The organism is Prevotella pallens (assembly GCF_900454935.1).
GTDB lineage: Bacteria > Bacteroidota > Bacteroidia > Bacteroidales > Bacteroidaceae > Prevotella > Prevotella pallens.
Window position 1 is genome coordinate 1 of the sequence record NZ_UGTP01000001.1, and the last position, 115,343, is coordinate 115,343.

85 protein-coding genes, 3 tRNA genes, 3 rRNA genes and 2 pseudogenes (1 of these 93 running past the window's edge) are annotated in these 115,343 nt (G+C 36.4%); 42 read left to right on the forward strand and 51 right to left on the reverse strand.

Going from position 1 to position 115,343, the window contains the following annotated elements; translation table 11 throughout:
• Positions 1–159: 159 nt before the first annotated feature.
• Complete coding sequence (locus DX009_RS00005) at positions 160–420, forward strand: hypothetical protein (RefSeq protein WP_115082588.1); 261 nt, start codon at positions 160–162, stop codon at positions 418–420.
• A 46-nt stretch (positions 421–466) separates the two neighbouring features.
• On the forward strand, positions 467–823 hold the full coding sequence (locus tag DX009_RS00010) for a hypothetical protein (protein WP_115082589.1): 357 nt from the start codon (positions 467–469) through the stop codon (positions 821–823).
• A 925-nt stretch (positions 824–1,748) separates the two neighbouring features.
• Here DX009_RS00010 and rrf read toward each other — a convergent pair.
• The 4 genes and pseudogenes from rrf to DX009_RS00035 form a co-directional block, all read right to left on the reverse strand.
• Positions 1,749–1,861 (reverse strand): 5S ribosomal RNA (gene rrf / locus DX009_RS00015).
• A gap of 144 nt (positions 1,862–2,005) precedes the next feature.
• Positions 2,006–4,906 (reverse strand): 23S ribosomal RNA (locus tag DX009_RS00020).
• A gap of 356 nt (positions 4,907–5,262) precedes the next feature.
• Positions 5,263–6,793: ribosomal RNA gene (locus DX009_RS00025) — 16S ribosomal RNA — on the reverse strand.
• The 16S, 23S and 5S rRNA genes sit together here, the layout of an rRNA operon.
• Before the next feature lie 590 nt (positions 6,794–7,383).
• Positions 7,384–7,662: pseudogene (locus DX009_RS00035) on the reverse strand (aspartate-alanine antiporter-like transporter); the annotation flags it as partial.
• 148 nt (positions 7,663–7,810) lie between these two features.
• Between DX009_RS00035 and DX009_RS00040 the strand changes: the two are divergent.
• The 5 genes from DX009_RS00040 to DX009_RS00060 all read left to right on the forward strand — a co-directional run bounded on the left by DX009_RS00040 (position 7,811) and on the right by DX009_RS00060 (position 14,546).
• Positions 7,811–8,530, forward strand: coding sequence for a Bax inhibitor-1/YccA family protein (locus DX009_RS00040; protein WP_006044096.1), 720 nt, complete (start codon positions 7,811–7,813; stop codon positions 8,528–8,530).
• Between the two features lie 137 nt (positions 8,531–8,667).
• Positions 8,668–9,279 (forward strand): DUF4840 domain-containing protein, encoded by a 612-nt coding sequence (locus tag DX009_RS00045; RefSeq protein WP_006044095.1) that lies wholly within the window; start codon positions 8,668–8,670, stop codon positions 9,277–9,279.
• A gap of 486 nt (positions 9,280–9,765) precedes the next feature.
• On the forward strand, positions 9,766–11,727 hold the full coding sequence (dxs, locus tag DX009_RS00050) for a 1-deoxy-D-xylulose-5-phosphate synthase (RefSeq protein ID WP_115082591.1): 1,962 nt from the start codon (positions 9,766–9,768) through the stop codon (positions 11,725–11,727).
• On the forward strand, positions 11,724–13,064 hold the full coding sequence (gene trkA / locus DX009_RS00055; RefSeq protein WP_115082592.1) for a Trk system potassium transporter TrkA: 1,341 nt from the start codon (positions 11,724–11,726) through the stop codon (positions 13,062–13,064). The genes dxs and trkA overlap by 4 nt, the downstream gene beginning before the upstream one ends.
• 24 nt (positions 13,065–13,088) lie before the next feature.
• Positions 13,089–14,546, forward strand: coding sequence for a TrkH family potassium uptake protein (locus tag DX009_RS00060; RefSeq protein ID WP_115082593.1), 1,458 nt, complete (start codon positions 13,089–13,091; stop codon positions 14,544–14,546).
• 372 nt (positions 14,547–14,918) lie between these two features.
• Here DX009_RS00060 and DX009_RS00065 read toward each other — a convergent pair whose 3' ends face one another.
• Together DX009_RS00065 and DX009_RS00070 are read right to left on the reverse strand one after the other, a co-directional pair.
• Entirely contained in the window at positions 14,919–15,923 is a 1,005-nt protein-coding gene (locus DX009_RS00065) for a DUF4435 domain-containing protein (RefSeq protein WP_115082594.1), read from the reverse strand.
• A gap of 17 nt (positions 15,924–15,940) precedes the next feature.
• Positions 15,941–16,759: an AAA family ATPase gene (locus tag DX009_RS00070; RefSeq protein ID WP_115082595.1), complete on the reverse strand. Its 819-nt coding sequence runs from the start codon at positions 16,757–16,759 to the stop codon at positions 15,941–15,943.
• Positions 16,760–17,304: 545 nt separating this feature from the next.
• Here DX009_RS00070 and rbfA point away from each other — a divergent pair.
• From rbfA to DX009_RS00090, 4 genes are all read left to right on the forward strand, one after another.
• Entirely contained in the window at positions 17,305–17,640 is a 336-nt protein-coding gene (gene rbfA, locus DX009_RS00075) for a 30S ribosome-binding factor RbfA (protein WP_006044088.1), read from the forward strand.
• Positions 17,640–18,869 (forward strand): FtsX-like permease family protein, encoded by a 1,230-nt coding sequence (locus DX009_RS00080; protein WP_006044087.1) that lies wholly within the window; start codon positions 17,640–17,642, stop codon positions 18,867–18,869. The genes rbfA and DX009_RS00080 overlap by 1 nt, the downstream gene beginning before the upstream one ends.
• 159 nt (positions 18,870–19,028) lie before the next feature.
• Positions 19,029–19,101 (forward strand) — tRNA-Pro (locus DX009_RS00085).
• A gap of 574 nt (positions 19,102–19,675) precedes the next feature.
• Positions 19,676–19,960: a hypothetical protein gene (locus DX009_RS00090; protein WP_115082596.1), complete on the forward strand. Its 285-nt coding sequence runs from the start codon at positions 19,676–19,678 to the stop codon at positions 19,958–19,960.
• Between the two features lie 41 nt (positions 19,961–20,001).
• Here DX009_RS00090 and DX009_RS00095 read toward each other — a convergent pair whose 3' ends face one another.
• The 6 genes from DX009_RS00095 to rpmH form a co-directional block, all read right to left on the reverse strand.
• Entirely contained in the window at positions 20,002–20,652 is a 651-nt protein-coding gene (locus DX009_RS00095) for a NigD1/NigD2 family lipoprotein (protein ID WP_115082597.1), read from the reverse strand.
• Positions 20,645–21,799, reverse strand: a complete 1,155-nt coding sequence (locus DX009_RS00100; protein WP_115082598.1) for a 1-acyl-sn-glycerol-3-phosphate acyltransferase — start codon at positions 21,797–21,799, stop codon at positions 20,645–20,647. Before DX009_RS00100 ends, DX009_RS00095 begins: the two co-directional genes overlap by 8 nt.
• A 99-nt stretch (positions 21,800–21,898) precedes the next feature.
• Positions 21,899–22,894, reverse strand: a complete 996-nt coding sequence (locus DX009_RS00105) for a D-alanine--D-alanine ligase (protein WP_006044083.1) — start codon at positions 22,892–22,894, stop codon at positions 21,899–21,901.
• 32 nt (positions 22,895–22,926) lie between these two features.
• The gene (locus tag DX009_RS00110; protein WP_115082599.1) at positions 22,927–24,015 is read right to left on the reverse strand and encodes an RluA family pseudouridine synthase; all 1,089 of its coding nucleotides are present in this window, start codon (positions 24,013–24,015) and stop codon (positions 22,927–22,929) included.
• 10 nt (positions 24,016–24,025) lie between these two features.
• Positions 24,026–24,802, reverse strand: a complete 777-nt coding sequence (locus DX009_RS00115; protein ID WP_006044081.1) for a PASTA domain-containing protein — start codon at positions 24,800–24,802, stop codon at positions 24,026–24,028.
• Positions 24,803–24,916: 114 nt separating this feature from the next.
• Entirely contained in the window at positions 24,917–25,072 is a 156-nt protein-coding gene (rpmH, locus tag DX009_RS00120) for a 50S ribosomal protein L34 (protein ID WP_004354441.1), read from the reverse strand.
• Positions 25,073–25,289: 217 nt separating this feature from the next.
• Between rpmH and efp the strand changes: the two genes are divergently transcribed.
• The 3 genes from efp (at position 25,290) to radC (ending at position 27,709) form a co-directional block, all read left to right on the forward strand.
• A complete protein-coding gene (gene efp, locus DX009_RS00125) occupies positions 25,290–25,856 on the forward strand; it encodes an elongation factor P (RefSeq protein WP_006044079.1) in 567 nt (188 codons plus the stop codon).
• Between the two features lie 96 nt (positions 25,857–25,952).
• Positions 25,953–27,005 carry a glycosyltransferase family 2 protein gene (locus DX009_RS00130; RefSeq protein WP_115083775.1) on the forward strand — a complete coding sequence of 351 codons (1,053 nt, stop codon included), beginning with the start codon at positions 25,953–25,955 and terminating at the stop codon, positions 27,003–27,005.
• An 11-nt stretch (positions 27,006–27,016) separates the two neighbouring features.
• A complete protein-coding gene (gene radC, locus DX009_RS00135) occupies positions 27,017–27,709 on the forward strand; it encodes a RadC family protein (RefSeq protein ID WP_115082600.1) in 693 nt (230 codons plus the stop codon).
• A 236-nt stretch (positions 27,710–27,945) separates the two neighbouring features.
• Here the strand turns inward: radC and DX009_RS00140 are convergent, their stop codons facing one another.
• Positions 27,946–29,832 carry a heavy metal translocating P-type ATPase gene (locus DX009_RS00140; RefSeq protein WP_115082601.1) on the reverse strand — a complete coding sequence of 629 codons (1,887 nt, stop codon included), beginning with the start codon at positions 29,830–29,832 and terminating at the stop codon, positions 27,946–27,948.
• 348 nt (positions 29,833–30,180) lie between these two features.
• Here DX009_RS00140 and pnp point away from each other — a divergent pair, with 348 nt between their 5' ends.
• Positions 30,181–32,397 (forward strand): polyribonucleotide nucleotidyltransferase, encoded by a 2,217-nt coding sequence (gene pnp / locus DX009_RS00145; RefSeq protein WP_006044072.1) that lies wholly within the window; start codon positions 30,181–30,183, stop codon positions 32,395–32,397.
• 230 nt (positions 32,398–32,627) lie between these two features.
• Here the strand turns inward: pnp and DX009_RS00150 are convergent, their stop codons facing one another.
• Complete coding sequence (locus DX009_RS00150; RefSeq protein WP_115082602.1) at positions 32,628–33,284, reverse strand: hypothetical protein; 657 nt, start codon at positions 33,282–33,284, stop codon at positions 32,628–32,630.
• Positions 33,285–33,660: 376 nt separating this feature from the next.
• Here DX009_RS00150 and DX009_RS00155 point away from each other — a divergent pair, with 376 nt between their 5' ends.
• Positions 33,661–34,962, forward strand: coding sequence for a UDP-N-acetylmuramoyl-tripeptide--D-alanyl-D-alanine ligase (locus tag DX009_RS00155; protein WP_006044068.1), 1,302 nt, complete (start codon positions 33,661–33,663; stop codon positions 34,960–34,962).
• A 108-nt stretch (positions 34,963–35,070) separates the two neighbouring features.
• Here DX009_RS00155 and DX009_RS00160 read toward each other — a convergent pair whose 3' ends face one another.
• From DX009_RS00160 to dapB, 7 genes are all read right to left on the reverse strand, one after another.
• Positions 35,071–36,372, reverse strand: coding sequence for a histidine phosphatase family protein (locus DX009_RS00160; RefSeq protein ID WP_040595353.1), 1,302 nt, complete (start codon positions 36,370–36,372; stop codon positions 35,071–35,073).
• Positions 36,373–36,778: 406 nt separating this feature from the next.
• On the reverse strand, positions 36,779–37,225 hold the full coding sequence (locus DX009_RS00165; RefSeq protein ID WP_006044066.1) for an HU family DNA-binding protein: 447 nt from the start codon (positions 37,223–37,225) through the stop codon (positions 36,779–36,781).
• Positions 37,226–37,990: 765 nt separating this feature from the next.
• Positions 37,991–38,923: a YitT family protein gene (locus tag DX009_RS00170; RefSeq protein ID WP_115082603.1), complete on the reverse strand. Its 933-nt coding sequence runs from the start codon at positions 38,921–38,923 to the stop codon at positions 37,991–37,993.
• Between the two features lie 120 nt (positions 38,924–39,043).
• On the reverse strand, positions 39,044–39,649 hold the full coding sequence (locus DX009_RS00175; RefSeq protein ID WP_115082604.1) for a hypothetical protein: 606 nt from the start codon (positions 39,647–39,649) through the stop codon (positions 39,044–39,046).
• Between the two features lie 150 nt (positions 39,650–39,799).
• Positions 39,800–40,429, reverse strand: a complete 630-nt coding sequence (locus tag DX009_RS00180; RefSeq protein ID WP_006044061.1) for a WbqC family protein — start codon at positions 40,427–40,429, stop codon at positions 39,800–39,802.
• 93 nt (positions 40,430–40,522) lie between these two features.
• On the reverse strand, positions 40,523–42,061 hold the full coding sequence (locus DX009_RS00185) for a S26 family signal peptidase (RefSeq protein WP_006044060.1): 1,539 nt from the start codon (positions 42,059–42,061) through the stop codon (positions 40,523–40,525).
• A 49-nt stretch (positions 42,062–42,110) separates the two neighbouring features.
• Positions 42,111–42,866 carry a 4-hydroxy-tetrahydrodipicolinate reductase gene (gene dapB / locus DX009_RS00190; protein ID WP_006044059.1) on the reverse strand — a complete coding sequence of 252 codons (756 nt, stop codon included), beginning with the start codon at positions 42,864–42,866 and terminating at the stop codon, positions 42,111–42,113.
• A gap of 584 nt (positions 42,867–43,450) precedes the next feature.
• Between dapB and DX009_RS00195 the strand changes: the two genes are divergently transcribed.
• Positions 43,451–43,532: transfer RNA gene (locus tag DX009_RS00195), tRNA-Leu, on the forward strand.
• An 834-nt stretch (positions 43,533–44,366) separates the two neighbouring features.
• Here DX009_RS00195 and DX009_RS00200 read toward each other — a convergent pair.
• The 10 genes from DX009_RS00200 to DX009_RS00245 all read right to left on the reverse strand — a co-directional run bounded on the left by DX009_RS00200 (position 44,367) and on the right by DX009_RS00245 (position 58,156).
• Positions 44,367–46,931: a transcriptional regulator gene (locus DX009_RS00200; protein ID WP_115082605.1), complete on the reverse strand. Its 2,565-nt coding sequence runs from the start codon at positions 46,929–46,931 to the stop codon at positions 44,367–44,369.
• Between the two features lie 4 nt (positions 46,932–46,935).
• Positions 46,936–47,895, reverse strand: a complete 960-nt coding sequence (locus DX009_RS00205) for an exonuclease/endonuclease/phosphatase family protein (RefSeq protein WP_115082606.1) — start codon at positions 47,893–47,895, stop codon at positions 46,936–46,938.
• Between the two features lie 101 nt (positions 47,896–47,996).
• A complete protein-coding gene (locus DX009_RS00210) occupies positions 47,997–48,824 on the reverse strand; it encodes a GIY-YIG nuclease family protein (protein WP_115082607.1) in 828 nt (275 codons plus the stop codon).
• Between the two features lie 55 nt (positions 48,825–48,879).
• Positions 48,880–50,826: a KUP/HAK/KT family potassium transporter gene (locus tag DX009_RS00215; RefSeq protein ID WP_115082608.1), complete on the reverse strand. Its 1,947-nt coding sequence runs from the start codon at positions 50,824–50,826 to the stop codon at positions 48,880–48,882.
• 1,043 nt (positions 50,827–51,869) lie between these two features.
• A complete protein-coding gene (locus DX009_RS00220; RefSeq protein WP_115082609.1) occupies positions 51,870–52,895 on the reverse strand; it encodes a hypothetical protein in 1,026 nt (341 codons plus the stop codon).
• Positions 52,896–53,004: 109 nt separating this feature from the next.
• Positions 53,005–53,763, reverse strand: coding sequence for a hypothetical protein (locus tag DX009_RS00225; RefSeq protein WP_147278657.1), 759 nt, complete (start codon positions 53,761–53,763; stop codon positions 53,005–53,007).
• A gap of 94 nt (positions 53,764–53,857) precedes the next feature.
• Positions 53,858–54,637 carry a hypothetical protein gene (locus DX009_RS00230; protein WP_115082611.1) on the reverse strand — a complete coding sequence of 260 codons (780 nt, stop codon included), beginning with the start codon at positions 54,635–54,637 and terminating at the stop codon, positions 53,858–53,860.
• Positions 54,638–54,714: 77 nt separating this feature from the next.
• Positions 54,715–55,449: a hypothetical protein gene (locus DX009_RS00235; RefSeq protein ID WP_245944549.1), complete on the reverse strand. Its 735-nt coding sequence runs from the start codon at positions 55,447–55,449 to the stop codon at positions 54,715–54,717.
• 44 nt (positions 55,450–55,493) lie between these two features.
• Positions 55,494–57,623 (reverse strand): TonB-dependent receptor, encoded by a 2,130-nt coding sequence (locus DX009_RS00240; RefSeq protein ID WP_115083776.1) that lies wholly within the window; start codon positions 57,621–57,623, stop codon positions 55,494–55,496.
• A 209-nt stretch (positions 57,624–57,832) separates the two neighbouring features.
• Positions 57,833–58,156 (reverse strand): hypothetical protein, encoded by a 324-nt coding sequence (locus DX009_RS00245; protein WP_115083778.1) that lies wholly within the window; start codon positions 58,154–58,156, stop codon positions 57,833–57,835.
• Positions 58,157–58,591: 435 nt separating this feature from the next.
• On the opposite strand from DX009_RS00245, the gene DX009_RS00250 reads away from it, so the two are divergent.
• The 3 genes and pseudogenes from DX009_RS00250 to DX009_RS00260 form a co-directional block, all read left to right on the forward strand.
• Positions 58,592–59,215 (forward strand): agmatine deiminase family protein, encoded by a 624-nt coding sequence (locus tag DX009_RS00250; protein WP_115082612.1) that lies wholly within the window; start codon positions 58,592–58,594, stop codon positions 59,213–59,215.
• A gap of 439 nt (positions 59,216–59,654) precedes the next feature.
• Positions 59,655–60,545, forward strand: a complete 891-nt coding sequence (locus DX009_RS00255) for a helix-turn-helix domain-containing protein (protein ID WP_115082613.1) — start codon at positions 59,655–59,657, stop codon at positions 60,543–60,545.
• A gap of 409 nt (positions 60,546–60,954) precedes the next feature.
• Positions 60,955–61,157, forward strand: a pseudogene (locus DX009_RS00260) (IS5/IS1182 family transposase); the annotation flags it as partial.
• 126 nt (positions 61,158–61,283) lie between these two features.
• Here the strand turns inward: DX009_RS00260 and DX009_RS00265 are convergent.
• Both DX009_RS00265 and DX009_RS00270 read right to left on the reverse strand, forming a co-directional pair.
• Positions 61,284–62,090 carry a PoNe immunity protein domain-containing protein gene (locus DX009_RS00265; protein WP_115082614.1) on the reverse strand — a complete coding sequence of 269 codons (807 nt, stop codon included), beginning with the start codon at positions 62,088–62,090 and terminating at the stop codon, positions 61,284–61,286.
• Positions 62,091–62,347: 257 nt separating this feature from the next.
• Positions 62,348–62,421 (reverse strand) — tRNA-Ile (locus DX009_RS00270).
• A gap of 256 nt (positions 62,422–62,677) precedes the next feature.
• Here DX009_RS00270 and DX009_RS00275 point away from each other — a divergent pair.
• The 7 genes from DX009_RS00275 to DX009_RS00305 all read left to right on the forward strand — a co-directional run bounded on the left by DX009_RS00275 (position 62,678) and on the right by DX009_RS00305 (position 71,817).
• Positions 62,678–63,631: a bifunctional riboflavin kinase/FAD synthetase gene (locus tag DX009_RS00275; RefSeq protein WP_115082615.1), complete on the forward strand. Its 954-nt coding sequence runs from the start codon at positions 62,678–62,680 to the stop codon at positions 63,629–63,631.
• 2 nt (positions 63,632–63,633) lie between these two features.
• Positions 63,634–64,485 carry a CPBP family intramembrane glutamic endopeptidase gene (locus DX009_RS00280; RefSeq protein ID WP_115082616.1) on the forward strand — a complete coding sequence of 284 codons (852 nt, stop codon included), beginning with the start codon at positions 63,634–63,636 and terminating at the stop codon, positions 64,483–64,485.
• A gap of 451 nt (positions 64,486–64,936) precedes the next feature.
• Positions 64,937–65,704 carry a M15 family metallopeptidase gene (locus DX009_RS00285; protein ID WP_115082617.1) on the forward strand — a complete coding sequence of 256 codons (768 nt, stop codon included), beginning with the start codon at positions 64,937–64,939 and terminating at the stop codon, positions 65,702–65,704.
• A 26-nt stretch (positions 65,705–65,730) separates the two neighbouring features.
• A complete protein-coding gene (locus DX009_RS00290; protein WP_115082618.1) occupies positions 65,731–66,960 on the forward strand; it encodes a THUMP-like domain-containing protein in 1,230 nt (409 codons plus the stop codon).
• Between the two features lie 70 nt (positions 66,961–67,030).
• The gene (locus DX009_RS00295) at positions 67,031–68,176 is read left to right on the forward strand and encodes an N-acetyltransferase (RefSeq protein ID WP_115082619.1); all 1,146 of its coding nucleotides are present in this window, start codon (positions 67,031–67,033) and stop codon (positions 68,174–68,176) included.
• Positions 68,177–68,209: 33 nt separating this feature from the next.
• The gene (locus DX009_RS00300) at positions 68,210–70,156 is read left to right on the forward strand and encodes a DNA topoisomerase IV subunit B (protein WP_006044014.1); all 1,947 of its coding nucleotides are present in this window, start codon (positions 68,210–68,212) and stop codon (positions 70,154–70,156) included.
• Positions 70,157–70,227: 71 nt separating this feature from the next.
• Positions 70,228–71,817: a S41 family peptidase gene (locus DX009_RS00305; protein WP_115082620.1), complete on the forward strand. Its 1,590-nt coding sequence runs from the start codon at positions 70,228–70,230 to the stop codon at positions 71,815–71,817.
• A gap of 196 nt (positions 71,818–72,013) precedes the next feature.
• On the opposite strand, the gene DX009_RS00310 is transcribed toward DX009_RS00305, so the two are convergent.
• From DX009_RS00310 to DX009_RS00320, 3 genes are all read right to left on the reverse strand, one after another.
• Complete coding sequence (locus DX009_RS00310) at positions 72,014–72,883, reverse strand: hypothetical protein (protein ID WP_115082621.1); 870 nt, start codon at positions 72,881–72,883, stop codon at positions 72,014–72,016.
• Positions 72,884–73,413: 530 nt separating this feature from the next.
• Positions 73,414–75,060 carry a leucine-rich repeat domain-containing protein gene (locus DX009_RS00315; RefSeq protein ID WP_115083779.1) on the reverse strand — a complete coding sequence of 549 codons (1,647 nt, stop codon included), beginning with the start codon at positions 75,058–75,060 and terminating at the stop codon, positions 73,414–73,416.
• A gap of 380 nt (positions 75,061–75,440) precedes the next feature.
• Entirely contained in the window at positions 75,441–76,769 is a 1,329-nt protein-coding gene (locus tag DX009_RS00320) for a helix-turn-helix transcriptional regulator (RefSeq protein ID WP_245944550.1), read from the reverse strand.
• 250 nt (positions 76,770–77,019) lie between these two features.
• On the opposite strand from DX009_RS00320, the gene DX009_RS00325 reads away from it, so the two are divergent.
• The 4 genes from DX009_RS00325 to DX009_RS00340 all read left to right on the forward strand — a co-directional run bounded on the left by DX009_RS00325 (position 77,020) and on the right by DX009_RS00340 (position 80,161).
• Positions 77,020–77,496 (forward strand): T9SS sorting signal type C domain-containing protein, encoded by a 477-nt coding sequence (locus DX009_RS00325; protein ID WP_115082622.1) that lies wholly within the window; start codon positions 77,020–77,022, stop codon positions 77,494–77,496.
• Positions 77,497–77,540: 44 nt separating this feature from the next.
• Entirely contained in the window at positions 77,541–78,254 is a 714-nt protein-coding gene (locus tag DX009_RS00330) for a hypothetical protein (protein WP_115082623.1), read from the forward strand.
• Positions 78,255–78,265: 11 nt separating this feature from the next.
• Positions 78,266–78,979: a fibrobacter succinogenes major paralogous domain-containing protein gene (locus DX009_RS00335; protein WP_115082624.1), complete on the forward strand. Its 714-nt coding sequence runs from the start codon at positions 78,266–78,268 to the stop codon at positions 78,977–78,979.
• Positions 78,980–79,207: 228 nt separating this feature from the next.
• Positions 79,208–80,161 (forward strand): BspA family leucine-rich repeat surface protein, encoded by a 954-nt coding sequence (locus DX009_RS00340; RefSeq protein WP_115082625.1) that lies wholly within the window; start codon positions 79,208–79,210, stop codon positions 80,159–80,161.
• A gap of 172 nt (positions 80,162–80,333) precedes the next feature.
• On the opposite strand, the gene ybeY is transcribed toward DX009_RS00340, so the two are convergent.
• The 12 genes from ybeY to DX009_RS00400 all read right to left on the reverse strand — a co-directional run bounded on the left by ybeY (position 80,334) and on the right by DX009_RS00400 (position 99,799).
• A complete protein-coding gene (gene ybeY, locus DX009_RS00345) occupies positions 80,334–80,744 on the reverse strand; it encodes an rRNA maturation RNase YbeY (protein ID WP_006044003.1) in 411 nt (136 codons plus the stop codon).
• Positions 80,745–80,756: 12 nt separating this feature from the next.
• A complete protein-coding gene (gene coaD, locus DX009_RS00350) occupies positions 80,757–81,227 on the reverse strand; it encodes a pantetheine-phosphate adenylyltransferase (protein WP_006044002.1) in 471 nt (156 codons plus the stop codon).
• Positions 81,228–81,314: 87 nt separating this feature from the next.
• Positions 81,315–82,595: a clostripain-related cysteine peptidase gene (locus DX009_RS00355; protein ID WP_181792293.1), complete on the reverse strand. Its 1,281-nt coding sequence runs from the start codon at positions 82,593–82,595 to the stop codon at positions 81,315–81,317.
• 153 nt (positions 82,596–82,748) lie between these two features.
• The gene (locus tag DX009_RS00360) at positions 82,749–84,932 is read right to left on the reverse strand and encodes a C10 family peptidase (RefSeq protein WP_115082626.1); all 2,184 of its coding nucleotides are present in this window, start codon (positions 84,930–84,932) and stop codon (positions 82,749–82,751) included.
• Positions 84,933–85,026: 94 nt separating this feature from the next.
• Complete coding sequence (locus tag DX009_RS00365; RefSeq protein ID WP_115082627.1) at positions 85,027–86,679, reverse strand: thiol-activated cytolysin family protein; 1,653 nt, start codon at positions 86,677–86,679, stop codon at positions 85,027–85,029.
• 750 nt (positions 86,680–87,429) lie between these two features.
• Positions 87,430–88,185, reverse strand: coding sequence for a succinate dehydrogenase/fumarate reductase iron-sulfur subunit (locus tag DX009_RS00370; RefSeq protein WP_006043997.1), 756 nt, complete (start codon positions 88,183–88,185; stop codon positions 87,430–87,432).
• A gap of 44 nt (positions 88,186–88,229) precedes the next feature.
• On the reverse strand, positions 88,230–90,212 hold the full coding sequence (locus tag DX009_RS00375; RefSeq protein WP_040595348.1) for a fumarate reductase/succinate dehydrogenase flavoprotein subunit: 1,983 nt from the start codon (positions 90,210–90,212) through the stop codon (positions 88,230–88,232).
• A gap of 23 nt (positions 90,213–90,235) precedes the next feature.
• Positions 90,236–90,934: a succinate dehydrogenase/fumarate reductase cytochrome b subunit gene (locus DX009_RS00380; protein WP_115082628.1), complete on the reverse strand. Its 699-nt coding sequence runs from the start codon at positions 90,932–90,934 to the stop codon at positions 90,236–90,238.
• A gap of 693 nt (positions 90,935–91,627) precedes the next feature.
• Positions 91,628–92,092: a hypothetical protein gene (locus DX009_RS00385; protein WP_115082629.1), complete on the reverse strand. Its 465-nt coding sequence runs from the start codon at positions 92,090–92,092 to the stop codon at positions 91,628–91,630.
• A gap of 21 nt (positions 92,093–92,113) precedes the next feature.
• On the reverse strand, positions 92,114–93,157 hold the full coding sequence (locus DX009_RS00390) for a virulence RhuM family protein (RefSeq protein WP_115082630.1): 1,044 nt from the start codon (positions 93,155–93,157) through the stop codon (positions 92,114–92,116).
• Positions 93,158–93,161: 4 nt separating this feature from the next.
• Positions 93,162–96,416 carry an Eco57I restriction-modification methylase domain-containing protein gene (locus tag DX009_RS00395; protein WP_115082631.1) on the reverse strand — a complete coding sequence of 1,085 codons (3,255 nt, stop codon included), beginning with the start codon at positions 96,414–96,416 and terminating at the stop codon, positions 93,162–93,164.
• Between the two features lie 5 nt (positions 96,417–96,421).
• Positions 96,422–99,799, reverse strand: a complete 3,378-nt coding sequence (locus DX009_RS00400) for a helicase-related protein (RefSeq protein ID WP_115082632.1) — start codon at positions 99,797–99,799, stop codon at positions 96,422–96,424.
• A 336-nt stretch (positions 99,800–100,135) separates the two neighbouring features.
• On the opposite strand from DX009_RS00400, the gene mnmG reads away from it, so the two are divergent.
• The 6 genes from mnmG (at position 100,136) to deoC (ending at position 106,536) form a co-directional block, all read left to right on the forward strand.
• Entirely contained in the window at positions 100,136–102,007 is a 1,872-nt protein-coding gene (gene mnmG, locus DX009_RS00405) for a tRNA uridine-5-carboxymethylaminomethyl(34) synthesis enzyme MnmG (protein WP_115083782.1), read from the forward strand.
• A gap of 58 nt (positions 102,008–102,065) precedes the next feature.
• Positions 102,066–102,596 (forward strand): adenine phosphoribosyltransferase, encoded by a 531-nt coding sequence (locus tag DX009_RS00410; protein WP_115082633.1) that lies wholly within the window; start codon positions 102,066–102,068, stop codon positions 102,594–102,596.
• 266 nt (positions 102,597–102,862) lie between these two features.
• Positions 102,863–104,701 carry an excinuclease ABC subunit UvrC gene (gene uvrC, locus DX009_RS00415; RefSeq protein WP_115082634.1) on the forward strand — a complete coding sequence of 613 codons (1,839 nt, stop codon included), beginning with the start codon at positions 102,863–102,865 and terminating at the stop codon, positions 104,699–104,701.
• 27 nt (positions 104,702–104,728) lie between these two features.
• Positions 104,729–105,181: a D-aminoacyl-tRNA deacylase gene (gene dtd / locus DX009_RS00420; protein WP_006043986.1), complete on the forward strand. Its 453-nt coding sequence runs from the start codon at positions 104,729–104,731 to the stop codon at positions 105,179–105,181.
• A 4-nt stretch (positions 105,182–105,185) separates the two neighbouring features.
• Positions 105,186–105,536, forward strand: a complete 351-nt coding sequence (locus DX009_RS00425) for a nucleotide pyrophosphohydrolase (RefSeq protein ID WP_181792294.1) — start codon at positions 105,186–105,188, stop codon at positions 105,534–105,536.
• An 88-nt stretch (positions 105,537–105,624) separates the two neighbouring features.
• Positions 105,625–106,536 (forward strand): deoxyribose-phosphate aldolase, encoded by a 912-nt coding sequence (gene deoC / locus DX009_RS00430; protein ID WP_115082635.1) that lies wholly within the window; start codon positions 105,625–105,627, stop codon positions 106,534–106,536.
• Between the two features lie 333 nt (positions 106,537–106,869).
• On the opposite strand, the gene DX009_RS00435 is transcribed toward deoC, so the two are convergent.
• Both DX009_RS00435 and DX009_RS00440 read right to left on the reverse strand, forming a co-directional pair.
• Positions 106,870–107,349 carry a hypothetical protein gene (locus DX009_RS00435; RefSeq protein ID WP_115082636.1) on the reverse strand — a complete coding sequence of 160 codons (480 nt, stop codon included), beginning with the start codon at positions 107,347–107,349 and terminating at the stop codon, positions 106,870–106,872.
• 480 nt (positions 107,350–107,829) lie between these two features.
• On the reverse strand, positions 107,830–108,807 hold the full coding sequence (locus DX009_RS00440) for a polyprenyl synthetase family protein (protein ID WP_115082637.1): 978 nt from the start codon (positions 108,805–108,807) through the stop codon (positions 107,830–107,832).
• Positions 108,808–108,896: 89 nt separating this feature from the next.
• Between DX009_RS00440 and polA the strand changes: the two genes are divergently transcribed.
• The 5 genes from polA (at position 108,897) to DX009_RS00465 (ending at position 114,853) form a co-directional block, all read left to right on the forward strand.
• On the forward strand, positions 108,897–111,659 hold the full coding sequence (polA, locus tag DX009_RS00445; RefSeq protein ID WP_115082638.1) for a DNA polymerase I: 2,763 nt from the start codon (positions 108,897–108,899) through the stop codon (positions 111,657–111,659).
• 283 nt (positions 111,660–111,942) lie between these two features.
• Positions 111,943–113,190 (forward strand): peptidase U32 family protein, encoded by a 1,248-nt coding sequence (locus DX009_RS00450; RefSeq protein WP_006043979.1) that lies wholly within the window; start codon positions 111,943–111,945, stop codon positions 113,188–113,190.
• A 26-nt stretch (positions 113,191–113,216) separates the two neighbouring features.
• The gene (locus tag DX009_RS00455; RefSeq protein ID WP_115082639.1) at positions 113,217–113,681 is read left to right on the forward strand and encodes a DoxX family membrane protein; all 465 of its coding nucleotides are present in this window, start codon (positions 113,217–113,219) and stop codon (positions 113,679–113,681) included.
• Between the two features lie 20 nt (positions 113,682–113,701).
• Positions 113,702–114,124: a SufE family protein gene (locus tag DX009_RS00460; protein ID WP_115082640.1), complete on the forward strand. Its 423-nt coding sequence runs from the start codon at positions 113,702–113,704 to the stop codon at positions 114,122–114,124.
• A gap of 171 nt (positions 114,125–114,295) precedes the next feature.
• A complete protein-coding gene (locus DX009_RS00465) occupies positions 114,296–114,853 on the forward strand; it encodes a TrmH family RNA methyltransferase (RefSeq protein WP_115082641.1) in 558 nt (185 codons plus the stop codon).
• 36 nt (positions 114,854–114,889) lie between these two features.
• On the opposite strand, the gene pncB is transcribed toward DX009_RS00465, so the two are convergent.
• On the reverse strand, positions 114,890–115,343 hold the end of the coding sequence (pncB, locus tag DX009_RS00470) for a nicotinate phosphoribosyltransferase (protein ID WP_115083784.1). The gene runs 767 nt beyond the window's last position; the window shows 454 of its 1,221 coding nt (coding positions 768–1,221); its start codon lies beyond the right edge, outside the window; it ends in the stop codon at positions 114,890–114,892.

Here is a 115,343-nt window from a genome sequence, read left to right on the forward strand (position 1 = left end):
ATAAGTGTCTAAGTAATGCAGAAGGCGGATGTAAATGCAACGGAAGCATGAGAAATTAAACTCAAACATATCGGTAGAGACTTCGCTACCATTTACGCATTGGTGGCGTGCTATACTCGTTATTGTTTGCATAGTTTCGCATAAAGTAATATCTTTGCAATGGGATATCCCAAAGTAAACGAAAGTAGAGTTTTTCACGACAAAGAAAATTGGATAGAAATACTACACTTATGGAAAGAACTAAAAGCTAAACAGTTAGGAATGAACGAAGAAATAAACAAGTTGATAGATGCATTGCCCCCAAACAAGCAACTGTTGTTTGGTGTTTGTTGCGTTAAAAGAATAGAGAATTGTCTTTATAAGTTTCTGAAAAAACAAAGAAGAAGAACCAGCAGCAATTGTAGTGGAGGGGGCAATTGATAGGCTTTTTAAGAGTTGTGTGTTGGCTTATTTCGCTAATAGCTGTATGATTTTTAGCGAGGAAGTACAAGCATTCGTAGAATATCTAATTCCCGATACCGACGCAGACGGAAGCAATGAAGCTCTATATGCACAGAACGCAGCAATAGCATTGGCATATTGCATCAGATTTACAAAAGAGCAAAATGCCGACTTTATTCACTATTGTGCACTAAAAATATTTGAAACAATAGATGTTATGGCGTTCGACATATCAGATAATGAACGTTCAAACATACTCGTTTTGCAAGAAACAGAAACGCAAAAGAGAATTATAAAACTAATAGATGCTATGCCAAACAACTTCGACTTTAACGAAATAGAAGCGTTAAAAGAAACCATTGCCCAGTTTTCTATTGACTAATAATGCAATCGCCCAGTGGAAAACAATAATTAGCAGTATTGATAGATATGCGCAGTAACTTATAAAAACAAGCAAAACCACTATATGTTGCACATATTAGTCCACAGAATGTTCAGCAAACACACTGCAAGGGCTCATTCATTGTGTAATATCAGCGGAACACACCGCAAGGTTTATTCATTACTTAAAATGTATATCAACGGACATTCTACAGGGTCTATTCATTGCGTAAATGTATTATCAGCGAACACACCGTAGGCGTAGGGGCAGATTCATCTCGCCCGTACATCATTCATAATCCAACAAACAACACCACAAGGTTTATTCAGCGCATAATATCAGCGAACACACCGCAGGCGTAGGGGCAGATTTATCTCGCCCGTACATCATTCATAATCCAACAAACACACCACAAGGTTTATTCAGTGCATAATATCAGCGAACACACCGCAGGCGTAGGGGCAGATTCATCTCGCCCGTACATCATTCATAGTCCAACAAACAACTAAAAGGTTTATTCAGTGCTAATATCAGCAAACACACCGTAGGCGTAGGGACTGATTCATCTCGCCCGACAATCATTCATAATCCAACAAACACACCACAAGGCTCATTCATTGCGTAATATCAGCGACACACCGTAGGCGTAGGGGCAGATTTTATCTCGCCCGACAATCATTCATAATCCAACAAACACACCACAAGGTTTATTCATTGGCGTAATATCAGCGAACACACCGTAGACATAGGGGCAGATTCATCTCGCCCGTCAATCGTCTATTATTACTCTCGAAAAGGTTAGCAAAACTACTATGAACAAGTCGCTACAGTTCGATAAATAATAATTCACCCCTAAATAGGTAGAGTAATATATAAACACAACAAAAAAGCCCCGACTACTCATCGTAATCAGGGCTATTTAGAAAAAAGGCAGCTACCTACTCTCCCACATTGCATTGCAGTACCATCGGCGCAATCGGGCTTAACTTCTCTGTTCGGAATGGGAAGAGGTGGAACCCCGACGCAATAACCACCTAAAATAATGCTAGTGTTAATAATATATCTGATATTATAGAATAAATATAATAGCCAAATATAAAATACACTGTATAAGTGACTATGCCACAAGCAAAAACTAAATAAAGAAAAGTAAAAATACGATTCTTAAAGTATAAACACACTGAATGAAAGTTTTGGGCAATTAGTAGTGCTCGGCTTTGACATCGCTGTCTTTACACCTACACCCTATCAACGTCATAGTCCTATGACGACCCTTATGAGGAGTTCTAATCTTGCGGAAGCTTCGCACTTAGATGCTTTCAGCGCTTATCCATACCAGACTCAGATACCCAGCGGTGCACCTGGCGGCACAACTGGTAAACCGGAGGTCTGTCCACCACGGTCCTCTCGTACTAGTGGCGGCACCACGCAAAACTCCAACGCCCACGATAGATAGAGACCGAACTGTCTCACGACGTTCTGAACCCAGCTCGCGTGCCACTTTAATGGGCGAACAGCCCAACCCTTGGGACCTTCTCCAGCCCCAGGATGTGACGAGCCGACATCGAGGTGCCAAACCACCCCGTCGATATGAGCTCTTGGGGGGATCAGCCTGTTATCCCCGGAGTACCTTTTATCCTTTGAGCGATGCAGTTTCCATACACTTGCACCGGATCACTATGCCCCAGTTTCCTGCCTGCTCGGCATGTCTGCCTCCCAGTCAAGCGCCCTTATGCCATTACACTCTATGAGGTCGGTTACCAATCGACCCGAGGGCACCTTTGGAAGCCTCCGTTACGCTTTTGGAGGCGACCACCCCAGTCAAACTACCCACCAAACAATGTCCACGAAAGTACGTGTTAGACCTCAGACAGCCAAAGGGCCGTATTTCAAGGATGGCTCCACACACACTGGCGTGCATGCTTCAAAGCCTCCGGCCTATCCTACACATCGGATGACCAAGGTCAATGCTAAGCTGTAGTAAAGGTTCACGGGGTCTTTTCGTCCCATCGCGGGTAATCGGCATCTTCACCGATACTACAATTTCACTGAGATCATGATTGAGACAGCGTCCGGATCATTACACCATTCGTGCAGGTCGGAACTTACCCGACAAGGAATTTCGCTACCTTAGGACCGTTATAGTTACGGCCGCCGTTTACTGGGGCTTCAATTCAAACCGTCGACATACATCTAAGCTCTCCTCTTAACCTTCCAGCACCGGGCAGGTGTCAGGCTGTATACATCATCTTTCGAGTTAGCACAGCCCTGTGTTTTTGTTAAACAGTTGCCTGGACCTATTCTCTGCGCCTCATTAAAAATGAGGACCCCTTATTCCGAAGTTACGGGGTCAATTTGCCTAGTTCCTTAACCATGAATCTCTCAACGCCTTAGTATGTTCTACCCGACTACGTGTGTCCGATTACGGTACGGGTTGCTCAAACATTAAGCTTAGCGGATTTTCTTGGAAGTATGATTACCTGTACTATCAAAGCTCTCCGAAGAAAACTCTGTACTATAGAAGATCAGCTCTAAATGCGGATTTGCCTACATCTATCTACACCTAACTTCTTTAACGCCCATATCCGTAAGGGCGCGACAGTGTCACTGCTCCGTCTCCACATCGCTGAATGAGCAAGTCACGGAATATTAACCGTGAACCCATCGCCTTCGCCATTCGGCTGAGACTTAGGACCCGACTAACCCCAGGCTGATTGACATCGCCTGGGAAACCTTAGTCTTACGGCGAGGGGGAATCTTACCCCCTTTATCGTTACTTATACCTACATTTGCGTTTCTATACGCTCCAGGATCAATCAATATCACCATTCAACGCATATAGAATGCTCCCCTACCGATACTTTTTATATACAATGCTATCCCGCGACTTCGGTATCTGACTTATACCCGATTATTATCCATGCCCGGACCCTCGACTAGTGAGCTGTTACGCACTCTTTGAATGAATGGCTGCTTCCAAGCCAACATCCTAGCTGTCACCGGGACCAGACTTCGTTAGACTAACTTAGACAGAATTTCGGGACCTTAGACGACGGTCAGGATTCTTCTCCTCTCGGGGACGGACCTTAGCACCCGCCCCCTTACTGCACGACTACAGTCCGTGAGCATTCGGAGTTCGTCAGGTCGCGATAGGCGGTGAAGCCCTCTTGACCTATCGGTCGCTCTACCTCTCACGGAGAACATCGCACGCGGCACCTAAATGCCTTTCGGGGAGTACGAGCTATCTCCAAGTTTGATTGGCCTTTCACTCCTACACTCAACTCATCGGGAAGCTTTTCAACGCTTATCCGTGCGGTCCTCCATTCTGTGTTACCAGAACTTCAACCTGGTCAAGTGTAGATCACTTGGTTTCGCGTCTACCCCATCCAACTATACGCCCTATTTAGGCTCGCTTTCACTACGGATACGGGGCTGAACCCCTTAACCTCGCTGGACATGGTAACTCGTAGGTTCATTATGCAAAAGGCACGCCGTCACATATATATATGCTCCGACCGCTTGTAGGCGTATGGTTTCAGGAACTATTTCACTCTCCTCATTGGAGTGCTTTTCACCTTTCCCTCACGGTACTAATTCACTATCGGTCTCACGGGAGTATTTAGCCTTACCGGATGGTCCCGGCAGATTCATGCAGAATTACTCGTGCTCCGCACTACTCAGGGATTCACTACGCCTCATCAAGCTTCGGATACAGGATTATCACCTTATATTATTGAACTTTCCAGAACATTCTCCTCACTTTCAAAGTACGATATCGTGACCCTACTACCCCTATCACGCATTACTACGTCATAGGTTTGGGCTATTCCCCGTTCGCTCGCCACTACTAGGGGAATCATTAAATTATTTTCTTTTCCTACAGGTACTAAGATGTTTCAGTTCCCTGCGTTTGCTCCCATAAAAAATATATGGGTGACTATCTTTCAGACAGTCAGGTTGTCCCATTCGGAAATCCTCGGATCAAAGATTATTTGCATCTACCCGAGGCTTATCGCAGCTTATCACGTCCTTCATCGCCTCCGTGAGCCTAGGCATCCGCCATACGCCCTTAATTACTTTCTATTCATTTTATATACTACCAAACTAATAATACTAATGGTAGCATATTCATGCTCATACTTTCAGCTGTATTTTGAAATCTAATTCTAATCCTTCTTGTATAAACAAAAAGAAATTACTTTACTTTACAGTCTTGCTTGTGTCAATATGTCAAAGAACGATATCAATGATGCAACGATAAAACGATGCAAAAATGATGAGTGAAGATAATGGACTTGAACCATAGCTGTAGGCCTTAAACCTTATCTTCTCTATATTGTAGAACAAAGATGCGAGTACAAGAAGAGAAAACTTCCTAACATCTATTATTTATATGGTGATAAACATTTAGATAATACAAAAATAAAAGTCCTATCCAGAAAGGAGGTGTTCCAGCCGCACCTTCCGGTACGGCTACCTTGTTACGACTTAGCCCCAATTACCAGTTTTGCCCTAGGTCGCTCCTTACGGTTACGAACTTCAGGCACCCCCGGCTTTCATGGCTTGACGGGCGGTGTGTACAAGGCCCGGGAACGTATTCACCGCGCCATGGCTGATGCGCGATTACTAGCGAATCCAGCTTCGTGAGGTCGGGTTGCAGACCTCAGTCCGAACTGGGACCGGCTTTTAAGATTTGATGCAATTTGCATTACACCGTCCCTCTGTACCGGCCATTGTAACACGTGTGTAGCCCCGGACGTAAGGGCCGTGCTGATTTGACGTCATCCCCACCTTCCTCACACCTTGCGGTGGCAGTGTTCCCAGAGTGCCCAGCATTACCTGATGGCAACTAAGAAAAGGGGTTGCGCTCGTTATGGCACTTAAGCCGACACCTCACGGCACGAGCTGACGACAACCATGCAGCACCTTCACAGAGACCCCGAAGGGCATATTTATCTCTAAATAATTCCTCTGCAATTCAAGCCCGGGTAAGGTTCCTCGCGTATCATCGAATTAAACCACATGTTCCTCCGCTTGTGCGGGCCCCCGTCAATTCCTTTGAGTTTCACCGTTGCCGGCGTACTCCCCAGGTGGGATGCTTAATGCTTTCGCTTAGCCGCTAACGCCAGGCGCTAACAGCGGGCATCCATCGTTTACTGTGCGGACTACCAGGGTATCTAATCCTGTTCGATACCCGCACCTTCGAGCTTAAGCGTCAGTTACACTCCCGTATGCTGCCTTCGCAATCGGAGTTCTTCATGATATCTAAGCATTTCACCGCTACACCATGAATTCCGCATACGTTGTGTGCACTCAAGTTCGCCAGTTCGCGCTGCAAGTTAAATGTTGAGCATCTAAATTTCACAACACGCTTAACAAACCGCCTACACTCCCTTTAAACCCAATAAATCCGGATAACGCCTGGACCTTCCGTATTACCGCGGCTGCTGGCACGGAATTAGCCGGTCCTTATTCATACGATACATGCAATAACGCACACGTGCATCAAATTATTCTCGTATAAAAGCAGTTTACAACCCATAGGGCCGTCTTCCTGCACGCTACTTGGCTGGTTCAGGCTTGCGCCCATTGACCAATATTCCTCACTGCTGCCTCCCGTAGGAGTTTGGACCGTGTCTCAGTTCCAATGTGGGGGACCTTCCTCTCAGAACCCCTACTGATCGTCGCCTTGGTGAGCCGTTACCTCACCAACAAGCTAATCAGACGCATCCCCATCCTTTACCGATAAATCTTTTATTCATATCTGATGCCATCAATGAATTACATCGGGTATTAGGCCGTCTTTCAACGGGGTATCCCCAAGTAAAGGGCAGGTTGGATACGCGATACTCACCCGTGCGCCGGTCGACGTCCAAAATGTGCAAGCACATAATGCCGTTTCCCCTCGACTTGCATGTGTTAAGCCTATAGCTAGCGTTCATCCTGAGCCAGGATCAAACTCTCCATTGTAAAATGTCTTTTATAAGAATATATAAACACCACTATAAAATAGTGAGATATATATCTAAATTCAATATCTGCTCAGAACTAATTATCCAGTAATATCAAGTTTATACACCCATAATAAATTAACTAGGACGTTTCTTTTACCCATCTGATACTATAATTAATAGCAACAGACGCTTCTTGTACTACTTCTCTGTCTATGTAAATCTTTTCAAAGAACGATGCCTTATTAACAACTAACAGATAAACTGCTTGCCGTAAAAGCGAGTGCAAAGGTATAACAAAAAATAATAACCACCAAACTTTTATAAGAAAAAAATGATTTTTTTGTAAAATAGCCTCTGCAAAAGGGTAAAGCAATGCCGGAATAATTGAATACACCTTATTTATATAATATACAGAAGAACTGTTTTTCTATATATCTGGAACAAAAACTGAGAGATATCTGAAACGAACGTGAGAGATATCTGAAACGAAACTGAGAGATATCTAAGACGAACGTGAGAGATATCTAAAACTAAAGTGCCGCATATCTGATTTCACAACTCCTGTAAACAATGAAATTAGTTGATTATAATCTACCACATCATCACCTAAACAAAGAACATTACAAGCACTTGAGCGATGATGACACGAATAAACATTCCTAAAGGATAAACGGTGGCATAACTTATATTAGAGGTCTCGCCTTTAGTCGTATCGTTTGCATAAACCAATGCCATCGGATTTGCCATAGCACCACAAAGTATGCCACAAATGGTTCCATAATCGTATCTCTTTGTACGCAACGCTATAAGAGCTACTATAAATACGGGCAACACTGTAAGCAGAAAACCTAAACCTACCCACATTAAACCTTCAGGACGAAAAACTAAAAGAAATAAAAAAAAACTATTACTTATTTGCATTTATCAAAGCTTTAAAGTACATTTGCAAAAATATTACTAGTATTCGCCACTTATTAGCTAAGTTGGCACATATCTTGTAAGAAATAGAAAGAATTAATAAAAGAAGATAACTATGGAGTTCGACAATTTTTCTAGAGCGAATAACAATCGCTTCAATAACTTAGAAGTATCACATTCATGGCCTTTACTTATGCGTAAAGTCTACACATGGATGGCAATGGCTCTCACCATAACAGGTGTTGTAGCATACGGTGTAAGCACATCTACAGCTATGTTAATGATGCTTTATAACAGTATGGCACCACTATTAATTTGTAGTTTGGCAGAGCTTGGTATCGTTTTCTATCTCTCTGCACGTATTGAGAAGCTTTCGTTAACATCGGCTACAATGTGGTTTATTATTTTCTCCATATTGAATGGTGTTACTATGGCTTGGATTTTCATAGTTTATACTGCAACTTCTATTGCTCAAACGTTCTTTATTACTGCTGGAACATTCGCTGCAATGGCTATTGTGGGTAGCACAACTAAGAAAGATTTAACCCAAATAGGTGGCATCTTGTTTATGGCGCTCATTGGCTTAATTATTGCCGTAATAGTAAACATTTTCTTACGTAGTCCAATGGTTAATTTAATTATAAGTGGTGTAGGTGTATTAATATTTACCGGTTTGACTGCTTGGGACGCACAGAAAATTAAGAGAATGGTAATGAGTGCTCCCGATGCGAACGAGTCAGCACAGAAGATGGCTCTCTTGGGATCGTTAAATTTGTATTTAGATTTTATTAATCTATTCCTCTATTTATTACGTTTCTTAGGAAAAAAGAACTAAGAGAGGAAAACTACAAGAAGCATAAAAGAAACAGATGCACAGCTTTTAAGAAGGTGGCATCTGTTAGTTTATTTACGCTAACGGGCGTATTGTTTAACTCTGATTAGAGAATAACTAAATAAAATAAAAAGAAGAAAATGAAGAAAACATTGAACAAACTGATGCTAGTAGTATTTAGTAGCATTGCATTACTTGGCATTACATCGTGCAATCTTGACAACAACAACAACAAGGAAGGACTTACTCCTGCAGAAGTGAAAGCTGCCTTCAACAGTGTGAAAGGAAACTATACAGGAAAGGTATTTTTCAATAAACTTAACGATAACATGTCTATTCTTGAAAAAGACAGTCTGCCTGTATCAGTTACCATTAATACCGACTCAACGCTCATTATAAAGAATCTTCCATTAAAGGTGCTCACTGGTCAATTAGAGGATAAAGACTTAAAGAGCGCTATCGAAAGTCTCGGAACTACCGATGTATTATGTTACATAGCATTCATTGATAATGATCCTATAACACTTTTGGTAAACCCTACTCCACTTTCGCTTAATATAAACTATAAGGGCAAGACACAAACATTTAAGACAGGTTTCTTTATTAACAACAGAAATTCACTTGCACAGTTATCAGGAAGAGATAGACTAGCTATACAAATTATTCAATTTGGCAGTATGTATCTTGATGAGAAACTCATAACCAGCAGGGCAAACAACTCTGCAATATTCTTAAAATTAGAACGTAGATAAAATAAGATGTAAACGCAAATCACTATTGATTTCTGTATTAAGTGCATTTTCTAAATATAGGTAGAGAAATATAGTTTTAAAACTTACCTTAACAGAAAGCAAAAAAGTATTTGTTATTTACAGACTCTTTCGATATTAATTTTCAGGAGGAAACAGAACAACAACACCCTGTTTCCTCTTTTTATTAGCCTAAAATAGCAATTAGTCTCTTGCCGTTTTTCGTTTTTCTGCTGAGCATATAGACTATCTTTACTACGAAGGTAGTATAGGTTAGGACTATTTTAACAAGAAAACGAACAATTATAGAAGTGTGATAAAAACTCTTAAGCTTTTACAGAAAGTTCTTAAGCTTTTGTTATATAAGCCAAACTTTTTAAAGAAAGGCTATTGCGTTACAACACATTATAAGTCGCCTAAATTAGCCTATATTTATTTTGTTGTTCAATCTATTTAAAGTAACTTTGCACTCATTATTACATAATAGTAATGTCGAACGAGAATACTTTCAAACTTTTAAGCAAAATTAATTCGCCTGCCGATTTAAGAAAATTGAGCATAGACGAGTTACCTGTTTTGTGCAATGAGCTTCGGAAAGATATTATTCAGGAAGTAGCCGTAAATCCTGGACATCTTGCATCGAGCCTTGGCGCAATTGAGATAACCGTAGCATGTCATTACGTTTTCAACACACCAGAAGATAGAATTGTATGGGATGTGGGGCATCAAGCATACGGGCACAAGATATTAACCAATAGGCGTGAAAGCTTTTGTAAAAACAGAAAGAAAGATGGCTTAATGCCTTTTCCATCTCCTAAAGAGAGCGAATACGACACGTTCACTTGTGGACACGCTTCTAATTCTATTTCAGCTGCCTTAGGAATGGCTGTGGCTGCAAAGATGACAAATCACCCAGAACGCCACGTAGTTGCCATTATTGGCGACGGAGCAATGAGTGGTGGATTAGCGTTTGAAGGGTTAAACAACGCCTCAAGTCAGCCCAACGACCTACTCATTATACTAAACGACAACGATATGTCGATAGACAGGGCAGTTGGAGGAATGCAACAATACCTATTAAACCTTGATACAAACGAAACCTACAATAAGTTTCGTTTTAAGGCGTCGCAATGGTTACATTCTAAAGGATTACTAAACGACAAGCGTCGCAAAGGCATTATTCGTTTGAATAATGCCATTAAGTCGGCACTTGCTCAACAGCAAAACCTCTTTGAGGGAATGAACATACGCTACTTTGGTCCATTCGATGGAAACGATGTAAAAGAAGTTGTAAGACTATTGCGCCAGCTTAAAGATATGAAGGGTCCAAAATTGTTACACTTGCACACTATAAAAGGTAAAGGTTACGAACCTGCAGAGAAGAGCGCAACAGTTTGGCATGCACCAGGTAAGTTCATTCCCGAAACAGGAAAACGTCTAGTACAAGACAATAACAATAAGCCACCAAAGTTTCAAGATGTGTTTGGACATACTCTTTTAGAACTTGCCCGAAAAAATCCACGCATTGTTGGTGTTACCCCAGCAATGCCAACGGGGTGTTCTATGAGCATTATGATGAAAGAAATGGCAGACCGCACATTCGACGTGGGTATTGCAGAAGGACACGCTATGACATTTTCTGCAGGTATGGCAAAAGATGGTTTACAACCATTCTGCAATATATATAGTGCCTTTTCGCAACGTGCTTACGATAATATCATTCACGATACAGCCATTCTTAATCTTCCCGTTGTATTATGTTTAGACCGTGCAGGTCTTGTTGGCGAAGATGGTGCAACACATCACGGTGCTTTTGATATGGCTTTTCTACGCCCTATACCTGGCATCACAATAGCATCTCCTATGAACGAACACGAATTGCGTCAGCTGATGTACACAGCTCAGTTGCCTCAAAAAGGTTTCTTTGTTATAAGATATCCACGTGGCTGTGGTTCGTTAGTTGATTGGCGTTGCCCTTTAGAAGAGATCAAAGTAGGTACAGGACGCAAACTCTACGATAAGACTTTAGGTAACGAACATAAAGATTGTACGAAAAATATAGCTATTCTTACCATTGGTCCTATAGGAAACGACGCTCAAAAAGCCATCGAAGAAATAGAACAAGAAGGCAAATATACAGGTCGTATTGCCCTTTACGATATGCGTTTCTTAAAACCAATAGACGAGAATATACTCGAAGAGGTAGGAAAGAACTTCTCTGAAATTATTACCATAGAGGACGGAGTAATAAATGGTGGCTTAGGAACAACAGTTATAGAATGGCTGAACGAACACAACAAAAACATACACGTACAGCGATTAGGTTTGCCCGATCACTTTATTGAACAAGGAACTGTTGCCGAACTTCGTGAATTGTGTGGATTTGATAAATACAGCATAAAGCAAGAAATAGAAAAAAGATTGTTAGCAACATACACAAACAAAATATGAAAATTATTATAGCAGGAGCATATACCATAGGGACTTATTTAGCACAATTTTTATCGCGCAATAAGTACAATATAATATTAATAGACGAGCAGGAAGAGAGGTTAAACAAAATAGGTCAAGACTACGACCTTCTTACACTGCAAGGAAAGCCTACAAGTATACAGATACTACAAGAGGCAGATGTTAAACACGCTGATCTCTTTATTGCTGTAGACCCAAAAGAAACAACAAACATTACTGCTTGTACTATGGCACACCACCTTGGTGCAAAAAAGACTGTGGCTAAGATTGATAATCCAGAGTATTTGGAATCTAAAAACCAAGAGTTATTTAAGCAGTTAGGCGTTGATAGTCTTATTTATCCTGAACTTCTAGCAGCAAAAGATATCATAAACGGCCTTAAAATGTCGTGGGTTCGTCAGCGCTGGGACGTTCGTGGTGGAGCGTTGGTTATGTTAGGCATAAAACTTCGCGACACTTGTGCAATCTTAGATAAACCATTAAGAGAAATAAGTGGACCTAACGACCCATATCACATTGTTGCCATTAAACGTAGAAACGAAACCATTATTCCTGGTGGAAACGAGACACTACAACGAGAAGACCTCGCCTACTTTATGACTACGAAAGAATATATACCCTACGTTCGCAAATTCACAGGCAAAGAGCACTACGTTGATGTTAAAAATGTTATGATAATGGGTGGTGGACGCACAGCCGTGCGCTCTGTAAAAATTATGCCTGAATATATGGATATTAAGATTATTGAAAACAGCTTCGACCGATGTGAATATCTTAATGAAATATTCGACGAATCTGTACTTGTTATCAATGGTGATGGACGAGATACCGACCTACTTATAGAAGAGGGCATTAGACACACGCAAGCATTTGTTGCACTTACACCGAATGCCGAAACAAACATCTTAGCTTGTATGGCAGCAAAAAACTTAGGCGTAAGAAAGACGATTGCAGCTGTAGAGAATTTCGACTATGTAGATATGGCTGCTAACTTAGATATTGGCACTATTATTAATAAAAGAGCTATTGCTGCTGGCTACATCTATCAAATGTTGCTCGATGCGAATGTTAGTAATGTGCGTTTCCTTATGTCTGTAGATGCCGACGTTGCCGAATTCATACCTGTTCAAGGATCTCGCATTACGCAGAAACCTATTAAAGATGTAAATATCCCAAGTGGAATGACTATTGGAGGATTAGTTCGCCATGATGTTGGTATGTTAGTTTCTGGTAATACGCAAATAGAGGCTGGTGATATTGTAGTTGTTTTCTGCTACAATACAAATATGAAGAAGGTAGAACAGTTGTTCAACTAAAGTTTAAAAGAAGAATTTTTACCAATGCTTAATCTAAAGACGATAGCAAAAATTATTGGTGCGCTCTTAGGCTTAGAGGCGTTGCTAATGTCTGTGTGTTTATGTGTGTCGTTATTATATCAAGACAAAGATATAATAGCATTCATTTGGTCTATACTTATAACAATTGTGGCTGGAGGCGCATTCCGATTAATGGGCAGACATGCCAACAACACTATTAGTCGTAGAGACGCTTACTTTGTGGTGGCGGTAACGTGGATTATATTCTCTCTCTTTGGTACTCTTCCATTTCTTATCAGCGGTTATATCACAAGTTTCACCAATGCTTTCTTTGAAACTATGTCGGGATTCACCACAACAGGTGCCTCCATAGTAGACTTCCCCGAACATTTCCCTAAAGGCTTACTATTCTGGCGATCGCTAACACAATGGATAGGCGGATTAGGTATTGTCTTCTTTACCATTGCAATTTTACCTTCGCTTGTTGGCGGGTCACTAAAAGTGTTTGCAGCAGAAGCCACAGGACCTATAAAGAGCAAACTTCACCCACGTCTCAGTATGGGGGCTAAATGGATATGGATGGTTTATTTTGTGCTTACGGCTGCCTGCGTTGTAAGCTATAAGGTGTGTGGTATGAACTGGTTCGATGCTTTTAATTATGCTATGACCAGTACCGCTACTGGTGGTTTCAGCACCGAAAGTGGCTCTATTGCTACATTCCATTCGCCAGCCGAAGAGTATGTCTGTACTATCTTTTGTTTCCTATCGGGCGTAAACTTCACTTTGCTCTACACATCTGTTGCGGGCTTCAAACTAAAGGAAATGCTCAAGAACAGCGAATTTAAGTTTTATGCAGCAATGATTGCTGGCTTCACCTTATTTATTATGTTAGAGCTCATCTTCCGTTGTAACTACGAAGTGGAACATGCCTTCCGAAGCTCTGCTTTTCAGGTAGTGTCGTTTATTACAACAACTGGACTCTTTAGCGATGATGCAGCCAAATGGCCCCATGTTACATGGGTTGTTCTTGCTGCTTGTATGTTTTTTGGAGGTTCGTCGGGTTCTACAAGTGGTGGAATAAAGAGTATACGTGGCGTAATGTTGGTAAAGGTTATTAAGAATGAGTTTCGTCAAATACTCCACCCTAATGCTGTTCTGCCTATGAAAGTAGATGGATACAATGTGCAAATGTGTAAACGTGTAACTCTCTTGGCATTCATTGGTTTGTATTTATTTCTTGCGGTTATTTGTGCTTTCACTATGATAGCGGCAGGCATCAACTCTACCAACTCAATGACAATTACACTTAGTAGTCTTGGTAACGTTGGTCCTACGTTAGGTTTAGAGATTGGTCCTACAATGTCGTGGAACGAACTGCCCGACTTTGCTAAATGGATTAGTTCGTTCTTAATGCTTGTTGGTCGTCTCGAACTTTTCTCTGTATTGGTGTTATTCACTCCATCGTTCTGGAAAGAGAACTAAAACCAATTTGGCATATAAAGCAGCTCTTCTGCCGTTGTGTTTTAACCCAAATAGGGCATTAGAGTTTAAACATATTTGTTTTATTATTGAGTAGATTGTATGTCTTTGCAACGCAGGCGTAGTGGGCTACGTTAAGTTACAAAGACAGACAAGATGCTGATAAGAAAATAAAATATGTTAGAAAACAATACCAGAGTAATAAGAACTATACATATTGTGATCTAATGGCTGATTTGGGTTAATTGGTTTAGTATGCTGTAATCGTCCATTCATCAATCTACACTATACACGCTGTAGATGGTACACATCATATATTATAGCAGTTCTTCTTCAGACTGAATGCTACCAAATGTATAAATAAGAACTATGAGATTATTCGGTGTTATCGTTGTCTAAGAAATGTCCTAAATCGGTTTGCAACCGTATATAAGGTTCACAATTAGCATAGTTTACATTACGTCGTAGCATAGAAACAATGCTCTCTATACTTTTATTGTAGCTCGAAAGCTCGTTGCGCTGTTGCACTATATGTCGTGCATTGCGATGTATTTCTTGTTCCCTATCGTCCATCAACTTGTTACAAACCTTCTTCAGTGCTGGCACAACCACGTTGTCGAACAAATGGTGCCCTTGAATATACAAATAGGTTGTTGAGGGTGTTACTCCAAGCTGTTCTATATCTTGTTTTACAGCCAAATAGGTTTCTTTTGCATCGGGATATTCTCGTTGAAACTGACGTATTTTTGCTGCTACTTTGTGGCGCAATCGTTCTATGTTCTGATAAACAGTGTGGAAATTAAAATTACCCATTTCTATAACTCTATTAAAATCGGTAATGCAGAACTTTCCATAAATACCATTCCTGTAGAACCATATACTCCAAACAAACAATGGAAATATTGCTTCGCTGTAAAGGCGTAGATATTCTTCAAAATCGAATATAGGCTTATCGTTCAGCGTTACGGCAACACCAACATCGTGCAGACTTTCGGCACAACATTGCAGGTTTTCTATGGCGTATGCATAGGTATGAAATACGTACGGATTGTGGTTTACTGTGCGCGATGTGGGTGTTGTTTCTTGTAACAGATAGTCGTAATCGGCATCTACACAAGCTATCATACTTTCGCCCACATTACCTGAAATTAAATTCATCAGCACCGAGCGTTTTCCTTTGGTAAGCGTGTGGCGCGATGGCAGCATAACTTCAAAGTAGCGGTGTTCGTTTTCAAATCTGCTAAGAGCCGTACGCCAAAAGAAAATGTCGTCGTATGCCTCTACATACGCCACAATTCTTTTTCGTGTCTTACGTCCTTGCAGTCGGTTTGCTGCTTCAAAATAGGCTGACGACAGATTGTCTTTAAGCTGTTTTCCCATTAAGTTTCGTTGTTTTCTTACCCCACAGTAATCTCGTCCACTTCGGTTACCTTGTCTAACCAACCGTCCATAATAACCGCCGGACTGTGCGTAGTGAGTATTATCTGCACATTTGGGTTTAAACTTAATATTAAACTTATCAATCTCTTCTGCCACTCTATGTGCATACTCACCTCTGGTTCGTCCATAAACAAAGCATACGACCTACTATCTTGCACCAAAACTGTTAGCAATATAGCCAGCATTTGTTTTTCGCCACTCGACAATTGGTAAGGATACAACGTACAACCCATTTGCGAGAAACGTATTTCATTCTCCGAACGCACTATTTTTTTACCTGTCTCAGCAAACAGTTCGTCTATTATGTTCTGGAACAATAGTTTCGGAGCCGAATATGTTTGTGCTTTGGTTGCAGCGTCAGGCGCACCACTTTGCAGTGTTTCTATTATACGGTTTCCAACATTCACCTGATAGTCTAGATACTTACGCTGCAGCTGAAACAATTGCCAATCAAGTTCTGTAACAAGATTTAAGTCTGCCTTGCTTATGCTTTCTATGTTCATTAGCGGCCGATCGAACGAACGAATAATGTCGTACCTAATCCATGTTGCATCGTCTGGCGATACTTTTATATGAACGCCTTTCAACATGTGGCTTGAAAACTCGCCACCTTGTGCAAGTCCTTTTACCACCTTATTCAGAATGGTACTCTTCCCCACTCCATTAATTCCGCTTAATATATTTACGTGCCTATTAAGCTCCCAACGTATGTGCTTCTGTCCAGCCCACAGCGAATCTATTTCTATCTCCTTTATATAGTCAGCATATTTTTGCATAGCAGTTCAGTTATTTTCCAGCAAATGTAGCATTTTTCTTTCAGTTATAAGGCTAAAAAGTGGTTTTTATATAAAATTAGGTCCCACTTACTAAACACATTGAGGGCGCATCTGCACAGATGCGCCCCCTCCGTTTGTAGATTATATTTAAGTAGGTTCTTGTTTTCTTCAGACTTATCAGGACAAAAATGGTAACTTTTCAGCCCAATTTAGACCTTCTAAGTTTGTCGAAAAAGTTTTGTTCGTTGAGCTCCGCGTTTCAACCAACGAAGAGCGCCAACATTGTTCATCACATAGTTACATTAACTTAATCTGTAGAAAAAAGCATATATCGTATTTAAAAAGTTCATCACTTTTATAGAAGCTCTCGCTGAACTTCACTTATAAAACGCAGAAAAACACAAAACCCCTACTCACTTTATATATTTAACACTATTTTAGATTTTATCCACTCTGGGAGGGATATTCGCCAATACTAATTTTAAGAGCCTTATTTTGATATATGAGAGAATTACCGTAAATTTGCAATAAAATATAAACAGAAAATGCAAGAAACAAGACAAAATCGCATTGCACGCCTACTACAAAAAGAGCTTGCAAGCATATTCCAAAGTCAAACACGTGCTATGCACGGCGTATTGGTTAGCGTTACACGAGTAAAGGTTAGCCCAGATTTGAGCATCTGTACTGCTTATCTTAGTATATTTCCATCGGACAAAGCAGAAGAACTTCTTACAAACATTAATAAAAACGAGAAAACTATACGATACGATTTAGGACAACGCGTACACAACCAGTTGCGCATTATTCCAGAACTACGCTTCTTCATTGACGACTCGTTAGATTATATTGAACGCATAGACGAACTTCTGAAGAAGTAATGAGTTTTCCTTTTTATATTGCACGCCGCTATCTTTTTTCAAAGAAAAGCACCCACGCCATTAACGTTATCAGCCTGATATCGGTAATTGGGGTGGCTGTTGCTACTATGGCACTGGTTGTGGTACTGAGCGGATTTAATGGTTTCTCCGATCTCGTAGCTTCGTTCTTCACCAACTTCGACCCACAACTAAAGGTTGAAGCTGCAAAAGGAAAAACTATTGCAGCCGACAATCCGCTTTTGCACAAAATAAAAACATTGCCCAGTATAGAAGTTGCTACCGAATGTGTTGCCGACCAAGCATTGGCTACCTATCAAGGCAAACAAATAATGGTAACCGTAAAAGGCGTAGCCGAAAACTTCGACTCGCTTACCAACATCAGCCATATACTAATAGGCGATGGAACTTTCAAACTGCATATTGCCAACTTAGACTATGGCATCTTAGGTATTGGCGTAGCACAACAGCTAAACACGGGCATCGACTGGAAAAACTATCTACACATATATGCACCACAACGAAAAGGACAATACGATGCATCGAACCCTATGAATGCCTTCGTGGCAGACTCGCTACTATCGCCAAAAAGCATATTCCAAGTAAAGCAAAACAAATACGACAACAACTATATTATTACATCGCTACCATTCGCACGACGACTCTTCAACAGACAGGGCGAAATTACATCGCTAGAACTACGCCTCAAAGCGGGCGAAGATATAGATAAGGTGAAAGGGGAAATAGAACACATTGTGGGCAACCAACTTGTGGTAAAAGACCGCTACGAACAACAGGCGGATACATTCAACATTATGCGCATAGAGAAACTCTTTGCATACGCATTTCTCACTTTCATTCTAATGGTTGCATGCTTCAATATCATAGGGTCGCTCTCTATGCTAATGATTGATAAGAAAAACGACGTACAAACATTGCGCAACCTGGGAGCCTCTGATAAACAAATAAATCAGGTGTTTTTGTTCGAAGGACGTATGATTTCGGCTGCAGGTGCCATAATTGGTATTGCCATCGGACTATTTTTATGCTGGTTGCAACAAACTTACGGATTAGTGAAACTCGGCAATCAAGCAGGAAACTTCGTTGTGAACGCCTATCCCATTAGCGTACACCCATGGGACATTGTTGCCATATTTGCCACTGTTATTGTTGTGGGGTGGATAGCCGTTTGGTATCCTGTGCGATACATGAGCAAGCAACTCACAAGGTAGCAATGCCACAAACACATTTGCGCCTGCTTACGAATATAAGACAAATGTTTCTGCAATTCTACTTTTTTTTATACCTTTGCAGTGCATTTAACGACAAATAGTAATAGCAAAAACAAAATATAGCAATATTACTACACAACAATCCATTTGGCGTTAAAGCGGGATGTAGCGCAGTTGGTAGCGCACTACGTTCGGGACGTAGGGGTCGCTGGTTCGAATCCAGTCATCCCGACAACACAAAAGGCAAGCGAAAACAACATCGCTTGCCTTTTATTTTTATCTAAACCAAACTAAAAAACCGCAACAAACAGCCTCTTATTCAAACCAAACACATAGCCTCTAACCCACAACACACTGTTAGAGTAGCAACAAAATGCTCTTCCATTGCGCAACTTAAAAAACTTTGCAACAAAAACATAGCCAACGCAGTTGTGTACACTCAACACATTCGCCCAACCCTCACAGTTTCTTCTCTCCGCTCTCCCACCACGTTCACAATAGTTGCGTGTCGTTCCCACTATGGTTGCGCATTTCTTTTACTATAGTTACACATATCTTTCACTATGGTTGCGCAATATTTTCACACGCATCAAACAGTTTTATTTACACATAAATAAAGTTTTACTTACACGTAAATAAAACTCTACTTACACGTAAATAAAGTTTTACTTACACGTAAGTAAAACCATCTATTGCGTATAACATCGTCGCACACTCATAATAGAAACAGAAAACAAATATGTACGAACAATTGCGCACACACATCGCCATACCACATATAGCAAATAAATCAGCCACTAAACACAGTGCAAACAACCATTATATACGCTACCAACAACAACCGTATATGCAGCAAACACCAGCCGTGTACGCTACGAACACCCACCGTATACGCCGATTTATCGTGCCCGCATATACATTCACAACCACGAAACAACAACAAACACACACGAACACAACGAATAACCAACCACAAAACAACAACAAACATATACGGGCGAGATAAATCTGCCCCTACGCCTAACGGAATGTACACCAACCATTCGTGGAATGTACGCAACACATTTCGCAAAATATTCGATGCAATATAACAGACCGAACAACAAGCAAACAAGAAGAAAAAACTAAAATATTATAAAATAAAGGCTTTTATAACCTCCCCTTTATAGGTATTTATGTGCACTTCTATACTGTCGCCTTTATGCGCAAAGGTGGTTGGAATGCTAACAAAAGTGCGCACTGTGTAATATTGAGGAACATTGTTTTGCTGGTGTAGCAAACGTAGTGTATATTTGTTTGTTCCGCTTACCGACGATACTACATTTTCTAAACTTACGCCTAACGACTGTTCATTTTCTGTGTCCTTACCCGTCTTTAGAGCCAATTCAAGATTAATATACTTTCGTGTTTTGGCTATCCAAGCACTGGTAAAGCCCATTGGATCGGGTGTATTTGTGGTATGCGGTTGTTGCGACACTGGCAGAACATAAACTTTAGAAATAGCTATGGGCACAACTTCTAAGTTGTTTCTACTATAATATAGTTGTGCCCTATAGGTGGTATCTGCCTTTGTTGCCCATTTTGCACTTAAAGCCGAATGCAACAAAAGAGTATCGCCATCGTCGGTAACAGCCGAAACAAAAGCAGCATTGGTATTAGTAGTAGCCTCAACAAAGTCGGACTGCAGATAAGAGTATTCCGAATCGCCCGTTTTAAAACTATCGTTAGTACAAGCTACCAACAGAATGACGATGAGAAACAAAAAGAAGAACGATTTACGCATTAGCTTTTATATAGTTGCGAGTAGGGTTGGCATACATTTCCAATAGACGTTGGCGCAAATATACTTCGTCTTTACCTGGGAGTGTTATTTTTGCGAGTTGTTGTTCTATATAAGCATCGAATTTTGCTTTATCAGCGTCAGTATACTTATTAGCGTAAGTTGTGGTGTCCTCAAGTTCGTCCAGTGCAACATAATTGTTGGTATAAAGGCGATAGTTGCGGTGTATTTCTTTATCTATATGTTCACAAACGGCATCTAACAGAGGACCGTTTGCCATATTTGCATTTTTCAGTGAGTCTAAATATGCGTCAATACAAGGAGCAGCGTGATAATGAATAGAGCCTTTATAGCCCATTATGCCAGTTTGCATACTGAGAACATCATCCATAGATGCTTTTTTCCAATTTGCATTATCGCGTTTTGCTTGCATTTCTGCAGCCTTTAGATAGTCGCAAGGGTCGTATTCGTAAGAAATAGAAAGTGGAACGATATGGAATTGCTGAAGTCTTTCGAGTAATGTACCTTCGGCTCCCAATGCAAACATTTTAAGAACAGACTTTTGTGTAAGGTCGTTAGAATCTTTAGCACGCCCTTCTCGCTGTGCAATCCATAGATTTTCGTGTTTCTCTTTGAGAGCAAACACCATATAGCGTGCCATCTTTATGCTTGCCTGCATAAGTTCGCGAGGAGTAAGATCACGCTTTACAATGAAACTCTTGTTAAGTCGTGCTAAGTCGCGTACCCACGGTAACGATAAAAGATTATCGCCAATAGCAATTTCACAAGTAGTGGCAAAGCCGTTATCTATTAGCAACTTTGAAAGAAAAGCAGAATCGAGTACAATATCACGATGATTACTAACAAATGTATATTGCTTTGTGTTATCAATCTCCGATGAGTCCATATCACACCCCGTACTAGCCTTATCTATGAGTCCTTGCAGAAAATGATAGGCAAAAGCTTTCTGAAATTCAAGGCTGGTTTTACACTGGTGCATCTTCTGCGAAATAGCATCTATAGGCACACCAGGATAAAGATAGTTTAATACTTGTTGAAATTGTTTGTTTGCAAGCAAGCGATTGTAAACTTCGGGTAGTTCTTCAGACTCAAATGGTCGTATATCGTCAAATTCAGAAGGTGTTTTCATAACCTATTATATTTATGTGTTAGCTATTTTTAAACAGTTGCTATAAACAAATAAAGGTGCAGAGCCATATTGGTCTACACCTTATATTATATAACATATTTAGAATTGGTTTTCTACTATATCGCTTAGTACATCTTTTATGTCAAGTCCGGCAGCTTTCACTTGTTGTGGAACAAAACTTGTAACGGTCATTCCTGGAGTAGTATTTACTTCGAGCATATTGATAACATCGTTTCCATTGTTATCTTTTGTAATAATATAATCGATACGAATAATACCATTTGCGTGCAGAATATCGTAGATGTGAGAAGTAACCTCTGTTACCTTTTCAGCCAATTCTTTGCTAATACGAGCAGGAGTAATTTCGTCTACCTCGCCATTGTATTTAGCATTATAATCGAAAAACTCGTTGCTTGTAACCACTTCTGTGATGGGGAATGGAACCGACTTTTCTTTCGTTTTATATATTCCTTGTGTTATTTCAACACCATCAAGGAAACTTTCTACCATAACTTCTGAACTTTCCATAAAAGCCTTACGAAGTGCAGGAGCTAATTGGTCGGCATTCTTTACTTTTGAAACACCAAAGCTACTACCATCGGTTGCTGGTTTTACAAAACATGGCATACCTATTTTCTCTGCTATTTCTTTTTCGTTGTATGCATCGCCAATACGAAGCAAAATACTTTCAGAAACATGAATGCTATATGATTTCAAATAACGATTCAGCACAAACTTATCGAATGTGAGTGCCGATGCCAATACATCGCATGTAGAATAAGGAATATTTACCAGCTCAAAATAGCCTTGCATAATACCATTTTCGCCTGGACGTCCATGTATAGTAATATATGCATAGTCGAAAAAGATGGTCTGACCATTATTATTAAACGAAAAATCGTTTTTATTAATAGGTGCAGTGTGCCCATTATCGAGGTTTACATGCCAATCTGTTCCTTTTACATCGACTATATAAATATTGTAACGTTCCTTATCGAAGAAGGAATACAATCCTTGTGCAGAACGGAGCGAAACATCGTGTTCTGAAGAATCGCCACCACAAACGATGGCTATTGTACGTTTCATATCTTTCATTCTTATTACTTATTTTTAATTATGCAAGAAGCTCACGATAGTTCTTGTTTACCATTTATATAATTTCGCCACTTCTCTATTACGTTTGCTAAATCATTGGGAAGTTCACTTGTAAAGTCCATTTGCTCTCCAGTATTTGGGTGAACAAAGCCAAGTGTTTTTGCGTGCAAGGCTTGTCGGTTACACAACTTAAAACAATTTTGTATATAGGCTTTATATGTACTAGAACGCTGTCCTCGCAATATTTCTGTGCCGCCATAGCGTTCATCTCCAAAAAGTGGGTGTCCAATATGTTTCATGTGTGCCCTAATTTGGTGTGTTCGACCTGTTTCTAATACACATTCTATTAGAGTGGTATAGCCAAATCGTTCCAAAACTTTATAGTGCGTAACAGCAGGTTTCCCTATACCCGAATTAGGAGAAAACACCTTCATACGTAGTCTGTCCTTTGGATTGCGTCCAATATTTCCTTCTACTCGTCCTCCGTTCTCTGTAAAGTTTCCCCAGACTAATGCAACATAGCTACGATGTGTTGTTTTATTAAAGAACTGTTTACCAAGATTTGTTTTTGCATCAGGAGTTTTAGCTATTAAAAGAAGTCCACTTGTATCTTTATCAATACGATGAACCAAGCCAACAGCAGGATCGTTTGGGTCGAAATTCTTTAAATCGCGCAAATGCCAAGCTATAGCATTGATAAGTGTTCCGTGAAAATTTCCAGCTCCAGGGTGCACAACAAGTCCCGCAGGTTTATTTATTACCATAATTTCGTTGTCTTCGTAAACAACATTAAGTGGTATATCTTCGGCAACAATTGTATTATCGTGTTTCGGGCAGCCTAACATTAGAGTGATAACATCGTTAGGCCGAACCTTATAACTACTTTTTACTGGCGTCCCATTAACATAAATGCTACCAGCTTCAGCAGCTTTCTGAATACGATTACGGCTAGAATTAGGCATTCGTTCGAATAAAAACTTATCTATCCGTACAGAACCTTGCCCACTATCTACCACCATTCTAAAGTGTTCGTAAAGTTCACCCGTATCAGTTGTTATCTCATCTTCGTCTAAAAGATTGTCAACTAAATCTTCATTAAAGTATTCTTCGTTGTCTATCATACCTTACTCTTTATTCAGTTGGCTTTGGTGCATTCTGGTCAGGCGGTAAAGCTGGCGATTTTGGTGGAACAGAAGGAACCGTACGTGGAGTAGATTTACTTTCTTCTTTTATTTCGTTTCCATTTTCATCTACAGGAACTTCCACCCAATCATAATACTCTTCGTATTTAGGCTCTTCAACCTCTACATCTTCATATCTACTTCCCGACTGATTTATAGTATCGTTTGCATTACGTGTTCCATCGCCCACTTGTAATACTATTACGGCATCGTTAGGAATCCGATCTCCTGCCTGTGCAGGCTTTCCATTTACCAAAACGCCATAAACCCAGTCTTTTTCTCCAGGAACATATTCAGGATCGCCCACTTTAAAACCCATTGAAAGTAATTCTGCTTGCGCTTCTCTAAGAGAACTATTATCTGCCAAATCTGGTAAAGGTAATGTTGGCGCACTGGCAGCATTAATAGTTACATATATAACGCGTGTAGATTTTACACGTTTCCCGCCAGCAGGTGTCTGTTCTAAAATACAATCGGGTGGTAAGTTTTTTACGTATCCTGTATCAGAGACTTCAATTGTCAATCCTACTTTATCCATAATATCGAGCGCATCGTCGTATTGTTTATGAAGTACATTTGGCACAACGATAGACTCGCCCATGTGGGTATAATAGTCAATTCCATATCGCACACCTATAAAAAGTATTGTTACGAGAATTACTATTGCGAGGACATTTCCCCAAATATAGGTACTAAAAAAGCTGTGGACGAATCCCTTTGACGTCATTTTTATTATACTATATATCTTATTATGGGCAAAGTTAAATAAAAAAACGGAAAGAAGCAAAGAATAGTCTCTCCTTCTTTCCGTTTCTAAGTCAATTTTCTATAAGCCTTTAGATTACTTTCCGTGATGTTCGTCAGACACAGTAAGTTTCTTACGACCTTTTGCACGACGAGCTGCCAAAACACGGCGACCATCTTTTGTTGCCATTCTTTCACGAAAACCGTGTTTATTTACACGACGACGGTTGTGAGGCTGAAATGTTCTTTTCATTGTTATATATTCTTTTTATGTTATTATGCAAAATAAACTCTACGTTGAGACACAATCTCACGTTATGGGTTGCAAAATTACTTATTCTTTTTCAATTAACCAAGAAAAGGCTGTTTTTTAGCTGAATAATTTATGTTTTTTTCCATATTTTGCTTAACTTTGCAGCGCAAAGCAAATTATCCCGTAACAAATAAATAATAAATATAAATAATAGATTATGATTAATTCACAAGAAATCAAAATCGGGACATGTATCCGTCTTGATGGAAAGATTTGGACTTGTATTGACTTTCAACATAGGAAGCCGGGTAAGGGTAATACGGTTATGATTACTAAACTGAAGAATGTTGCTGATGGTCGTGTATTAGAGCGTACATTCCAAGTAGGTTTTAAACTTGAAGATGTTCGCGTTGAACGTCGTCCGTACCAGTATCTTTATCAAGACCCTACTGGATATATCTTTATGAATCAGGAAACTTTTGAACAGATTCCTATTCCTCTCCACCAAATTACAGGAGCTGACTATATGAAAGAAGGCGACATAGTAGAAGTTGTTACAGATACTTCTGATGGAACTATCCTTTCTGCCGAGATGCCTGTTAAAACTGTATTGAAAATTACACATAGCGAACCTGGAGTAAAAGGAAATACAGCTACAAACGCTACAAAACCTGCCACATTAGAGACTGGCGCTGTAGTTAGAGTTCCACTCTTTATTAACGAAGGCGAAACTATTCAGATTGATACACGCGACGGAAGTTACTTAGGTCGTATAAACGCATAATACAACAAAAGGACAAAAGTTGAGAAAACAACCCAACTTTCTGTCCTTTTTTCTTTTTTATAATACCGCATAATGCACCAACCTAACCTAAGTATTATGAAATACAGCATTATTGTTCCCGTTTTTAATCGTCCAGACGAAGTAAACGAACTTCTATCTAGTTTGTTAGGTCAGACTTTCACTGATTTTGAAGTTATAATTGTAGAAGATGGTTCACAAAAAACATGCGAAGAGGTTTGCAGAAAATACTCAAATCAACTTGATTTGCATTATTTTATGAAACCTAATTCTGGTCCAGGACAAAGCCGAAATTATGGTGCTGAACGTGCAAAAGGCGAATACTTACTAATATTAGATTCTGACGTTGTATTACCCGAGGGATATTTAAGTGCTATTGAAGAAGAACTTAAACGTGAACCTGCCGATGCTTTCGGTGGTCCTGACGCTGCCCACGAATCATTTTCTGATACTCAGAAAGCTATTTCATACTCTATGACATCGTTTTTTACTACGGGTGGCATTCGTGGTGGCAAAAAAAAGCTAGACAAGTTCTATCCTCGTTCTTTCAATATGGGCATTCGTCGCAATGTTTATATGGAACTTGGAGGTTTTTCTAAAATGCGTTTCGGAGAAGATATAGACTTTTCTATCCGTATTTTTAAAGCTAATAAACGTTGTCGCCTCTTTCCAGATGCATGGGTTTGGCACAAACGCCGTACCGATTTCAGAAAATTTTATAGACAAGTGTACAATTCGGGGATTGCACGCATAAACCTTTATAAGAAATATCCAGAATCGCTGAAACTAGTTCATCTGCTACCAATGGTATTCACCGTGGGTGTTATATTCCTTAGCCTACTTTTTATTATCGGTCTTTTCGTTTCGCTCGTGCCATCGGTTTCTTATTCTTCAAAAACTGTGGGTTTATCTTTTTGTATATGTGCTATTGCCCCTATCCTACTCTATTCACTCTTAATCTTGATAGATAGTACTATTCAAAACAAAAGCATAAAAATTGGCTTTCTTAGTATTCGCGCTGCTTTCGTGCAACTTATGGGCTACGGTTTCGGATTTATTGAAGCATGGTGGAAACGTTGCATAAAAGGCAAAGACGAATTTGCTGCTTTCGAGAAGAATTTCTATAAATAACAGCAAACACAATGGAGATAACAAAACTAACCATTGATAAATGGGCAGAAGAAGATCAACCACGCGAAAAGCTAATTAACTTTGGAGCTGAAACTCTTTCTAATGCCGAACTTTTAGCTATTCTTATTGGTTCTGGATCAACACGCGAAACAGCTGTAGAACTTATGAAACGAGTGTTAGCAGATTGCAAGAACAATCTTAATACTCTTGGGAAATTATCTATTACCGACCTTACAACCTATATGGGTATAGGCGAAGCAAAGGCTGTAACTATACTTGCCGCATGCGAATTAGGAAAAAGACGACAGGCATCTGATATTGAAAAACGTCTAAATCTTAATTCGGCTATTTCTATATACAACTATATGTATCCAAAAGTTCAAGATAAAGATATTGAAGAAGCGTGGATTTTATTGTTGAATCAAAAGTTAGACCTTATAGAAGCTAAATGTATTTCGCACGGAGGTATTACTGGAACTGCTATTGATATACGTATAATTTTAAAAGAAGCATTACTAAGAAATGCTACTGCTATTGCTTTATGCCACAATCACCCCAGCGGAAACCCTCGTCCTAGTAGAGAAGACGACAATATTACTAACAGTTTAAAGAAAGCTGCCGATACAATGCATATTTATTTTGTAGACCACGTTATAGTTGCCCAACAACACTTTTATTCTTATCGCGAGGAAGGGAAAATATAGTTGGTAAATACTATCATTCTATTTCCTATTTATTATTTTTAAAAAGAAAAAAACAGAGCATTAAACCAGTATTTTATTTCTTATTAAGAATAAATTGAGCATTAAACTTGTAGCATTGTTACGCATAGTTTAACACTATATAGAAAGTAAAAAAATACCCCCATAATACAGAAATAGCTATATGAGGGTATTATATTAAAGCAAATAATTTTGTTTATAAATTTCGAATTACAAATTTATTTTACTCTTAAAGCACGGGTGGCATTTAGCACTGCTAATACCATTACGCCAACATCTGCAAAAACAGCCATTCCCATTGTTGCTATTCCTACAGTAGAAAGTATAAGAACTGCGACTTTTACACCAATAGCAAATACTGCATTTTGTCGAGCAATGCCAATAGTTCTTCTAGAAATAGCGATGGATTTGGCTATTTTTGAAGGTTTATCGTCCATAAGAACAACATTTGCTGCCTCTATTGCGGCATCACTTCCAAGTGCTCCCATTGCAATTCCAATATCAGCTCGGGCTAAAACAGGTGCATCGTTTATACCGTCTCCCACAAAAGCAAGTGTACTTTTAATAGGTTTTTGGTGTAATAAGCGTTCAACGTGTTCAACTTTATCAGCAGGCATTAGTTCGCTATAATATTCGTCTATTCCTAATTTATTAGCAATTACATCGGCTACTTCTTTACGATCGCCAGTTAGCATTACTGTTTTTTCTATTCCAATTTTCTTTAAGTTCGCGATAGCCGAAGAAGCATCGGTTTTTATTTGGTCGGCTATCACAATATGACCAACATATTTGCCATCTATGGCTACATGTACAGAGGTCCCCTTTGAATGTTGGCATTTGCTACAGGCAACAATTTCAGCACCTATATGTTCCATAAATTTTTTGTTACCTACACATACGTTTTTACCGTTTATTTCGGCAGAAATTCCTTGTCCGGCAAATTCTTTTATGTTTTCTACTTTGCATTCGCACCCCGTATCTTTATAAGCATTTCTCAGAGCAATTGCTATTGGGTGTGTAGAAAATTGTTCAACATGTGCTGCAAGATGCAAGAGTTCTTGTTCTGAAAACTGATTAGGGTGAATAGCTTCTACCTCAAAAACACCACGAGTTAATGTTCCAGTTTTATCGAAAACAATAGTTTTTGCACGTGCTAAAGCTTCCATATAATTTCCACCTTTTATAAGAATACCTATATGTCCGGCACCTCCAATACCACAGAAGAACGATAATGGGATAGAAATAACCAAAGCACACGGACAACTAACAATTAAGAATGTAAGTGCACGGTAAAGCCAAGTAGAAAGAGCATCGTTATAACTGTCAGCAAAAAAAGGTGGAATAAACGCTAGAATAATTGCAGCAATAACAACGATAGGAGTATATATGTGTGCGAAGCGACGAATAAATGATTCGTTCTTCGATTTATTTTCACTTGCTTCCTCTACTAACTGTAGAATTCTTGAAGCAGTAGAATTATTGAAAGTTTTACTTACCTTTATTTTCAATAACCCAGAGATATTCACGCACCCTGATACAACATTGTCGCCCAAAGTAACATCTTTTGGAATGCTTTCGCCTGTTAAGGCTACAGTGTTAAGACTAGAGTTGCCTTCAATTATTTCTCCATCGAGCGGAATTTTCTCTCCCGGTTTCACAAGTATCGTTTCTCCAATGGCAACATTAGCGGGATTTGTTACGATGATTTCGCCTTTTTTTATAACATTTGCAGAGTCGGGGCGAATATCCATAAGGTTAGAAATAGAATCTCGAGTTTTGTCTTCGGCATAATGTTCAAAGAGTTCTCCAATTTGGAAGAATAGCATAACGAAAACACCTTCTAAAAATTCGGGTTCTCCATTGGGTAAAAATCCAATAATAAAGGCTCCAATTGTAGCAATAGACATAAGAAGGTCTTCGTCGAAAGGATTTCCTTCCATAATTCCTTCTACAGCTTCGCCCAATACATCATAACTAATAAGCAAATAGGGCACAAAATAAACAATTAATGTTTGCCACATAGGCAAATTGTAGTTTCGGTCTATCAACCATGCTATTAATAGCAATACAGAAGTAAGGATAATTCTTATAACTTTTTTCTTCATCGTTTTTTGTTTTGTTACTAATTTTGCGACAAAGTTAAATAAAAGAATATGCAACCAAGTTGCAAAGTTTGCTGTATACAAGATAGTTTTTTAACAAACAAAGTGAAATGAATATAAATAATGTTCTATAGCTACGTAGAAAGTATGTGAAAGCAATATGAACAATAAAATAAATGAGCTTTTATTCGTCTGTTAAGCAATTAATCATTAAATTTGTGCGATTTTAAAAAGTTATGTGGAAATGTAAAATGCTTAACAAGTTAAATTTCTATTTGTTCTTTTACTTTTTTCGCAGTTTTTGCATTTCTTTATGATGTTAGGTCAAAACAATAAGTATTTAAATTTTAGATGAACGTAATTACGAAAACTCTTCAATTGTCTGATGGAAGAAGCATCACAATTGAAACTGGAAAGGTTGCAAAACAAGCTGATGGCGCAGCAGTAATTAGAATGGGTAACACTGTGCTTTTAGCAACAGTTTGTGCAGCTAAAGAGGCAGTTCCAGGTACAGACTTTATGCCTTTGCAAGTAGATTATCGCGAACAATACGCAGCTGCAGGTAGATTTCCTGGTGGTTTTACTAAACGCGAGGGCAAAGCTAACGATGATGAAATACTAACTTCACGTCTTGTAGACCGTGTTCTTCGTCCACTTTTTCCTTCAGATTATCACACAGAAGTATTTGTTAACGTAATGCTTCTCTCAGCTGACGGTATCGATATGCCCGATGCATTGGCAGGTTTTGCAGCATCTGTAGCTATGCAATGCTCAAATATACCTATCGAATATCCTATCTCTGAAGTTCGTGTTGCACGAATTAATGGAGAATATGTCATAAATCCAACCTTCGAACAGATGAAAGAAGCTGATATGGACATAATGGTTGGTGCTACCAAAGATAATATTATGATGGTAGAAGGCGAAATGGACGAAGTGTCTGAGCAAGATCTTATTAATGCTTTGAAAGCTGCACACGATGCTATTAAACCAATGTGCGAAATTCAAGAAGAACTTGCAAAAGAACTTGGTACAGATGTTAAGCGCGAATATTGCGATGAAATAAACGATGAAGAACTTCGCGAGCAAGTTAAGAAAGAAACATACGATGCTTGCTACGCACAGGCACAAAGTGGCGACGACGATAAGAAACATCGTGAGGAAGTTTACGATAAAATAAAAACAGACTTCATAGAACGTTACGATGCTGCACATACAGAACTCTCTGAAGACGACCTTGAAGAAAAACACGCAGAAATAGAAAGATATTTTGCTGATGTACAACGCGACTCAATGCGTCGTAGTGTTCTTGATACAGGCAAACGCATGGATGGTCGTGCTTGCGATGAAATTCGTCCAATTTGGTGCGAAGTTAATCCATTACCAATGCCTCATGGAAGTGCTTATTTCCAACGTGGCGAAACATTAGCACTTGCAACTTGTACATTAGGAACGAAGTTAGACGAAAAGATGGTAGACAATGTGCTCGATAAGAGTTACCAACGTTTCCTTCTTCATTATAATTTCCCTCCTTTCTGCACTGGCGAAGCAAAAGCACAACGTGGAGTTGGTCGTCGTGAAATAGGACATGGACATTTAGCATGGCGTGGTTTGAAAGGAATGATACCAGAAGATTTTCCTTATACAGTACGTCTCGTAAGTCAGGTATTAGAATCTAACGGTTCTTCTTCTATGGCTACCGTATGTTCTGGTACACTTGCTTTGATGGATGCGGGTGTTCCTATCAAAAAACCTGTTTCAGGAATTGCAATGGGCTTAATAAAAAATCCTGGCGAAGAGAAATATGCTGTACTTAGTGATATTCTTGGCGATGAAGACCACTTAGGCGATATGGACTTTAAAACTACAGGTACTCGCGATGGTATTACAGCAACGCAAATGGATATAAAGTGTGATGGACTTTCATTCGAAATTCTTGAGAAAGCACTTATGCAAGCAAAACAAGCTCGCGAATATATTCTTGATAAAATAACAGAAACAATTCCTGAACCACGTAAGGAAATGAAACCACAAGTACCAAGAATTGAAACTCTCGAAATTCCAAAAGAATTTATTGGTGCTATTATTGGTCCTGGTGGTAAGATAATTCAGCAAATGCAAGAAGAAAGTGGAGCTACTATTACCATTGACGAAGTTGATGGTGTAGGTAAAATTCAGGTTTCTGCACCCAATAAAACTGCAATTGATGCTGCAATGGGCAAAATTAAATCAATTGTTGCCGTACCAGAAATAGGAGAAGTTTACGAAGGTACAGTTCGTTCTATTATGCCTTATGGTTGCTTTGTTGAGATTTTACCAGGTAAAGATGGTTTGCTTCATATTTCTGAAATTGATTGGAAACACTTAGCAACAGTTGAAGAAGCTGGAATAAAAGAAGGCGATAAAATTTCGGTTAAACTTCTTGATATTGATCCTAAAACTGGTAAATATAAACTTTCACACCGTTGTTTGCTCGAAAAGCCAGAAGGATATGTAGAACCTCAGCGTCGCCCACGTGGAGAAAGAGGAGAACGTCGCCAACATCGCGACAATAATCATCGTTCTTAATTGTAGAGAAATATAACCATATATGGTTTTCTTCTTACAAACAAATTACAACTAATTATTTTAAGAACAAATATTAATTTTAAGTTCCACAAATTCTATTGAATTTGTGGAACTTTTATTTATAAGTCTATTTATTTGTCGATGAATTTGTACTTTTTTGTGGTTAAAATCAATTTCAAAGCCTGTCTATTTCCTGCCAAAATAGGTTGTGTTCATTATCCGCTAAAATTTTATTTTTTACCCATTATTATTTTCTTCATTCTTTCTTTGGAAGGAAGAAAGTATATTATAAGTATCAAAAACAAAGCTATTGGAGGTGTAAAGCAGAAAAATATAGCTGCAGTTCCAGCTAAATTGAATAATATAGGCGAATAATTAACTTTTATAACAAAAAAGAGCATTATTGCTAACATTGCAATTATAAGTGTAATTAGAAAAAAGATGTGTTCACTTTTCACATAAGAAAGTAGTGCAATGTAGTGATATATATCCTTTTTTTGTGCTGATAAGAAACATGGAATTTCTCGTTCATTATCTTGTAAGTGTTTTTGTTCTATACAGCAACCTAAAAATGTAGGACGTTCTTCCTTATTCCAGTAAATACTTTTTAAAAATAAAACTCCATCAAAATTATTAACTTCAAATTCTTTATCAGGGAACTTATCAGATGAAAATTGCATACTGGCTGGAGTAAATTTTCCCCCTTTAGTAAATCTAATTCCAACATCTTGAGTTGGGCATTGCTCATTATTATACTTAATAGGAATATTAACGAACACAACTTCGTTGTTTGTTTTATAACATTCTATAAAAAGAAAGCCTACATAAACAAAGAAGATAAGCCATTGTAGCCCGATAATGCTTTTTTTATAATAGATTGGTTTCATACGTTTTTAATCTTTTGTTTTTATTTGTAACAACATCTGTTACTTTAAATTAGTTTGTGTCCAAACACGAACCGTATTACACTGATATTTCTCTTGTTTGATAGGACAAAGTTAATGTATTATTTTTATATCGTCTTCTGTTTTGAAAATAAACTGCATTTCTCAAGTTTTTTTATGTCGTTCCACTTCTACAAATCATATAAGGCGTTTCTATATTTTTGTGTTTATTGATAGATACTTGCCGATAATGCTTTTTTCTATAGGCATAGTGCTTTTAAGAATGCTTTCTTTTCTGTATAGACTCGAATAAAAGCAGCGTCTTTCTTTTGATGTTTCTACTATTTCCATTACCTTTGTATGTATAAAAAACGAAGATATGGACAGCAAAGAATTGTATAAACTATACGAACAACACCCCGTAATAACCACAGATAGTCGCAATTGTCCCAAAGGAAGTATATTTATTGCACTGAAAGGAGCGTCGTTCGATGGTAATAAATTTGCAAAAGCTGCATTAGAAAAAGGGTGCAGTTATGCTATTGTAGACGAGAAAGAATATGCTGAAGCAGGAAACGAACATATTATATTTGTAGACGATGCTCTTGTGGCTTACAAAGAAATAGCAAGAGAACACCGCCGTACATTCCAAATTCCTGTGATTGGTATTACTGGAACAAACGGAAAAACTACATCGAAAGAGCTAATTTCGGCTGTTTTGGCAGAGAAATATAATGTATTGCACACAGAAGGCAATTTTAACAACGATGTAGGTGTACCTAAAACCTTGTTATGTTTACGTCCCGAACACGAAATTGCTGTAATAGAAATGGGAGCATCTCATAAGGGAGATATTAAAAAGTTGGTAGAATATGTAGAACCTACCTGTGGATTAATAACAAATGTAGGGCGTGCTCACCTGCAAGGTTTTGGAAGTTTTGAAGGTGTGAAACAAACAAAGGGCGAACTTTACGATTATTTGAAAGCACACAATTGTTTACTTTTCCTAAACGAAAGTAATACCGACCTTACCGAAATGGCTGAACAACGCAATTTTGAACGAATTGTTTCGTATGGTCAAGACGAAACTGCAAATATACAAGGCGAAATTGTAGATTGTGCACCCTTTCTTCGCTTCCGTTGGCATGAGGCTGGAGGCGAATGGAAAGAAGTTCTTACCCATCTTGTAGGTGCATATAATTTAGATAATATGTTGGCTGCCATTGCTATAGGTTTGCATTTTGGCGTTTCAACACAACAAATTTGCCACGCATTAGAAAATTATGTGCCAAGCAATAATCGTTCTCAGCTAACCGAAACACAAAACAACAAACTTATTGTTGATGCCTACAATGCTAACCCTTCAAGTATGGCTGCTGCCATAGAAAACTTCCGATTAATGGCTGTAAAAAATAAAATGGCAATACTTGGAGATATGCGAGAATTAGGAGATGTTACTGCCGAAGAACATCAAAAAATAGTAGATTTGCTGCTTGCAGCAGGCATTACAAATGTGTGGCTTGTGGGCGATGAATTTGGAAAAACCAAAACTACATTCCAAAAATTTAAAGATGTAGAAGAGGTGAAAGCCGAATTAGCTCACAATATGCCTAAAAACCATTATATACTAATAAAAGGTAGTAATGGCACAAAGCTATACGAACTACCAAAATTGCTATAAACAATAGCAAAATAAAAATATAAAGCGTATAAAAAGTTTGCTAACAGTAAATTAAGAAGCAACTTTCTATACGCTTTTCTGTTCATTTATTCCTCTTTCTACCCATTTTTATTGCGGTTCTTTGTAATTATTAAGCAGTTTAAGGTAGAATGTTTTAAAGTCGTTCCACTTATAATAATAAGGAGTAGAAGTCTTAGGCAATGGCATTGTAACTTCTTCCTCGTTAAGCAATGCTTTTATAAGAATATCGGCTTTGGGTTTCTTAGGATTCTTATAAAAAACAAACTGAATATTTGCTGCCATTGGAAATATATGTGCACTGTTCCAACCTTTTGTTTCCAAACTGTCAAGATTAAACACTTGTACATTATAGTTGTTAAGGTTTAATAAACAGGTTAAAGGCATTATCATTGTATCGTGTCCAAAGCGAAGAGTTGCCCCTGGATGTGGGAGCGATAAACATGAATCGGCTTCGGTTATTATTTTTCGTAGCAAATTTCGCTGCGAAAAAGGTTGGTTTCCTCCATTTTGTGGAGCTCCTGCATAATGTAAATACCACCAAACATTAGACCGTTGCCAGAGAGAATATAATTCGTCGGGCGTAAAAATATCGTATAACGATAACGAATGGCGTATTTCAGAATTCTGAACAATACCTGCCAGACTAAACAAATCGCGCACAAATTGTCCAACGTTTATGTTTTTATCTACAAAACTACTATCTGTAAAAAGTCGCGATATTAATGGACGGAAGTTTAAATGTTGCTTATCCCAATCGTTTTGTGCATTTTTCACTTCTTCGGTTTCTTTTTGTAACATTAGTTTTTTATCCGAAAGATTCATATAATACATATCGTGTGCACTGGCATCGCAACGCACTTTTAAACGTGTGTTTTGCCTTATAAGCTCCTGAAGTTCGTTTTCCATCGATAAAATACAACGAATAACAACCGTCGATTTTGCATCTACCCATACAGAATCTTTAAAAACAGAAGGAAAACGCTTGTACATTCTTCTTGCTATTTGCTTGTGTTGTTCTGCTCCTAATGGTGTAAGTTCGCCCCATCTGTTATATGCTTCGGCATACATACGGCGTATTTTTGCTATAGTTTCTTTTCCTTTACTGGTAAGAACACCTATAGAATCGGCTTTTTCGAGTATTTGTAATGGACGTAAATATTGATAATCGTGAATAAGATAACGCGAACCGTGCCTTCCATAATGCGAAATATACACCGGAATATAGCCCGTTGGAGGTGGAGTTAGCTTTCCAGATGGCGTAGGATAAGCAAGATAATTGTTTGCCGAAAGTTCTGGTTTAGCATAAATTTCTTTTTTAAACGATTGTGCTGTTGTGTGTAACGGCAACAAAATAGCCATTATACATAGCAAAATTAAATGTTTCCTCATATCCTTATAGTGTTTATATTGAGTTTATCTAAATGATCAGAGTTTTATTTTTGTATGTTGAATCACTACAGCACACATTGCCTCTTTGTGCAAAGATAGCTATTTTTTTAGCGAATACAAAGAGACGGTGTTAGGAGAATGTGTATTAGAACAAAAAGTTTTGTTTTATTAAACTCAAATGGTTATAAAACTGTACTATCAGCATATACAGTTTACACTATTATTTCCAAAAAGGTATCGTTTTTTTTATTGGTATCCTACTCTCTTTTATGTCTTTTTACGCATTAAGCCTGCAATATAAAAATATTTCGTATTTGATTTGTTGCATATTTATATGATACAAAAAAAGAGATGCACCATTTCTAGTGCATCTCTAATTCAGTTTCTTTCAATTTCAAAACATTTTTTATGGGTGTGGTTGTGAGCCTCCGCCACCTTCAGGTTTCTTTTTACCTTTTGTTTTGTCGTAAGCAGGAATTTTAAAATACTCAACATCGTGCAATGTTCTGAAATCGACACTTGGTCTAAACAAAACCATAGTTTTTTTAATGTGAGTAGCAGGCTTAAAATCCTCTTCTTTCTCTACAGCTTTCGCAGTAAAAGTAGGACGGAATGTGCCAAGCGGTCCCGCATCTACAATGTTACCTTGCGAACAAAGTAAGTTTAATACAGTTCGGAATTTGTAAAAAACAGCTGCAACATCTGCTTGACTTACTGTGGAACCATCTGCCATAAACTCGCAAAGTTTATCGAAAGTTACACGTTGTTTTTGGCAAACTGCTCTGGCAACATACATTGTTGTGCCTTTTTTGGGTCCAACACCCATTTTTCTTTTTGTAATTGAATAATGCATAAATTGATATATTAAGATTAATAAAAAGTAGCACTTGCTTTTTTTGTCGCACACAAGTGCTTTTTACCGTGCGATGGTGCAAAGTTACAAACTCAATAGCCCCATTCAAAGTAAAAGAGGTATAGTTTTGTGGGTAGTTTTGTGGCAGTCGGTTTAAAAGTGTAGAAAATGGCATAAATGTTATTGTTTTTCAGGCATTTATGTACTCTGAACTTTTTGTTAAAAAAGTATTGGGTAGTAGTTTTTTTATTTGTTTTATATGTATAATATGCTTTTTGTTATCTTAAATTTAATAGCTATTGTGTTCTTTATCAGAGCCTTCACTGTGGTTTACTATCCTTTAATAGAAAGCTTAATAACTAAAATAAGAAACTACGAAAAACTGTGTAGCCTAATCATATTTTCGCATAAGAATATGGTATATAGAAAATGATATGAATTTTATTTTAGCGTTTAAGAGTTTGTACCTTTATAGATGTTAAGAGGCAAGTTTATGGCTACTTATAATGCACTGTAATTACAGCACGGAAAACTATAATTAAAAAAAATAATTTTGTAATTAGATTTTTGAAATTTATAATTATAAATCGTTGCATTTTAAATAAGAAATTAAAAAAATGCAACAATAAAATTTGGCAACAATAATTTTGTTTGGCTTATTGTTTTTACGCAATGCGAAATAAAGTATGTGGTATTAACAAGAGGCAGAAAAAAACGGTGCATTAAGAAACGTGTTCTTAACACACCGAAATAGGTTTTTGGGGGCTATTTTTCTTCTAAAGAAATTGTTTCTAAATGTTTTTTGTTATTCTTGTTCTTTATTTTAAACTTATCGAACCCTTCTCCGAACACACCCATTACTTGACTTTGAGTAACAAAAGCACGTGGATCTATATCGTTTATAAGATGATAAAGGGTTCTTGCTTCGCGCTGTCGGGTAACAACCAATACAACTTTTGTGGTTTGTCCGCTATAATAGCCGTGAGCATCAATAATAGTACAGCCACGATGAGGCGGAGTTTCTACAATTTGTTTACATATTTCTTTATATCGTTCGGAAATAATAAGGAACTGAACGGAACGTCTGCCTGCATTTACCACTTGGTCTAACACAAACGAAACTATAAACAACGAGAGATAACCATAAATAACACGTTCCCAATCTTTCAAAACCAAATAACTTAATGTTACAATAGAAGTATCTACTAAAATTAATACTCGACCAAGGGAAATATCGTGATATTTGTTTACAATAGCGGCTACAATATCAGAACCGCCTGAACTTCCATTATAAGAAAGACAAAAACCTAAACCCATTCCACAGAATAACGAACCTATAAGCATAGCAACAAATGGCTGTTCGTGCATAATTGTAGGGTGTGGAAAATATCCTCGCAAGAAACCTGTAGCAAAAGTCATAACCAACACACCATAAATTGTTTTAACGCAAAAGCGCCAACCAAGTGTTTTTAATGCTACCGTTAATAAAATGGCGTTTAAAACAAAATAAGTATAGGAAACTGGAATGTTTAAAGCCCAGAAAACAGTAGACGATAAACCTGCAACGCCACCTGTACTAATGTCGTTTGGTAGTAAAAAAATGGTCCAACCAATGCCATACGAGATACATCCGAGGGCTATCATAATGTAATCTATAACCTCGCGATAAAGAACTTTTTTTGAAATAGAAATTTCCATTAATTTAAGTCTATTTATTTTTTGCAAAAGTAGCGATTTATATTGGATAAAGCGACTTATAAGGCTCAAAAAACATATTTCTTGCCACAAAGAAAACTATAAGCAACATTGCAGAAAAAACTATTTCTCTATTTTAGCATCTGCATTTTTGTGTTTCTCCTCTATTTCTTTTTCTATCTTTTCACGTTCTTGTTCTGCTTTTGTTTCGTTATAGGCACGCAAAATGGGGTCTTCTGTATTGATTCCATCGAACGTTTTAAATATTTCGCGTTGCTTTCTTACATGTTCTTTATCGCGGCGGAGGCGTTTGTCGAGCATTAAACCTATATCAAATTCACGGATATCATGTTTTGGAGCTTTATCCAGTATATCGCGTTTTGGCATTTGTTTAAGTAACTCTCTACCATTCACAATGTGTTTTCCCCACACAACAACTTCGCCAAGCGATTGTTTTTCAGGAAAAAGAAACACGGTGTCTTTTTGTACTTCGGTTTGTGTTAGTGTTTCTGTATGGTATTTTACTTTAGAGAATGTAGCAGTTTCGTAAGCAACAGGAAGATTTATTATGCCACGATAGTCGGTTTTTCCAAAATGTTTTCCATTTACAGCTATAAGCACATCGCGAATGGGCAAACTAGTTACACCATCGCAAACTTGAACTTGTTGAGCACAAGCTATAGTAAGGTGGATTATAAAGATAAATAATAATAAAACTTTACGTTGCATAGCTGTTGGTTTTATAGTTGCAAAGATAAACTTTATATTTGAATTTGTAAATTTAGCTACACACAATTATCTGTAAAATTAATAAACGAAACGAAAGGGTAATAAACTTTTAAGAATTATTTGTTTTGGTGATGCGTTACGAATATGCGCTTACAAATAGAATATAGATTCATTTCCCATATTAAAAAGTAAATCGAGAATACTAAGATTAGGTTGGAAACCTATTTTAGGTTCGTATACTTGATAATAAGGCATTGGTACAAAATCTTTATCTGCAAGTGGGTGTTTCGGACGTATTACTTCGCGAAAATCAGCATATTCTCCGATGAAATCGTTATTTTTGTTGATTGGTATAAACTCATTCGTGGAGCAGATATTAGGTTGCAAGTCGAGCAATTCGCAAAGTGTATATGTTATTTCTGTATTAAAATCGAAAAGATATTTCCATTTTCTTTCGAAGAATGGGCGAATGTCGTCTTGGTAATATTCAAAGAAAGGGCTTTCGCCGTATGCCGAAAGTAGTGCATTCCAATGTTGGTGTCGCCAATTATCGTGATCGCTAATGCAAACATCGCACATTTCGCATTTTTTATTATCGAACTTTTCTACAGGAATAGAAAGAGTTTGCTGTCCGTTTGCTGTTGCAATAACACATCGATTACGATAAGTTTGCTTTACAAAATGGTCGTGCTGTTCTATTAAACACAAATCGTACCTATTCAGCTTTTGAAACCACTGAATGGGTGCAAAATAAGCAGAGGAAAGTAGTGCAGGAAGCATAAAGAAATTAGAATAAACGAAAAAAATAGCATTGTTGGATAGGTCTGCCTTAGTAGACTTTTTCGAACAATGCTATTTTATATTATTAATGTGTTATTTTATATTATCAACCCAACTAAACAATCGGTTCCACCGTATGCCGCTAAATCCACGACGATCTGGGTCGCTCGACCACCATATAAATAATGGTTTACCCACAATATGGTCTTCTGGAACAAATCCCCAATATCGACTATCGGCAGAATTGTGTCGATTATCGCCTTGCATCCAATAGTAATCCATCTTAAACGTATACGAAGTTGCAGGTTTACCATTAATATATATTTTACCATTCTTTACATCAAGTTTATTTCCTTCGTAAACTTTAATGCAACGCTCGTAAATTGGTAGATTGTCTAATGTAAGCTTAATGCTCTTTCCCTTTGCAGGAATCCAAATAGGACCATAATTATCGCGTGTCCATACTTTCCAACCAAGGTCGGAATTACGTGGATAATTAGAACCTGTATATATATCTTTATCGGTTACAGGACGAATTGCCTTAACTAAACCACGTTGTTTCAATGCATTTACTGCACGTTTTGTGAGCGGCATATAACCATCGTATTGTAAAGCTGCCTGATTTAGCACTGATCCTTGTTCAACATCGAAGCCGTGCAAACGACTAAGACTCTGAATATCTTCGTTGCTTATGCCTAACTCTTTGCGAAAATCGTCGTATCGCTCGCTCATTAAGTCGGCAGCAGTTATATTGTTGAACTTAATTAAATAAGCATATTCTACATTTTCAGGCTCTTTATTTGGTTTTCCATCTAAATATACAATTTTATTCTTTATCTGGAGAGTTTGTCCTGGTAAACCAACGCAACGTTTTACGTAGTTTTCTCGACGATCAGTAGGACGCGATTCAATTTCGCCATACGTAGCCACATTATTCAGAATGTAGTTTCGTCCAAGAGTATATGCTTTATCGTAGAAAGCTCGTTGTTGTAAAGCATTCTTTTTAGTAGCTGCAAGCTTCGGATTTTGTTGCATTAGCAAACTTGTTCCCATTTCGTAAACCATTCTGTAATAATCGTCAGCTTGATATTGCGGTTCGCTTACAATAGTATCGCCTGCTGGATAGTTGAAAACAACAATATCGTTCAGCTTAACTTTGCCTAAACCTGGCACACGACGATATTCCCAATGTGGAAATTCTATGTAGCTTTTTATATTAAAGAAAGGTAGTGTGTGTTGTGTTAAAGGCATTGTAAGCGGAGTTTGCGGAATGCGTGGTCCGTAACTTAATTTAGAAACAAAAAGATAATCGCCAGTTAGCAACGACTTTTCGAGCGAAGACGAAGGAATTACATAGTTTTGGAAGAAGAACAGATTGATAAAATAGACTGCAACAAGTGCAAAAACAATGGCATCTACCCAACCCATAATAAAACGAATAGGACCTTCTGAGTTTTTCCACCATTGCCATTTTATTTTCTTCGTAATGTACACATCGTAAATAAAAGGTAACACGATGAGTCCCCACCAGCTTTTTACCCAAAACAAGAAAGCGAGATAGAGTATTGCTACAATAATAAATTTAGCCCACTGTTTCTTTGGGTCGAGCTTTTGCTTTTCTTTATCAATCATTGGTTATAAAATTATTCTTATTAGTTCTACAATGTGAACATTATTTTTTTTAGAATTGAAATAAATCGTTTGTAGATAGCAAACCTTTATGGTTTTTTGTATATTCTGCAGCTAAAACAGCTCCTAAAGCAAAGCCCTTTCTATTGTGCGCATCGTGTGTAATGGTAATTTTGTCGGCATCAGAATCGTAGCATATACTATGAATACCAGGAACTTCGCCTTCACGAATAGAATCAATAGGGAGAACATCAGCAGCCATCTCTTTAGCAGGGATAACCTTACCATCAGCTGTAACTTGTTTTCCTTTTTCCCACTTTGTTTTACGGGCAATATTGGTTAAAATATCCTCTGCCAAAGTAATTGCAGTTCCAGAAGGAGCATCAAGCTTATGTATATGATGCGTTTCTTGCATTGTAACATCGTATTGAGGATAATTATTCATTATTTTGGCTAAATAACGATTTACCGCAGAAAATATAGCTACACCGATAGAAAAATTACTAGCCCAGAATAAAGTTTGTCCACCTTCCGTGCAAAGACGCTCAATATCGGCTTTATGTTCGTGTTGCCAACCTGTAGATCCACTAACAACTTTTACATTGTGTGCGAAAGCTTTTAAATAATTATCATAAGCAGCCGTAGGAGTTGTAAACTCTATAGCGACATCAGCAGTTGCAAAAGCAGGGGAATCAAAATCTTTTTGATTGTCTTTATCTATTTTACAAACAATTTCATGGCCACGTTCGAGGGCAATTTGCTCAATCATGTGTCCCATCTTGCCGTAACCTATTAATGCTATCTTCATTTTGTTTCTCTTTATATCGTTTTATTTCTGCACAAAAGTATTATAGAATAGCTCTTATACCGTTGCAAAGTTAGTGGAATTAGTAGATAAAACAAAAAATATTTATTATTTTTAATGTAATCCATATAACTTACAGAATATTTTTCAGATAAGGAGACTCAAGCATAAATTCTCATATAGTTTTTTAGCCTCAATTTTTAGCATTGGTTTCTAATATTATCTTTTAAGTAACTTATAGTATTACCCTCAACAGCGTTATTCTGTAAAAATCATCTAGCACAGATTCTCAATTGTTGTTTTATCGTATTATCTTTTAAGATTACGATTCTGTAGAGTTATCTCGTAAAGATTCTCAATTGTTGTTTTATCGTATTATCTTTTAAGATTACGATTCTGCAGAGTTATCTCGTAAAGATTCTCAATTGTTGTTTTATCGTATTATCTTTTAAGATTACGATTCTGCAGAGTTATCTCGTAAAGATTCTCAATTGTAATCTTTAAATAAAGAATAGAAAATTCTTTTTATAAAATTTGCCATTCCCACTTTTTCTATGTACCTTTGCAGCGCTTTAATAGAAATATAAGCCCAGATGGCGGAATAGGTAGACGCGCTGGTCTCAAACACCAGTGGAGCAATCCATCCCGGTTCGAGCCCGGGTCTGGGTACAACAGAAGAAAAGGAAGTAACTGATTATCACTCTGATATAGTTACTTCCTTTCTTTTTGTAGGAACATTAACGGAACTTTAAGGCAATATTTCCGTAGATTCTTGATAATACACCCTATCAAATTCCCCTATAATAGTTTTGATTTTAGTTGCTGTCACTTTTAACATAATTCATAACTGCCTACTTCACAACCATTTACTAAGCAACAAATCGTGACAAAAGTGACAGCAACTTTGAAATCGTATTAACACAAGAGATGCTAAACGGGTGTCCTTCTCCATATTTTGTCTTTTGCTAAAATAAAGTGACGCTACTTTCTTATTAAACGTTTACTGTTACATTTATCGTGAGTCAGGTTAAGAAAGTTCTTCTAAAAGTTGGTAATCTCATTATTTTCTGCAAATTTATAGTTGAAAATCAACAACTTACAAGTACATTATCATTTTGGTACATATATTTTCGCATGCATGAATGAACTGATAAAAACAAAGCGAACATCGTATCCCCCCAATATCTATCGATACATAACTTTATCATGAACTTATTTTTCCCTTACAGCATAATGTTTTTTATGAGAATAAACCTGAAGCACTACCTGTTTATATGGAAAGTTCTGCACGCTAAGAACTTTTGCATATTAAACTTAACCCGATCTGACTCATGATATAGAAGTTTTGAATAAGAAGACAAAAGTAACAAAAAGGGCTGAAATCCAAGAGAGGATTTTAGCCCTTAACTTTTATATAACATAATATTTACTAGACAGCAATAATTTCAAAACTATTGAAATTATTCAGCAAAATATAATATTTCCTCACAGAATTACAGATTACTATATTTTCCTATCTTTGAACTCACTTGCTATCGATCTTGATTCAGCAATTAGTTGATATAATACTTCTAAATTTATTTGTGAGCTTTGATAGAAAATCTCATTTTTATACTTTAGCACTTTTTTGATTCTATCAAATTCAATTTTATTATAAGGAATGAATGTAAGTTTGCTTGTTGACATTTTAGCATCAAGTCTGAAATAGATATCTTTTTTCATAAAAAATACATCAACATGTCTTTCATACCATTCTTTTTGGTCATGAAAATAAGCTAAAACTCTACCTTTATTTCTAATGGTGGTAGCATCATTGTTCGGTATTGTATTCAAATGGTTATTGATGAAACATTCATCTGTAGTGAATGTAAGACCGTCTTTATTTTCTTTGAAGAGAGTTCCTTTTTCCTCATAAGACTTAAATAATGCTTTCAAATTATTTTCTATTCGTATCTGTTCTTCGATATTCTTCCCATCCTCAAAACAAGAAAATAAATCAAGGATTTTATATTCTTCAGGAATATTTCTATTATTATATCCTTGAGAGCATAAATATTCCAAAGAAGGAAGATTTTCTGATTTACAAAAGTTGATGAAGTTATCTTCTATATTTATCAAGTCTGAATATTTATTTTTAAGTCCTATAACGTTTATCTTGAATTTGTCAACAAAATTATCAACAAAGTGTTTCATTATTTTTGTTAGCGAAATGTTGGATAATTCTTCATAATCCTTTAAATCAAACTCATATTTTTTTATTTTATCCTCAAGGTATGTTATTTGATGAATTATTGATTCTTCTGTATAACTTGATTTGTTTAGGTCATTTTCGTTGGGTAATAAATCTTGGTAAGTTGATAAGGATTTCCCTCTTTCTTGTTTACGTATTTCCCCAATAGATTTAATCTCTTTTTTTAATTCTATATCTAAAATATTTTTTCCAGTAAATGCTTTTTTAATAGACATAGGATCTATTTTTGATTCTAAATCTAAATTAAATGCTACTTGTGTAAGTTTATTAAGTTTTCTCAAAAGTCTATTGATGTGTTCGTCAAGTGATATTCTTATTGTATTTCCCGATAATTCGGAAATGAATCTTTTCCATTCGTCTTCTCGAGAATAAAGCTTTTTATATTCTTCATCCCTTTCTTTTCTTGCATCAATAGTATCTTCAAAAAAGGCATCGTCCACATCCACCATATTATGGCGATTGTAAAGCTCCTTATTATACGAAATTATTTCTTTGTGAAAAATAGTATTCACAATCGCCTCGAAGTAAGAATACAGTTTGTTTTTTTGATTATTTAAAAATAGTTCATTTATATTTCTAAGATGTTCTTTGGTTAATTCTTTTTCAGAATCAACCCAAGGAATAAGATTCGTTCTATCTGTAAATTGAACAAGTTCTTTATATTTTAATGTGTTTGGTCTAAACTTATTGGTATCAAAGACTGTCTCTTGTAGATAGATAAAACTTAGCAACTGAGAGTTTGTTTTTGTATTATAATTTTCAATAACAAGTTTACGTAGATGTTTTGTCGCTTCTTCTGCCTTATTTATTTTAAGATAGTAAATAGATGCAATTTGAAGTATATCTAATTTAGAGCCACAATGTTTTATGGCATCATCTATAAGATAATTAATTTCGCATAATCTAAGTTTTTTCTCATTTTCTTCAATACGTGGTAGGCTATCTAATAATAATGCGGCATATTCTAAATCGCATGCAGAACGTATGTAGTTATTTCGAAGTAAATCAATGTCCTTATCTAAATATTTCTGATAGTTTTGTTCTGCTAATTGAGTATATTTATTAATGGCAGATATATTGTCCCCGAAGGCTGTTTCATTCTTATATACGTTAACCACATCCATTGCAGCATTTGCCAAATAGTACCAGAAGGGTGGATATGCTTCAAAATTATCCTTAATAGAATTCAAACGCTCATACTTTCGTAGAGGAATTGAATCCATTAAGATACTATTATACTGAGAAATCTGAGATTCAGTTAGTCTATATTTGTCATCAAATTCATAAGAATCTGATAATCTCCATGCCGTGTCAAATAACTCTCTTCTTAAGGCATTAAACTGTTCTATCGCAGATCTTTGTAAGGTCCACTCTTGTTCCTCTCTTTCAGTAAGGGTGTTTGCTTTTTCTTTACGATAGTTCATATACCCCATACCAACAGAGGCTATCATTGACATAGCGAAAGTGTAGGGGTCTCCAAATGCAACTAAAGTGAAAGAAGGGATGGCGTTCCATATCGCATTTTTGATTTTTTGTTGGTATTTCTTTTCAAGCATCATTTTATCCCCTTCATAGATACGGAAGAAAGTGACTGTATCTAAAATCTGCCTTAAAATGTGGAGTAATGCCTGATCTTTCGGCATATTGTGCAGATTGAGGTTGTTCAGTATGAGTTCATACTCTTGCTCTAAAACGTTTAGGTCTTTGTAGTCAACGATTTGCGACACAGACACTGTACAAAGGTTTAGTGCGTAAGCTGCTTTAAGTTGGTCATGTTCGCAGATTGACTTGTCTTGATTAACCTTAATTGGATTCATAATTTTATTTTATTAAATTAATATCTAAAGTAATAGGTATATGGTCAGATGCTACTTTTCTATGTAATTGGTAATCATTATTACAATATTGTTGTATGGTATTAATTCTTCCAGCATGCATTCCTATCCCTTGAAACCTGTCATAATCGTATGTAAAGTGATCAAAGTTGTTTGCCCAATACGAAGCTATAACATCTTTTTTCTTTTTAAGTTGCTCTTCTGTAGGAGAAGACTTGAGAGTAGTAAGCTCTTTCTGAACAGTAATTAACTTTCTTATAGTTCCACCATTATCTACTTCAACAACTTCGTTCAAAAAAGCATATTTAGCTCCTGAAAAAGGGAGGTTTAAATTATAATCACCTAAAATTATAGTGTATGATGGTCTGTTATTTCCATAGACTTTATCAGCTATAGAAAGATAAAGTGATTTTGTTAAGATATCGAACTCGCGCTTACGGAGAAGGATAGCTCCTGCGTCGAAAATGTCATTATGAGTGCTATTCCTTGCGAACATAATATGGACATTAATTAGTCTAAATTCGCAAAAGGCTCCATTTATAGGCTCAAATCTCGCATAGTACGGGTTTCTTATTAGTTGTCTTTGTCCTAATGACCTATTCACTTTATATTGGTTATAAATGTGAGGTTTGAAGATTCTAGTGCTTCCATCTGGAAGGACAGTGGTGGATAACCTAAACCTGGTCTTATCCCAAATATAGGCATAGCCCTCTGCCGCTAAAGTACTCAAGGCATTTGGTGCTTCCCAAACGCCCTGCCATCTATGTTCACCTAGTTCTTTCAATAGCAGATCCATAGCATTCTTTGAAAAAACCTCTTGTAATGCAATAATATCGAACTGTTGTTCGTATATTATACGGGCAATTAATTTAATGTCTTTACGGATCTCATTGTCAGAACGGAATGAGAATTTAAACATATTAAAAGAACCAATTCTAAATGCCATATTATAATGTAATCATTAAATTCATCTTTTGTATATCTTCAATAGGCCTATCTTTGCCTGGCATAAACTCTTAATTTCACGTCCATTCCGATAGTTTTATACTACTCTAATTGTTTTCTATATACGGAGTCTAGGGTGTTTCCATCTTTATCCTTCCATATAATCCACCCATTATTGCTACTACCAATACAGAAATCGGCAGCTGTGCTCGGACTATTGAAAGTTATATCTGAAGTTAATGTTTGTTTACCGTTATATGGACGAGTATATTCTTTCAACATTTTCTCACGTTTGTCCTTCCAAGTGAATGATGGGACAGATGAGTTTGTTATAATGCTATCTTTTAGAACTGTAAATCCTTTGCTATGATAGAAGCCTTTTGCATCGCATCCACGCCCTTTGGTGAAGAAGAGATGCTCTTCTTTGGGTTTTACAATGTCAAAGATATTACAACCAATAAAAGATGTGAGAAACTTTACGTCTTCGAAGAATTCTTCCATATCATCTTTACGATATTCTGGAAGATTTGGAGCCTTTGGAGTCTGTTTATTTTCGTTCAATACAAAAGAATTTGAGACCTTTGCTTCTGCTATTGCTTTATGTTCTAAATATTGCACATCTGCCTTAGTCATTGCTGCATCTTTAGAAATAAATAGTAAGGCTTTCTGCCAAAACGTTTTCTTGCTTTCATGGTCTCTCACTCGTTCTCTAAAGTTTTCTGTTTCTCCAATATATGCTTTCGGTTTTGTAGCCTCGTCTTCACCTAATAAGATATAGAAAGCCGGTGTTTGTAACTCGTTTCGTTTGTTTAAAATTGAAAGATGTGAACGAGGAATGACATACATCTGGCAAATTTTATTGCTGATAAACACATACTGCGTTCCTTTCGGATCAGCATCTATTAAATATGTTGTAACCGTTTTACCCATAATTTATATTTAACTCTGCAACTCTTTTCTTATATTGTTAAACACTTGGTATTCTCTATTTGCGCTTCGTTATATGCTGTTTATACTTCTTATTAACAACAAATGGAACACGCTCCACAGTAACATTACTTGTATCTAAGCCTAAGGCTTGTTCGTCGTCTACACCTATATGTCGAATGAAACCAAATAGGTGTAGTGTTATATTATCGGACGCACTCACCACTGTAGATGCATAATAAATTCGATGAATTACTATAAAACGGAAGTCGCCAGCTATGTTGTGTTTGCGTAATGACGGATATCCGCTTCGTATATCGAACTGTTTCTCGGCAATAAGGTCTTCTACTATTTGACGTAAATAGAGTGTCATAAGCGGATTAACTCTAAATCCCACCCTTATGTTAATTGCATAAAGCGTATCGTTTATCAGTTCGCTACAAGTGTAATCTAAGGTATCTGGTGCGTCGTCGTATATAAAATGCACTAAAAAATAGTGATCGGCACGTTTTGGTTGCTTATTTATTATGGAATAAATCAGCTTGTCTTCCACTACATCTTCGCGTTCCGATTGACGTATATACACCAGGTTTGTTGCATACTTAGGTATGGTTTCATCGGCTTTTATGTCGCATATTATATCGTAATAGTCGGACAGTTTATTAAACTTAAGATATTTTCTGCGTATATTCCAAGCTCTATACCATATATACATAATACTTCCTACAAAGAGTGCTAACATTATTGTGAACCAACCACCGTGTGCAAATTTGGTTAGATTGGCTAAGAAGAAGAAGCCTTCTATAAGCAGATAGACGGCTAAAAAGGCTCCCACTATCCAATGTGGTGTGAACCGTTGGCGCAAATAAACTGCCAGCATTACTGTGGTGGTAAGCATTGTTATAGTGATAGATAGACCGTATGCTGCTTCCATGTGAGCCGAAGTTTGAAACAGTAATACTGTTACAATGCACAGAATATAGAGCATATTGTTTATCTGTGGTATATAAATCTGCCCTTTATTCCTTGATGGATACTTGAATTTAAGCGTAGGCCAGAAGTCTAAATGCACCGCTTCGCTAAAAATGGTGAAGCACCCGCTAATGAGTGCTTGACTGGCTATAATGGCTGCCCCTGTTGCTATTACAACGCCTGGTATAAGTAACCAGTTTGGCATAATGCCATAAAACGGGTTGATACCTGTGTGTATAGTGTTTATGTTGTTTATAATGTAAGCGCCTTGCCCCATATAGTTGAGTATGAGCATTACTTTTACAAATATCCAACTAACGGTTATATTGCGCCTACCACAGTGTCCAAGGTCGGAATATAGTGCCTCTGCACCTGTTGTACAAAGAAAAACCGCACCCAGTATTAAGAACCATTCAGGGCTTGACGATAGCAGTTCTATGGCATAATATGGATTAAAGGCTTTTACGATAAGTGGGAAATCGACTATATGAACGATACCCAACACACCTAAAAGTAAGAACCAGACTAACATAAACGGACCGAAATAGCTACCTATGGAGCCTGTTCCGAAACGCTGAATAAAGAATACCACCGAAATGATAACTACAACAATTAACACTATTGGTATATTGGTAGATATGCCATGCAACCCTTCTATGGCTGAGGTTACAGTAATGGCAGGTGTTATTACACCATCGGCTATCAGCGTACTCGCTCCCAACATTGCTACAAGGTAGAGCCAACGGCTACCACGCTTACGTATTAATGTAAACAGAGCCAACACCCCACCCTCGCCTTTATTGTCGGCACGAAGTGCTATTACTACATATTTCAGTGTGGTTTGCAGAGTTAAAGTCCATATTATGCACGACACTGCACCCAGTATATAGTCTGCACTAAAGTGCGGATTTGCACGCATAATAGTGCGCATAACGTAGAGCGGAGATGTACCAATATCGCCAAACACTATGCCTATGGCTATTAGCAGTCCCATTGCTGTAAGCTTTTTATGGTTAGAAAGTTCTGATTCCATTTTTACAATCTTTTAATCTTATGCGATGCAAAAGTAGTGCAAGTACGATTAATAGAATATTGTAACACGTTAAAAAATGCCAAATAGTGTATTTATCTAACTGTTTAAGCACTGCCATAATAGTGTTTAAATATGCTTAAAACTCTGTTTAAACATTGCAGCTTTACTATTTCTGCAACCCACTTTGCCACTTGGTTCAATCCAATATATGGTTCTATGTGCTACAACTCTGCTTTTCGCAATGTTTAGTAGTAAACTGGCAATTCTACTATCGGTATCTCGTTTAATTCTGAATAGACACTTAACGCATACTACTTCGTATACAAACTATACCAATTTGCATACTGGGCAATGGAAGATTATAATCAGATAGAAGCCTCTAAATGTTTAGAAAAATCAGATACACTTTTGTTACTCTTGTTTCAGATATCTGTAACACTCGTTTCAGATATCTGAAACGTTCGTCTCAGATATCTATCAGTTGCGGTTTAGATATCACAAAAAGCTATAGCTTTTATAGCTCTATATTATAGTGCTTAAAAAACATTTGTTTGGCTGAGACATATAAAATGTTTTATGCTGCAATGTTTTGATTTAGAAACTACTATAAACATCTAAACAACAACATATTGCACATAATTTTATTATATAGAAATTAAAATCTTTACTATCGTCCACCTTTCCCAAATATATTCATTGCTTTTCAACAGAAACGAAACCTGGTTTCAAGATACAAATAGCATATAAACGCAACTATTCCACGTTGTTCAACTATTGTTTAACCCAAATTGGTAGTTAGAGCCTAAACATATTTCGTTTTATTATCGAGCAGCTTGTCTGCCTTTGCAACGCAGGCGTAGCAGGCTACGTAAAGTTACAAAGACAGACAAGATGCCGATAAGAAAACAAAAGATGTTAGAAAACAATACCATAGTGATAAGAACTATACATATTGTAGTCTAAGGACCGAATTGGGTTTACAACGTGGAATTGTAGAAAAGCTGTAAGCATATAAGCATACTTACTGCTTCTTTCTGGCTGGTTTAGAACCAATAGCCGCTGTTATCGTGTGGAGCAGGTTCGCCGTTTAACCTATAGTATAGTTCGGTAAGAGCTTGCTTATAGGTTAAATTAAAGGCATATTTCAGCGTACTTACCAGCCGTTTGAACGATGTTGGCACCTCGTTCTCAGTCATTGTTAGTGTTACGTTGTCTTCGCCTTCTCCCAATTCTGCCCTATCCATATATACCATTACAGGTAGATTTATTGTTGGATACCACTTGTTATTTTTCAGCTGTTCGGAAGTAGGAACCCAGTCTGCCACCTTTGAATGCGCCTCAATAGGTTCGCCCCATGTGTCTTTAAACACTAAGTTCTTTAAATTTACCGTCTTCTTATTGTGGCTTTCCATCAACATAATATTCAGATTACACGTTTGGCGGCAATATCCAAACGACAGAATACCCTTAAAGCCGAGAGGGTCTTTCAACCCGTTATATTGAGCTTTGCCACTGTGTATAGTTTCATTCCATGGAGTAGGGTCTACATAATCGTAGCGCATAAACTCTTGATTAGTGGGGTTGTCGAGCTTTGCGTCAAAATTTGGAAAAGGTTTTTGATCTTTCACCACAAAGAAGTGCTGGTAATGCTCGCTTTGCCCATTGTCTATAAACTTACCATTCATAAGGTTTCCCGCAGCATCGTAATATTTTATGTCGAGTGCAATGCTTACCGCAGCTTCGGAGTTTTGCATTTGGTTATAGCTCATAGCATAGAGGTAAGGTGGATTCTTAGGGTCGGGCACCCATTTGTCGCCTTGCAGTGTGTAAACAAACTCTTGTGGAGCGTCCATGTATTTCACACCATCGTACATTTTGTTCTCGTGGAAGGCAGCGTAACCGTGTAGGTGTCCCTCGATAACATTTATTACAACCTTAGCTGGCTTAGGACCTGCTAACTTCTCGTTCTTGTTCTCTGGCACAATATCGTCGTTGTTGCTACAACCTACAAAGCCAGATAGCACTGTGCAAAGTAATGCTAATTTTAAATATGTTCTTATACTTCTCATAATTATTATAATTATTATATTTTGTTTTGAATTGTCAAACTACTTGTTTTGTTGGTTAAAACCTATCGTTTTGAATTTTATTGTTAGATTTATCTTATTGTGATACACATTAGTCTTTTACCTCAATAGGTATTTTAAACTTCGATAGCCACTCTCCTTTTTTCAGAAGTTCAGGCGAAGGAGTCCAGAAAGGCGATGTTTTGCCGTCTGCATCAAACTTTGTTTTCTTTCCAGAATAGAAGAGACCGAGCGTTAAATCGAACTTTGTGTTTGGTTTTAGGAAGCGTATGAAGCCCGTTATGCCCACTGGTCCTCGTTTTTTGGTATTTGTTCCTTTATATTTATCGGCATAAGCGTATTCGAAAGGAACCTTTGAACGGTCTGTAACCCATTCTTTACTATTGCCATTGTTTGGATAATACAAAAAGAAATTTTGGTATTTATAGTCTAAATCATTTTCCATTAAGAACCAGTTAAAGTGTGCATCTTTATCATCAACGTAATCTATAACAAACAAATAAACATTTTGTGGCTCTGATTTTGCGCTGCTGAATACTAATTTATTCGGCTCACTGGTTTTATCAAATATGATTTTTCCATCTATATCAACCGTAAATTTTATGTCAATATCTCCTCTATAACTAAATATGTTTTCCCAACTTAGGCTATCGTTATATTTCTGCCAATAATTTATATTACCTTTCGTTATTGCTACCCTTAACTTTTTTGGGTTAAAAGGTGGTTTATTATCTTTTATTGCTTGTTTAGTTTCTCCATCTTCTGTTGAACTTTCTTGGCTACAAGCTGTGAAGAGAGCAAGTGCGAATAATCCTAACAACAATGGCAATACATTATTTTTAAATCTCATATTCTTTTTTATCTTCATTGTTCTGTATATGTTTAAGAACTGATGTATCGGTTTAAAGATTCTCACGTATGCATCTTATCTTATAAAAAACACATTAATCTTCTATTTCAATTGGTATTTTTATTTTTAGTAACCATTTTCCTTTTTTACTAAGTTCAGACGATGGTCCCCAGAAAGGTGATATCGTACCGTCTGAATTAAATTTCGTTTTATTACCAGTATAGAAGAGACCGATTGTTAAATCGAAATTAGTATGAGGCTTTAAGAACTGCATGAAACCGTAGAAACCAACTGGGCTTGGATTTATTAATCCATCTTCCCAAAAAAGATCAGAATAAATATAGGTGAATGGAAGCTTTGATGGGTCTTTAACCCACACCTCTCTATTGTCTTCATTTATATAATTCATAAAGAAATGCTGAAGTTTATAGTTTAGTTTATTGTCTGAAAAACCTGTTATACCCCAATTTTTATTTCTCGGATACGATACCATCAACCTATATACACAATTAGGTTCAGACTTTAAAGTCTTTACTACGAATTTATTCGCCGAATTATATTTGTCTGGTTTAGGATTTCCGTCTTTATCTAAATGAAATAGAAGCCCTATGCCACTAATTTCTTTAACTATGTCTTCTCGTTTTGGATGGTCTTTAAATGTCATTCCATCGGCTAATTTAACCTGATCTAACTCAACTGTTACCTCACGAATGTCAAGATTGGTAGTATCCTCCTTCTCTTCCTTTTTAGGCTCTATTACTTCATCTTCCTTTGAATTCTCTTGACTGCAAGCAGTGAAGAAACTAAGTACGAATAATCCTACTAACAAGAACAATACATTATTTTTAAATTTCTTATTCTTCTTTATTTTCATTGTTTCGTATTTGTTTAAGATTACTGATGTATCTGTTTAAAGATTCTCACGTATGCATCTTATTTTGTTAAAACACATTAGTCTTTTACCTCGATAGGTAATTTCACACTTAAATCCCATAGAGCCTTATTAAGTTGAGCAGGAGATGGAGCCCAGAAAGGCGAAGCTTTGCCATCGGTCCCAAACTTAGTAAGGTTGCCAGAGTGCATCAATGCTACCTTCAAATCGAACTTTGTATCAGGCTGCAAGAAGCGAATGAAGCCGAAGAAGCCCATTGGATTGCTCTCGCCTATAAACTTTCCTTTGTATGAATCGGCATAAGTATATTCGTAAGGTAACTCTTCACGATTCTTAACTAGCACATTGTGCGCACCATTATTTGTATAATACATAAAGAAATGTTGATGAATTTTGTCTTGTTCGTTCTCAAAGAACTGGTTGTTCATTGAGTTTCCTTTGGCGTTATAGTAGTCTATGCGTAGCGAATAAACCACATTAGGATTTGTTTTAATGCTTTTCACAACGAATTTAGACAGTCCTTCTTCGCCTATTTTAAAGTTTTCTCCTTTCTCAACCTGCCAAATAATCTTCTGTACATTATTTGTTGGAACAAAATCTGCCTCTTGTGGCATACTGTTAAAGCTTACGCCGCTTCGCAAAGAGCCTTCAGTAAGTGTGAACACGCACGCCGTTGGATCTTCGTGGAGCTTATTAATTTTCTCGTTTTCAGGTTTATCAGGACTACAAGCGGTAAGAAGTGCAATGCAGGCCAAGCCTAACACTATGGGTAAAATACTGTTTTTAAGTTTCATAATTTTATTGTTTATCATTTGTTTATTTATATTCTGTTTTCCTTTTAGAATTTCCACCCTATGGTAAGACGTATATCTCTACCAAGGTCGTGTGCATAGTATCGAGCACGATTGGTATATTCTTTATATTCCTTATTGAATATGTTGTCAGCCGAAACAAACAAGCTAAGAGTGTTGTGTGTATCTATTCGCCATTCGGTTCCAGCCTCTAATCCAAACAAGCTATACGAAGCAGGAGCATAAGCAATAAGGTCGGAAGCTGCATTAAAACGAGTTTGACGTGCCACAAAGCGATGTTTAACTTCTATCCATGGAGCAAAAGCCTTTCCAGAAAGGTGTGGTGTGTAAGTAAGGCTGTGATTGATACGGAAGGAAGGAATATACGGCAAGTAGTTATGGGTGCGTGTTTCGTTAGCCCAAATCATAGACGAAACAATATGATACTCTATTGCAGAAAGTGGACGAAGACGCAAATCGAAGTCTATACCACGTATAAACACATCAGTCTGCATATATTGAAATAACGGATAAGTTCCCGAAATAACAGTTACATATTCGCCTTTCATAGGACGGTCGTATATATAATGTTTCACCCATTGCAGATAAGCATCGAGCCGAGCATCTAAAACTGTGCTTCGATATTCGGTAGATACTACCCACTTATAGCTATTTTCTGAACACATAGTAGAGTCGCCACGCACGAAACGTCCTGTTCCTAATTCGTTACCATTGCTATATAGCTCGAAAACATGTGGTGCACGCCATGCTAAACCAAAGTTTGTAGTTAGCGTTAGCTTGTCGGTAGCATGATAGTGAGCACCCAAGCTATAAGTGAAATTAGAGAATGTGCGATGCCCCCCATAGTAGTCGCCAGTCCAATCGTAGCCAGCAGCCTTTGTGTCTTGCCAATCAAAACGAACACCAAGCTCTGCCCCAAGTCGGTTGTTTTGATACTTTTGCAAAGCGTAAGCTCCTATTTGATTTTCTGTGTGGTTAGGAATGATAGGCACTACACCCGTTCCACGTTGATTAGAATGGTTACTATTCACAACTTGTGTCCCCACTTCGGTTTGCCAATCGCCATAGTATTTACGCCAACGCAGATAGTTTTGCAACGTTTTAAGGTGCATACTAACAGCAGGAATATAGGAGAGATTCATACGTCGTATTCTATTCTCCTCTCTATCGTCCTTTTGAAAAGAAGCTAACCAATAGAAGTCGCCATACTTTTCGGTGTTGTAGTAAAGCTTTAGCGTGGCATTTGTATGCACAATATGTTGGAAAGGATAGTCTATATGGCGTGTATAAGGTGTTATGTCGACAGGTCTGCCAATCTTTATACGTTCTGCAAGCAAGTCGGCATCGCCCATCTGTGCATTGTAAAGCACGCCCAATTTTAGATCATATCTGCTAAGATAACCTTCAGCACGGAAGTTCTTATGTTGATAACCAAGTGCGGTTGAGAAGTCGAACTCGCGTGTTCCTGTGTTGTTCAGCAAATAATGGGCTGCTCTTTGGTCGCCACTGTTGGCGTAAGTGGCTTGAATGCGCCACGCCAACGATGGCAAAAAAGGCATAGAACCTTCTGCATTGCCTACAAATTGGTAGCGATAACCATTGGAACCATACATACTCAGTAGTCTGCCGTGTGTGTGTTTCTGATTATAGGGCAACATATCTTGTTCCATTACGACTATGCCACCAAGAGCATCAGAACCATATCGTACAGCTTCTGCTCCCTTAACGACTTCTATTTTGGTGCTACTATTCTTGTCTACTTCTGGTGCATGGTCAGCTCCCCACTGCTGTCCAGTGAGTCGTGCGCCATTATTAACCAACAATATACGGTTTCCGTACATACCGTGTATAACTGGTTTAGATACTGTTCCGCCCGTTTGAATAGAACTTACACCACTAACACGCTCTAACATAGTACCTAACGATTGCCCTAACGACCGTTCTATTGTTTTATTGTTGAGCTGTGAGCTTACAGCATTGTTACTAACGAGCTTACGAACAGTGGAAATTTCTACACCATCTATAAGATGATAGTTCTGTTTTGTAGTATCTGGCTGTGCCGTCTCCAGATCATATTGGTTCTGTGCAAAGGCACTAGTGGGCACAAACTCACATAATGCTATTACACTCATAAAGGTATAAAATAGCTTTTTCATATTTACAGCTATGAAATAAGAATAAAATGAGTAATTAAATAAATGTTCTTGCTGCATTACATAGCGAAAGGCTGTGTTCAATAGATGTGTACATATAGCTATTTAGACACACCTGTATTAATACACAAGAAACACTATAGCAATACAGTAAAACAAGCCAACAACATATTGTTGCGAGCTTTAAAAGAGTTTCTAAGTAGGTTTAGAAACTAAGCAAAGAAGGGAGGTGCATGGGCGTTTACAGATTCTACCGATCTATAAACTATAATAGGAACTAACGCTTTTGGTTTGTGTAAGAGTGTACAAACTGTTATAGGCACATAGCTAAACAGCTTTACGGCATTGGCTTTGTGCATTGTAAATTCGCAAACAAAGCAAGCAGAACTTATTTGAGTATGGCTTTTGGTTGCCAAGTTTTCTGTACGAACATTTTTATAGTCGTGAAAATGCAAATCTTTTATAGCAAGAACAGCTGTGAATGTTAGCAATAACATCCAAGCTATAAATACTCTTAATAGATTAGCTCTCTTCATTCCTATTGTCGTTTGTCCGTATAAAACCATACTAAATACACAAACAGGTTTACTTATCAATAAAGTATTATAACCTTATATTGCAGCATTAGTACAATTGCTTCACGTCAAGTTTCTGCAAAAGTATAGAAAATAGTAGAGACAATACAAATATTCTACTCTTGTTTATATCTTTTTAACGATATAAGTATATGGTTATCACATTAATAAATATTATCTGCACACTCTTATATACGCACCGTTGATGCCTATATATAATCTATATATAATAAGGTGTATCGCTTAAAAAGGCATTTAATAGATAAGAAAAAAGGCATAAACAAATATTTTCCGCAAATAAATGCAAAAAAATTAGGTGATTATTGGAATATTTGTACCTTTGTATTGTCCTATTACTATTGCAATTTAATAAAAGACTTATCATATAAATTCGCTATGGAGCACTTAGAAGTAATAAAGGTTTCGGAGGAGAAGATGTCTTCAGAACACCTAAATGCAAACAAAGTTTACTTCGCAACAGAAATTCTGAACGACAGTAACATGATGCCAATTTATAGTAAATTGTGCATGATGCTTGACATCTATGATGTTGAACATGAAATTATTGAAGACCCGGTAACACATTCTTGCAAAGCACTAAAACCGGCTTGGCTTGTTAACAACGTAAAAATTACAGATCACGTAGATTGCCTTGTGCGTAATATTGGCGATAAACGTATGCTAATGACTAACTGTGCAGAGTACGACTCTGAGGTTGCTAAAGCCCTAAAAAAGAAGATTGAGGCTGAAGGATACGAAGTAGTAGAACTCAGTTACTCATCGTTCGATGGCGTGCGCGAGGCTAAAGATACTAGTTGGGCATACATTAACTATATACATACGTCGAAAGTTATAATCGTCCCGATGCAACATGCAAAGGAAGATAAGGAGGCTTTACAGCAAATAAAGGCTTGTTTCCCGCACTTAGCTGTTGTTGGAGTCTATGCTGACCCATGTTTTGGCAACGAAGGGGAGTTTATTCGCTACAGTAAAAGTATCAACGAAAGTATGGTGTCGTAGTAATATAACCAAGCTAAAACATATAGAACACTAATATATTTAAGGACTTAATAAAAAACGAAGAGGGCTGTTTTGCAAACCAAAACAGCCCTTTTTACATTGCATAACAATGGCTTTTACATTGCAAAAAGCATTGCTATGTTATACATTATAGATAAAAGGTTAGATAAGAAAACCGTTTGCAACTTATATTTACAGGGTTTATGCCCACATATATACCTATAAATGGTAAATTTATTAGACAATAGTCTTAACAAGAAAACATTTATTTTATAGGGCTTTTCCTTATTATATTCAAGATAACATACATAGAATTAAGATATTTGTAGATAGTTATTTATTGTAAAAAAATCTAATTATATCAATAAAGATAATCTTTTTTTATTATCTTTGTACAACTTATAACTCATTTAAACATTACTCAAAACATCTCAACATAATGAATTTTAACGAATTTGCAGCGTATGTAAAAAGAAATGAATCAAACATAGCTGGAAACCTTTACATTTGTTCTAAATTTCTAATAGGACTTAATAGTAATCCGCAATTTAGAGCACTGCCAGACCCTAGTAGTCCGGCACGTCTCAGTATGGTACGTTTAGTAGTAGTGAAAAGTGGTTGGTACGAACCAATTATAAACTCAAAGAAGTATAGGTGTGGTCCGGGAGATTTACTTTTCATAAATTGGGGTGTTACAATATCGGGCGACTCTATAGGTGTTGAAACCATTATAGACGGTTTTGCACTGTCAGAAGAATTTATGAAAACGGTATTTAATGGTAATTTGCCACAAGTATTTCTCTCTCCAGGCAAGTGTATAAAGCTACATTTAGAGGAGAACGAAAGCAGTGTTATTCAGGAATATCTCAAAACAATGTATAATCTTGTTCAGATATCATCAATAAATAGCAAGACTATCAATGCACTTTTTGTAGCAATATTTAGCTTGGTAGAATCGTTTTACAGCATAGAAATACCATTGGCAAATAGACAATGGACACGTCACAAAGAAACTGTTGAACGATTTATACGATTAGTCAACGATAACATAAAGCAAAAACACGAATTAGAATTCTACGCTTCACAATTGTATATGACAACGCATTATCTTGGCATAGTTATAAAAAATGAGACAGGAACTACCGCCAGAGAATGGATTGACAAGGAATTAACCATACAATTAGAGCAGGAATTGAAATATACAAATAAATCTTTAAAAACCATTGCCACCGAATATAACTTCAATTCTCTTAGTTCGTTTTGTAAATTCTTTAAGCGCCGAACTGGTGTTACAGCTGGCACTTACAGAACAGAAGGAAATTTGTATTAACTAAAACTATTTTTTTACAGAAGTCATTATACCATGTTAACTCTCTATTCTATCGTTTTAAAGTAAACAGAACAAATTATAAAGTTTATATAAATGACTGGCAAGGAAACGAAAGATTACTGAAAATAATAATACGAACAAAATATAATGATGCTATTTTCTAATAAAGCGCAATAGAAAATAGATAGGACTTATAAGCTGTGAATACAGTCTATTCACTAATCAGATAGAGCGTCTTAGATGCTTAGAAAAGTCAGGTAGATACCGCTACTTTCATTTTAGATATCTATCGTGTTTGTTTTAGATATCTATCGTGTTCGTTTCAGATATCTATCGTACTCCTCTCAGATATCTATCAATTACAAATTAGATATCACAAAAAATAGCAACCTTTATTACCTCACACTATCAGAGTTATATGCGTACCTTGAACATAATTTACCGTTCCCAACATTTTCGCAATCATCTCAAGAATCGTAGAAAGCTCTTAAGGCAGATAGACAACTGAAAACCATAGCAGGTAGATTAGTAAGAGAGCTAGAGCATAATCTTTGGGAAAGGAAAGGGTATGAGAAGGTGTTTGAGCTATATTACATAGTTCTTTCTCAGAATTGAAATCATCGTGTCTTATATTCTCTCATTTTAGCAGACATCAATAATTAATTTACTAAATTATCTTCAGTAGATTTTCGTTGTAGACTTCTTAAGAAATAAATCATCTTATGTTCTCTATTACTACTATTCTATAGTAACTCCTGCATCTTTCCAATGTACCATATCATAGGGATAATATGGATTATCCCTAAGGTCAGAATCGTCTATGTGCATTATCTTAGCAACAGCTGCAACCTCCCATGCCCAATAGCCACGATAACAATTCTTCTTCAGATGACTATTATACCAAGGAGCATCGTTGTTCAGAGTATACCATTTTTCCATATAATCTTTAAGTGCTTTCTTTGCTTCTTGCGCATCGGAAATCTGTGTTAGCTTGAAAAGTTCTTTATACAACTTAGGGAAAGCAAGCTTATTTGCATACGTTTGTTTCTTGTTTTCTTTTAATCGAGAGTTTAGCATAAACCAAAGTAATAAGTCGGGTGTCCAATTTGATGGTTTTGCCTGCTTATCCATTCGCAACACATAGTCAGTTAAACGATTAAAATCTGTATTATCTATGTCTAATAGTATTCCCAATGATATTCTATCTAAATCATCAGCGTATGTCGGATTTCTAAAATTAGCTCCATGTATATAATTATCTAAAGAATTTATATATAACTTTCTCAATTTGGCAATATCTTCACCCATAGAGTAACTTATTTTTATTGCCCGTATATAATCTACAGCAGAACACCAATATAAAAATGGACGTACTATTCCAACATTCTTTTTCTTTTCTTCTAATATGTGCTTTTCATCATCATCTATTTCTCCAAACTTAATACTCAGAATCTTTTCAAAGTATTTTTTGTCCTTTAATTTATCTCTGATAGGTTTATCTTGTTCTTTTTTAGAACCGCCTAATTTAAAATTAAATAATCCCATAGCTATTTCATTTAAATGGTTTCAATACCATCTGTTATGTAGGTTGCTCCTCTGTGGTTGTACGTTGTCAAACAAAAGTAAGCAACTACAAATATAGTTACTTTACTTGAAAAGTCATCGTTTTGTTTTATAAATTCATTTTGTAAATTATCTATTTATACATCTTATACCTAGAATCGGGAAAATACAAGTTAGCCTTTGTGTTTGTATAAAAGAAAAAGAGTTGCAGAATTATCTGCAACTCTTTGATATTTGTGTGGACCAGCCTGGGCTTGAACCAGGGACCTCCAGATTATGAGTCTGTTGCTCTAACCAACTGAGCTACAAGTCCAGTATTCGTAAATACGGCTGCAAAGGTAATGAATAAATTGGAAAAACGTGAATAATAATGAGATTTTTTTTGTGGTTTAACACATTTTGCGTGCTTTAAAACGATTGTTAGGTCTATTTGATGTATATTTGCACTGCATTTTAAAGAATGGATACCGTATGGGAAAAGGTTGCTATAACTATTGCATTTAGCTTCAATAACAATAAACTTGCAGCTTGACAACCATAGAAACAAGGTAGGTAGACGAAGATATATAATGAAAACAATATTTCTTAAAGATTTAAATACTAACGAATTGGCAGTAGAAGCTCCAGTGCTTGCTACAATTGGCTTTTTCGATGGGGTACATCTTGGGCATCAGTTTCTTATTAGTCGAATGGCTGAAATGGCTGAAAGAGATGGATTAAAATCGATGGTAATAACCTTCGACCGTCCCCCCCGACAAGTTTTGCAGTGCAATTATAAGCCTAAAATGTTGTCTACGCTAGATGAAAAGTTAGAAAAGTTTGCACAAACAGCCGTCAACTATGTTGTAGTGCTCCACTTTGACACAGCTTTGGCACAATTAACATCGAAGCAATTTATGCAAAATGTGCTGCAAAGACAATTAAATGTCTGTAAATTAGTTATGGGATATGATAACCGTTTTGGTCATAACAGAACAGAATCCTTCGATGATTACGTACATTTTGGCAAAGAAATAGGAATTGAAGTATGCCGAAACACAGCTCTCTCTATAGATAAATTCAATATAAGCTCATCTATTATACGGCAGTTTATAGAATCTGGCGATATGGAGAAAGCTACACGTTGCCTGGGTGTGCCTTATTCGTTACGCGGAGAGGTGGTACACGGCTATCAAAATGGACATAAATTGGGTTTCCCAACTGCTAATATCGATATTAGCAAAACCGAAAAACTTCTTCCAGAAATGGGAGTTTATGCGGTACGTGTTAGCATATTAGGCAATTCTAAAAAGTACGATGGAATGCTTAATATTGGTACTCGTCCTACCTTTAATGGTAGGAATATATCGGTTGAAGTAAATATATTCGATTTCTCGGACGACTTGTATGGACGTATTATAGAGGTAAGTTTCATTACTCGTATACGTTCTACACAAAAGTTTTCGAGTATAGATGCGCTTGCAAATCAAATGAAATTAGATGCAAAACAGATAAGAACAATTTTAAAAAACAATAAGAACTGATAATGAAAAAAACTATAAACGTACAAAATAACATTTTAAAGAATCTGCTATACGCCGCACTTTTCGTTGCGCTTTTCATCGTTATTCATGCTGTTTTCGAGTTCGGAACTATCGCTATTTACGCATATTTAAAAGGATTGGACCTATTTAATGTAGCCCAAAGTATGCAATCGGGTAAATATAGCGATGTGCTAATAGCAGCCAATTTGCTTTCGAGTGTTGCCGCAATTCTTATTTATATTAAGATGAAATGGGCACCTATCTCTCGTACTTACCTTCAAACAAAACCGTGGGGAGTGTTATTCTGGGCTGCTATGTTGTCGATTGGTATTATTCTTCCAGCACAGTTTGTTTACGAAAAATTGCAAATTACGATGTCCGACAATATGACTCAACTCTTTGAGGGCATTATGCGACAACCTCTTGGCTACCTTGTCGTGGGCATTCTGGCTCCTATTGCAGAAGAATTGATATTTCGTGGTGCTATATTACGAGTCCTACTCAACACCTTTGAGCATAAAGGCAGATGGATAGCCATTGCTTTAACAGCTTTAATTTTTGCATTCATACATGGTAATATAGCACAAGGTGTGCATGCCTTTATAATAGGTTTAGCTCTAGGTTGGATGTATATGCGCACCAAAAGCGTACTCCCTGGTATTGTGTTGCATTGGGTAAACAACACTATAGCATATTTAATGTTTAACTTAATGCCTCACATGGCTGATGGTAAGCTTATAGATTACTTCCACGGTAGCGAACGTTCTATGTATTTAGGACTACTTTTCTCTTTCTGTATTCTCGTTCCTGCGCTCTTCCAATTAAGCATACGTATGAAGCAAGCCAACAAGTAGGATTGTAAAAACCGTATTTTCGTAAAACAAAAGTGCCTGTTTTGGAGTGCAAAACTATGGTTTTTGCAACACAAAATGATGGTTTCTGTTTTGCGTTGAATACTAATAGGTTACTAGCTAAGCTTCACTTGTAGTTTTATTGCTAATAATATTATCTGGCTTTATAGCATAACTGAATGAACTAAGTTAGGTTATAAAGCTAAATAAGAGGCAGATAAGATATCAAAAGATGAAAGGAAATAATAACATAAATACTATATATAATGCTGTTATTAGCTAATGACTGATCGGGATTAAGATTGCTTTTACAAAATAAAACTATTACTTGCAAAATGGTTCTAATACCATTGTACAATGAGTAATGTGTATATGCCCTTATTAGTTTCTATGCAATAGGCTTGTTACTAACAAGATAATATTGTAACTTTGTGGTAATAAAACATATAGAACAATGAAGAAAGAATGGCTGTTTATGGTGCTTTGGTTCGCTGTTTCGAGCTTTATGGTACAAAATTTTTGGAAAACAGATGTCCCCAAACCATTGCCAACAACCAGTAAGCAGATACAAAGGACTAATTCTGAACAGCAGATGGAACAACAAGGATTGGTAGATATAAAAAGTATAGACCCGACTATTAAGGTGGCATTAATGTATGCTCGAACCGACAATTTCTGCCATAAGCAACTTTATAAAAGTCTGCGTAAAGCTTATATGCTTCCCCAATGTGCTGCAGCATTAAAGAAAGCACAAGCAGAATTGAGACAAATCAGACCAGATTTAAGCCTCATCATTTTCGATGCAACACGTCCAATGAGCGTACAGCAAACTATGTGGAATGCTGTAAAGAATACCAACCACAGCTTCTATGTATCTAATCCTGCTAACGGAGGAGGTATGCACAACTATGGAATGGCTGTAGATATTAGCCTTTGTAAAAGTTCATGGAACGAAAAGCAATGGCGCGATGGCACAACAGTATGTAAAATAGACACCATTCCAATGGGAACGAAAGTAGATTATATGGGAAATAAAAGTCATATAGACAAAGAACAACAACTATTAATGCAAGGCGCACTTACTAAAGAAACCTTAGAGAACCGCAAATTGCTACGCCATGTAATGACTTTTGCAGGTTTCCAACCACTAAGAACAGAGTGGTGGCACTTTAATCTTTGCACACGTGCGTGGGCAAAGGCACATTTAAAAGTAATAAAATAGATATCCCACCTTATTATATATAGCATTTGGAAACATCTGAATTTATACGCCAGCACATCAACGACGACATTCGAACACTCGCACTTATGGGAAAACATTTTCCTAAAGTAGATTTACCCTATGCACTCGATCAGATTAGGGGACACCAATTGGCACGTACAAAACTACCAACGTGGACTAGTACAGAAGGTATTGTTTATCCACCACATCTGAATATGGAACAATGTTCCAGCGAACAAACAGCTTTATATAAACAAAATATAGTAAGACGATTGCTGCAAAAACTTCAAACGAAAAATAATGCAACACTAATCGACTTAACAGGTGGTTTTGGTGTAGATTTCTCTTATATGTCTATACCTTTTAATAAGGCTGTTTATGTAGAACGAAACAAGCAACTCTACAACATTGCAACACATAACTTCGAATGTTTAAAACTCCATAACATAAGTGCAGAAAATAAAGATTCCATCGATGTTTTACATAAACTAAACAATGCTTCTATTATTTTCTTAGATCCCGCACGTCGCAATAGCAATGAAAAAAAAGTTATTTCGATTGCTGATTGTGAGCCGAATGTGCTTGAATTATGCGATGAACTTGTAGAAAAATGCGATTTCACAATAATAAAGCTCTCGCCTATGCTTGATTGGCATAATGCTGTAGAACAACTAAAATATGTAATTGAAGTGCACATTATATCGGTAAAAAACGAGTGTAAAGAGCTATTAATGGTACTAGCAAACCATAAAAAAGAGAAACAGGAACTAAAAGAAAACTCTATAAAGATATTTTGCGTAAACAACAATGATATTTTTTATTATGAGGAAGAAGTAAACAGTAGTGAAGAAAACACTCTCCAACTATCGAAAATAAATAAAAACGCCTTATCAACACTCTACTTATACGAGCCGAATGCATCTATTATGAAGGCTGGTTGCTTTGCTTTGTTAAGTAAAACATATAATGTGGCAGCACTGAGTAATAATTCTCATCTATTTGTTTCTCCAGTTCTACTATCAAACTTTCCAGGAAGGAGGTTCCGCATTATGGACATTTGCACATTAAACAAGAAAGAAATACGCCATACTCTAACAAACATAACACGAGCAAATATAGCAGTAAGAAATTTCCCAATAGGAGTAGATGCTCTTAGAAAACGACTAAAGTTACACGATGGAGGCGATAATTATATTTTCGCAACAACGTATGGAGAGAAAGAACATATACTAATAATAAGCAAAAAAGAGGTGTAAATTTGGCAATATTATCTAAAATGCGTACTTTTGCAAGTTGAAAAGTAAAGTTACGAAAGATTTTTTAAACATGTCATCAATTCAAATTAAGAAGGTTACGAGCAAGAATGACCTAAAGAAATTTATAGATTTGCACTACGAGCTCTATGCAGGAAGTCCTTACGACGTGCCTAATCTTTATGACGACGAATGGAACACACTCTCAAAAGATAAGAATGCAGCTTTCGAATTCTGTGAAGCCGAATACTTTTTAGCATTTAAAGATGGAAAAATAGTAGGGCGTGTTGCTGCTATCATCAATCATAAAGCCAACGAAAAATGGAATAGAAAAGATGTTCGCTTTGGCTGGATAGACTTCATTGATGATATTGAAGTTTCGGAAGCCTTGCTTAACGCTGTAGCCGATTACGGACGTTCAAAAAAAATGAAAACCATTGCTGGACCATTAGGGTTTACCGATATGGATCCCGAAGGAATGCTAACAATGGGCTTTGATCAGCTGGGAACAATAGCTACAGCTTACAACTACAGTTATTATCCTATGCACTTAGAAGCAATGGGAGGCTGGGAAAAAGATGTAGACTACCTCGAATACAAAATAAATGTACCCGATGCCGTCCCTGAAAAACTTATAAAGCTTTCTGAAATGATTCAGAAACGATATAATCTACGTATTAAGAAACTCACAAAGAAAGATGTTTTCGAAGGCGGTTATGGTAGAAAGATATTCGAACTCATTAATAGCACATACAAAGATTTATATGGTTTTTCGGAATTAACCGATAAACAGATTGACCAATATATAGCACAATACTTTCCATTTGCCAATTTAGATTTTATCACAGTGATAGAAGATGCCAACAAAGACAACCAAATTGCTGGTATGGGCATAACATTACCATCGCTTAGTCGTGCCTTACAGAAATGTAAGAAAGGACGACTCCTTCCTTTTGGGTGGTGGCATCTAATGAAAGTTATAAAGTTTACGAAAACAGAAGGTGTAGACTTGTTACTCTTAGGCATTCTTCCTGAATATCGAGCAAAGGGAGCAAACGCTTTGTTATTCTACGATTTAATACCACGATACATTAAATACGGCATTAAATGGGGCGAAAGTCAAGTAGAAATGGAAACAAATGGAGGCGTACAAAGCCAATGGGATATGTTTGAGACCATAAATCACAAACGCCGCCGTTGCTATAAGAAGAACTTATAAATCCAGAAAACAAAACACCACTTAAACAAAAATATGGTCGAAGAAAATAAAACATCAGTAGCATACACCGACGATAATATTCGCCATCTATCTGATATGGAACACGTACGTACCCGTCCAGGTATGTATATTGGTAGATTAGGCGATGGAAAACTACCTGAAGACGGTATATACGTACTGTTGAAAGAAGTTATAGACAATTCTATCGACGAGTTTAAGATGAATGAAGGCACACGCATAGAAATTGAAATAGAAGATAATCTTCGAGTTTCGGTGCGCGATTATGGGCGTGGAATTCCACAAGGAAAGCTTGTTGAAGCTGTATCGGTGCTGAATACAGGTGGTAAATACGACTCGAAAGCATTTAAAAAGAGCGTTGGATTAAATGGTGTGGGCATTAAAGCGGTGAATGCGCTTAGTTCAAAATTCGAAGTAAAAAGCTTTCGAGAGGGCAAAGTACGTTCACTTACATTCGAAAAAGGTATTAAAAAGACCGATAAAACCACAAAATCTAACGATGAACAGGGCACTTATATCTATTTTGAGCCAGATAACACTCTCTTTAAAAACTACTGTTTCCAAGACGATATTGTAGTTACTATGCTTCGGAACTATACCTACTTGAATACAGGACTCACCATTATGTATAATGGACATCGTATTTTGAGTAGACATGGTCTGAAAGATTTACTCACAGACAATATGACGGTAGACCCTCTTTACCCTATTGTTCACATGAAAGGTGATGATATAGAGATTGCTTTCACACATACAAACCAATATGGCGAGGAGTATTATTCGTTTGTAAACGGGCAACATACCACACAAGGAGGTACACATCAAAGTGCATTCAAGGAACATATAGCCAAAACTATAAAGGAATTTTTTGGTAAATACGAGTATGGAGATATTAGAAATGGTATTGTTGCAGCAATCGCTATAAATGTAGAAGAACCTGTTTTTGAGTCTCAGACCAAAATAAAATTAGGCTCTACAGTAATGGCACCGGGAGGAGACACTATAAATAAGTTTGTTGGCGATTTCATAAAGACAAATGTCGATAACTTTATGCACATTCATAAAGAAGATTTTACCGATATTTTAGAAAACAAAATAAAAGAAACCGAACGTGAACGCAAGGCTATGGCAGGCGTAACAAAGTTGGCTCGCGAACGCGCAAAGAAAGCAAATCTGCACAATAGAAAACTTCGTGATTGTCGTATTCACTTCAGCGATGCTAAGAACGAACAAAAAGAAGAAAGTTCTATCTTCATAACTGAAGGTGATTCTGCCAGCGGAAGCATTACAAAAAGCCGAGATGTAAACACGCAAGCTGTATTTTCGTTACGTGGAAAACCACTAAATTGCTTTGGATTAACAAAAAAAGTGGTATACGAAAATGAAGAATTTAATCTTTTGCAAGCTGCACTCGATATTGAAGATGGATTAGATTCATTACGTTATAATAAGGTAATTGTTGCTACCGATGCTGATGTTGATGGTATGCATATACGTCTACTCATTATAACATTCTTCCTTCAATTCTTCCCAGAACTAATAAAAAAAGGACACGTATATGTTCTTCAAACACCTTTATTTCGTGTACGCAATAAACGAACTAAGATTAAAAATAAAAAAATAATAGAGGAACAAGATGCAAAGAAACTGAAGGGTGAAAAGAAAAACGACCTTATAACGATTTATTGCTATACCGAAGAGGAAAGAATAAATGCAATTGAGGCTCTCGGACCTGACCCTGAAATTACACGATTCAAAGGTTTAGGAGAAATTTCGCCCGATGAATTTGCTCATTTTATTGGTCCTGATATGCGTTTAGAGCAGGTTACACTGCACAAAAACGACCAAGTAAAAAATCTATTGGAATATTATATGGGTAAGAATACTATGGAACGTCAAAACTTTATCATCGAAAACTTGGTAATTGAGGAGGATTTAGTAGACGATATTCCAACAGAATAATTCATACACAGCACTATTGTAATAGTCTTAAGATAGTATATTTATCACATTTGAAATTAAGAATAACGATTATGAAGAGAAGCTTTCTTTTATCAATAACACTTTTATTGTTCTGCACTTTTGCTGCTGCACAAATCAATCTTAACTTTGGTAGCGATTCGCCAATGCGAAAAATGCAAATGGCAGAAATTGCTATTTCAAATTTCTATGTAGATGATGTTGACGAGCAAAAGGTAGTGGAAGATGCTATTCGTGGTATGCTAAAAGGACTTGATCCACACTCTACTTATACCGATGCAAAGGAAACAAAAGCTATGAACGAACCTTTGCAAGGCGATTTTGAAGGTATCGGTGTACAATTCAATATGATTGAAGACACTTTAGTGGTAATTCAACCTGTTGTAAATGGCCCCTCAGAAAAAGTTGGTATTATTGCAGGCGACCGCATTGTTATGGTAGACGATACGTTAATAGCGGGCGTAAAAATGAATCGTGCCGATATTATGAAGCGTTTACGGGGTAAAAAAGGCACAAAAGTTAAGTTAAGCATTGTGCGTCGTGGTGTAAAGGGTATGCTTAACTTTATTGTTACACGAGCTAAAATACCAGTTCACACAATTAATGCTGCTTATATAATTCGTCCTGGGATAGGTTACATACGTTTAGAAAGCTTCGGAATGAAAACACACGAAGAATTTATGGAAGCTGTTGAAAAACTAAGAAAACAAGGTATGAAACAGCTTATTCTAGATTTACAAGACAATGGTGGTGGATTTCTTGAGGCTGCAGTTCGTATTGCAAACGAATTTTTACAAAACAACGATATGATTGTTTACACAGAAGGACGACGCGTACCACGCCAAAACTACAAAGCTAGAGGTAATGGACAACTAAAAGATATGCCTGTTTATGTTTTGGTTAACGAACTAAGTGCATCGGCTGCCGAAATTGTTTCGGGAGCTATTATGGATAACGATCGAGGAACTCTTATAGGACGTCGCACTTTTGGAAAAGGATTAGTTCAAAGACCATTTGAATTGCCCGATGGAAGTATGATTAGACTTACCGTTGCACATTATTATATACCAAGTGGACGTTGCATTCAAAAGCCTTATAAGAAAGGAGACAAAGATGATTACGATATGGATTTGGAAAACCGACTTAAAAACGGAGAACTTACTAATCCAGACAGCATTCATTTCACAGACTCTTTAAAGTATTATACTGTACGAAAACACCGTCTTGTTTATGGTGGTGGAGGTGTTATGCCCGATTATTTTGTACCATTAGATACAACTAAGTTTACTGCTTTTCATCGTAAACTTATGGCGAAAAATATTATTATGGACACTTTCTTAAAGTACGTAGACAATAACCGTAAAGAACTAAAGAAGGATTATAAGACTTTCGAATCGTTTAAAAAACAATACGAAGTTCCTATTTCTCTTACCAACCAGATTATTGCCGAAGCAAAGAAAGAAAAGATAGAACCAAAAGATTCCGATGAACTTAAAAAGACATTAGATTATATGCGCTATCAACTAAAATCGCTTGTAGCTCGCGACTTATGGGATATGACTGAGTATTTCCAAATATGGAACGAACAAAGCGACATTGTTCAGAAGGCTATCGAAGTGATTGAGGCTGATATGAAGAAATAATTGCAACACCACAATAACCCTATAAAGCGAGCATAATAATTATTTAACGAACTTGGGAAAGTTCTCTTTAATATCCATTACGCCTAAAAATAATCAGAAACTGCTCACTTTCATCTCTATATGCATCGGGGTTCTCCCAATAGTACAAAGCTCGATGCCATAGAGATGTTCTATTTATTATTTAGCATTCATGCTTCTATTTTTCTAATTTATGACACTGCATCAAGCATTGTATTCCTGTAAGTAGCCTGAAATGATATAACATTATATAGTTATAAACAAGCCTACAATCGTTTTTTAAATTATCGAATCTCTGGTTTAGTTTATTAAAAAGTTCAGAATAATATTTATCTTCACTCATAATGTTTGAAATTTGTCTGCAAAAATTGATGACAAACTCGATATTATCACCTGTATTTCTATCCTCTATTTGTTCTAATTCTTCTAATAAAGCAATATTTTTAATTTTCTCTGGTTGACTATTAGCAATCGAATAATTCCCTGCTTGTATATATGTGTTACAATGATGTCCATATAATGCAGATACCTTTTGAAAATTAGAGAAATCAATAATTCTTTTCGCTTTATGTGCTTCTAAAAGTTTTCTTATATCGTATAATGCTGGTGATACATATAAAATGAGGACTTTACTCCCAAGCTTTTGGTTAATACACATTAATAGTTCTTGCTGTTTTTGATAAATCTCATACCGGTAATAAGGCTCTCTCCACAAATGCCATTCCTTTCCCCTAGCACTAGATATATATTCTGGCTTTTTATATTGGAATAGTACATTTACTTTTATTTGTGGAATTTTTTTCAGCCAAGAGCTTTCAAAGTTTTCCATTGCTTTAGCTATTTCATGCAAATCTATTTCACGATTATTAGCACTATTTGACATAGACATGAACAAATTCCATAACTGTTTATCTCTCGTTAATACAGAACTATCAAACCCCAAAAGACCTTCTAAGCTTTGTCCTGGCGGAAAGAAGATATCACTTCTATTAGACAGCTCAATATTAAAGTAGCTCTCGTATGTTTTTTCTTCAAAATTTACTTTCATATGCTTTCTCGTTTACTTCTTTTATGTTATAGTGTTCCCCGTTTAAATAGTCTATACATTGATTAAAACTCTGTCAAGGGCAACCTTTGCGAAGTTCCATCTTGACCTTACAAAGATATATAAATTCTTTCATACGCCTCAGTGTTTCCTTGTTTTTTTTATGTTAATACACTATATTTGTAGCAGGAAGTAAAATGACAAGGCTTGAATGAAGACGTTTATATAAGTGCAAAGTTAAGATTTTCTCACTCTTATAACTTTTTAAACTACTTTCTTATACTGAACTTATGTCACATAAGCCCGCAAATCATTTTATCTCCCAATTTCTTTACGTATAAATAAATTCTTCTTTACACGTAAAGAAATATTTACTTACACGTAGAAAAATAATTATTTACACGTAAATAATTTGTCGGTGTGCCGTTTTTGCAGCTTTACAGGGTAACAATACTTGGGTGTAAATACGTTTAAAGAAAAGAAAAACAGCTTCCGTGAAAGAATCACAGAAGCCGTTTTATTTGACTCTTTGTTTAGATTTTTACGACCTTTACGCTGCCATTAGCAAGCCTTAGCTTAGCAACATAAACGCCACGATGAGGCAAAGCAAGCACAACTTCGTTGCTGCCGAGTTGCTTGTTTTCGCTTACCAAACCACCAGCAGCATTGTATAGCTCTACAGAACTGATATTTACATTGGCTGTTAAACAAGCTTCGTTTGCATTCAATCTAACTACAGAGCATTTCATATTCTCTGTTGCAACATTGCCTATTCCATCTGCAATGTTTGGATAATCGCCTTCAATATTGTCGCCCCACAAGAACATCCAACCATTGTCTGTATACGATTTTTCTGAACCTTTCCTAACGTGTAAATATACTTTATTAAATTCTACATCGCCAAAAACTTCTTCTCCAAGTTCTGGAGCTGTTTCTCTATAACTATAAATATCTTTTAAGCCATGGCAACCATAAAAAGCACGATTTGCAATGCCTATTACCAAATCGGGAATATAAACTTTCTGCACATTATTGTTATAAGCAAATGCATAATCGGCAATATAAGAAGTTTTTGACTGAAGAACAAAATCGGTTCTATTACCTTTACAAGGAACTGCCATCAAATAGAGCCCATTGCCACTTGGACTTCTGTAATAAAGTGCATCGTCTGCGTAAACAAAGTTATTGTTCGTGGCAAAATTAAACTTCGTCATACCATTATTTGCCAATGCACCCGTGCCAATTTTCTCAATATTAGCAGGAAGTGTAATTGCCTTTATATCCTGACACTCAAAAAACGCCATAGAACGAATAACTTTTGTTTCAGCTGGAACAACAAAATTATCGGTTGCTATAACTTGTGGACATTCATAAAGCATAGTTTTATCCTTAGAATAAAGCACTCCGCCAACAGCCGTCATATATTTACTTGCAGCAACAACCGTAAAACCACCAAACTCTGGACATTGTAAGAACAGTTTTGCACCAGTTTTCTCTACCGTTGCAGGAAGTTCGAGCGTTTCTAAAGCAATGCAACGCTGAAAAGCATTCGCTTTTATCTCTTTCAACCCTTCGTTTAACTTTACGTTAGTTAATACTTTACAGTTATAGAAAGCACGTTCGCCTATGGTTTCTACACCAGTTAGAGTAAGCGAAGTAAGCGACACACAGTTGGCAAAACAAGTTTCGTCTATTTCCTTCAACGTTTCGGGAAACTTCACCTTCATAAGGTTAGAACACGACATAAACGTACTACGCGAAAGTTTCTTTAGTCCTGTAGGAATTGCTATTTTCTTCAGATTTTCGCATAGCACAAAGGCATTTGTTCCAATAGAATCAACCGAATTTGGAAGTTCTATTGTTTCAAGACTTGCACAATCGCTGAAAGCTTGTTCGCCAATAACCTTCAATTTACTATTTGGTGCAAATGTAACCGTCTTTAAACTGTTGGCATAAAAGAATGCACATTGCCCAATAACTTCGAGCGAAGCAGGACATTCTACACTTCTAACAGACGAAGTTGCAAAGGCATTTGGAGCAATTTCGCGTATTCCTTCAGGAATTTTGTAGTCGATAGGTGCACCATTACCACTTACCAACACATCGCCTTTTATTGTCTGTGCAGACAATACTACAGGAAAAGAAATTAAGACAGCACACAATAAAAATTTAATTTTCATAATACATCGTTTAGGAAATAAATTAGAACTCTTCTTTTTATGCTTTCTCTCTACAGTCCCACCCCAGTAAGAGTTCATAACTAAAAAGAAGGACATGCTACAAAGATAATAATGTTTTTTATAAATTCGTCTAATTTCAATAATATTTTCTAACATAAAAATAAGATTATCCGTATTACCATAACAAAACACGCCATATTATATAGCTTTAAAACACAATTTTGAAAATATAAAACAAGGTACAAATATTGCTTTACAATAAACTCTCTATTTTTCTTATTATAAAATTTTATTTTCTAATTATAATTTCAAAAAATATAATGTAAAACTTTCTCGTTTTTTATTATAAAAAATTGTCTACTTATAGCTATAAAAAAATATCACTCTAAATGCTGAATGTATTTCTCTAAATCTTCATTGTTGAGTCCTAATCTCTTTCTTAGTCTATAACGGAGTTTGTAAAAACCTGAACCAGATATATTAAGTATAGTCATAATTTTATGTCCATCGAGTCCAATCTTTATAAGATACACTAATCTTTTTTCGGCTTTGGTAATAGTTGGATATTGCTTTTCTAAACGCTTACAAAAATCATTATCCATAAATTGAAACTGTTCGTTAAAGAACTGCATTCTTTTCTTCTCCTTTGGATCGCTGAGCATTGCTAATTGTAACGACATTGATATATTTTCTTGTTGAGATTTAATTAACTTCTCTTTTTCTATCTGCATTTTAAGTTTTGATAGTTCTCTTTCTAATTCAGTATATCTAAGCTTATCGGATAGTTCTTTTGCTTCAAGTTCTACAATTCGTTTACGTTGTTTGGTACGATAATAAATAAGAAGAGCTACACATACTACGAATAAAGCAACTACAACAATAAGTGGTAATAGCATACGTTGTCTTTTTATTTCTTCGTATACTTTAAGTTTTTCGCTCTCTATTTTAGCCTTCTCTTGTATTTGTTTAATTTTAGAAGTCGCCATTGCACCATTCAAAGAATCGCGCATATTGTAATACTGTGTAAAATGATTGATAAAAGAACGATAATCCTGACGTATGGAATCTATATGAATTATTGCTTGTAGTGCCTCCACTTGAATATTTAATTGCCTAAAACGTACACTCTGTTTAAGGCATTTTTGCGCAATATTATAAATAGAATCTGGACGGCTGTGTTGTTTTGCTATAAGCAAACTACAATATAACAGTTGGGTGTGAAAGAATTTGTTATCTTGCTTATCTAAACTATTAAGAATTTTTGAGGCTTCTTTTATCTTTCCTTGTTTAATATATATTTCTGCTAAGTTACTTAAGTCGGTTTGAAGAAAAACTTTGTTATTTATGCTATGGTCGTTTGCAATAGCATATTTCATTACTCGCCCTGCGTCTGCATAATTTTTACAGTGTTCTAACAAATATACTACGTTTGCATAATAGTATCTATATTTCACTATTGGAGAAAGTTGCTTCAGTGCACTACGCGCTTTTATAAGATTTTCGTGAGCCTCTTCCCATAAACCTATACCTTCATATAATAAGGCAAGATGAATTTGGCATATTGCTTGTTTTTCTTGATTATTAGTTTTTTCATAGAAAGTTTGTGCCTTTGAAATATCTCTATATGCCTTTACAAAAGAATAATTTATAATATCTAAATACGAATTATTTAGCAAACTATCGGCATACACTTTTTCTTTGGTATGCACAAAAGAAGAACAACCTATATTTATAAATGTGGTTGCCAACAGAAAAAAAATTGTTACTATATCTATGCGATGTATTCGAGAAAAACTCATGGTAATACCTTTTTGCCACAAAGATACAGAAATCTATATACTACATCTTATTTTTTAACACTTATTCAATACATTGTCTATATTATGTCTATATTCATTTTTTGTTTTCTTGCAGAGAAATATCTTATTTTGCGAAATCAATGTTAATAAAATTCGCAATATGAAAAAGCTAAGGTTTTTAATTCTTTCAATTGTCTTGTTTATAACTTTAGGAGTTATGGGCGAGGAAGGTGTATTATTACAACTAAAGAATGGTTCAATTGTTGGTTTCGCCTTTTCTGATAAACCTACAATGTTAATTGGATCTGCATTAGAAATTCGTGCTAAGAAAACGGTTGTTAGTTATGATTACAATGAAGTAAAGCGGGTATATTGGGGAGAAGTTCAACCCAATAGTATATCGTCTGCCAAAGATAATGTAAATAGTGATGTAATATTTCGCATAAACTCTAATAGTTTAAGCGTATTTGGTTTATCAAAAGGGGAGCGTGTTAGCATATATGATACTACAGGACGATTGATTACAACAGCCATTTCTACCAAAGATAATGAAACTTTAAACTTATCTTTAAAAACATCTAATGGTATTTATATTGCACGAACAAAGTCTGGCATTTCTTTTAAATTTACTCTATAGGTTTTACACATTCTATTATTACCAAATAAATATAAATAAGCAATATGAAAAAGGTTTTATCTATTATTTTTACTATAATGCTCGCTTTAGGAGCAAGTGCACAAAATACTCATGATATAATAGTATGGCACGGAACAAAGTCGGAAACTATTCAAGCTGTTGATAGTATTACATTTATTAAATCAGAAGAAAAAGCAACTTATATAGATTTAGGACTAAGTGTAAAATGGGGAACTTGTAATATTGGTGCAAAAAATCCTGAAGATTTTGGTAACTTCTATCAGTGGGGAGACATTAAAACAAAAGAGAGTTACGATTGGAACACCTATAAATACGGAACAGATCGTAATAATTTAGAGAAATACAACGTGAAAGATGGAAAAACAACACTCGATTCTGAAGACGATGCAGCCATAGCTAATATGAATGAAGGCTGGCGTATGCCTACTCCTGCAGAAATAAAAGAATTAGTAGAGAAATGTACGTGGGAATGGACCACCGTTAATAATGTTAATGGATACAAAGTAACTGGTAAAAATGGCAATTCTATCTTCCTTCCAGCAGCAGGTGTAATGTTTGATAAGAATTCTTATTATGGTGGAAAGTACGGTTACTACTTATCTAATACGTTACGCGAAGGAGACGAGGCTTATATTAAAATGTATGCGCAGGGATTTTCTTTCCAATCTGATAAATATCAAGCAGACGATCGTATAGCACGTAATTATGGTATACCTGTTAGACCAGTACATAAATAAGAGTATATATTATGACGAAGAAATATATTTTATCTCTTCTTTTCTTAATCATAGCATCAGTAGTATTTGCACAGCAGCAAATAAGTGTTAAGATATGGAAAGGAGGAAAAGCCGACATTATTGAACAAATAGATAGCATAACTTTTCCCAATACTACGCAGCATATTACTTGTATAGACTTAGGATTAAGTGTAAAATGGGGGTCTTGTAATATTGGTGCAGAAACGCCAGAAGCTTATGGAAATTATTATGCTTGGGGAGAAGTTAGTACAAAAGAAAACTATAATTGGAACGGATATAAATATTACGAAACAATATCTAAGAAGATTACAAAATATAATGCTTCCGACAAGATGACTATATTAGAGGCAAATGATGATGTTGCTACTATTTTGTTAGGAAATAAATGGCGAATTCCAACATCGGCAGAAATGGAAGAACTAGTAAAAAAATGCACATGGAAATGGTTCGAAGACGAGAAAAGTGGATATTGTGGCTATTGGATAACTGGTCCTAATGGCAATCGTATATTTTTACCAGCTGCAGGTTGTATAAATGGGAATGAGCCTTATGCTGTAGAATTCTATGGATATTATTGGACATCGGAAAATGTTTCTTTTGAAAATAAATTAGCTGTCCATTTATTTTTTAATGACGATAAAGCAAATGCCTCAAATGTGAGCAACCGTTATTATGGTTTCAGCATACGACCTGTTCAACAGTAATTAGATAATTGTAGAAAAAGAGTAATGATATTTAGTTGTTATCCATATTCCTCTTTAATACACATCGTTGGTTTATCTTTTATTGTTTACAAAGCATATATACATTCTGTAAAACTTGGGAAGATTTAGAACTGAACTCTATGTATAAAGCATATAAGTAACACCTAAAATTTAAAAAGAATATACAGAAAAGACTATCACATACACAAACATAACAGTATAGAAATTATGAAAAAACAACTAATCAACAGAACGTTTGTTGCTATCGCAGCATTCACTGTAATGTTATTATTCTCAATAACTATAAAAGCACAAACAAAAGAAGCATACGCCGTGATGGATACCACTGTAAAAAGGTTGTCGTTTTTTTACAATTCTAATAAAGATTTGTACACTAAAGACATTGTTTATACTTTGCCAAATTCTACTACAGACTATCCGGAATGGTGCTTAGAATATAAAAGAAAGGAGATTACAACTGCAATTTTCGATAGTTCGATGAAAGACTACTATCCTGGCTCTACAAGATTGTGGTTTGATGGCTTTGAAAAGCTCACTAAGATTGAAGGAATAAAAAACCTTAATACAGACAATGTAACTAATATGGGTGGAATGTTTTCTGGTTGTAAACTTCTAACCACACTTGATGTGTCTGATTTTAAAACTCAGAATGTAATTTATATGGATTATATGTTTGATGGTTGCGAATTGCTGAAAATTATTGATGTTTCTAATTTTGATACCAAAAGCGTAACCAATATGAGTTTTATGTTTTATGGGTGTAAAGCTCTGGAAACAATTGATGTGTCAAACTTTAATACACAACTTGTTACTGATATGAGCGATATGTTTCATAACTGCGAATTGTTAACTACAATATATTGCAACAGTGTTTGGGATTGCGAAGCATCTATTTGTATGTTTCAAGATTGTAAACAGCTGAAAGGAGGAGAAAATGGCAATGTGGTTTACGATGAAAACAAAATTGATATAGAAATGGCAAATCCAACAACTGGCTATTTTACAAGGAAAAAACCTTCTGGAATAGAGTTTCAAAGGATAGAAAATAAAAGGTTGCATAGAGACATCTACACTTTACAAGGTACACGCTTAAACAATATACCTGAACATTCTGCACAGGGTATTTATATTATAAATGGGAAAAAGGTTGTGAAGCGATAAATTTTTATAAATAGAAAACAAGTGGTCCATACTATTTATTAGAATTCAAAGACAAGCATTTTTCTTTTTATGTATTTATAGACTTTTTATATTGTTACAAACAAAGTCTATTACCATTAAATGGGTATCAATAGAATAAACTACCTTATTTAATATAAAACAAAATAAAGCCTTAGCGAAGTGCTAAAGCTTTATTTTCGTTTTCTTCCATTATTTCTCGTTCTCCAGGACCTTTATCGTTGATACCACAAAGGTGGAGTATGCCGTGAATTATGACACGATAAAGTTCTTCTTCGTAAGTTTTTCCAAACTTTTCGGCATTGGTTCGTACTGTATCGAGAGATATTACAATGTCGCCATTTAGAATATCGCCTTCGCAATAGTCAAAAGTAATAACATCGGTATAATAATCGTGGCCAAGATATTCGTTGTTTACTTCTAAAATCTTTTCATCGTTTACGAACATATAGCCTATTTCGCCTACTTTACGCCCGTAGGTTGCTGCAACTTTTTTTATCCAACGTGTAGTTTCGCGTTTTTTTATCGTGGGGAGTTTTACGTCCTCTGCATTGTATGTTATCATTCTTTGTTTTATTTATCGTTTCTGTGGCAAAAATTCGGTTACATCTCTGCCAAAATGTTTAAGTTCGCGTACAAGAGTAGAGCTGATACTGGCAAATTGTGGTTCGGCTACTAAAAAAAGTGTATCCATTCCACTTAAAAAATGATTTATATCTGCTTGTTCTCGTTCGTATTCAAAGTCTTTTATGCTTCGTACACCTTTTATAAAAAAGGTAGCTTGTTCTCGTTTTGCGAAATCTATTGTAAGGTCTGAATAGCTTTTTACCTCTATTTTTGGAATTTCTGCATAAAGTTGTTGTATAGCCAACATACGTTGTTCGGCAGTTTGCATATATTGTTTGCGTTCGTTTATGCCTATGCCTATTACAATTTTATCGAATAAGGGCAATGCTCTGCGTACAATAGAGTCGTGTCCTATGGTAAAAGGATCGAAACTTCCTACGAATAAACCAATCCGAATTTTATCATCAGTGCAATTCTCCATATTCTTTTTTAGTTCTCTTTTATAACTTTGTAATTAAGCTCACAATATGATAAAACATCGATTTCATCGATATATCTTAATGCTTTATTAGCGTAAAGAAGCATAGAAATTACTTCGTGGTTTGCTGTTTATTACCATTGCATTTGTAGATGGTGCCGAAATAGTTAATCCACAACAAGTGTTTATTATATGTTCTCCAGCCTCCGTTAATGAAGAGAAATACATCGCTGTATGACGTTCGTATGGAACGAGTTCGGCTAAAGCTTTATCGAACTGTCCTTTTAAAACAGTATTGTTATTACATAAGCGGTGAATATAATCAGCAAAATCAAAGAATGCTGCAGGTCTGTATCCATCTAAGACTTGCAAATTAGAATCAACATTTCTACCTATTCTATATCTGCTATTAATGGCAGTTAGCACTTGCATCATATTATCTACTTTTCTACAATCGGTTACTGAGATGGTTCCATAATGGTATTTCACATTGCCAATTTCATAATTAGAATAGAAATTGTAGAAACCATCTACTGCTTTTCCATAATCGGGTTGTATAGATGCAAGATATTTCCACATTTCATAATAAGGCATTCCATGTCCCATTATTTCTGTTGGACAACCTATAAGATAATCGGTAACATTTCTCAACTCGTAAGCTGTTTCTATATTTGCCATATAACAATCATCGAAAAGAAGGAATTGCAAATGGTGCATATTTGAATTTCTGATTCCTTCTGCCAAATCATCAATATTCATTTGAATATCTGAACCACCAAAATAACGAGTTTGTCGTGTTATGGGTAAACCTAACATTTTGTTTCTTGCTCTGTCCGCTTCTATACTTTGCAACATTGAACGAGATGTACTTCCTGTATATATCCACCCTACTCCATGCGAACCTATCATCATAGAATAGATAGGAGCAGGTGCTATTTTTACAACTTCGTTCAATAAGCTCGACATCTTTGAAGGTGTATTCATTGCACCGTCGTTATAAGTTTTAAGCGTATCGTCGTAACATTTTCCGTTGCGATATGTAATCTTTATGAGATGACTTTTATTAGGGTCATTGGCAATTAGGACTAACATATTGGTTTGTTTCAATCCTTTTTGCTCTATTATAGCCTTCTTCATATCTTTGATATTAACTACAAAGTATTTATACAAATTCGCAGCAGAACCTGTCCAAGGCATATAAACAAAAATAGTTTTTTCTTTTGTATATTCTTTTTTATCGTCAGGTTCATCTTCTTTACTACATGAGACGATGAAAGACGATAAGAATACACAAAGCAACATAATAATATTACGAAAAAGTAAGGTTTGTGCACCTTTTGCTATATATGAATACAAAAATTGTTTTCTCATTCCTTATATCTAATAAAACATAAATACTATTTAGCCTGCAAATATAAGAATAAATAATGAAAAACCCAATGTAAGGCGTTGTAATTCCGAACATTGGGTTATAAAATGATGAGATAGATTATATTAAGTACGTATTCTATATAAAATACTTACTTAATATCTTACATAAAGTAAGTAGTCTTCTACCTCTCCAACATCAAACTTATCACAAGAATCAGCATAACTACCTTGTTTCATAGAAACACGTACACGATGGAATCCTTTTGATAAGTTGCGTGGTAGTGTGAAATAGCCATAAACTGTACCTGTACTTGCCTTTTGAACAACTAACTCAGAACTGTCAAACTCCTTGTCGTTATTAAAATCAATCCATACACGCCAGTAGTTTGTACCATAACGACCATCAGGACTTAATGTGTAACGTACATTATATCCAGAATAACCCATACCATACTTACTTGTAAAGTTAGAATAACCAGCAGAAGTACAAGTTGAATAGTTGTTCATACCACCTAATTCTACAAAACGAATATAGGCTGTACAAGGACTTGTTGCTGCACTCTTACAATATTCTGTAGGACCAGGATTTGGATCTGGTTTCGGATCTGGTTTTGGATTTGGTTTTGGATATTCCTTATTAGAGATATAGATATCGTAATCTTCTACCTCACCAGAAGTAAAGCTACCTACTGATTTTGCATAGCTTCCCCAGCTCATACAAACACGCATACGTATTTTTTCATTTGTTGCATTTGTAGGAACTCTAAAACTTTTCTTCAGACTAGTATTACCGTATGTTGTTCCTTTGGCAATCATTTCGTCGTCATCAAATACCTTATCGCCATTATAGTCTATCCATGCTGTCCAATACTCTGTATAAGTAGTTCCAGTAAAACCTGGAGTGAGTGTCAGATAATAAGTTGAACCAGGGTACAACAATATCGGGTCTTGTGAATAGTGTGCATAACCTGTACCTGAACTTCCTGTTACATTTCCTTCATTACCTATTTGCACATTTTTAATATATGTAGTTGCACAACGTTGCCCCCAAGCTTTGCCATAATCAGAGTGATCGTCTGGTTCTGGATTTGGTTTCGGATCTGGATTTGGTTTCGGATCTGGATTTGGCTCTACACCTCCAGGAGGAGCAAAGTTAATAACTATAGATTGGTTATTATTAAAACCACCACCTGAACCACCACCTGTTCCTAATGAACCAGGATTAAGTGCATGAAGTTGGAAATAACCGTCAGACATTCCTCCCCAACCCCAATTAAAGTGGAAATAATTGTTGCTAGTATATCCATCACACACGAAAGAATGTGCACCACCTGTGCCACCACCACAATATTGTACTGGACGACCAGCATCAAGTTCGCGCTTTACTAATGCTATCCATTGGTTATAACTATAGCTAGAACGTTCTGCACTTTGTACATTTGATGGATACTTATAGTATTTCTTCAAAGCAGCTGGCACATATTGTTGCCATGTTCCACTACCATAAGGACTAAAACCCATATCAAGAGCCACAGCAACACCATAACAGAAACGAGCAACTTCGTCATTTCTCTGTCGTAATACTGATTCTGGCATTGCGTCCCAATCAATATTGTAGTCGTAATTGAACGATAATGTACCATACGATGAAGAATAACTGTGTGAACCTGTACCACGTTTCGGATACTTATAAAGACGCATAATTTGAGAAGTTGCTGTTGCAACACAACCTACAGGAGTTCCTCTTGGACAATAAGTATTATAATATGGCTGTTGGTTCCATTTTATTCTACCCAATAATGGACCTACTATAGCTTCAGCACGTGTTGGAGTAGACTCTAAATAAGCATTACGTAAATCTTCTATAGCAGTAGAAGGTTTAATTTTAGTATTTGCATCTTTAACCTCTACGGTATAGTTATCAAACATATACTGTACACCGTCTGGAATACTTGTAGTAATGAAAGGGTTGTCGAAAGAGAATCCGAGTACTGGATATGTAACTTTCGAGCCTGAAACTACAACATAAGCTGTAGAATCTAAATTAATAACATAATAAGATGGGTGTGCATTTGCTTCAGCACGTGTACCAGCTTTTATATCAGTAAGAACAACTTTTAAATTTCCACCACTTGCTGCACGTGTTACTGCTGATTCTGGACCATTATTCTTAATAAATCGTTTTGCAATTTCAATAGCTTCATCTTGACTTACATAGACATTTGCATCAGAAACTGGTTCTGCAGGATTATCTACTTGGTCAGAACATGAGAAGAAAAAAGCAAATCCAAAGACAGCCATTGCAACCTTGAATAGTTTTTTCAGAATTTTATTCATAGTAAAATTTTTATAGTGTAAAAAAATAATCTTTTGCAATTAGAAAAGCATAGTTACAATATGAAGGTTGCAACTATGCTTCACCTACTATTGATTATTTAAAGTATATATCTGATATTTTGAATTGTGTTTCTGTAGCTATACCTTTACCATGACCTACAACAGAGAACTTATGTTCACCGTTCTTATGTGTAGCTAAGATATCAGAAACATAGAATTCTTGATATGTTTCGCCGTAGTCCTTATCTTTCGATGGCTCATCATTATCGTACAAGTGAGTGTAAACACGTACACGGCTACGCATAAAGTCTTGGAAACTAATACCATCTGGCTTTTCTATTGATAATATACATCTCTTACCATCAACGTTTGTAAAATCATTTCCCTTCTTTACAAAAATGTAGTTTTGACGATTAATATTAAAGATATCACCAACTTTCTGATCGTTGAATGTCATCCACGCATCACCGTACATTTCATACTCGTCACCTTTTTCGTACTTATAGCTACTTTCTGACCCTCTAAGACCTGAAAGACTCATTTCAATGAACATCTTCTTAAATTCAGGAACAAAAGTACGACTAACTATATCGTATTCGCCACGTGATACTACACGGCAGATAGAATTATCTTTAGCATAACGCAAAGAGAAACTAATAGGTGTAGACTCTGACATAGAGATGTCTGCAGTCATATATTGTTTAAATCCTTCCCAACCATCGGCAAGTACAAGGCTCTGTTGTGTTGAACCACCACCGATAATTGTCATACTAATCTTACTTTCATCGAACACTTTCTTGTATTTTGCTTCTAGTTCTGTATTCAGATTAATAGCATTAACAGCCAATTTGAATGCTGCTTGTACTTCTGCAAGTGAGTGTTTTGTATCTACACTCAAGAAAATCATACGACCGTATGTAAGGTTGCTTACATAAACTGGCTGATAATCGTTGATGATTTGAGGATCAACAGATGTGAAAATTGTTGGAGTTTTTGGGAAATCGGTAGTAACAGTGTATTGTTTCTGAATGAACTTTGCCAAAATATGGTTTTGTTCTTTCTCGAAATCGAAGCCCAAGTTAGCAGCTATATCAACATATTCATTAGCAAATGAAACTCCTATTTTAGCCATTGCTTCTTCTTTAGAAGTAACTAGTTCTACACTATGTGTAGATGTTACAGCATTTGGCAGATAGTTTGCTTTTCCCCAATCGTTAAAAATTTCACGGTAATCGCTCAAACGAGGATTGAAAACAGTTCTTCTAATAGTACCAGATGGTGTATCACGATCTACAACTTTGCTGATAGAGAATGTAATATCACCTACTTCTGCCTGTGTTATAGGAGTAAATGTTCCATCTTCGATAGAACTACCACGTAAAACACAACCAGGATAAAGAATCTCTGCATTAGGATCGAACACTATTGCTTCATCGAATATGTGAGAAGCTTTATAACGTTTCTTTGTAACAACCCAATATCCAGGTACACCGTCATTGTAACCAGGTATATTTTCTGTTGAAACTTCAGACCCTTCTGGCGTTGCTTCAGCACGTGTTTCAAGAGGAGCACCTGGAACTTTTAGTGTTCCTAAATAAGCCTGAATCTTAGATTGCTCTTTAATAATACCACTTGTAGGACCATTTGTCGATTGTTGACCTACATCGATTACATCGTCTACATTAGAACAACTGCTTAAACCTAAAAAAGCTGCTGCAGTTAACAGATAGATAATTTTTTTATTCATAATAATACATTTAAAATTTTAAAATGTGATGATATCGTTATTATCGATACGAACAGACCAAAAAAATACTTTTCTCTATTTTTAGATTGTTCTCTCGTAAATCTGGTCTCAGTTCTTAGCTAATGCGTTATTCTCGGTGTCAAAAGTACTAAAAATTATAATATCAACAAAAATAAAAGGTAAAAAAAAGAGTTTTTTATAGTTTTTATACTTTACGCATCGCTTGTGCAAAAAAATATAATTTGATACCTATATTATAGTTAAAAACTATATAAAAGACTACTCTGTTTATGATAATTTTAAATATCAACCCCTACTCTATTTAATAGTATCACACTGCGTAAATGTAAAAATGTGGCAAACAAAAACATTTGCCTTTCGTAGTAATTAGGTCATAATAGCGGTTGTTTTGTCTAAAAAATCTGTAAATGTCTATTTACTATTTGCATTTACGCTATAAAAAATGCATGCAATTAAATTTAATAAAATCAGAATGTTATAAGAGGTAGGAAAAATATAATTAGAAAATAAAATTTTGTAATTACAAAAAATAAAATTTTAATATAAAATTTAGGAGAATATAATTAAAAAAATCTGACTTTCTATCTTTACGAAATACAATGCTTTTAAAAGGTATTGCAGAAACACGGATATAAAAAAAAGAATCTCACAACATTTTAGTGTCGCAAGATTCTTTCTATTAGTTTCAGAAAGGCAAAAAACCTTTTTTAAATATCTACTACCAAAAAATTAGTCGGCAAGCTTAGCCTTTATAAATTCACGGTTCAGACGAGCAATGTTAGCAATAGACTCGTTCTTTGGACATTCTGCCTCGCACGCACGTGTGTTTGTACAGTTACCAAAGCCAAGTTCTTCCATTTTCATAATCATTGCCTTTGCACGTTTAGCCGATTCTATTTTTCCTTGTGGTAATAATGCCAACTGACTAACTTTAGATGAGAGGAACAACATTGCAGAACCGTTCTTACATGCTGCAACGCAAGCTCCACAACCAATACAAGTTGCACAATCCATAGCCTCATCGGCAGCTTCTTTTGATATAAGAATAGCATTTGCATCTTGTGGCTGACCTGTACGAATGCTTGTATATCCGCCAGCTTGTATAATTTTATCGAAAGCTCCACGGTCAACCATACAATCTTTAATTACAGGGAATGCGGCAGAACGCCATGGTTCAACTGTTATTACATCTCCATCGTTGAAACGACGCATATAAAGTTGGCAAGTTGTAGCACCAGTTGCTGGTCCGTGTGGGTGTCCGTTTATATAAAGTGAACACATTCCGCATATTCCTTCACGACAGTCGTGGTCGAAAACAAAAGGTTCTTTCCCTTCTTCTATAAGCTGCTCGTTTAGAATATCCAACATTTCGAGGAAAGATGTATCTCCAGGAATATCTTTCATATCGAATGTATCAAAATGACCTTGTGCAGTTGGTCCGTTCTGACGCCATACTTTAAGCGTAAAACTTATTATCTTTTCCATTACGTTGATTTCTTTTTAATGTGTTGTAAGCAACTTCTGCAAAATTAGTTCTTGTAGTTACGTGTTTGAACCTTAATAGCCTCGTATTCGAGTGGTTCTTTTATAAGTTCTGGTTCTGCATCGTCGCTACCTTTATATTCCCAACAACCTACATAGAAATAATGTTCGTCGTCGCGTTTTGCTTCTCCTTCCTCTGTTTGATATTCTTCGCGGAAGTGTCCACCACAACTTTCATTGCGCGATAATGCATCGTAAGCAACAAGTTCGCCTACTAAAATAAAGTCGCGAAGGTGAATTGCTTTATCAAGCTCTATATTTAATCCGTCTTTACTTCCAGGAATAAACAGATTTGTATCGAATTCTTTCCTTATTTCCTTCATTTTCTTCAAACCTGTTTTTAAACCTTCTGCAGTACGACCCATTCCTGCATATTCCCACATAATACGACCGAACTCTTTATGCAAAGAATCTACACTTCGTTTACCCTTAATATTCATAAGTCGGTCTATTTCTGCCTGAACTCCTTTCTCTGCTTTTTCAAATTCAGGGTGATCGGTAGGAATTTTTGCCCACAAAGCTTGGTCGGCTAAGTAGTTTTGTATGGTGTAAGGTAATACAAAATATCCATCTGCTAAACCTTGCATCAACGCAGAAGCACCAAGACGATTGGCTCCGTGGTCAGAGAAATTACATTCGCCAATGGCAAAAAGTCCTTTAATTGTGGTTTGTAATTCGTAGTCTACCCATATTCCACCCATTGTATAGTGGATAGCTGGGTAAATCATCATTGGATTATAATACTTAACACCGTTAATTTCTTTTGCCAATTCGCCCGGATTTACATCGGTTATCTCTTCGTACATATCGAAAAGGTTACCATAACGTTGGCGAATTACATCTAAACCAAGTCGGTTTATACTTTCAGAGAAGTCGAGGAACACTGCCAAACCTGTGTTGTTTACACCAAAACCGTGGTCGCAACGCTCTTTAGCTGCACGAGAAGCAACATCACGTGGCACTAAATTACCAAAAGCTGGATAACGACGTTCCAAATAATAGTCGCGATCTTCTTCTGGAATATCAGAACCTTTCTTTGTTCCTGCCTGTAATGCCTTTGCATCTTCTATTTTCTTTGGTACCCAAATACGTCCATCGTTACGCAAAGATTCTGACATCAATGTTAGTTTCGACTGTTTATCACCGTGAACTGGAATACAAGTTGGGTGAATTTGAACGTAAGCAGGATTTGCAAAATATGCTCCTTTACGATAACATTGTATAGCTGCAGTACAATTACAGCCCATTGCATTGGTAGAAAGGAAGTAAGCATTACCATAACCACCTGTAGCTATTACTACAGCATTGGCAGAAAAACGTTCCAATTTACCTGTAACTAAGTTTTTCGCAATAATTCCACGTGCATGTTCGTCTACAATTACAACGTCTTCCATCTCGTAACGTGTGTAAAGTTTTACACGACCATCGTGTACTTGTTTGCTTAATGCAGAGTAAGCTCCAAGAAGAAGTTGTTGTCCTGTTTGACCTTTTGCATAAAAAGTACGAGAAACTTGTGCTCCACCAAAAGAACGATTTGCTAACATTCCGCCATATTCGCGTGCAAAAGGAACGCCTTGTGCCACACATTGGTCGATAATGCTATTTGAAACTTCTGCCAAACGATAAACATTTGCTTCGCGAGCACGATAATCGCCTCCTTTTACTGTATCGTAAAACAAACGATAAACTGAGTCGCCATCGTTTTGATAGTTCTTTGCAGCATTTATACCACCTTGTGCTGCTATAGAATGGGCACGACGTGGAGAATCTTGAATACAGAAATTGTAAACTGTAAAGCCCATTTCGCCAAGAGATGCTGCTGCACTAGCGCCTGCTAAGCCTGTTCCTACTACAATTACATCGAGTTTTAGTTTATTTTTAGGATTAACCAAACGCTGGTGAGCCTTAAAATTGGTCCACTTTTCTGCTACTGGTCCTTCTGGAATCTTTGAATCTAATATTTTAGCCATAATCTTGTATCGTTCTATTAGAATTAGTGAATTAAACAACAAGCACTATGAAGGCTTGGTGCACAACCAAATGTAAAAGCTAGCACTACAATTAGGAAACCTAACATTAGAAGTGTAGTGTAAACTAAGCCTATCATCTTCCAACGCTTAAACCAAATTTTGCCATTTATACCAAGTGTTTGCATAGCCGACCAAAAACCATGTGAAAGATGATACCAAATTGCACAAAGCCAAACTATGTAAAGCACTACAAATACTGGATTCTTAAAAGTTTCCACAATGTAAGAATAGCCATCTGTTGGACTATACTTGCCTTCAAAACCCACAATTTCGGCAAACATCATATTATACCAGAAGTTGAACAAATGGAGCAAGATGCCCAAAAGAACAATAATTCCCAATACCAACATGTTTTTTGATGCCCATTCTACTTTAGGACTTGAACCGTTTACAGCATAACGTTCGTTACCACGTGCACTACGATTCTGAGCCGTAAGAATAAATGCGTAAACGATATGGGCAACTGTTAGCGCACCTAAGGCTATTGTTGCTACTACCGCATACCAATTCGAACCAAGAAAGGCACAAATCATATTGTAAGCCTTTTCAGAAAAAAGAGCTACAATATTCATTGACATGTGGAATGTCAGAAATAGAATAAGTGCAATGCCTGTTACCGACATTACAACCTTTCTACCAATAGAAGAATTGATTAACCACATAAATTGTTTTGTTTTTAATATTTAAACTGTTAGAATTAATTTGCAAAACGAAAACGAGCGTATAAACAAAAAGGCATACCATTAAAAGCATACTTATATAACAGATACCCAAATGTTGGTATTTATGCACGTATATTCGCTGCAAAAATACTATAAAATAATGACAGAACGAATTTTTTTAGGAGAAAAAGACCATAAAAACAACCATAAATACGTAATATTGACAAAGTCTAAACAAGCACAAAAAACAAAATGCTACTTAATTTTTACACAGAGCTATTGAATGTAAATTTAATAAATTGTCTTTTTAGCTTTCGTTTTATAGCTATAAAACTGTTTGCTATAGCGTTTTGCATTAATAATAGGCATTTTTCTGTCTGCAAAGAACTATCTCTTCTAAATTTTAAAACGATATTGTATATACGTAAAAATTAAAGAAACAACAAAAAAACTGCTTTCATAACATTCTTATAATCAGTTTATTATATGGACTTGAAAAAATATAATTATAAAATTTAAAAATGTAATTAAAAAAAATATTTTTCTTATAAGAAACTCTACTAACTTTCATTAAAATTCGAGTAGCTATTTATGTTAAACAATTGAGCATAAATATAAGTGGGTGAAAAATAGTGCAAAATGCCACAAAAAAAATATACTCATTAATTATTAGAATAAGGGTATATATTTTTTTTACAAGGTAAGAAGTTTCTGCTTGTTACTGCTATTTTGTTGGAGAGCATAAAGACTACTTTCTTCGGTTACTCCCATAAACAGAATTTTGTTTGCCATATTGCAGATGTATTTATTGCGTTCTAAAGCTGTTATTTTAGACTGGCGAACCGAAACACTAACAGAAATTATTAGTAAACGATTTTCTTTTAAAGCCTCTTGCAATATCAATGGAACGGTTTTATACATTCTTCGTGCCAAAACAAGTATGATGGGCTGACTGCCTTTCAGCAAAAAATGAAGAACATCTTTTTCTAACTTGCTACAAAATCCGCTAACAACGCACTCTCCCCTATTACGCATATCGGTAGCCCAATCGTAAACTTTCAGCACTGTTCCCGAAGAAATTGTATTCGATGCTAAAAAAGCTACCTTTTTCAGCCGTAACAAGTCTTTATTGCCAAGATATTCCACATTGGTTATCATAGCCCACGCTCTCTATTTTTTCTATTCGCTGTAACCTTTCTCCTTATCGTCTTTATTTTCTTTGCATAGTGCAATACGTTTTAAATCTTGGTCGAGCTGTTTTATACTCTCAAAATGTTCCACGCTTCGCTGTTGTTCTTTATAAGCAATGTATTCTTTCGAAGCTTTTTCAACAGCCAATTTATGCGATATTGCACCAGCATGTTCAAGAATATTCTTTTCGTTCAAGGTAAGAATAAGGCGTAGTTTCTGCAACCAATCGCGCATATACATTGGTTTTTCTGCTAAAGCTTGTGCCTCTGCATAAGCAAGAAATTGTTCTACAATAAGTTTTAACTGCCCAATTTCTTTCTCGTTCAGATAGTTCTTACCTATCAGTGTATCGTTTTTGGTAACTTTTCCCTCTTGTTCTGTAGAAGTAAGTCCCATCATTGGCTGCAAAGCATTGGCACGATAATAAACAAGTTCGGCAGCTGTCTTTCCACTAACAGCCCACAACAGTTTATTTTGTACTTCTTTAAAGAAAGCCAATGTCATTTCTGCCGATGGATTATAATCTATACTCGTTGCATATATATCTTTAATTTGCTGATAGAACACTTTTTCGGAAATACGTATCTCTCGAATACGATTTAAAAGTTCTTTAAAATAATTGTAGGAAGAACCTGTTTTGAAACGTTCATCGTTTAATGCAAATCCTTTAATAATATATTCTTTTAAACGCTGTGTAGCCCAAATACGAAACTGTGTACCTTGTTGCGACTTTACACGATAACCAACCGAAATAATAACATCGAGATTATAATAATCTATATTTCTAACAACCTCTCTTTTACCTTCTATTTGAACTGTTGCAAAATTTGCAACAGTTGCTTCCAAAGATAATTCTCCTTCCTCAAAAACATTCTTAATATGTCGTGAAATAGTTGATTTATCACGCCCAAAAAGAGTTGCCATTTGGTCTAATGTTAGCCATACAGTTTCTTTTTCAAACCTAACGTCTATCTTTATTTTCCCATCTGCCGACTGATAGATAAGCATATTATCGTTGTTGCTTGCGTGCATAATTCTACTCTTCGTTTAATTCATCGCCCATACGATATTTTATGTCGTAGTTGATAATAAAGTCTAATTCTTCTTCTGTAAAACCATAATGACGGGCAAGAACTTTATCTATTTCGTCAATAATAGGTTTGGACTTCCCTATAAAAAAAGTTTGTAATTCTATCTTCCCCGTTTTTTGTTGATTTCGTATTCGAATCATAGAATTAAGACTAAAGCTACGCATAAGTTTTTCTCTCATACTTTGCCATATTCTTTGACTTTGTTCTTTTTCTAAAATGGTGAATGGAAATTTATCGATATCTTTAAATCCACAATGAAATCCATCACCATGACATCTCCAATACCAATAAAATAAGTTTGAATTTAGAATACATAGTATAATATCCTTATAACTATCAACAACATATAATCGTTTAAAATCATCTGAATGCGTAGATGGTTTGTCTCCTTTCTTAAAATAGGGTTCGAAATTTACTGCTTTAACGAAATTATTGATTATTCGATGCACATACAAAGGCTTTACATTTTTTGAATGTATAAATTGGTAAATAGTATAATCATGAGACATTTTTTCTAGTATGTGATACTGTATAGAACTATTGATCCGTGGCATCCAACCTTCTTTATCAAATTTATTATTTTGTTGGTAAAAAATATTTGCCACAAGGTGAACTCTTTCTTTCTGAAACCATCTGAAGTATTTGGAAGTAAATAATCCTTTACCACCAAATTCAAATAATACAGCCACTCGTTGTGCAGCACCTTCAAAAATTTTTGCAGGAAAGATATCAAAAGAAGAAATATAACGTAAATATTTATTTTTAAGTAATTTTTGAATAGATATTGTTCTATCTGTACAGCATACTGATATTGGAATAATCCAACCTAAGTACGGCTCCTCTTTAATAAGAATATGTGCTCTTTCCAAAACTTGGGCATAAATATTCCCACACGAAATTGTTTTATATTCATTTAGGCTATATTCTATTTTACGATATTCCACATACGGCGGATTACCAATAATCACGTCAAATCCTCCATATTCGTTAATAATTTCGTAAAATTCGGCAAGCCAATGGAAAGGTTGATGTGTAAGAAGCCACGTTTCGTAACTGATATTCGTTTCTACTGCGCCATACATTTTATTGTTTAACAGGTGGTTTAATGCAGAAAGACGTTCGTTTAAAGCGTATTTGGCTTGTTTAAAGTCTACCATCTTCTCCGATTGTTGGAGCTGAATTTCTTTAAAACGCTGATAAGCTTTAGAAATTTTCTCCATTTCCCCATTAATTTTTGCCTCAAATTCTTCCCTATCAAACATATTTCCTTCCGCCAAATCGCGTTTTAATTCGGCTTGTGTGGCATAACCTACGAGTGTATTTCCACAACGAATATTAAAATCTATATCGGGCAAAGGGTCGAGTCCTAAATTTGGGTCGCGTTTATCTACTTCAACTACTGCCACCATCTTTAAGAACAAACGTAGTTTTGCAATTTCGGTAGCTTCAACCATAATATCTACACCATAGAGATTGCGTAGAATAATGCTTTTATAAATGAAGTATTGAATGTTGGAGCGATATTTGTGTGTTATTTCTTGCAACTCTTGTTTAAACAAAAGTGGGTTTTGCTTGTTAAATTCCTTCATTCTGTTGATACAAACCTCGTAAAGCGGTTCAAGAATGTTGAGTGCTGCAAAAAGAAAAGCACCAGAACCACAAGTTGGGTCGAGAATTGTAATGTGTTGTAAGGCAGAATAAAAATGTTTTATAAACAAATGGTCGGGAGTATCGGCAAGATAGTCGGCTACAAATTGCCGAATATCAAGGTTATAGGTTATAAAATCGTTTATAGCGGTTATTTCGCCATTCACTATTTTTTGTTTAATGTTGCTATAACGTTGGCGACGTTCTATGGTTTCTCGCCAAATTTCGGTAGGCAAGGCGAAAGTTTCGGGTGTTCGTTCGTTCCAATGTTTACGACGTTCTAACAAATTTGGCTTTGCAGTGTCTATTCCTTCTGCTATATATTCGGGAAGAGGTTCGTTGCAACCTTTCTTCATTGCATTGTAAATATACTTATCGTTGCTTTCTTGCAAGTATTGCCATAATTTGCTTTTGGGGCGGAAACATTTTTCGTCTTTGCGTTTTACGGCATCCATTAAATAAGGCAAAATGGTGTTTCTACCAATATATTCGGTAATATCTTCTTTTGTGTAATAAGCTCCCATTTGTGCACGGTCGTTAATATATTGTTCGAATATATATCCTAACACATCTGGGTTAATATCGCGACCAGAAGCAGTGATACGGTCGTCGAGATGCCAATGCCATTTATCGAAAAAGTCGAATAAACTACAAAAAGCCTCATCTGCAATATCTAATTCAGCATAATTGCGTTCTATTTGGTGTATGTCGAACATACCACCATTTAAATAAGGAATACGACCATAAATATTTTCAAACTCAACATTATGTTGTGGTGCGTTTAGTCCATCGTGAAAAAGATTAACGAGGAAGCCTTTATAAAACTTATTAAAGAACCTATTTTCGCCTTCTTGTTGGCGTGTCCATTCTAATTTGTTGCGTAAATAATCGATATCGCCATCTAAGAAACCTTTTTTCTGAATGAAATAACAAAACATTAGTCGGTTTAGCATAACCGATGCATACCATTGTTTGTTTTTATTTTCCTTTTCGGCAAGATGGTCGTCAATTCCAGTAATAAATTTAGCAAAGTTGCTGTGTTCTTTTTTAAAGCCAGAATAGAAGTCTTTTGTTATTTTCTCAGAATTTACAAGGAAAGCAGCCTGAACTTTTTCTATAATATCGAGAATGTTAGGTTCGTCTTCGAGTGAAAAGGATAGTTTTTCCATTTTTTCAAACAAGAATGCAGCCTTGTCAATAGTGTCGTATTCAATTAAAACAACATCTCTTTTTTCTACTTTCTTCACTGGAGCTATCCAAAGATGATGTAGCTTTTCGGGTAAGAAAAAAATACAAATATAGTTTTCTGCATTCTTTCTAATTTTTTGGTCTATCTTTTTACATACAGCCGATGTTGGTATTTGATTAACTTTACAATTTAGAATTTGAAAACCTTTTCGTTCTGCAATCTGCTCTATATGGTAAGTTGTATCGTCTATGGTTATTTCTGGCAATTGTGTTGCACCTGTTGGATTGTTCCAAAGCATTTCGCTTATAAACAATTCTTTAAAATTGGCTGTAGAGATATATTGATTAAATAAATTCTTTTTCATTTCTTTTAGGCTTTTAATCCCATTGAACAAATAATTACAGGGTCTTTATGTTTTGTTTTGTCTTCGTCTACCCGACAAAGATTTGCGTTTTCGTACATTTCGATAACAGTATCTACAATATCGTCGTGTGTATTTCCTGTACGCATCATTCTTCCAAGGATAAATTTAGAATTCTCCAATAATGGATTATTGTAGATTTGGTCGATAGCAAATTTCAGCAACTCTTTCTTTTCTTGCGTATTAAAAAGAGTAAGTGGTTGTTCGTAATAATGATTCAACAATTCATAGATTTTACGTTTGGTACTAAATCGACTTCCGAGAATTCCTCCAACATTAGTATTTTCGTTCTTAATGCTCTTAACGGCTTTTTCTACTAATGCAAGATGATTTTCCTGTGCTGGTAGGCAAGGTTCGTTTATTGTACATGCCATTGCCTGAAGAATACGATTTTGCGACTGGCTAACAATATCTCCTTCTGAATTGTACCAAGTAAGAACATCGAAATCGTTATATGTGCGAGCGTAAGTGATAACGCCATTTTCGCTGATATTGGTTGCAGCTTTTGTAGAATAGGCTATATTTGGTATAGCTGGAATTATATTTTTCAGTTTTGGATTGGCATCGGTAGCGTTTTTCCATATCTGATATGCAAAAGAACCTAAGTCTACATCTACATCATCGTCATCGCCGTCTAAACTTCCACTCTTTTCATTATACATATCACGAAGGTTCTGTTCGTTTCCTTCAAAAAACACTTCGTCGCTACCCACAATTCCTGCATTTTCGTTGATACGTTCGTTAAGGCGCGTACGCAAACTAATGATTTTTTCCACCTCATCGGCTGGGAAAAATGAATAACAATAAATTTTTTCTGAACTTTGGTCGATACGATCTACACGTCCTGCACGCTGAATTAGTCGGATAATAGCCCAAGGTAAGTCATAATTAACAATGATATGAGCATCTTGTAAATTTTGTCCTTCACTTAATACATCTGTAGCTATTAATATGCGCAGTTCGTTTTCTTTTTCTATATCTGCTTTGTTGCTTATGGGCGAAAAGCGTTCTACAATAGATGTTGAATTTTTTGTTGCACCAGTTACTTTCTCGATATTTTTAATTCCTCGTTTTTCTAACTGTTTGTAAATATAGTTGGCAGTATCAGAATATTGTGTGAAAACGACAACCTTTTCATCTTTATGAGTGTTGCTTAATAGCTTTTCCAGTTCGTTGAGTTTTTGGTCGGTCTGCGGATTCCATGCTTCACAAAGATTTATCATAGCGAGAAGTTGTTCGCAATCTTTTTTTAACCCCTGTTTCAGTGTACGTTTGAAATATTTAGAATCAATCCATTGTACATTATTCTTTCCTATCAGTCCATTGTAATATGTTTCTGCTTTTTCCATATAAGCTTTCATATCTTTAGGAATTGTCAGAAGATTGCTGTTAGAAAAAAATTCTTGACTATTTTCTGAATCTGCATTTGCATCGTTGATGTCGGCATCTTCTAAAAAGTCCTCAGGGAATGTATTTTCATCGCTAACTGGCAATTTTAACTTATTGTCAATAGCATAGATATACACAGCATTGCGCAATATGTGGCGATATAATGTGAGCAAAAATGCATAGCCACTACTATCTATACGCTTAAAGAATGTACTTTTACAGAAACCCATCATTTGTGCTCCAGCACGCGAAAGATTATCTATCAAATTACTTTCATACTTTGATGCAGCTTCGGCTTTCTTTTCATCTAAATAATGTGTCAATCCATAACGAGGCAACTTAAGTGACTCCATAAAATCTATCATTTCTTTTGAATAGAGTCGGCTATATTGGTCGCCCTCAACAGTATTAAACTTCACGGCTTTAGGGATACGATCTGGAAAATAAGATTTATGCCCATCTTTGAACTCCAAATATTTACGTTTGTTTTTAGGGTCTGTCTTTGCATAATTCTCCTTAATGAACGTGCGTGTTCTTCGGATAAGGAAAAGTTTCATTAGTTCTTGCCAGTCTTCTTGACATTCGCTTCGTTCAAAGGCTTTTATACTTCTAATAAAATCTTCATGCTTTTCGGCAAATTTCCGTTCTCCGCCAATTGCACGAATATATGCTTCAGGACGAATTCCTAAATCCATATCGTCATCTATAAAAAGTCGAAGTTGGCTACTAAGGTCTTTATATTGCTTGTTGTAAGGTGTTGCTGTTAATAATAAAACCTTACAATCTTGTTTTTGAATAAGATCGCGAATATTGCGATAGCGAATGCCTTGACTATTACGTAGGTTATGACTTTCGTCTACAATAATAAGTTTGTAATAGCGGGCATTATCTACATCAATAGGTTTTGACATTGACATAATATCTGCCTTCATATCGTATTGCTTTCGATACTTTTCCCACATATCTTGCAAATTAGCAGGACAGATAATCAATGTATTGCTGCCAAAAGTATTTTCGTACATCTTAGCAATGGCACAAGCTGTGATGGTTTTTCCTAATCCTACAACATCGCCTATCATTGCTCCGCCACGTTTCTCATTATTAAGATGGCGTGCTGCTATCTTTACAGCAGTCTGTTGAAAGTCGAAAAGTGCACCTCTAAATTCTGTAGGAATAGAAAATTCTTTAATTCCCGAGCGTGCTTCTTCGCTAAGATGATAAGCTGTTTTTAAATATATATAATAAGGTGGTATTTCTTTGTCGCCTGCCCAACTATTGTCTATAATTTCTATTAACTCTTTGGTAATATCAAGACAAAATTTATCTTCCCAACGGTCATCAAACCAAGAAGCTAATTTTTCGGCACTATCGCTATCGCCAAATTCTGCATTTAGTTCTCCTTGCTTTGTTAGTCCGGAATAGGTAAGATTGCTACTACCCATAATAGCTTGTATTTTATTGAAATTATCATCTGGACGATGGGCTAGGTATAATTTGGCATGAAGTGGTTCGCGAAGATACAATTTTACACATACTTTTTCGTCTTTCATCTGTGCAGAAAGACGACGAAGTGTAAATTCGTCTTGCTTTGTTGGAAAACCTAATTGTAACTGTCGTCTGAAATCGTGCGCAATAGCCAATTTGCATTGGCTAACATAATTTGCATCGGGCAATTGTTGCTCGGTATATAGCTGACGTATTAGTTCATCGGAAGGCTGATGCATACCAATTAATAACCGACATTTACGAAAAATTCTTTTATCATCTTCGTAAACAAAGTCGCCAGTAATTGTATCTACCTGATCTACAACTATATTCCACCCACGTAGATTAAAATAGCCCACACAGAAGTCTACTCGTTTTACTCCAACATTGGTAATTATTCCTTGAAGTCCTTCTGTGAATTTCGTTTCGATATTATCGTAAATTCGTGCCATTTTTTAGAGTTCCATTATATATTAGTTGGTTTTCAGGCTATAAAATTACGCATTATTTATTAAAGAATATGGAATTTTTAAATAAAATGTTATTCGAACAGAACTGAATGAAATTTGAGAATATACCATTGTTAAACAATATTGTTTAGATAGAGAATTATTAAGTGTTAAGAAGTAAACATCTAACATACAATATATTACATCGAAATATTATTAAATTATAGAGGCAAAAAATAGATGAATGATAGTTATAATTAATGTAGTAATATGATGGAGTTGTACTACATAATTCAATTAAATTTCTTACTTTTGCCGAAAAATAAACGAAGAATGAGCATTACTTTTAAATATGATGTATTAGTAATTGGTGGCGGACATGCTGGGTGCGAAGCAGCAACAGCAGCTGCAAATATTGGTGCAAAAGTTTGTTTAATAACAATGGATATGAACAAAATTGCCCAAATGAGCTGTAATCCTGCCGTAGGAGGCATTGCAAAAGGACAAATTGTTAGAGAAATTGATGCTTTAGGAGGGCAAATGGGACTTGTTACTGATGCTACTGCTATACAATTTCGTATGCTCAATCGGTCAAAAGGACCTGCTGTTTGGAGTCCAAGAGCACAATGCGATAGAGAAAAGTTCATAACAGAATGGAAAAGAATACTTGACGGAACAGAAAATTTAGATATCTTCCAAGATCAAGTAGAAGAACTTATTGTAAAAGACGGACACGCTATAGGTGTTCGCACAATATGGGGAATAGAACTTTTTGCACGTACAGTTGTAATAACAGCAGGAACATTCTTAAATGGTCTTATGCACATTGGTAAACGTAAAGTAGAAGGAGGAAGATGCTCGGAACCTGCTGTGCATAATTTAACAGAAAGTATTACACGCTGGGGAATTCGCAAGAATCGTATGAAAACAGGAACTCCAGTTCGTATAGATAAAAGGTCGGTTCACTTCGATGAAATGGAAGCACAACCAGGAGAAAACGATTATCACCAATTTTCATTTATAGGTCCTTACAGAAACCTTCCACAACTACCATGTTGGTTGTGCAATACAAATGAAGATGCACATAATATATTACGTAAAGGTATTCCAGATTCTCCCCTTTTCAACGGACAAATAGAAAGTATTGGACCACGATATTGCCCATCAATAGAAACAAAGCTTGTTACTTTCGCTGATAAAACATCGCACCCCCTATTTCTAGAACCAGAAGGAGTTGATACAAACGAAATGTATTTAAACGGTTTTTCATCTTCGATGCCGTGGGAAATACAATTAGAAGCATTACGAAAAATTCCAGCATTACGAGATGCTAAGATTTATCGCCCTGGATATGCTATAGAATATGATTATTTCGACCCAACACAATTGAAACCAACGTTGGAATCGAAGATTATTGAAGGTTTATTCTTTGCTGGACAGGTAAATGGAACCACTGGTTATGAAGAAGCTGGCGGACAAGGAATAGTTGCAGGAATTAATGCTGCTCTATTATGTAGCGGAAAGAAAACATTTACTATGAAACGCGATGAAAGTTATATTGGCGTATTAATCGACGATTTAACAACAAAGGGGGTGGACGAACCTTATAGAATGTTTACTTCAAGAGCTGAATATAGAATATTACTCCGTCAAGACGATGCCGATGCTCGTTTAACAGAAGAAGCATTTAAACTTGGTTTAGCTACTAGTAGACGGTATAATTGGTGGATAAAAAAGAAAGAACAGATAGAAAGAATCATTAATTATTGCGATAAAACTGCGATAAAGCCCAATGAAATTAATGGCTATTTGGATAGTATTGGTAGTTCTGCAATACAAGGTTCAATTAAAATTTCAGGACTTATAGCTCGTCCAGGAATAAGTTTATACGACTTATCAAATTATATTCCGCAACTTAAAGAAGTATTATCATTATTACCAAACAGAAAAGATGAAATTACTGAAGCTGCTGAAATAAAAATGAAATATAAAGGTTATATAGAAAGAGAGCGTATTTTTGCAGAAAAGATGCATCGTCTTGAAAATATTAAGATAAAGGGACATTTTGATTATAGCAATATACACGATCTATCTACAGAATGTCGTCAGAAGTTAGAACATATACAACCAGAAACTTTGGCACAAGCAAGCAGAATACCAGGAGTTAGTCCCAGCGACATAAATGTTTTATTAGTATTAATGAGAAGATAGACACAACATGTTTCACGTGTAACAAATAATAAATAATATAATATATAACTAATTGATAATGAATAATAAGATACTACTCGAAAATTTAAGATGTATTCCCGATTGGCCTATAAAAGGCGTAAACTTTCGTGATGTAACAACCTTATTTAAGTCGCCCGAAGCACTTAAAGAGATTATAGACGAAATGTATGAAATATACAAAGATAAGGGGATTACTAAGATTGTTGGAATAGAAAGTCGTGGTTTCGTTATGTCATCTGCACTTGCTTTACGACTCGGAGCAGGTATTGTGCTCTGTCGTAAACCAGGAAAGCTACCTTGTGAAACCATTCAAGAAAGCTATGCAAAGGAATATGGTATCGACACAATAGAGATTCATAAAGATGCAATTAACGAAAACGATATCGTTTTACTACACGATGACCTACTTGCAACAGGAGGAACAATGCGTGCAGCATGTAATCTTGTAAAGAAGTTTAAGCCTAAAAAGATTTATTGCAACTTTATTATAGAACTTAAAACAGAGTTTCCAAACAGTCGCAATACATTTGATAAGGATATTGAAATATCATCGCTACTACAGTTTTAACCATATCGTCGCGAAAAAACATATTGATATTGTTTTATTGTTGGCTGATTATTTTATTGCACAAAGAATATTGTAACGAATAAAAATAACTTTGAAGGATAAATAAGATGCCAACAAGAAAACAAAAAAAGATATTTTTATCTAGAAAACAATGATATTGCTATTTATAAATAAGAACAAATAGGAGAAAAGGATATAAGAAAAAGTTCTTTGTTCCACGTGAAACAAGAAGCATATAAGTTATCTTAGAATAAGGAAGTTAGAGAATGACAAAAGAAGAAAACGAGAAACGATTAGCATATCTCAAAAATATAGTATCGAATTTGCCCAATAAGCCGGGTACATATCAATACTACGATAAGGAGCATACTATCATTTACGTTGGAAAAGCAAAGAACTTAAAAAATAGAGTCTCATCTTACTTTCATAAAGAAACTGACCGTTTTAAAACAAAAGTATTGGTTTCGAAAATATACGATATTACTTACACCGTTGTAAAAAGCGAAGAAGATGCGTTATTAATAGAAAATCAGCTCATAAAACAGTACCAACCGCGCTACAATGTATTATTAAAAGATGGCAAAACTTACCCCAGCATTTGCATAACGAACGAATACTTCCCACGAATCTTTAGTACTCGCAACATAAACAAGCGCTATGGTAGTTTTTATGGCCCATATAGCCACGTTGGAAGTATGCATGCTATATTAGAAATACTAAAGAAACTATATAAACCACGCACGTGTCGCTACCCTATTACTAAGGAAGGCATAGAACAAAAGAAATATAAACCCTGCTTAGAATACCATCTTGGCAACTGCGGGGCACCATGTATTGGCAAACAATCGTACGAGGATTATCAACAAAATATGATACTCGCACGACAAATTTTAAGAGGTAATACACGAGAAGTACAACGTTTAATGAAGGAGAAGATGGAAGAATGCGCTGCTGATTTACGCTTTGAAGAAGCCGAAGTGTACAAGCAACGCTATATGGCATTAGAGAATTTCGCTGCAAAAAACGAGATTGTAAGCTATTCTATTGCCGATGTTGATGTTTTCTCCATAGTAAATGATGATAGCAAGAAGAATGCTTTTATAAGCTATTTGCACGTTACAAATGGTGCTATAAACCAGAGCTTCACATTCGAATATAAACGAAAATTAGACGAAACTGATGCTGAACTGCTCAACGAAGCCATACCAGAAATTCGTGAAAGATTTAAAAGTACGGCAAAAGAGATTATTGTTCCTTTCGAATTAGACTTCCATATAAAAGACGCAATCTTCCTTATTCCACAGCGAGGCGATAAGAAACGCTTACTTGAACTATCGGAAATGAATGCTAAACAACACAAATTCGACCGTCTAAAACAAGCTGAAAAACTTAATCCAGAGCAGAAACAAACTCGGTTAATGAAGGAGTTACAAGACCGTTTAAGACTTCCTAAGCTGCCATACCAGATTGAATGTTTCGACAATTCAAATATTTCTGGTACCGATGCAGTTGCAGCCTGCGTAGTTTTTAAAGGGTTAAAGCCATCAAAAAAGGACTATCGCAAATACAATATAAAGACTGTTGTTGGTCCAGATGACTATGCATCAATGCAAGAAGTAGTGAGACGACGCTACAAACGAATGGTAGAAGAAGACGCTCCCCTACCCAATCTTATTGTAACCGATGGTGGAAAAGGGCAAATGGAAGTTGTTCGCAAGGTTATAGAGGACGAACTGAAGCTCGAAATACCAATTGCAGGATTGGCAAAAGACGACCATCACAGAACCAACGAACTACTTTATGGGTTCCCACCACAAACAATTGGTATTCCAACCAAGTCTGAACTCTTCAAAGTTCTTACACAAATACAAGACGAAGTGCATCGTTTTGCCATTACATTTCACAGAGATAAACGCTCAAAACATCAGTTACACAGCGAGTTAGACGATATAAATGGAATTGGAATCAAGACTAAAGAGCTGCTTTTACAACAATTTAAGATTATGAAAAATATAAAATCTGCTGACATTCAAGAACTTACAAAGGTTATTGGAAACGCAAGAGCAACGCTTTTATATAATTATCTACACCCTAAAACAGAATAATTAAAATAAAATAAGTACATTTGCGATATGAGAATTGTAATTCAACGTGTAAAGCACGCATCGGTAACAATTGATGGAAATATAAAATCAGCCATTCAGAAAGGTTTACTTATATTACTTGGAATTGGTGAAGACGATGACGAAAACGATGTTAAATGGCTTGTAAACAAGGTTATAGGTCTGAGAATTTTCGACGATGAGCAAGGCGTTATGAATAAAAGTGTGATGGATATAGGCGGCGAAGCTCTTGTTGTATCGCAGTTTACGCTTATGGCAAGCTATAAAAAGGGAAATCGTCCAAGCTACATTCACGCTGCCAAACACGAAATCTCAATACCACTCTACAAGTTTTTCTGCCAAGAATTAAGCCGTGCAATGAGGAAAAATGTGGGCGAAGGGGAGTTTGGTGCAGATATGAAAGTAGAACTATTGAACGATGGTCCTGTAACAATATGTATGGATACAAAGAACAAAGAGTAACAGAATGGACAACGAAATAAGCATAAAAGAAGCACAAAAACTTGTAGATGACTGGATTCATAAGTATGGTGTACGTTATTTTAGCGAGCTTACCAATATGGCATGTCTTACCGAAGAGGTGGGCGAACTGGCACGTATAATGGCTCGTACATACGGCGACCAAAGCTTTAAACAGGGTGAAAAACACAATATTGGAGAAGAAATGGCAGATATTTTATGGGTTTTAATATGTTTAGCCAATCAAACTGGTGTAGATCTAACAGAGGAATTGCAAAAAAGTTTCGATAAAAAAACAAAACGAGACAAAGACAGACACAAGCAAAACGAGAAGCTAACACAAACTGAAAACACATAAAAAACAAGTCGTTACATTAGAAAACAGGAAATAACAACACGTTTAAGATTAAGTATTTTACACAAAATAAATTAAATTACACAGTGCTATGCAGAACAATAATAGTAATATTGGATACACAAGTAAGTACGATGAGATGCTGAAACAATACAACCTCGACATAACAGACGAGGAAGTAAAAGCAGCAGTAAAGAAGATTATTGAAGAGAAAGTTGCAGAAAACAATAACGTAGAGGTCAAGAAATTCCTCCTCGGAAGTGTAGAATTAACTACTCTCAAGACCACAGACACAGAAGAAGAAGTACTCGCAATGGTCGAGAAAGTGAACAAATTTGCACAGGAATACCCTACTCTTCCACACGTTGGAGCTGTTTGTGCTTATCCGTGCTTCACAAAACTGATTGCCGATAGCTTAGAAATAGATGGTGTAGACATAACAAACGTAACAGGAAACTTCCCATCTTCTCAAACATTCCTCGAAGTTAAGACCATCGAAACGGCACTTGCCATCAAGGACGGTGCCACACAGATTGATATTGTATTACCCGTTGGCAAATTCCTTTCGGGCGATTATGAAGATGTTTACAACCAAATTAGTGAATTGAAGCAGACTTGTGGCGATGTCCCAATGAAGGTTATACTCGAAACTGGCGACTTAAAAAATGCTCGCAACATAAAGGCAGCTGCCCTACTCTCTATGTTTGCAGGTGCTAACTATATTAAAACAAGCACGGGTAAAGAGAAAATTAGCGCAACCCCAGAGTCTGTTTACATTATGTGTACGGCTATTAAGGAGTTCTACGACAGAACTGGCGTACAGGTAGGACTAAAGCCTGCAGGAGGCATAAACAGCGTTATAGATGCCGTTATCTTCTATACCATCTACAAAGAAGTTCTCGGCGAGAAGTGGCTCACCAACTATTGGTTCCGTCTTGGTACCAGTCGTCTCACCAATTTGCTGCTCAGCGACATTGAAGGCAAAGAGGTTAAGTTCTTCTAAACCACCGTTCAAACAATACGAAAATCCTGATTTCAACGCAGAAATCAGGATTTTTTATTTCTTAAATTCAATAGAACGGCATTGCTTTATATACACATTCATCAGAAGAAACGATAACATTGCAATTGATTTTATTGGAATTTCATAAAACCAAAAATACAACAATCTTTATTACCGTAATAGTTTCAATACAATCAACTGAACACTATTAAATATTTAAAAAGATAGGAAGTAAACATATATCATAGACGTCTACCTCCTACCAATATTATTTTCACTTGCAAAATGTTCGATTTACATCTTTCTACAATTGCTGGTATATACCATAAAAGTTTATTTTACCGTTACAACTGTGGCACCATTCACTCCTTTAACAAAGAGAGTTAATTCTATGTCCGAGGGGCTTTTGCCAATATAAGCCATAGCATAAGCTTTTTTGTGGCGTGCAATAGTAGTTTTTTCGATGGTTCCCCAATTATTAATCTTTATTATAGAAGCTTCACCTCCTGTATATTTTACTTCACCATAAGTTACACCTTCAGCCTCTAACTTAGTGTTTTTTACGTCATTAAGATTTACTCTGCAAAGCAGTTTCCTGTCTGCCTTATTTAGCAATTCTACAGCATGCAACTTAAAATCTTCTTTATTCGTAACATAAAGAGTATCTTTGCCCGACTGTGAAGTAGATAATTTAAAATCCTCTTTATTTACTGCTGGAGGGTGGCTATCAAATTCTCCTTTCTTATTACATGAAGCAAAGAATAAAGTAGAAAGCATAAACATACTGCCAAATAAGAGTTTTGCTAATTTCATTTTTGTTTTTTTTAATTATAACTAATTAGTATTATATTAAAATCTTAAGGACAAAGATAAGTAGAAAATTACGATTTGAAGTATAAAATTTAAATATTTTTATATTTTTAACACCGTTTTTGCGTATCTTTCTCTTATTCTTTGAAAGCTATCTTTTGGTGTTATTGCAATACATAATAAGTTCATCTGTATAGTACCTTGCTACGATTGCTGTAAGGAGGTTAGTTATAGAAAACATCATAAATGTTGTAAAAATCTTTCACAAACATAATATTCGTATAACGGTTTGACTATCAACGCATTGTAAAAAGCACTATTTTGCATTCCAAAAGTATGGTTTTTACACAGCAAAAGTGGGTGTTTTGTGCTCCAAAACACCCACTTTTGCAACGCCAAATGGTATCTACCGTTTCTGTATAAATAATATTTACAAAATTAAAGCATATTTCTCACAAAATAGTAAGCAGCTATGGCACATACTTAACTCTTTCGTTGAATCACAAAATCCAAGTAAGCTTTCAACGCATCTGATATTTCTTCGTTACGGACATAGTCAGAAATAAATTGTAAAGCCTCGTTGTGTAATTCCAACATCTTCTTTTCTGCATATTCTATCCCTCCACTTTCTTTTGCAAAAGCTACCAACTGGGCGATTTCATCGGCACTTACTGTTCCTTCTTTCACCTTCATAGCCAAGTTAAGCATATCTTTATTACCAGTAGATTTCAATGCATAAATAATGGGTAGAGTCAGTTTTCCTTCCAACATATCGTTGCCTGTGGGTTTTCCTATCTCGGTTGAATCGTAATAATCGAATATATCATCGCGTATTTGGAATATTATTCCGATATGCTGACCGAACTGTTTTGCAGCCTTAATAGCCTCATTTGATGCTCCTCCAGCCTTTGCTCCAATCTCTGCACAGGTTTCAAACAAGGCAGCAGTCTTCTGTTTTATCACCTCGTAATACACCTCTTCCGATATCTTTTGGTTCGAAATATTAGTCAACTGCAATATTTCTCCATTCGAAAGTGTACGTCCCAATTCTGCAAGGTCGCCTACAATTTCATCAGATTTTGTATAAGCCACATTCAATAGTGCCGTCGAAAGAATATAATCGCCTACCAATACCGACACCTTATTGTTATATATGGCATTCACAGATGCCTGTCCTCTGCGTTCTCCACTCTCGTCCACAACGTCATCGTGTACTAAACTGGCTGTATGAAGAAGTTCTAACCCTACTGCAGCATGTTGCGCAACAAACGTTACTGCACCAAAATTCTTCGCTATTAGTAGTGTTAATATAGGTCGCATACGCTTCCCTCCCCTGTTACGAATATGTTCTAACACACGTGCAAGTAAGCCATCGCTGTGCGTTAACGACTTGTTAAACAGTGAGATAAATTCGTTTAATTCCTGACTAATTGGTTTTTTTATAATCGACAGATAATCCATTGGAAAACTATTTTGATACAAAAATAATGAATTATATCGGTAATTATGGTATTTTTTTAGTAATTTTACCCATAAATAAGATTTATACAATGGACAAATTGTTTCTCATCGATGCGTACGCACTCATCTTTCGGTCGTACTATGCCCTTATTCGTAACCCTCGTATCACATCAAAAGGATTGAATACATCGGCAATTATGGGTTTTTGCAATACACTAAACGAAGTTTTAACAAAAGAAAATCCAACACACATTGCAGTGGCTTTCGACCACGGACTCACTTTTCGCCACGAGGCATATCCCGAATACAAGGCGCAAAGAGAGGAAACACCAGAAGACATAAAGCTGTCTGTTCCCTACATAAAACAAATTCTTGAAGCTATGCATATACCTATCTTACAGGTAGATGGCTTCGAAGCCGATGATGTTATAGGCACTATTGCAACTCAAGCTGGCAAAAAGGGTATCAGCACATATATGCTTACACCCGACAAGGATTATGGTCAGCTCATTCAAGAAAATGTATATATGTATCGCCCACGACACGGTGGAGGATACGATATTATAGGTACGCAAGAGGTGGAAGCCAAATATGGCATTCCCACCCCAGCTCAAGTAATAGACCTATTGGCACTTATGGGCGATACAGCCGACAATTTTCCTGGCTGTCCAGGCGTAGGAGAAAAAACTGCAGCAAAGCTTATCAACCAGTTTGGGTCTATAGATAATATGCTCGAACATACCAACCAGATAAAAGGAAAGCTAAGAGAGAAAGTGGAAGCTGCCGTAGACGATATTAAAATGTCGAAGTTCTTGGCTACCATTCGCACCGATGTTCCAATAGAACTGAACTGGGACGAACTGAAGATAGAACAGTCCGATGAGGACAAGCTATGCGAAATCTTCACCGAATTGGAGTTTAAAACACTTCTTAACAAATTTATTAAAGGTAATAAAGAAGTGCAAAAAACCGACAATTTACAGCTTAATTTATTTGCAGAAAATACGCCCGTTGGTGCAGACGAACCCAAAAAAGCCCCTTCTCGCGGTATTTCAGAAGTACACCACAACTATAAACTTATTGAGAATGAGGCAGAAGCGAAGAATATTTGTGATTATTTGTTTACAAAGCAATATCTCAGTCTAGACACAGAAACCACTTCTACAGATGCAATAGACGCAGAATTGGTAGGTTTAAGCTTTTCTGTTGCCGAACAAGAGGCATTTTATGTGCCCATCTCAGCTAATAGTGAAGAAGCTCAAAAAATAGTAAATATATTTAAACCTCTATACGAAGACGAGTCAATTCTTAAAATTGGGCAAAACATTAAGTACGATTACGAGGTGCTGCATAAATATGGTGTTACGTTAAAAGGCAAACTATTCGACACCATTATTGCACATTATCTAATTCAACCAGAGCTTCGCCACAATATGGATTATATGGCAGAGACCCTCTTAAACTATAAAACTATTCCAATAGAAAGCCTCATCGGACCAAAAGGAAAGCACCAAAAGAATATGCGCGACCTACTTCCGAATGAGATTTACGAGTATGCTTGCGAAGACGCAGATATAACATTGCAACTGAAAAACGTGCTAGAACCAAAACTAAAAAGTGTAGATGCCGAGAAATTATTCTGGGAAATAGAAATGCCACTCGTGCCCGTTCTTGCCGATATGGAACTACATGGCGTGCGTTTAGACACAGCTGCATTAGAAGAAACATCGCATATTTTTACACAACGTATGAAGCAATACGAACAGGAAATATACGAACTAGCAGGCGAAAGCTTCAACATTTCAAGTCCGAAACAGGTTGGCGATATCTTGTTTGGCAAACTCCAGATTATGGAAAAGCCTAAGAAAACAAAAACAGGACAATATGTTACAAGCGAAGAGGTAATGGTTAGCTTAAAAAATAAGCACCCCATTGTACACAAAATACTGGAATACAGGGGTATTAAAAAACTCTTAAGCACTTACATAGATGCACTTCCAAAACTCATAAAACCCCAAACTGGGCATATACATACATCGTTCAATCAGGCATTAACCGCAACAGGACGACTCTCTTCGAGCGATCCGAATTTGCAAAATATACCCGTACGCACAGACGATGGCAAAGAAATACGCAAATGTTTCATACCAGAACCAGGCTGCAAGTTCTTCTCTGCCGACTACAGTCAGATTGAATTGCGCATTATGGCGCATCTTTCCGAAGACGAAAATATGATGGAAGCATTCCGCGAAGGGGTAGATATTCATCGTGCAACAGCTGCTAAGATATGGCACGAAGACCTAAACGATGTTTCAGACATACAGCGAAAGAAAGCAAAACAAGCCAACTTTGGTATAATTTACGGCATTACAACCTTTGGTTTGGCACAACGTATGGACATAACAAACAACGAAGCGAAGGAATTAATAGCCGATTACTTTAAGACTTTCCCAAAAGTGAAAGCCTATATGGACCTTTCTATAGAAGAAGCAAGGCAAAAAGGATATGCCGAAACCATATTCCACCGTCGCCGATACCTCGCCGACATTAACAGTAAAAACGCTACTGTAAGAGGATATGCCGAACGAAATGCTATTAATGCACCTATTCAAGGGTCGGAAGCCGATATTATAAAGGTGGCAATGGTGCGCATTTGGCAACGATTTAAGCGTGAAAACATTCGCTCTAAAATGATTTTGCAGGTACACGACGAACTTAATTTCTCGGTATTTCCCGATGAAAAAGATCGTGTAGAACGCATTGTTATAGAAGAAATGCAACAGGCTTATGCACTGAATGTCCCCTTAATAGCCGATGCTGGTTGGGGAGACAATTGGTTAGAAGCACACTAAATGCTTACAGAACAAGCAATATAAACAAACAATAGCAATGTTGTGCAACTTCAACAACGTTTGCATATCCATACTTCTATACTAGTATAACAATAAATACACGTTGCTACAACCATAGTGTAACGTAGTTAAAGCATGGGTGCTAAGCTTATATGGCGGCAACATTTAGCTATTATTGCAGCAGAAAACTCCAAAGGCATAAAGCTTAAATTTACTGGTTTCACTCTTAAACTATAATTATTCTCAGTAATTTGTAGTAACTTTGCCTACCTAAAAGATAAGTATGGATATACAAGAATATGAAATAATGGCTCCCGTAGGCTCGCGCGAAAGTCTCGCAGCTGCCATTCAAGCAGGGGCAGGCTCTATCTATTTCGGCATTGGAAAGCTGAATATGCGCTCGCATTCTGCCAATCACTTCACCATAGAAGACCTGAAAGAGATTGCAGAAACATGCAACGAACGTGGCATTAAGACCTATCTCACTGTTAATACTGTTATTTATGGCGAAGATATTAGTACTATGCACGAGATAGTAGACGCTGCAAAGGCTGCCAATATCACCGCTGTCATTGTCAGCGATGTAGCTGTTATGGTGTATTGTCGCCAAGTTGGAATGGAAGTACACCTATCTACACAGCTCAACATATCGAATATAGAGGCGCTTAAATTCTATGCACAGTTTGCCGATGTTGCTGTTTTGGCACGCGAACTGAATATGGATCAGGTTGCAGAAATACACCGACAGATTGAAGAACAGGACATTCGTGGACCTCGTGGCGAGCTTGTTCGCATAGAAATGTTCTGCCATGGAGCTTTCTGTATGGCTATTTCGGGCAAATGCTATATGAGTTTGCACGACTCAAACCGTTCTGCCAATCGTGGACAATGCACGCAAATTTGCCGCCGTTCGTACACCGTTACCGACAACGAGACGGGCAATCAGCTCGAAATAGACAACAAATACATTATGAGTCCTAAGGATTTGAAGACCGTTCGCTTTATAGATAAAATGATGAAAGCAGGCGTTAGGGTCTTTAAAATAGAAGGACGAGCACGCGGACCAGAGTATGTTTACGAGGTTGTAACGTGCTATAAAGAGGCAATACAGAGCGTACTAGACGGCAATTACACCGAAGAGAAGAAGAATAAATGGGACGAACGCCTATCAACTGTATTCAATCGTGGTTTCTGGGACGGCTATTATCAAGGACAACGCTTGGGTGAATGGACCAAAAACTATGGTAACAAGGCTACAGAAAAGAAGGTTTTGGTGGGCAAAGTAATGAAATACTTCTCCAAACTCGGCGTTGCTGAAATAGCTGTAGAGGCTTCTGAGATTGAGAAAGGAGAGAAAATGCTCATTACTGGCACCACTACAGGCATTCTAAAGTTTGATGCAAGCGAGATTAGATACGACTTAAAACCTGTTGAAAGAGCAGAAAAAGGGTGGCGAGTGTCTATCCCCGTGCCAGAGAAAGTACGCCCAAACGACAAAGTATATAAGCTTTTAAAAACTAATATAGAGTAAAAATACAGCACAAAAGAATAGCAATTATGATAGAACTACGCCAAATAGCCAAACTGTTTCTACGCCTTAGTGTAGCAGCATCTATGCTTTCGGCAGTTGCCGACCGCTTCGGTATATGGTCCAAAGATGTATGTATGTGGGGCAATATGAACAAATTTGTTGCCTATACTCAATCGTTAATACCCTATATACCTGCAAATGCTATTCCTGTATTGGCTTGGATAGCCACTATATTAGAGATTTTGTTGTCTATTTGTCTACTTATCGGGCTAAAGTTAAAGTGGTCTGCATCGCTCACAGGACTAATGATTCTTACCTTTGCTATTGCAATGGCAACGTCTATGGGCTTTAAAGCTCCATTAGATTATTCAGCTTTCACCGCTTCAGCAGCAGCTTTCGCTATCCTATCGTGTGGTAGAGGAATATGGGAAGTAGACAATCTGTTTGGCAATAGATATAATAGGCGAGAGCGCATTCAGATGATTAGATAAATAAAAAACATACTATAAAAATGACAATAAACGAAATTCAAGACGAAGTAATAGAAGAGTTTGATGAGTTTACCGAATGGATGGATAAGTATCAAATGCTTATCGACCTTGGAAACGAACTTGAAGGACTTGGTGCAGAATATAAAACAGAACAGAACTTAATAGACGGTTGCCAAAGCCGCGTATGGCTACAATGCGATATTAAGGACGATAAATTGGTGTTTACAGCCGATTCTGATGCACTAATAACCAAAGGAATTATTGCACTTCTCATAAGAGTTGTAAGCGGACATACACCAAAAGATATTATAGATGCCGACCTTTATTTCATTGACCGCATAGGTTTACGTCAGCACTTGTCGCCAACTCGCAGCAACGGACTGCTATCTATGGTGAAAAAAATAAAGGCTTACGCATTGGCATATAGCATAAAAAACGAATAGAAAAGCTACATCTATAGATAGAATAACCGCTATCTATGGATAGAGAAAGTTACATCTATGGATAGAAAACGCTACATCTATGGATAGAAAACGCTACATCTATGGATAGAAAACGCTATATCTATGGATAGAAAAAGCTACATCTATAGATAGAAATACTGTAAATAGTAGATGAGAAAGTTACGTACTATAGAAATGAATCGCCTCTCGCTCGAGGAATTTAAGCAGAGTAGGAAGCTCCCAGTCGTGGTTGTGCTCGACGATGTTCGGTCGCTTTACAACGTAGGAAGTGTGTTCCGCTCGTGCGATGCCTTCCGTATCGAGGCTATTTACCTGTGTGGAATAACGGCAACACCACCAAATGCAGAGATACACAAGACGGCTTTAGGGGCTGAAAACTCTGTTGATTGGCAGTATTTCAGCAGTGCCGAAGATGCCGTAATGCAGCTAAAACAAAACAATTACTACGTTTACAGTGTGGAGCAAGTAGAAGGCTCAACGCCATTACAAACTCTTTCCGAACAAATATCGCCCATAACAAACGGCGCAGATGCTCAGAAGCACTACGCCGTAGTATTAGGAAACGAAGTTAAAGGTGTGCATCAATCGATTGTAGACTTAAGCAATGGCTGCCTTGAAATACCACAATTCGGCACGAAACACTCTCTAAACGTAAGCGTTACAGCAGGCATTGTAGTGTGGGAATTTGCCCGTGCATTGTTGTTATAAGCGTTTAGGCAGCCTAAAAACAAAACAATTGCCTCCCTACCCTATCATCATTTGCAAGTAAGCACACTTCTCTGGATTACCAAGAGTCTTACCCTTGTCGCACGAAAGCTTCACACAGTCGTGCCATTCACGGTTCTCTGTTATGCGCATTCGGGTAAGTTTCACAACAATATTCATTGGTTTCACGTTCTCAACATCGCAAGTTAAGAAGGTACCCATACCATAACTGTCTTTCACCCTACCATCTACATAGTTGTGAATATCTATAGCCCGGTCTATGTTTAAGCCATTGCTAAACACCACTTGCTTTGTAGCGGGGTCTATTCCAAGCTGTTTATACTTTGCAATAATCTTCTCAACCTGCTCCTCTTCTACCCCACTGTCTACACGTAGTCCATTAAACATCATTGCCATACGCTTAGAAAGGTTACTGAAAAACACCTTATCGCCAAAGCAATCGTATAGATAAATACCATTATCGCCATCGTAA

Excerpts from the sequence above, each read along its gene's own strand:
- dtd (WP_006043986.1), top strand. The coding sequence starts at position 104,729 with ATGAGAATTGTAATTCAACGTGTAAAGCACGCATCGGTAACAATTGAT.
- DX009_RS00355 (WP_181792293.1), bottom strand. The coding sequence starts at position 82,595 with ATGAGAAAACAATTTTTGTATTCATATATAGCAAAAGGTGCACAAACC.
- DX009_RS00245 (WP_115083778.1), bottom strand. The coding sequence starts at position 58,156 with ATGAAGAGAGCTAATCTATTAAGAGTATTTATAGCTTGGATGTTATTG.
- DX009_RS00335 (WP_115082624.1), top strand. The coding sequence starts at position 78,266 with ATGACGAAGAAATATATTTTATCTCTTCTTTTCTTAATCATAGCATCA.
- deoC (WP_115082635.1), top strand. The coding sequence starts at position 105,625 with ATGCAGAACAATAATAGTAATATTGGATACACAAGTAAGTACGATGAG.
- DX009_RS00400 (WP_115082632.1), bottom strand. The coding sequence starts at position 99,799 with ATGGCACGAATTTACGATAATATCGAAACGAAATTCACAGAAGGACTT.
- DX009_RS00365 (WP_115082627.1), bottom strand. The coding sequence starts at position 86,679 with ATGAATAAAAAAATTATCTATCTGTTAACTGCAGCAGCTTTTTTAGGT.
- DX009_RS00465 (WP_115082641.1), top strand. The coding sequence starts at position 114,296 with ATGAGAAAGTTACGTACTATAGAAATGAATCGCCTCTCGCTCGAGGAA.
- DX009_RS00295 (WP_115082619.1), top strand. The coding sequence starts at position 67,031 with ATGTCATCAATTCAAATTAAGAAGGTTACGAGCAAGAATGACCTAAAG.
- DX009_RS00425 (WP_181792294.1), top strand. The coding sequence starts at position 105,186 with ATGGACAACGAAATAAGCATAAAAGAAGCACAAAAACTTGTAGATGAC.
- DX009_RS00235 (WP_245944549.1), bottom strand. The coding sequence starts at position 55,449 with ATGAAACTTAAAAACAGTATTTTACCCATAGTGTTAGGCTTGGCCTGC.
- DX009_RS00155 (WP_006044068.1), top strand. The coding sequence starts at position 33,661 with ATGGACAGCAAAGAATTGTATAAACTATACGAACAACACCCCGTAATA.
- DX009_RS00060 (WP_115082593.1), top strand. The coding sequence starts at position 13,089 with ATGCTTAATCTAAAGACGATAGCAAAAATTATTGGTGCGCTCTTAGGC.
- DX009_RS00095 (WP_115082597.1), bottom strand. The coding sequence starts at position 20,652 with ATGCGTAAATCGTTCTTCTTTTTGTTTCTCATCGTCATTCTGTTGGTA.
- DX009_RS00390 (WP_115082630.1), bottom strand. The coding sequence starts at position 93,157 with ATGCACGCAAGCAACAACGATAATATGCTTATCTATCAGTCGGCAGAT.
- DX009_RS00045 (WP_006044095.1), top strand. The coding sequence starts at position 8,668 with ATGAAGAAAACATTGAACAAACTGATGCTAGTAGTATTTAGTAGCATT.
- uvrC (WP_115082634.1), top strand. The coding sequence starts at position 102,863 with ATGACAAAAGAAGAAAACGAGAAACGATTAGCATATCTCAAAAATATA.
- DX009_RS00375 (WP_040595348.1), bottom strand. The coding sequence starts at position 90,212 with ATGGCTAAAATATTAGATTCAAAGATTCCAGAAGGACCAGTAGCAGAA.
- DX009_RS00380 (WP_115082628.1), bottom strand. The coding sequence starts at position 90,934 with ATGTGGTTAATCAATTCTTCTATTGGTAGAAAGGTTGTAATGTCGGTA.
- dapB (WP_006044059.1), bottom strand. The coding sequence starts at position 42,866 with ATGAAGATAGCATTAATAGGTTACGGCAAGATGGGACACATGATTGAG.
- DX009_RS00005 (WP_115082588.1), top strand. The coding sequence starts at position 160 with ATGGGATATCCCAAAGTAAACGAAAGTAGAGTTTTTCACGACAAAGAA.
- DX009_RS00205 (WP_115082606.1), bottom strand. The coding sequence starts at position 47,895 with ATGGCATTTAGAATTGGTTCTTTTAATATGTTTAAATTCTCATTCCGT.
- DX009_RS00410 (WP_115082633.1), top strand. The coding sequence starts at position 102,066 with ATGAATAATAAGATACTACTCGAAAATTTAAGATGTATTCCCGATTGG.
- efp (WP_006044079.1), top strand. The coding sequence starts at position 25,290 with ATGATTAATTCACAAGAAATCAAAATCGGGACATGTATCCGTCTTGAT.
- DX009_RS00460 (WP_115082640.1), top strand. The coding sequence starts at position 113,702 with ATGACAATAAACGAAATTCAAGACGAAGTAATAGAAGAGTTTGATGAG.
- radC (WP_115082600.1), top strand. The coding sequence starts at position 27,017 with ATGGAGATAACAAAACTAACCATTGATAAATGGGCAGAAGAAGATCAA.
- DX009_RS00130 (WP_115083775.1), top strand. The coding sequence starts at position 25,953 with ATGAAATACAGCATTATTGTTCCCGTTTTTAATCGTCCAGACGAAGTA.
- DX009_RS00240 (WP_115083776.1), bottom strand. The coding sequence starts at position 57,623 with ATGAAAAAGCTATTTTATACCTTTATGAGTGTAATAGCATTATGTGAG.
- DX009_RS00325 (WP_115082622.1), top strand. The coding sequence starts at position 77,020 with ATGAAAAAGCTAAGGTTTTTAATTCTTTCAATTGTCTTGTTTATAACT.
- pnp (WP_006044072.1), top strand. The coding sequence starts at position 30,181 with ATGAACGTAATTACGAAAACTCTTCAATTGTCTGATGGAAGAAGCATC.
- dxs (WP_115082591.1), top strand. The coding sequence starts at position 9,766 with ATGTCGAACGAGAATACTTTCAAACTTTTAAGCAAAATTAATTCGCCT.
- DX009_RS00305 (WP_115082620.1), top strand. The coding sequence starts at position 70,228 with ATGAAGAGAAGCTTTCTTTTATCAATAACACTTTTATTGTTCTGCACT.
- DX009_RS00255 (WP_115082613.1), top strand. The coding sequence starts at position 59,655 with ATGAATTTTAACGAATTTGCAGCGTATGTAAAAAGAAATGAATCAAAC.
- DX009_RS00070 (WP_115082595.1), bottom strand. The coding sequence starts at position 16,759 with ATGCAAAAATATGCTGACTATATAAAGGAGATAGAAATAGATTCGCTG.
- DX009_RS00310 (WP_115082621.1), bottom strand. The coding sequence starts at position 72,883 with ATGAAAGTAAATTTTGAAGAAAAAACATACGAGAGCTACTTTAATATT.
- DX009_RS00160 (WP_040595353.1), bottom strand. The coding sequence starts at position 36,372 with ATGAGGAAACATTTAATTTTGCTATGTATAATGGCTATTTTGTTGCCG.
- DX009_RS00435 (WP_115082636.1), bottom strand. The coding sequence starts at position 107,349 with ATGAAATTAGCAAAACTCTTATTTGGCAGTATGTTTATGCTTTCTACT.
- DX009_RS00395 (WP_115082631.1), bottom strand. The coding sequence starts at position 96,416 with ATGAAAAAGAATTTATTTAATCAATATATCTCTACAGCCAATTTTAAA.
- DX009_RS00170 (WP_115082603.1), bottom strand. The coding sequence starts at position 38,923 with ATGGAAATTTCTATTTCAAAAAAAGTTCTTTATCGCGAGGTTATAGAT.
- DX009_RS00175 (WP_115082604.1), bottom strand. The coding sequence starts at position 39,649 with ATGCAACGTAAAGTTTTATTATTATTTATCTTTATAATCCACCTTACT.
- DX009_RS00100 (WP_115082598.1), bottom strand. The coding sequence starts at position 21,799 with ATGAAAACACCTTCTGAATTTGACGATATACGACCATTTGAGTCTGAA.
- trkA (WP_115082592.1), top strand. The coding sequence starts at position 11,724 with ATGAAAATTATTATAGCAGGAGCATATACCATAGGGACTTATTTAGCA.
- DX009_RS00210 (WP_115082607.1), bottom strand. The coding sequence starts at position 48,824 with ATGGGTAAAACGGTTACAACATATTTAATAGATGCTGATCCGAAAGGA.
- DX009_RS00150 (WP_115082602.1), bottom strand. The coding sequence starts at position 33,284 with ATGAAACCAATCTATTATAAAAAAAGCATTATCGGGCTACAATGGCTT.
- ybeY (WP_006044003.1), bottom strand. The coding sequence starts at position 80,744 with ATGATAACATACAATGCAGAGGACGTAAAACTCCCCACGATAAAAAAA.
- DX009_RS00215 (WP_115082608.1), bottom strand. The coding sequence starts at position 50,826 with ATGGAATCAGAACTTTCTAACCATAAAAAGCTTACAGCAATGGGACTG.
- coaD (WP_006044002.1), bottom strand. The coding sequence starts at position 81,227 with ATGGAGAATTGCACTGATGATAAAATTCGGATTGGTTTATTCGTAGGA.
- DX009_RS00330 (WP_115082623.1), top strand. The coding sequence starts at position 77,541 with ATGAAAAAGGTTTTATCTATTATTTTTACTATAATGCTCGCTTTAGGA.
- DX009_RS00220 (WP_115082609.1), bottom strand. The coding sequence starts at position 52,895 with ATGAGAAGTATAAGAACATATTTAAAATTAGCATTACTTTGCACAGTG.
- DX009_RS00115 (WP_006044081.1), bottom strand. The coding sequence starts at position 24,802 with ATGACGTCAAAGGGATTCGTCCACAGCTTTTTTAGTACCTATATTTGG.
- DX009_RS00250 (WP_115082612.1), top strand. The coding sequence starts at position 58,592 with ATGGAGCACTTAGAAGTAATAAAGGTTTCGGAGGAGAAGATGTCTTCA.
- DX009_RS00140 (WP_115082601.1), bottom strand. The coding sequence starts at position 29,832 with ATGAAGAAAAAAGTTATAAGAATTATCCTTACTTCTGTATTGCTATTA.
- DX009_RS00230 (WP_115082611.1), bottom strand. The coding sequence starts at position 54,637 with ATGAAAATAAAGAAGAATAAGAAATTTAAAAATAATGTATTGTTCTTG.
- DX009_RS00225 (WP_147278657.1), bottom strand. The coding sequence starts at position 53,763 with ATGAGATTTAAAAATAATGTATTGCCATTGTTGTTAGGATTATTCGCA.
- DX009_RS00010 (WP_115082589.1), top strand. The coding sequence starts at position 467 with ATGATTTTTAGCGAGGAAGTACAAGCATTCGTAGAATATCTAATTCCC.
- DX009_RS00280 (WP_115082616.1), top strand. The coding sequence starts at position 63,634 with ATGAAAAAAACTATAAACGTACAAAATAACATTTTAAAGAATCTGCTA.
- DX009_RS00340 (WP_115082625.1), top strand. The coding sequence starts at position 79,208 with ATGAAAAAACAACTAATCAACAGAACGTTTGTTGCTATCGCAGCATTC.
- DX009_RS00275 (WP_115082615.1), top strand. The coding sequence starts at position 62,678 with ATGAAAACAATATTTCTTAAAGATTTAAATACTAACGAATTGGCAGTA.
- DX009_RS00185 (WP_006044060.1), bottom strand. The coding sequence starts at position 42,061 with ATGATTGATAAAGAAAAGCAAAAGCTCGACCCAAAGAAACAGTGGGCT.
- DX009_RS00360 (WP_115082626.1), bottom strand. The coding sequence starts at position 84,932 with ATGAATAAAATTCTGAAAAAACTATTCAAGGTTGCAATGGCTGTCTTT.
- DX009_RS00315 (WP_115083779.1), bottom strand. The coding sequence starts at position 75,060 with ATGAAAATTAAATTTTTATTGTGTGCTGTCTTAATTTCTTTTCCTGTA.
- DX009_RS00370 (WP_006043997.1), bottom strand. The coding sequence starts at position 88,185 with ATGGAAAAGATAATAAGTTTTACGCTTAAAGTATGGCGTCAGAACGGA.
- DX009_RS00105 (WP_006044083.1), bottom strand. The coding sequence starts at position 22,894 with ATGAAAGATATGAAACGTACAATAGCCATCGTTTGTGGTGGCGATTCT.
- polA (WP_115082638.1), top strand. The coding sequence starts at position 108,897 with ATGGACAAATTGTTTCTCATCGATGCGTACGCACTCATCTTTCGGTCG.
- DX009_RS00080 (WP_006044087.1), top strand. The coding sequence starts at position 17,640 with ATGAGTTTTCCTTTTTATATTGCACGCCGCTATCTTTTTTCAAAGAAA.
- DX009_RS00265 (WP_115082614.1), bottom strand. The coding sequence starts at position 62,090 with ATGGGATTATTTAATTTTAAATTAGGCGGTTCTAAAAAAGAACAAGAT.
- DX009_RS00180 (WP_006044061.1), bottom strand. The coding sequence starts at position 40,429 with ATGCTTCCTGCACTACTTTCCTCTGCTTATTTTGCACCCATTCAGTGG.
- DX009_RS00065 (WP_115082594.1), bottom strand. The coding sequence starts at position 15,923 with ATGGGAAAACAGCTTAAAGACAATCTGTCGTCAGCCTATTTTGAAGCA.
- DX009_RS00455 (WP_115082639.1), top strand. The coding sequence starts at position 113,217 with ATGATAGAACTACGCCAAATAGCCAAACTGTTTCTACGCCTTAGTGTA.
- rbfA (WP_006044088.1), top strand. The coding sequence starts at position 17,305 with ATGCAAGAAACAAGACAAAATCGCATTGCACGCCTACTACAAAAAGAG.
- DX009_RS00165 (WP_006044066.1), bottom strand. The coding sequence starts at position 37,225 with ATGCATTATTCAATTACAAAAAGAAAAATGGGTGTTGGACCCAAAAAA.
- DX009_RS00300 (WP_006044014.1), top strand. The coding sequence starts at position 68,210 with ATGGTCGAAGAAAATAAAACATCAGTAGCATACACCGACGATAATATT.
- DX009_RS00200 (WP_115082605.1), bottom strand. The coding sequence starts at position 46,931 with ATGAATCCAATTAAGGTTAATCAAGACAAGTCAATCTGCGAACATGAC.
- rpmH (WP_004354441.1), bottom strand. The coding sequence starts at position 25,072 with ATGAAAAGAACATTTCAGCCTCACAACCGTCGTCGTGTAAATAAACAC.
- DX009_RS00385 (WP_115082629.1), bottom strand. The coding sequence starts at position 92,092 with ATGATAACCAATGTGGAATATCTTGGCAATAAAGACTTGTTACGGCTG.
- DX009_RS00440 (WP_115082637.1), bottom strand. The coding sequence starts at position 108,807 with ATGGATTATCTGTCGATTATAAAAAAACCAATTAGTCAGGAATTAAAC.
- DX009_RS00040 (WP_006044096.1), top strand. The coding sequence starts at position 7,811 with ATGGAGTTCGACAATTTTTCTAGAGCGAATAACAATCGCTTCAATAAC.
- DX009_RS00450 (WP_006043979.1), top strand. The coding sequence starts at position 111,943 with ATGGATATACAAGAATATGAAATAATGGCTCCCGTAGGCTCGCGCGAA.
- DX009_RS00110 (WP_115082599.1), bottom strand. The coding sequence starts at position 24,015 with ATGATAGACAACGAAGAATACTTTAATGAAGATTTAGTTGACAATCTT.
- DX009_RS00285 (WP_115082617.1), top strand. The coding sequence starts at position 64,937 with ATGAAGAAAGAATGGCTGTTTATGGTGCTTTGGTTCGCTGTTTCGAGC.